The following is a 99,829-nucleotide window of genomic DNA, read 5'->3' as shown; positions in this document are numbered from 1 at the left end:
CTGGTCCACGGAGCCCGCACCGCGCGGCTGGCACTCGGCGCGGGCGTCCTCGACGAGCTGCAGATCCACCTGGTCCCGGTCCTGCTCGGCCAGGGCGAACCGCTCTTCGCCGACATGCCGCCCGACCACATCGAGCTCGAACTGCTCCGCACCGCGGACGGGGCGGGCGTGACCCACCTGCGCTACCGCGTGCGGACGGAGGGCTGAGGCGATGGCGACCATCCGCCTGTACATGACCATGTCCCTGGACGGTTACGTCGCCGGGCCGCAGGACGGCCCGGACGCGCCCATGGGCATCGGCGGCTTCCGGCTCTTCAACTGGCTCGACCGCCGCAACGACCCGGGACCCAGCGGACAGGTGTACCGGGAGGTACTGGCCACCCGCGCCGTCATCTCCGGCCGCCGCACCTACGAGCACGCCGGCCGCTGGCAGGGCGACCATCACGACGGCGTTCCCGTCTTCGTCCTGACCCACGACGTCCCGGACGACCCGCCGCCGGGCAGCGTCCGCTACGTCACGGACGCCGCCGAGTGCGCCGCCCGGGCCCGCGCGGCGGCCGGCGACGCCGACGTGATGGTGCACGGCGCCGGAGCGGCCCGGGCACTGCTGCGGGCAGGCCAGCTCGACGAACTGGAACTGCACGTCGTCCCCGTCCTCCTCGGCCAGGGCCGCCGCCTGTTCGGCGACCTCCCACCCGAACACATCGAACTGGACCCGATCCGCCGCCTGGCCACCCCGCAGGCCGAGGACCCCGCAAAACAGGTCCTGCACCTGCGCTACCGCGTCCAGCCCCAGAACCACACACGCGTTTCTGTGAGTGTCTAGTCCTTTCTACGAGAGATGTTAGAGAGCTTTAGATTTGCCCAGAGGCGTGGCGAGAGAAATATACGGCTCTCTATGGCTGGAGCTAGAGAGGCGTATATCCGGCTGACTGTGCGGTGGCGATGCGGATTTCTACGGTTCTCTAGCTTTTTTGCTAGAGAACTTGATAGAGCCCAAGCGGGCGTCAGGCGGGTTGGGAGCGGAGGAACTTGCCGAAGTGCGGGACCGTGAAGGCGACCATGCCGCGTTCGGCGCTGTAGATGAGGCCCTTCTTGATGAGTCCGTCGCGGGCGGGCGACAGGCTGGACGGTTTGCGGCCCAGCTCGTCGGCGACCGAGGCCGTGGGCACCGGGTCGTCGCCGAGCATGGCCATCGCGCGCATGTAGTCGCGCTCGGCGGGGGTGGCGCGCTCGTAGCGGCTGCCGAAGAAGCCGACCGCGAGTTCGCTCTCCGCCTCGGGGGCGGCGACCTTGATGTCGTCCGCCGTGATCGGGGTGTCGGGGGCGACGTCCCAGACGACCTTCGCGTACGCCTGGACGAAGTAGGGGTAGCCGTCGGCCGCGCCGTACAGGGCGTCGAGGGCGTCCTCGGTGAAGGTGACGTCCTCGCGCTCGGCGGGGGCCATCAGGGCGTGGTCGGCGGACTCCCGGTCGAGCCGGTCGATCCGCGCGTACCGGAACAGCCGCTCGGAGTAGGACTTGCTGGCGGACAGGACGGCCGGCAGGTGCGGCAGGCCCGCGCCCACCACGATCAGCGGCCCGCCGACCTGCGACAGCTCGTGGCACGCGGCGCACAGCGCGGAGACGTCGTCGGCGGGGATGTCCTGCATCTCGTCGACGAACAGGGCGATCCCGACGCCGACGTCGGTCGCGACGGACGCGGCGTCCACGAACAGCTCGGTGAGGTCGATCTCCAGGTCGCCGGAGTCGGCGCGGCCGCGCGCGGCGGGCACGTCGATGCCGGGCTGCCAGCGGTGCGCGCGCGCCTTGGCCTTGCCGGACGGCTCGGGGCCCGACTGGGCGAACGCCTTCAGCACGCCGAGGAACTCCTCGATGCGGTCGGGCGCGCGGTGCCGGGGCGCGAGTTCGCGGACGGCCCGGTGCAGCGCGGAGGCGACCGGGCGCCGGATCGACTGGTCGGGCCGGGCCTCGATCTTGCCCGTCCCCCACAGCCGCTGGATGGCCATCGACCGGAACGCGTTGAGCAGCACGGTCTTGCCCACGCCGCGCAGCCCGATGACGATCATGCTGCGCTCGGGGCGGCCGCGGGCCACGCGTTCGAGCACCACCTCGAACTGCTTGAGCTCGCGGTCGCGGCCGGCCAGCTCGGGAGGGCGCTGCCCGGCGCCCGGGGCATAGGGGTTGCGCACGGGGTCCACGCTGTCGGACTCTATGAGGCGATATAGCTGCGGCCGTAGATTTGCGTAGAAAACGCTGCGGCGTGTCGCCTGCCGCCGCCCGCAGCGCGCCGGGGCCTCATGCCCTCGCGTGGCCGTCGCCACCATGTCGCCTCCCGAGGCGAGCGCGTTCCGAACAAGTCGAACTGCTGTTCGACTGTTCGAACACAGTAGCGCATGCGCCGGGTCGCGTCACGCGAACCGCGACATCGACCCGGCCGCCGTCGAAAAGGCCCGGGGCGGGCCTGTCCGGAGCGGGGTACCGGACAGGACCGCCCGCGGGGGTCAGGCGAGGGACTCGTCGGCGTCGGACCGGTGCGGCACCTTCTCCGCGGGGACGGTGCCCATCCGTCCGGCCTGGAAGTCCTCGAAGGCCTGGATGATCTCGTCACGGGTGTTCATCACGAACGGCCCGTACCGGGCGACCGGCTCGCGGATCGGCAGCCCGCCGAGGATCAGGATCTCCCACCCGTTCGCGCTGGCCGACGGCTGGGCGTCGGCCGCGCGGACGACCAGCCCGTCACCGGTGCCCTTGTTGTGGGTGCCGGCGAACACGGCGAGCTGGCCCTCGTCCAGGCCCACTTCCTCCACGCCGACCGTACCGCGCCCGGAGAGCACGTACACGAGCGCGTTGAACTCCCGCGGCCACGGCAGCGCGAGCCTGGCGCCCGGTGCGACCGTCGCGTGCAGGTAGTTGATCGGCGTGTAGGTGACGCCTGGGCCGTCGTACCCGGCGACCGATCCGGCGATGACGCGCACGAGGGACGAGCCGTCGTCGGCGGCCAGCAGCTTGACGTCGCGGGCCTCGATGTCCTGGTAGCGCGGCGCGACCCACTTCTGGGCGCGCGGCAGGTTCACCCACAGCTGGACGCCGTGGAACAGCCCGCCCTTGTCGACCAGCTCGGGCGGCGGCTGCTCGATGTGCTGGATCCCGGACGCGGCCGTCATCCACTGCGTGGCGCCGTCCGAGATGAGGCCGCCCCCGCCGGTGGTGTCCTGGTGCTGGAACGCGCCGTCGATGATGTAGGTGACCGTCTCGAACCCGCGGTGCGGATGCCACGGGGTGCCCTTCGCCTCGCCGGGCGCGTACTCGACGGCGCCCATGTGGTCGAGGAGCAGGAACGGGTCGGCCAGGGACAGGTCGATGCCCGGGAAGGGGCGCCGGACCTGGAACCCCTCGCCTTCGAGGTGGCGCTGGGCGGTCACGACCTTGGCGACGCGGCGCCAGTCGGTGTCCGCCTGCGGCAGCAGCGGGAGGCGGGGCAGGGTCAGCGGGTCGGCCATCACGGCAGGCATGGGGTTCTCCCTCGTTCGGGTGCCCGTCCCGGCCGGGCGGTGCACTGCTCCCCGGAACGTAGTTGAATCATCAACTATTCCGCCGTACGGGTCCGGCGGCGGGTACTGCTACCGTGAAGATAGCGCGCACTAGTTGAATCTTCAACATATGTTCTATACTTCCCGGTATGAGCGAACCTCGCTGGCTCGACGCCGCCCAGCAGCGCGATTGGCGGGCATACGTGGACGGCAGCGTCCGGCTCACCGAGATGATGGACCGGGACCTCAAGACCAAGCACGGCCTGTCGGTCTCGGAGTACGAGATCCTCGTCCGGCTGTCGGAGGCTCCCGAGCGGCGGCTGCGGATGGCCGAACTCGCCGAGAACGCCAGCCAGTCCCGCAGCCGGCTGTCGCACACCTGCTCCCGCCTCGAGGGCAAGGGCCTGGTCAAGCGCGACAGCTGCCCCAACGACAAGCGCGGCGTCTTCGCCCACCTCACCGACGACGGGTACGCGGCGCTCGAACGCGCCGCCCGCGACCACGTCGAGACCGTCCGGACGTTCTTCATCGACGTCGTCGACCCGGCCGACCTTGAGGCCGTCGGGCGCGCGTTCAGCCTCGTCCTGAAGCGCCTCGGCCCCGCCTGACCGAGCGCGGGCAGGCCGGAGGGGTCAGAGGGGGAACGTCACCCCGGTCAGGAAGCCGACGGACACCAGCGTCAGGAACACCCAGGCGAGCATCATGCCGATGCCGAACGTCCGCCACCGCCCCCCGACCTTCCACACGAGCAGCCCGCCGAGCCCGTACGCCAGCAGCAGCAGCGTGACGAACTGCGGCAGCAGGCTCGGGCGGCGGCTCATCATCAGCGGCGCCCACATCATCACGATGTCGACGAACAGGAACACGCAGAAGCCCGCCGTCAGCGCCTTCACGTCCCGCCCGAGGAACACGCGCGCGCGCTCCACCAGGACCTGCGCCCTGTCCGCGGGCAGCCGCGGCTGCACGGCTCCCTGCTCCACCTCCACACTGTGCGCCACGGCGAAGATCTCGTCTTCGAGGCTGGGGAGGTCGCTCTCCTGAGCTTCCGTCATGCCGGCTCCCTGCGACCGGACGTCACCGGGCGACATGCCCGGCGGTTGAGTCAGCGTCCACGGCCCGTCCGTCCCGGCCCCTATCCGGCGGGCGCGCGTTCAAACGCACGGTAGCGAACCAGTGGTGCCGCACGTACCGCTCCTGACCTGCGTATGCTGCAAAGATGCCAGGTAGAGGGCCGATTTCCAGCGCGTCCATCCTCGCCGCACTGCTCGGGGTGGCGCTCGTGGCGACCGGATGTGGCCGCGGCGACGAGTCCGGTGAGTCGCCGCCCGCCACCCCGCCCACCGCGTCCGGCACGCCGTCGCCGTCGGCGGCCCCGACGAACCAGAGCTTCCAGGCCGCGGTCAAGAAGGTGACCGCCGGCGACCTGAGTGCGTCCTGGCGCAAGGGCTGCCCCGTGGCGCCGTCCGGGCTGCGGATGATCGAGATGACCTACTGGGGGATGGACGACCGGCCGCACACCGGCGGCCGCCTCGTCGTCAACGCCAAGGCGGCCGACGACCTCGTCTCCGTCTTCAAGAAGCTGTACACCATGCGCTACCCGATCGAGCGCATGGAGCCGGTCGACAAGTACGGCGGCAGCGACTTCGACTCGATCGAGGCCAACAACACCTCCGCGTTCAACTGCCGCAACGCGACCGGGTCCGACTCCTTCTCCCAGCACGCCTACGGCCTCGCCGTCGACATCAACCCCTGCCAGAACCCCTACGTCTACGCGAACGGGCGCATCGCCCACAAGGACTGCACGAAGTACAAGAACCGCAAGCTGGACGCGCCGGGCATGATCCACTCCGGCGACAAGGTGGTGAAGGCGTTCGCCTCGATCGGCTGGGGCTGGGGCGGCGAATGGAGCGGCGCCAAGGACTACCAGCATTTCAGCAGCTCGGGCCGGTGACCCCGGCGTCGGCTAGCCGAGCATCATGATCGCGCCGACGAGGACCACGACGACCGCGACCACCGCGACGACGCCGACGATCAGACCGACGTTCGGGCCGGACTTCTGCGGCTGCGCCTGGCTGGCGAAGTTCTGGAACTGGTGCGTCGTGCCGGCCGGATCATTCGGTGTCTGCGACATGCCGAAGAGGGTAACGGATGCCTTCCGCACGAGTCGGCCCCTTTGTAACGTTCGGCGAGTCCCACGGCGAACGTCCCGCATGAGCGGGGTGCACCCTTCCGAGCGGAGAGTGTGGGATTCGAACCCACGAGGACTGTCCCCAGCCCTGGGCGCTTTCAAGGCGCCTGCACTAGTCCACTATGCGAACTCTCCCGGCGGCCGTTCATGCGGCCACCGACCACGATAGCGGTCACCGCGACCTGCCATCGACCGCATATGCGGAGTTCACCCGACCCTGACATCGGCGTGCGCGCGGTCGCAGCCGCACGGCTTGCGTCCGGCGGTGAACGCCATCGTCGCGGTCCCCTGCACCACGCCGGTCTTGCCGCGCCTAGACGCGGTCACCCGCACGGGCAGCCCTGCCAAGGGACGCGCCTCACCACTGAGGGTCACTTGCAGGGCGTCCGGCCCAGCCCAAGTGCAGGGAACCTGCCCACACGAGGGCATCGCCTTCCGTGGAGGGACGGGCAGGGCTGTGCACGGCAGTTCCCCGACGCAGACACGGACGCGCCAGCCGTCGCCCACCAACTGCCCCAAGCCCGACACGGAGACGGTCACCGGCGGCCCGCACGGCGAGCACACCACCTGGCCGGACGAAGAACCCGAGCAGCCCGCGCACAGCGCCAGGACCGCCGCGGCCGGCGCCGACCGCACTCTGCCGATCATGGCCGCTGGGACGCGCCCCGGCCGCCTACGGTTCCTCAGAGGCTCCGTCGGGGACGCGGTAGCCGGGAATGGACGGCCACCGGACCGTCATGACGACCGACTCCTCCTCGGCCTCCCACGAGTGGTCGACGCCCCGGCCCCACACCACGTAGTCGCCCTGCTCGGCGAGGACCACGTGCCGGCCGGGGAACTCCAGCCGGAACCGGCCGCTGATCAGGACGAGCAGCGCGGTGCGCTTCTCGCCGTCCGTCCACTGGGCGCGCCGCTCCCCCTTCGGGTGGACGCCCCACTTGATCTCGACCTCGTCGCTGTGCCGCAGGTCGCCGGGCGCCTTGAAGTGCCCGAGCAGCCACCCCCGGTCCCCGGCCGCGTCCGGCCCCGCCTTCCCCACGTACAAGCCATCGACGTCCGTCACGGAACGTGACCCTACCCGGCCGGTCAGGGCTGGGGCGGGCGCTGGAAGGCGAAGCCGTCGCCGACGACGGCGGCGAGGGTGAGGTACGCCTCGCGCGTCGCGGGGGCGAGCTGCTCCAACTCGACCTCGGCGCCCTCCTCCAGGTGGTCGTCGTAGGGGATGCGGACGACCGCGCGGCAGCGGCTCTCGAAGTGCGCCTGGAGCTTGTCGAGGTCGACCTGGCTGCGGGTCCGGTTGCGGACCATCGACAGGACGACGACGCCGTTGCGGACGAGGTGCCCGTGGTCGTGCGCCTCCAGCCAGTCGAGGGTCGCGCTCGCGGAGCGGGCGCCGTCCACCGATGGGGAGCTGACCAGGACGAGCTGGTCGGCGAGGCTCAGCACGCCCGCCATCGCCGAGTGCAGCAGCCCGGTGCCGCAGTCGGTGATGCAGACCGAGTAGTACTGCTCCAGGACGACGGCGACGGCCGCGTAGTCCTCGGCGGAGAACGCCTCGCTGACCGCCGGGTCGCGGTCGGAGGCGAGGATCTCCAGCCGCGCCTCGTTCTGCGAGGTGAACGCGCGCACGTCCGCATACCGGTGGATGTTGTCGCGGTTGTTGAGCAGGTCGCGGACGGTCGCCGCGGTCTCCAGCCGGACCTTGTCGGAGAGCGTCCCGCGGTCGGGGTTGGCGTCCACCGCGATGACCCGGTCGCCGCGGAAGGAGCCGAGCATGGAGCCGAGGCCGGTGGTGGTGGTCGTCTTGCCGACGCCGCCCTTCAGCGACATGACCGCGACCCGGTGGTGCCCGCCGGCGACGGGGGTGCGGGCCCGCGCGATGAGGTCCTTGCGGCGCAGCTCGCCCTGCGACTCGCCGGGGTGGATGCCGCCCGCGGTCGCCTTGTAGACGGCGCGCCGCCACCCGGAGGACGGTGCGATGCGGCGCTCGCCCAGGAGGTTCTCGGAGCTGAGGCTGTCGGTGTTCTGCGGTTCCTGCTGCGGCGGGGCGGTGTGCCCCGGCGGCATCATCTGGCCCTGTTGCGGGCCCGGGGGCGGGCCGTAGCCCGGGTAGGGCTGCCCGGTGTTCGGGTCGACGGGCACGTACGGCTGGCCGGTGGCGGGGTTGATCTGCTGGTACTGCGCGGGGGCGTTGGGGTCCTGCGCGTACGGCTGCCCGGCGCCGGGGTCGACCGGCAGGTACGGCTGGCCGGTGTTGGGGTCAACCGCCGGGTATGGCTGGCCCGTGTTCGGGTCGACCGCCGCGTACGGCTGGCCCGTGTTGGGATCGACCGCCGCGTACGGCTGACCCGTGTTCGGGTCCACCCCCGGATACGGCTGCCCCGTGGTCGGGTCCACCGCCGGGTACGGCTGCGGGTACTGCGCGGGAGGCGGGGCGTACGGCTGGCCGGCGTTCGGGTCGGGCTGCGGGTACGGCTGCGCGGTGGTCGGGTCGGCCGGCGGGTACGGCTGGGCGGCGCCGTTGGCGTCCTGCGGGTACGGCTGGACGGCGCCCGGCTCCATCATCGGCGGGAACTGCGGGGCGGCGATGTCGGCCGCCAGCGGACGGCCGGTGGCCGGGTCGATCGGCACGTAGGGGCGGCCGGAGTCGTCGGTGTCCTGCGGGTAGGGCTGCCCGGTGGCCGGGTCGACCGGCTGGTACTGCCCGGCGGCGTTCTGCTGCTGCGCGAACTGGTCGGACGGGTACGGCGGCAGCTGGTCGAGGGGCGGGGCGGAGCCGTCGCCCGCGTCGTACGGCGACTGCTGCGGGGGCTGGGGCGGCTGCGGGACCTGCGACGGGTCGTAGACCGGGGCCGGGTAGTACGGCGGCGGGAGCATCCCCCCGTCGAACGGCTGCGGCATCGGGCCGCCCTCGTAGGGCGGCGGCTGCGGGACGGGACCGCCCTCGTAGGGCGGCGGCTGCGGGACGGGACCGCCGTCGTAGGGCGGGGGCTGCGGCGGGCCGAAGTTCTCCGCGCCGAAGCCGGTGCTCTCCGGGGCGCCCTGGAAGGCGGGCGGCGCGGCGAGCCAGGGGTTGCCGTTCTCCGGGACGGGCGGCGGCCCCTGCTGCTCCGGCGCGGGAGGCTGCTGTTCCGGCGCGGTGCCCTGCTGCTCCGGCGCGGCCGGCGGTGGCCCCGGCGCGGCGGGCGGCTCGGGCGCGGCCGGCGGCTCCGGCGGGGCGTTCTCCTGCTGGGCGGGGGCGGACCGCGCCGCCTGCTCACCGTCCCGGGCCGGTTCCGCCGTGTCGCCGCTCATCGCGTCCAGAGAGGCCAGCCGCTCCTCCAGGGAACGCCCGTCGTGCTCGTTCCTCGCCACCGTTTATCCCCCTCGGGCACGCCTCTGATGATCAACACGGTGCAGGTGGGCAAAATGGCCCCCACGCAGGATACCCATCACCCAATACCACGCATCCCGCGCGTAGATCGACCTTGGGGCGGGACTCCGGGGAGGGGGAGCACTCCGCGGCGCGCCCGGTAGCGTGATCGGTATGCATGCGATCGTGATCCGCGAGCCGGGCGCCCCTGACGTCCTGGAGTGGACGCAGGTGCCGGACCCGGAGCCTCAGCCGGGCGAAGTGCTGATCGATGTGGCGGCGAGCGCGGTGAACCGCGCGGACGTCATGCAGCGGCTGGGCTTCTACCCGCCGCCGCCGGGCGCTCCCCCGTACCCGGGGCTGGAGGTGTCCGGCCGGGTCTCGGCCCTGGGCGCCGGCGTCACCGGATTCGCCGCCGGCGACGAGGTGTGCGCGCTGCTCGCCGGGGGAGGGTACGCCGAACGGGTCGCCGTGCCCGCCTCGCAGGTGCTCCCGGTGCCGCGCGGGGTGGACGTCGCGGCCGCCGCCGGACTCCCGGAGGTCGCGTGCACCGTGTGGTCGAACGTGTTCTGGCTGGGCGAGCTGCGCAAGGGCGAGACGCTCCTCGTCCATGGGGGCGGCAGCGGCATCGGGACGTTCGCCATCCAGCTCGCCAAGGCGCGCGGCGCGCGTGTAGTGACGACCGTGGGCAGCGCGGAGAAGGCGGCCCGCTGCCGCGAACTCGGCGCGGACGTCGCCGTGAACTACCGCGAGGACGACTTCGTCGAGAGCGGCCCGTACGACGTGATCCTCGACCTGATCGGCGCCAAGTACCTGGCCCGGAACGTGGAGGCGCTCGCCACCGGCGGACGGCTGATGGTGATCGGCCTCCAGGGCGGCGCCAAGGCGGAGCTGGACCTCGGCAAGCTGCTGCGCAAGCGGGCGCTGGTGCACGCGACGACGCTGCGGGCCCGTCCCCTGGAGGAGAAGGCGGAGATCGTGGCCGGGGTCCGCGAGCACGTGTGGCCGCTGCTGGAGTCGGGGGACGTCCGTCCGGTCATCGACCGGTCCTTCCCCATGGCGGACGCGGCGCGCGCGCACGAGCTGATGGAGGAGAGCGGTCACGTCGGCAAGATTCTGTTGACCGTGTGAGGATGTGATGTTTATGAGCGAGCCTTCGAAGAACCAGTCTGAACAGGAACCGCAGGTCCTCGTGGTCGGCCCCAACGGCATCGCCATGGAGAGCGCCGGCGAGGGCGAGTCCGAGGGCAAGTCGGTCACCGAGATGGTCGAGCAGCCCGCGAAGGTCATGCGGATCGGCGGGATGATCCGGCAGCTCCTGGAGGAGGTCAAGGCGGCCCCGCTGGACGAGGCGAGCCGGGCCCGGCTGCGGGAGATCCACAAGTCGTCCATCAAGGAGCTGGAGGACGGCCTCGCCCCCGAGCTGGTCGAGGAGCTGGAGCGGCTGTCGCTGCCGTTCGCCGAGGGATCGGTGCCGAGCGAGGGCGAGCTGCGGATCGCGCAGGCGCAGCTCGTCGGCTGGCTGGAGGGGCTGTTCCACGGCATCCAGACGACGCTGTTCGCGCAGCAGATGGCGGCGCGGGCGCAGCTGGAGCAGATGCGCCGCGCGCTGCCCGCCGGCATGGTGCCCCCCGGCGAGGAGGAGCCGCAGTCCCGGCCGCGCTCGTCCGGCCCCTACCTGTAGGACGCCCCCGGCCGCACCCTCCGGCGAGGGTGCGGCCGCCCACTACGGGAAGAGGCGCTCCAGGACCTCGGCCACGCCGTCGTCGTCGTTGCGGGACGTCGTGTGCGTCACCGCGGCCCGCACCAGCGGGTGCGCGTTGCCGACGCCGTAGGACGTGCCCGCCCAGGTGAGCATCGGCAGGTCGTTGGGCATGTCGCCGAACGCCACGACGTCGGCGGCGGCGAACCCGTGCTCGGTGCACAGCGCCGCGAGCGCGCTGGCCTTGGTGACGCCGAGCGCGCTCATCTCCAGCAGGCCCCGCCCGGACGAGTGCGTCACCGTGACGATGTCGCCCACCGCCTGCACCGCCTTCTCCGAGAGCGTGTCGGGGTCGGCGTCCGGGTGGAAGGCGAGCAGCTTGGTGCCCGGCCGGGTGACCAGCTCGGCGGCGTCCACGCGGCGGCCGCCGAGCGCCTCCACGTCCCAGCGGCCGAGGTGGTAGCTGGTCTCGAAGTAGAACCCGGCCGGGTGCTCCACCGCGAACTGCAGTTCGGGCGCGATGCCGCGCAGCCGCCCGACCGCCTCCGCGATCACCTCCGGCGGGATCTCCCGCGCCTCCAGGACGGTCTCGGTGTGCAGGTCGTAGACGACGGCGCCGTTCGCGCAGATCGCGACGCCGTGGTGGTCGACGGCCGCGGCGACGTCGGTCATCCAGCGCGGCGGCCGCCCCGTGACCATGACGAGCATCGCCCCGGCCCGCTCTACCCGGGCCAGGGCGTCGACGGTGCGGGCGGAGATCGTGCCGTCGGAGCGCACGATCGTGCCGTCGAGGTCGGTCGCGATCACGCGCGGCGAAGACTGGCTCATGTCACCTTCCAGGGCAGATGCCACAAACCATAGGCGACGCCACCGACGCCGGGCGGCCGAGGGTCAGCGCTTGAGCGGCTCCAGGACGTCCTGCCCGAGGAACTTGCGCAGCGCCTCCGGCACCCGCACCGACCCGTCGGCCTGCTGGTGGTTCTCCAGGATCGCGACCATCCACCGGGTCGTCGCCAGCGTGCCGTTCAGCGTCGCGACCGGCTGGTTCTTGCCGTCCGCGTCGCGGTACCGGACGGACAGCCGCCGCGCCTGGAACTCCGTGCAGTTGGACGTCGAGGTGACCTCGCGGTACGTCTGCTGCGTCGGCACCCACGCCTCGCAGTCGTACTTGCGGGCCGCGCTGGAGCCGAGGTCGCCCGCCGCGACGTCGATCACCCGGTACGGGAGCTCGACCTTCGCGAGCATCTCCTTCTCCCAGTCCAGCAGCCGCAGGTGCTCGGCGTGGGAGTCGGCCGGGTCGCAGTAGGAGAACATCTCCACCTTGTCGAACTGGTGGACGCGGATGATGCCGCGCGTGTCCTTGCCGTAGGAGCCGGCCTCGCGGCGGAAGCACGACGACCACGCCACGTACCGCCGCGGCAGCTCGTCGACGATCTCGTTCATGTGGTACGCGGCGAGCGGGACCTCCGACGTCCCGACCAGGTACAGGTCGTCGTCCGGGAGCCGGTACACCTCGGCGGCGTGCGCGCCGAGGAACCCGGTGCCCTCCATCGCCTCCGGCTTCACCAGCACCGGCGGGTACATCGGCGTGAACCCGTTCGCGACGGCCGTCTCCATGGCGAGGTTCAGCAGCGCGTACTGGAGCCGCGCGCCGACGCCCGTCAGGTAGTAGAACCGCGCGCCGGACACCTTCGCGCCGCGCTCCATGTCGATGGCGCCGAGGCTCTCGCCGAGCTCCAGATGGTCCTTCGGCTCGAAGTCGAACGCGGGCGGCTCGCCGACGTGCTCCAGGACGACGAAGTCCTGCTCGCCGCCGGGCGGGGCGCCCTCCTCGATGAGGTTCGGGACGCCCTTCAGCAGGGCGTCGAGTTCCGTGCCGAGCCGGTCGGCCTCCGCCTCCCGCTCCTTGACCTGCTGCGCCAGCTCCTTCGCGCGGACGAGCAGCGCGTCGCGCTCCTCGCCCTTGGCCTTGGACACCGACTTGCCGAAACTCTTCTGCTCCGCCCTGAGCTGCTCGAACGAGGTCAGCGCGGAGCGGCGCCTCCCGTCCAGGTCGAGCAGCCGGTCGACGACGGCGTCATCCTCACCGCGGGCGCGCTGCGACGCGCGCAGCCGCTCCGGATCCTCTCGAAGAGCTCGCAGGTCAATCACAGACCCGAGGCTACCGTTACGGACCCCGCGCCCGCGCGCGCATAACCGCGCTTCTACCGGACGCCGCTCGCGAGCAGGGCGTGCGCGGGCAGCGCGACCTTGCCGCCGTCCACCCCGTAGTCGGCGATGATCGTGTCGTAGGCGTCCTTGATCCGGGCGACGGTCTCCGCGTCCTGCCGCCCGACGATGACGCCGTTGGTGCCGACCCCGGACAGCGCGCCCGTCTCCCACCACTCCTCGGGGTCGACGACGTGCTCCCAGGTCACCTCCTCGACCGCGACCTCGGCGATGCCGGCCTCCGTGACCAGCCGCCGGAACGGCGCCGCCTCCCCGTACTCCATGAACGGCGACTGCGGGATGTCGTCCGGCCACGGCACCCCGGCCTGCTCGATCGCCTCCCGGACGATGCCGAGGGCCCCGCTGCCAGGCATCACCCAGCAGCTCAGCGCGAGCCGCCCGCCCGGCCGCAGCACCCGCCGCAGCTCGGCGATCGCAACGCCTGGGTCGCTCACGTGGTTGATGACGCAGTTGCCGGCGACCGCGTCGAACGTCCCGTCGGCGAACGGCACGTCCGGCAGGACGGCGACCCGCACGTCCAGCCCGGGGACGTTCCGCCCTGCCGCCTCCGCCATGCTCGCCTCGGCGTCCACCGCCGACACCTCGGCGCCCCGCCGGGTCGCCTCCAGCGCGACGAACCCGGGGCCCGTCCCGACGTCGAGGAACCGCGTCCCGCCGGTCACCCCGGCCGCGTCGAGCAGCGGACCGGCCAGGTAACGGGTGAGCCGGGCGAAGCCCCGCTCGTACGCGGGGCCCCGCCCGGCCCACAGTTCCCGCTCGTAAAGATCGAAGTCCTTGGCCACCAGGGCAGCCTACGTCAGCGCACGTCCACGTAGTCGTCCCGATACGTCTTGATGTAACTGGACGTCGCCGAGGTGTAAGCGCGCCAGGTGCCGTCCTTGGTCGCCTTGAACCCCTTACGGAAGCGGCCGTACTTGTCGGCCTTCTGGGACCCCATGTACGTCCACTTGGACGACCCCTTCGGCAGGAAGTAGAACGCGATCGTCTTCGAGCCGTAGGGCTTCCACCGGTCGGTCTCCCGGTAGAGGGCCCCCATCACGGTGACGGTGCCGCCCTTCCGCACCGGCTCCGGAGCCGCGTTGAAGTCGAGGATCTTCGTCCGGTAGCGGACGTCCACGTAGTCGGTTCCGCCGACGGACGGCTCGGCGTAGTCCCCGCGCGGGACCACCGCGCGCCAGTACCCGTCCCGGTCCGCGCGCCCCTCGAAGCGGAACGTGCCGTCGCCGTTCACCCCCACGGCGGCCTTGGTGCTCCACTTCTTCCGGTCGGTGGAGAACTGGAGTTGCGCGGTCGCGTTCGAGGCCGCGCCGACCCAGCGGCCGTCGGCCAGCCGGTTCATCACGCGCCCGCTCCCCGTGACCATGTTGCCCCGGCCGACCGGCTCGGGCGCCGCGTTGAAGCCGGTGACGGACGTCCGGTACGCGACGGGCCGGTTGGTCGTGTACGCGCTCGACATCAAGTAGCCGTAGTAGTCGTCGGGAAGGGTCTGCGGCTCGTTGGCGAAGGTGACGCTCCAGGCACCGGGCTCCGTCACGGTGACCTTCGCCGTGTAACCGCCGTCGGCGCCGGTCACGGGCCTGCCGACGACGCTCCAGTCGCCGCTCTTCGTCGCGTTGAAGCTCAGGCTGAGCTGCTTGCCCGCGAGCGGCGCCCAGACGCCGGCGCGGTCCCTGCGCTCCAGCCGCCCGGTCACGGTGACCTGGTCGCCCACGATGAGGCGGGCGGGCATGGCCAGCGAGAGGCGGGTTTGGAGGCGCACCTTCGCGATCGGGATCTCCGCGCTCTTCGCGGGCCGGTACAGGAACCCGCCGCCGTAGGTGAGCTGCGCGTCGGCCGTCGTGACGACGTCGCCGGTCCCCTGCACCCGGCCGTCCGCCCCGGTGACCACCGTGGGCGCCGGCCCGGCCGCGCCGTTGAGACGCAGGGTGGCGCCCTCCACGGGGGCGAGTGCCCCGTCGGCGCCACGGCTCATCAGCCGGCCGCCGAAGGCGACCTCGGGGTGCTCGACGTCGACGATCCGCGGCGTGACGTCGAAGTCGGTGATCACCGTGTCGAGGCCGTTGTCGATGGTGGCGCGCTGCCGGAACACGGTCGTCACGTCCGCGTTGGCCAGCTCGACGTCGACCCACCAGCGGCCCTGCTCGACCGCGACCGCGGACCTCGTCCGCCACACGCCGTTCGCGGCGGTGCCCTCGACGAGTTCGAAGTCGTCCACGGTGAGCGGCTCCGCGGTGCCGCCGGAGTACGGCCGCACGACGGCGCGCACCTTCGTGATGTCGACGGACGAGTCGGCCGCGACCTCGATCTTCGTCGTCCCGCCGGGCGACAGGACGCGGGTCTCCCGCACCCGCAGGTACGCCCCCGCGGCCGCGGGGGCGGCGGCGAGGGAGAGCGTCACGACGACGGCCGTGACCAAGGCGAGCAGTCGGCGCACCGCGCCTCCAAGATCAGTAGTTGTCATCGGGGGCCCGGCCTCAGCGCACGTCGACGTAGTCGGTGGGCGCGTTGGATGCGATGTAGGTGCCGCTCCCCGCGTACTTCGCCATCCACGTGCCGTCCTTGGACGCCGTGAACGTCTTCTTGAACCAGCCGTCGCTTCCCGTCTTGGTGTCGGCCATCCACTTCCACGTGGACGTGCCACTGGCCTTGAAGTAGACGGAGATCTTCGCGCCCGGCGCCACACTCGACGCGGGCCGGTAACGGTACAGAAGGCCCTTGACCGTAATGGTCTTCCCCTTGCTCACCGGCTCCGGCGAGGCGTTGAAGTTGTACATGTTCGTTCGGTACTTGACGTCGATGTAGTCGACCCAGCTGATCAGGGGCGCGTTCTGCGCGCTGCCCGGGTAGCGAAGGCGCCAGTAGCCGTCCTGCTTCACGGGCTTGTCGGCGATGAAGTAGAAGTCGCCCGGTCCGGCCAGCGTCCAATTCTGGAAGACCGTCCATGTCCTGCCGTCCGGGGAGAACTCCAGGTACACCGGCAGATCCGTGTCGGTGGCGCGGGAATTCAGCCTGCCGCTCACGCTCATCAGATTGCCATAGGGGAAGGGCTCCGGGCCCGGGTTGAATCCGCTGAGTTGCAGCATGTTGCGGACATTGAGCGCACCGAGGCCGACCTCTGAGGGAGCGAAGAACCCGCCGCCCATGTAGCGAGCGACCACAGTGGCCGACGCCCCCTCGTTCCGGCCGGCCTTGAAGGTGGTCCGGAACGTGCCGTCCGCCTCCGTCCGCACCCCACGGGGGAAGGAGAAGGCCACTTCGGCGGGCACCTCGACGCGGACCTCGCCGTCGGCAACGGGCACGGGTCCGGCAGGGCTCAGCCGGACGACCTTTCCCTCCACCGTCATGTCCGTGAACGGCGCCACCGTCGACGCCGGCATGATCTTCGCGGTGATCTGCGTGGCCTGCTTCTCGACGGTGATCGGGGCGGCCCGATGCGTCCCGCAGAGCTGCCCCTGCGAGATGAGCTGCACGGTGGGAGCGGTGTCGCCTCTCGTGCTCAGGGTGAACGAACCGTCCTCACCCGTTGTCGTGGAATCGTCCCCGTACTGTGCGCTGACCTTCGCGCCCCGCGCCGGTTCCGGCGCGGCCTCGCGGTACTTCTGGACCAGGACCCTGCCGCGCATCGTCACGTCGGAATGCTCGAAGTCGATGACGTCCGGCGAGTTCGTCAAGTCGGCGATGGTCGTCATGTAGCAGTCGTAGAACTGGCTGTACCGCGTGACGGTGGCGCCGTCGGCCGTGGCGACGAGCACCTCCACACGGGTCGTGCCGGGGCGGGCCTCGATGTCGGAGCGGAAGGCCGCCGTCCAGACGCCGTCGTGCTCGGTTCCCTCGGTCAGCGTGAGGTCGACCGTGGCGTACGGCTCCGCGTCGAGGCTCTGGTAGTGCATCTTCGCGCGCACGCTGGTGACGCCGCTCTCCGACTTCGCCTTCATCGTGAGCTTCACGACGCGGTCCTTGGCCAGCCGGTCGAAGTCCAGCGTGAGCATGACGCCCGTCGCGTCCGCCTGCGCGGCGGTCGCGGGGACGAGCAGGGCCGATGCCGCGAGTGCGGCGGCCGCGAAGAGGGCAGAACTTCGACGCACAGGGTCTCCAAGGAAAAGAGATAAGCAGGTGCCGAGCGGTGGGGACCGGCGCCGCCCGCGCCGGTCCCCACCCATGCGGCCTAGGTCAGCGCACGTCCACGTAGTCGGTGGGCGCGTTCGAGGCGAGGTAAGTGCTGCTTCCCGGGTACTTGGCCATCCAGGTGCCGTCCTTGGACGCGGTGAACGTCTTCCGGAACCAGCCGTCGCTTCCCGTCTTGGTGTCGGCCATCCACTTCCACGTGGACGTGCCGGCCGCCTTGAAGTAGACGGAGATCTCCGCCCCCGGCGCCACACTCGACGCGGGCCGGTAACGGTAGAGAAGGCCCTTGACCGTAATGGTCTTCCCCTTGCTCACCGGCTCCGGCGAGGCGTTGAAGCTCGTCATGTAGGTCCGGTACTTGACGTCGATGTAGTCGGCCCAGCTCGTGTAGGGCTCGGTGTAGCCCCCGGCGGGGACGACCGCGCGCCAGTACCCGTCGCGCACCGGCGGGACCTCGAAGTGGAAGCTGCCGTCCCCGTCGAACACCTGGGTGGCCTTGTTGGTCCAGGACTTGCCGTCGGGGGAGAACTGCAGCACCACGGTCCCGATGGCCGGGGCCGGAGTCCATGTGCCGTCGGCCATCTTGCGCATGATGGTGCCGCTTCCCGTCAGCTTCCTGTCCAGCGCGACGGGCTCGGGGGCGGGGTTGAAGCCGGTCATGGACGTCCGGTACGCGACCATGCGCACGTTGGTACCGGCGTAGGACAGCTCGTAGCCGTAGTAGTCGTCCGGCAGATTGGCGGGATCGTTGGCGAAATCAATGGTCCACGCGCCGTCGGCGGTGATGGTGACTTGGACGCTGTAGTTCCCGTTGGCGTCCGTGGTCGGCGTGGCGATGGTGTGCCAGTCGCCGCCGGTCGCCAGGTCGAACTGGAGGTCCAGCTCCTTACCGGCCAGCGGGCCCCAGACGCCGTCGCGGCTCAGCCGTTCCAGGCGGCCGCTCACGGTGACCTTGTCACCGACGATGAGGCGGTCCGGCATGGAGAAGCTGAGGCGGGTCTTGAGGCGCTGCTTGGTGATGCGCGTCGCCGCGCTCTTCACGGGGCGGTAGGCGGCATCGCCGCTGAAGGCCAGGACGGCGTCGCCCGTCTTGGTGAACTCCGTGGTCCCGGCGGCGCGGCCGTCCGCGCCGGTGACGGCGGTGGCGATCTCACCGTCGGGCCTCGTCAGGCGCAGCGTCGCGTTCGCCACCGGTTGCAGGCTTCCGTCGGCGGCCTTGGACAGCAGCCGCCCCTTGAACGTGCCGCGCGTGTTCTCCACATCGATCGTGGTCGGCCCGATCTCGACCTCGGTGAGGACGGTGTCGGCGCCGTTCTCGATGACGGCCCTGTCGTTGTACACGAGCGTCCGGTCGGCGTTCGTCAGCTCGACGTCGACCCCCCAGCGGCCCTCGCCGACGGTGAGAGCGGACTTCGTGCGCCACACGCCGTCCTTGGCGGAGCCCTCGACGAGCTCGAAGTCGTCCACCGCGGTGGACGAGTCGCCGCCCACGGGGTGGACGAGGACGCGCACCTTGGAGATGTCGGTCTCGGAGGTCGCGGACACCTCCAGCCGGGTCGTCGCTCCGGGCGAGAGGACCGTGACCGAGCGCAGCACCGGGTAGGCGGCGGCCGCCGCAGGAACGGCGGCCAAGGAGAGGACGGTGGTCAGGATCGCGACCAGGGCGAGCAGTCGGCGCACGGGGCCTCCATGAACAAGGGTGCATGGAGGAGACGCACTTCACATTCGGGTGGTTTACCTCGAAATCCGATATTTCGGGCACAGAATGATCACGGAGGCGCCGTGCGGGGTCAGTGCCGGTGCGGCGGGACGGCGCAGGTGTCGTCGGTGCAGGCTTCCGCGTCGCCGCCGATGGTGGTGAGGGCGGGGTTGGCGTCCGTCCAGGCGCGGTTGAGGGCCTCGGTGAACGCTTCGGGCGGCTGGGCGCCGGAGACGCCGTAGCGGCGGTCGAGGACGAAGAACGGGACGCCGGTCGCGCCGAGGGCGGCGGCCTCGCGCTGGTCGGCCTCCACGTCGGCGGTGAACGCGCCGGAGGCGAGCGCCTCGCGAGCGGCGTCGGCGTCCAGGCCCGCCTCCGCGACGACCTGGACGAGGGAGTCGCGGTCGAACACCGAGCGGCGGTCGGTGAAGTGCGCCTTGTAGAGGGCCTCGACGACCTCGTCCTGGATGCCCTGCTTCGCCGCGAGGTGGACGAGCCGGTGCGCGTCCACGGTGTTGCCCGCGCGGCCGCCTTCCAGGTGGTACTCCAGGCCCGCCGCCGCGGCGCGCTCCTCCATGTGCCGGTTCATCTCGACGGCCTGCTCGCGCGTCATGCCGTACTTCTCCGCCAGCATGTCGGCCACCTCGACGGTCTCCCCGGGCGGGAAGGTCGGGTCGAGCTGGAACGAGCGGTGCACCACCTCTACGTGGTCGCGGTGCTCGAACCCTTCCAGGGCCTTCTCGAAATGCCGCTTGCCGATGTAGCACCAGGGGCAGACGACATCGGACCAGATCTCAACGCGCACGGGGCAACCCTTCGATTAGGAGTCACCCGCTAGCAACACGCGGAGGACCGAATCTGTTTCAGCTCTGCCGGCCGGTGCGGATCGAGGTCAGCCAGTCGGCGGCCTCGGTGAAGTCGGCGTCGTGGGTGCCGCGCCGGATCTCGGGGCGGACGCTGTCGGCGCGCGGGTAGGAGCCGACGAAGCGGAGGTCGGCGCAGACGCGGCGCAGCCCCATCAGGGCCTCGCCGACGCGGGCGTCGGAGACATGGCCCTCGAAGTCCATCCAGAACAGGTAGGAGCCGAGGCCGGCGCCGGTCGGGCGCGACTGGATCAGCGTCAGGTTGATGCCGCGCATGGAGAACTCGGTGAGGATCTCCAGCAGGGCGCCCGGGTGGTCCTCGCCGATGAAGGCGACGACGGTCGTCTTGTCGGTGCCGGTCGCGGCGGGCGGCGGGCACGGGCGGTGCAGGACGACGAAGCGGGTGACGGCGTCGGCGACGTCGTGGATGTCCTCGGCGAGGACGGACAGGCCGTAGCGGGCCGCGGCGAACGAGCCGGCGAGCGCCGCGTCGTAGTGGCCGTCGGCGACGTGCTGGGCGGCCTCGGCGTTGGACGTGGCGGCGCGCCACTCGGCGTCCGGGACGTTCTCCAGCAGCCAGCGGCGGCACTGCGGCTGCGCGATCGGATGCGACGCGACCGTCTTGATGTCGTCGAGCGCGGTGCCGGGCCGCACCAGCAGCGCGAACGACACCGGCAGATGGACCTCGCCGACGATCTGCAGGGGCTCGCCGGTGGCCAGCTCGTCCAGCGTGGTGGGGACGGAGCCCTCGACGGAGTTCTCCAGCGCGACGACCGCCGTGTCGGCCTCGCCGCTGCGCAGCGCCTCCAGGACGGCCGGGACGGTCGCGTACGGGAGGTGCTCGGCGTTGGCGGCGCCGGGGAGGGTGAGCAGCGCCGCCTCGGTGAACGTGCCCTGCGGACCCAGGTAGGCGTAGCGCGCTGTCCTGTCGTCTGCGGTCACGGGTCCCCCGGGGCGAACGGTGTGGTGGAGTGCCTCTGACGTGAGGCGAGATACCCGAGTCTACTTCCCGGCGGGCGGAGCCTGGAGCGTCAGGTGGGCGGAGCCCGGAGCGTCAGGCGCGGGCCGAGGTGCGCTCGCCGCCGCCGAAGTCGGGCAGCGGGTCGTCCATCGAGACGACCGGGCCCTTGCCGAGCCGGGCCGCGCGCAGGGCGTGGCTCTCCTCAGGGGACAGCATCTCCACCGGGTGCCCGGCCTGCACGACCTTGGCGTAGGTGCGGGTCTCGGTGCGCCCGTTGATGGAGCTGACGACGACGCCGTCGCCGACCGCGTTGATCAGCGCGAGGGAGAACGACCGGTGCCCGGACATCTCCTTCAGTGCGTCGTAGTGGACGATGGCGAGGTCGCGCAGCGCGCGCTCGTCCACCGATCCGCTGGCGACCTGGAGCTGGCGCCTGAGCATTTCCCCGCACTCGTCGACGACCTGGTTGACCCGGTTGTGCGCGACCACCGCGATGGAGAGGCCCGCAACACCGGCGACCAGGCCCGCGACGGCCACCGCGACTAGCATCACGGGGCGAGCGTACCCACCTCGACCTCCGGTTGCGAAGGATCCTCCCGGCCGGCGTCCGGTTTCAGCCGGTTCACCAGCCAGCCGCCGAGCAGCGCCATGGCGGCGAGCGCCGCGATCCCGAACGAATCCCGCAGGACCTGGCCTGCGAATTCCGCTATGACGGAGTGTTCCGGGCCGATCCACGCACGTCCCCACCAGGGGAGCGGCCACAGGAACAGCAGCCACACGGCCCCCGCGAACAGACATCTTCGCGTGTCCCGTCCATCACCGGCCAAAGCCCCAATGACCGCGATCATCCAGACAAGGTGGTGGATCCATCCCACCGGGGACAGCATCACCGACAGCAGCCCGGTGATCGCGACGCCGGCGAGCAGTAGGCTGGAGGCGTCCGACCCGGTCAGCTCGTCGGCGGCCAGGGTGGCGCGGCGGGCCCACCGGAAGCCGGCGTAGGCGACGGCCAGGGCCAGCACGAGCCACACCGCCGTCCGGACCGGGCCCTCGTCGAAGATCCGCGCGACGATCCCCTGCACCGCCTGGTTGGTGGTGCCGTCGACCGCGCCCGTCCGGTCGCCGCCCTGGAGCAGCGCCCCGAACCAGTAGGCGGACGAGTCGGCGGGCAGCAGCATGAACCCGCCGAGGGTCGCGGCGGCGGCGGTCAGCACCGCGTTGACCAGCGCGTCCCGCCGCCCGGTGAGCAGGAAGTAGATGAGGAAGACGCCCGGCACCAGCTTGATCGCGACGGCCAGCCCGACCAGCGCGCCGCGCGGCCAGCGGGGCGTGCGGGCGCAGCAGTCGGCGAGGCACATCGCGAGCAGGAACAGCCCGACCTGCCCGAACCGGACCTGGTCGCGGACGGGGTCGAGCCAGGCCATCGCGGCGAACAGGACGCCGGCGGTGAGCGGCGCCCAGCGCCCGGTCCGGCGGATGAGGTCGCGGAACGCGAACCACACCACGATCGCCAGCGCGACGTAGATCAGCACGACCCAGGTCCACTGCGCGACCGGCCAGGACAGCAGGGTGAACGGCACGGCGAGCGCGGCGGCGAACGGCGGGTAGGTGAACGGCAGCAGTTGCGGCGGCTGGGTGAGGAACTCGTACAGCGGCGCCCCCCGCAGCACGGCCAGGCCGCCCTCCCGGTACACCTCCAGGTCGACGAGCCGCTGGTCGGGCGGGTTGGTGAGCCACCGGGACGCGATCGGGACGACCGCGATCACGGCGACGGCGATACCGGCGAGGAGAAAGGGCAGGCGCGACCGCCGGACCCGCCCGCCGCCGACCTGATGCGCCCTGGGACCGTCCACAGCCCGCAGGATATGGCCCCAATGCGGTACTAGTGCTCTTGTAGCCTTGACGCCATGATGCGCCGGGGGACCAAGATCGCCGTGTTCCTCGCGACCCTCGGGACGGTGCTGACCGCGATCCTCGGCTGGTCCCCCGCGTTCGCCGACGACCCGCCCGGCGCCGGCGCGGGCGCCGCCACCGGGCGGGTCGTGATCGTCGGCGTCCCCGGGCTCATGTGGAGCGACGTCACCCGGGAGAACACGCCGGCGCTGTGGGAGCTCACGGGCGACGGGTCCGCCGCGGGCCTCAGCGTCCGGACGACGCGGGTCAACACCTGCCCCACGGACGGCTGGCTGACGCTGTCGGCCGGGCAGCGGTCCCGGCTGCCGCACGGCGACTGCGCGCTGCCCGCCGCGCCGATCCTGCCGGGGCAGCCCTCCCCCACCGGCCCGCCGCCCGCCGGGGGCGCGATCGCCGCCGGCTGGCCGGCCATCAAGAGCGACAACGCGGGCACCAACTACCACGCCGAGATCGGGCTGCTCGGCGACGCCGTCCACAAGGCGGGCGGCTGCACGCTCGCGGTCGGGCCCGGCGCGGTGTTCGGCGCCGGCGACGGCGGCGGCCGCGTGGACCGCTACGTCGCGTCCCCCGACAAGGTCACCGCCGCCGACTGGGTGCGCTGCCCGCTCGCCGCGGTCGACGTGGACGACCTGTTCCGCGGCTACATCGACGCGGGCGTCGACCCGAAGGGCGACCAGATCCCGCTGTCGGAGGCCAAGCGCGCCGACGCCGCCGCCGCTGCCGACCGCCGGGTCGCGCAGGTCGTCAAGGGCGTCCCGCAGGGCACGACCATCCTGCTGGCGGGCCTGTCGGACACCGGCGTCAACCCGCACCTGCGCGTCGCCGTCGCGAAGGGCGACGGGTACGGGCCGGGCTTCATGACGTCCAGCGCCACCCGCCAGGAGGGCCTGGTCACGCTGACCGACCTCACCGCGACCACGATGAAGCTGCTCGGGCTGCCGCAGCCGAAGCAGGCCGTCGGGTCGGCGTGGAAGTCGCAGCCGTCGAAGGCGTCCACGCAGGACCGGATCGACGCGCTGGAGGACGAGGACGTCGCCGCCCAGGCGATCCGCAACGTGCAGACGTCGTTCTACTGGGTGCTGTTCGCGACGCAGCTCGTCCTGTACGGGGTCGCGGTGGTGGCGCTGCGGCGCCTCGGCGGCGACCGCCGGTCCCGGGCGCGGATACTGGGCGGCACCCGGGTGATAGCGCTGCTGGGCGGGGCCGTGCCGGGCGCGTCGTTCCTCGCCGGGCTGCTGCCGTGGTGGCGGGCCGACCATCCGACCCCGGTGCTGATCTGCACCGTGCTCGGCTTCGCGGGGCTGCTGACGGGCGTGGCGCTGGCCGGCCCGTGGCGGCGCTCCGTGGTGACCCCCGCGCTGATCATCACCGGGGTGACCGCGGCCGTCCTCGCGCTGGACGTGATGACCGGGTCGAACCTCCAGCTCAACACCCTGATGGGGTACACCGCGCTGGTCGCCGGCCGGTTCTACGGCTTCGGCAACCAGGCGTTCTCGCTGTTCGCCGTCGCCGCGATCCTAACGGCGGCGTGGCTGACGGAGTACCCGCTGCGGCAGGGCCGCAAGCTCGTCGCGGTCGCGATCGTCGCCGTGCTCGGGGTGGCCGCAGTGCTGGTGGACGGCCTGCCCGCGTTCGGCAGCGACTTCGGCGGCGTGCTCGCGATCGTCCCCGCGTTCGCGATGCTCGGGCTGATGGTCACCGGGCGGCGCGTGTCGGCGCCGCTGCTCGGCGCGTTCTTCGCGGCCGGCGCGGCGATCGTGCTGTTCATCTCCTACCTGAACGCGCAGAGCGCCAACCCGACGCACCTCGGCCGGTTCTGGCAGGACCTGATGGACGGGGACGCGTGGGGCATCGTCACCCGCAAGTTCAACGCGATGCTGAACAGCCTCGGGTACTGGCCGTACACGCTCGCGATCGCCGCCGCCGTCGTGTTCCTGTTCTTCGTGCTGGCGCGGCCGACGCGGTGGCGGGTGTCGCTGCTGAGGGGCGCCTACAAGCAGAGCCGGTCGATGCGCCCGGCGCTGATCTGCGCGCTGACCATCGGCGTCGTCGGGACGCTGGTGAACGACTCCGGCGTGGTGATCCTGTCGGTGGCGTTCAGCCTGGCGACCCCGCTGATGCTCGCGGCCGGGCTCCGCTCACTGGAGGTCGATCTGAGGAACGCAGACACGCCGCCACCAGCGCGGCCAGAATCGCCAGAAGCGTCCACGGGACCACGGTCGGCCGAACGACGGTGAACAGCCACTCCAGGTCGTCCGGGAGCCGGATGCGGGCGGGGGCGCGGGCCGGCAGGTAGGCGAGGCTGAGCGCCGCGGTGTGGGCCAGCAGGATCCAGTCGATCCGGGTCCAGGGGAGCAGCGCGAGGACCGCCCAGCCGAACCCGTCGTACCAGGGCAGCGCGTAGGGCGCCACGAGCAGCCACGCGAGGACGAGGGCGGCGGCGACGCGCCGGTCCTGCTCCACGCCCTCCTTGGGCAGGGCCCGGATGAGCAGCACGAACAGCGCCAGGCCGAGCAGCATCGCGCCCGTCTTGATGATGTCGCGCTGGGAGCCGCGCCCGAGCGACTCGTCCAGCAGGTGCCAGGGCGTCGCGAACGACACCATGTCGCTCGCCTCGCGGACCTGGTCGAGGGAGTGCGGCCCGGCGAGGGCGTAGGAGACCACGGTGACCGCCGCGGCACCGCAGGTCAGCGCGGCGAGGCGGCCGAGCGGGCGCCACCGGTGCCCGGTCCGCGCCGAGCGGAGCAGCGCCCAGGCGGGCCCGCCGGCGACGAGCGCGGCGGGCAGCTTGATCGCCGCGCCGGCCCCGGCGAGGGCGCCGGCGGCCAGCGACCGCGCCCATCCGGCCCGCGGCCCGAACACGGCGAGCGCGGCCACCATCGGCGCGATCGCGAGGACGTCGTTGTGCGCGCCCGCGACCAGGTGGAACAGCACGAGCGGGTTGCAGGTCCACAGCAGCGCGGTGCGGAGCCGCCGCTCCTCGGTCTTGGACGCCCGGTAGAGGACCAGCGCCGTCACCGCGAACGCGAGCACGTTCACCACCGACATGACGAACACCGTCAGCCGGACGGAGCCGTCGCCGATCCACGCGGCGAGCGCCTGCTCACCGGTCGCGATGGGCCCGTACACCGACGGCGTCGTCCGCCACTCCTCGGGGGCCCCGGCGACCGGGTCGCGCGACAGGTCCTCGGCGCTCGTCGCGTACGGGTCGTGGCCGGTCGCCGCCATCCGCCCGTAGGACGCGTAGTTCAGATGGTCGGTGGAGCCGACCGGCGGCATGCACATGAACGCGACCGCCGCCAGCAGCCCGGCGGCGACCAGCGGCAGCGCCCGCACCCGCCAGCCCCTGCGGACGGCGGCGAAGCACAGCGCGAGGCCCGCGGTGCTCGCCACGATCCCCGCGACGACCAGGCCGATCACCAGGTACGGCGACGGGTGGACGTCCAGCGCCCACGGCGGCTGCCCCGGGCGGCCCTCCAGTTCCGGCTCGAACACCGACGGGCCCAGCAGGGCGGTGCCGAGGAAGCAGGCGATGCCGGCCCCGATGCCCCACAGCCCGCCCGTCCCGAGACGGGTCACGGGCGGCTGCCGCGCAGCCGGTCCAGCCGCCGCGCCACCGCCGGGTCGCGGCTCGCGAGCGCCCGCGCGACGTCCCGGAACTGCCGGCCGCGGTGCAGCTGCGCGCGCCAGTCGGTGCCGGTGGCGCGGTGCGCGAGCGGCACCTCCACCTCCCGCACCCGGAAGCCCTGCCGCAGCAGGTCGATGGTGAGGGCCGTCTCCACGCCGAACCCGGGGGCGAGCGGCAGCGCGGCGTCGAACGCGGCGCGGGTCAGGCAGCGCTGGCCGTTGAGGGGGGCGTCGGGCTCCCAGCCGGTGGCGCGGCGGATGCCCTCGCGGGACAGCCGCACCACGAAGCCGTGGCCGCCGAGCTTCACCGTCGTGGTGAACACCGCGATCGTCATGTCGGCGTCGCCGGCCCGGACGGGCTCGACGAGCGGCGCGGCCTCGCGGGCGGTCTCGGCGAGGTCGGCGTCGAGGAACAGCAGGTGGCGGGGCTGGTCGCGGCCCCCGGCGTCGACTCCGTCGAGCAGCCGCGCCGCCTCGGCGCCGGTCTCCATCGCGGCGCCCTTGCCGCGGTTGCGGCTGTGCCGCACGACCCGGGCCCCGGCGTCGCGCGCGACCCGGCCGGTGCCGTCGGACGACCCGTCGTCGACCACCACCACGAGGTCGGTGCCGGGCAGCTCCTGGGCGGCCTTGACGGTGGCCGCGATGCGGTCGGCTTCGTCCTTGGCCGGGATGATCACCGCTACGTCCTGCATATCGCGATGGTAGTCGGGTGGCGGCGCGGGCGGCGGCAAGGCGCCGCGAACCGTTACCCGCGCGCCGACGCGGCGACCCCCGGGGTTCACCCGGCAGGCCGCCTCCGCTCGAAGGACGGTTGGTCGGACGGTGGGACGGCCGGCCGGGACGGCCGGGCCGGATGGTTCGGACGGGTCAGCCGGCGTCCAGCACCGGCGCGGCCTTCGTCACGGTGAAGACGGTGTCGAGCCCGGTGACCTGCAGGATCCGCTGGACGGCCGGGCGCGGGGCGGCGAGTTCCAGCGCGCCGCCCTGCTCCTTGAGCCGCTTCATCGCCGAGAGCAGCACGTTCATGCCGGTCGAGTCGCAGAACTCGACGCCGCTCAGGTCGACCACGACGCGGGTGACCTCCTCGCGGAGCAGCCCCGCGAGGGCCGCCTGCAGCCTGGGCGCGGTGTACAGGTCCAGCTCGCCGGTCGCCGTGACGACGGCGTGACCTCCTTGAGACGCGGTCGAGACATTTAGCTCCACGTTCGGCACACTATCTCGGGAACGGCCGGTGGGCCAGGCAGTTCGCCAAGTCCCCTGTGCGGTGGGTGTTTCCTGGGCGTGTCGCCGCCTTGCCAGCCCCGCACGCTTTGGTTACTACGTACCGTGATGTCCTGGTTTCGGCGTTCCTGCGGCGCGATCACGCCCGGACCATCTCCCCGGTTCCCCCCTCACGGGAGGCCGGAGTGAGAGAGGCTGAGCGGGTGCAACCGAAGGCCGATCCGAGAGAGACCCGGCTCCGCGAACGCCTGGAGGCGATCCGGACCCGCTCGGCGAAGTCCAGCTCGTGGCGGACGTCCACCCAGCTGCTGTCCCGCCTGGTGAACCGGAACGGCTTCGTCCCCGTCCGGACGCGCCTGTCCCGCGAGGACCTCGCCTTCCTCGCCGGCGCCCGGGAGGAGGTCATCGCGTTCGCCGACCTCGGCGTCCGGCTCCTCGACCTGCACCGCCCGCAGGAGTCCGGCGGCATCACCAGCGACCCCGACCGGCCCATCCGCCGCTGCCGGGCCTGCATGTCCCGCTGGCCCTGCCCCACCTTCCGCACGATCGCCGAGACCCTGGAGACCTGAGGCCGCCGGGCGGTCGGGCGGCCTCAGACGGCGGTCAGGGGGAGCCGGACCTCGAAGCGGCAGCCGGGCCCGTCGTTGGCGACGCCGATCCGCCCCGCGTGCGCCTCGACGATGCCGCGGGCGATGGCGAGGCCGAGGCCCGCGCCGCCGCCCGGGGTGCGGGCCGCCTCGCCGCGGAACGCGACGTCGAACACGCGCGGCAGGTCGGCCTCGGGGATGCCGCCGCACGCGTCGGCGACCGTCACCCGCGCCTCCCCGTCGGCGACCTCGCCGATGATCTCGACGGAGCCGTCGCCCGGGGTGTGCCGGATCGCGTTGACGACCAGGTTGCGCAGCGCCCGGCCCAGCTCCCCCGCGTCCACCTGGACGGGCAGCCCCTCGCGGACGTCGCCGCGCAGCCGCACGCCCTTCGCGCGGGCGAGCGCCTCGGTGCCCGCGACCGCCTCCGCGACCAGGTCCGCGAGGCCGACGCGCTCGCGGGACAGGCGCAGCGCGCCCGCGTGGATCCGGGACAGCTCGAACAGGTCGTCCACCATCTCCGTGAGCCGCTCCACCTCGACGCGGATCCGGCCGTGGTAGCGCTGGACGGTGCGCTCGTCGGCGACGACCTCGTCCTCCAGGGCCTCGGCCATCGCGCGCAGGCCGGCCAGCGGAGTCCGCAGGTCGTGGCTCACCCAGGCGACCAGCTCCCGGCGGCTCGCCTCAAGGGCCTGCTCGCGCTCGTGGGACGCGGCCAGCCGGTCGTAGGCCGCCTCCAGCTCGCGGGACAGCTCGGCCAGCTCGGCGGGGAGGCGCGCCGCGGGCGGACGGAACCGGTCGGCCCGGACCGCCTCCACCAGCGTGCGGTTCGCGGCCACCAGGCGGCGCCCGAGCAGCACCGACACCGCCATCGCGACCACGCCCGCGGACGCCACGACCGCGAGGACGACCGCCCGGTCATGGTCGTTCAGCACCATCATGAACGAGATCACGATGATGCCGGAGATCGTCGCCAGCACCGTCGCCACGCCCACGACGATCAGCTGGGTGGCGACCGAGCGGCCGCGCAGCACGTACAGGGCGGCGAGCGCCACCGCCGCCACGGTGCACGCGGCGAGCACCGCGTACCAGACGACCCACAGCAGGTCCTCGAAGGGGATCACGGCTCGTCCACCACGGGCTCGTTCACCAGAGGCTCGTCCACCACGGGCTCGTAGCGGTAGCCGACGCCCCACACGGTGACGATGCGGCGCGGGGCGGTCGGGTCGTCCTCGATCTTCTCGCGCAGCCGCCGGACGTGCACGGTCACCGTGGAGGAGTCGCCGAACGTCCAGTCCCAGACCCGCTCCAGCAGCTCGTCGCGGGTGAACGCCCGCCGCGGGTGCCGGAGCAGGAACGCCAGCAGGTCGAACTCGCGGGAGGTGAGCGCGAGCCGCTCGCCGCGCAGCTCCGCCTCGTGCGCGCCGACGTCCACCGCGAGGTCGCCGTCGCGCAGCGGCCCGGCCGGGACGGCGGGCACCAGCGCCCCGCGCGCCCGGCGCAGCACCGACCGGACGCGCAGGGCCAGCTCGCGCGGGCTGAACGGCTTCGTCACGTAGTCGTCGGCGCCGGTCTCCAGCCCGACGAGCCGGTCGGTCTCGGCGCCGAGCGCTGTCAGCATCACGATCGGCACGGCCGAGGTCTCGCGGAGGCGGCGGCACACCTCCAGGCCGTCCATGCCGGGCAGCATCAGGTCGAGGACGATCAGGTCCGGCGGCTGGTCGAGCGCCCGGCGCAGCGCGGTCGGGCCGTCCGCCACGCAGGCCACCTCGTGCCCGTCGCGGGCCAGGTAGCGGGCGACGACCTCCGCCACCGTCGGGTCGTCGTCGACCACCAGGACGCGTCCCGCGGGGGTCACGGAGTTCACGCAGGACACGGTATGCGGTGGGCGCGGCCGCCCCGCGTCCACGTCACCACCCTGTAAGGATTTGCGGCGGCCGTAAGGGTTCGCCTCAGGGGTTCTCAGGGTGCGGCTCCGCCGCGCGTCGGGGACGGGTCAGGGCCAGGGTCGTTCCCAAGGGTGATGTCCCCCGCCGAACCGGCGCATACGGTGGAGACATGGGTAAGACGATCCTGACCATCATCGGCGTAGTGCTCGCGATCTGGCTGGCGATGACCGTCATCGGCGCCATCATCTCGATGCTCAAGTTCTTCTTCTTCATCGGACTCGTCGCCGTCATCGTGGTACTCGCCGTGACCGCCGTGTCCAAGATGTCCAAAAGCCGCTGACCGAGCAGCTCATACCCCTTGCGGGGCGTCGCCGGTGACCGCATGATGCCGGAATAACCAGGCGGTCATCGGCGAAAGGGACATACCGTGCCCGGTCTGACTGAGGTGCTGCGCGAACGCGCACGTTCACATCCCGATCGCCTCGCGTACATCGCGGGCGACCATGAGATCACCTTCCGCGACTTCGACCGGCGCGCCGACCGGGTCGCGAACGCGCTCACCGCCGCGGGCGTCGGCCCCGGCGACCGGGTCGCGATCCTCGACAAGAACTCGCTCGAATACGCCGAGCAGCTGTTCGGCGCGGCCCGCATCGGCGCCGTCCAGGTGCCGGTGAACTACCGGCTCGCCCCCGACGAGGTCGCCTACATCGTCAACAACGCGCAGGCGAAGGTCTTCATCGTCGGGCCGGAGTTCGTCCCCGTCCTCGACGCGATCGCCGGCAAGCTCGAACACACCGACCACATGGTGGTCGTCAACGGTCAGGACCACGCCTACCGGGACTACGCCGCCTGGGTGGACGCGGCGCCCGACACCCCGCCCGAGCACGAGCCCGAGACGTCGGACGTGTTCGTCCAGCTCTACTCGTCCGGCACGACGGGGCTGCCCAAGGGCGTCATGCTGACGCACGACAACTTCCTCGCCGCGCTGAGCGTGACCACCGACGTGTGGGACATCGACGAGTCGTCCGTCCTGATGGTCGCGATGCCGATGTACCACGTCGCGGGCAACGTCCTCACCGTCTCCGCGGTCTACAACGCGATCACCGGCGTCATCGCCCGCGAGCCCGACCCCACCCTGATCGCGCAGGCGATCGAGCGGCACCGCGTCACGCACATCTTCCTCGTCCCGGTCCTGCTGCAGTTCATGCAGCTGATCCCGGAGGTCGCCGCGTGCGACCTGTCCAGCCTGAAGCTGATGCTGTACGGCGCGTCCCCGATCAGCGAGGACGTCCTGCGCGGCGCCATGCGGATGCTGCCGGGCACCGAGTTCATGCAGGTGTACGGGCTGACGGAGGTGACCGGCGCGATCACGATGCTGCCCGCCGCCGACCACGACCCGGACGGCCCGAACCCCCACCGGCTGCGCAGCGCCGGGCTCGCCAACGACACCACCGTCCTCAAGATCGTCGACCCGGCGACGCAGGAGGAGGTCCCCGCCGGGCAGGTCGGCGAGATCCTCTGCCGGACCCCGCAGAACATGAAGGGCTACTGGGGGATGCCGGAAGCGACCGCGAGCGCGCTGTCCGACGACAACTGGTTCCGCACCGGCGACGCGGGCTACCTCGACGAGGACGGCTACCTCTACATCCACGACCGCGTCAAGGACATGATCATCTCGGGCGGGGAGAACATCTACCCGGCGGAGGTGGAGAACGTCCTGATGGGCCACCCCGCCGTGTCCGACTGCGCGGTCATCGGCGTCCCGGACGAGCGCTGGGGCGAGACCCCGAAGGCGCTGGTGGTGCTGTCGTCGGACGTCCCCGAGAAGGACATCATCGACTACTGCCGCGAGCACCTCGCCCACTTCAAGTGCCCGAGCTCGGTCGAGCGCCGCGACGAGATCCCGCGCAACCCCACGGGCAAGATCCTCAAGCGCGAACTCCGCGCCCCCTACTGGCAGGGCGAAGAGCGCTCAGTGCACTGACGTGACCGAACCGCCGGGGGCGTCCACCGCCCCCGGCGGCCGCGTCACCTGAAGCGGACCTCGGCGGACATCGGGCGGTGGTCGGACGTCCGGACGCGGGTGGCGGGGACGCTGCACGAGACCCCGGCCGACTTCGGGATGAACAGGTAGTCGGTCTTCTGCACGGCGGCGCCCTGCCAGTTCTGGCGGGTCATCGCGCCGGTGCGGGACGAGCCGGACTGGTCGCACTCGGCGTAGGCGCCGTAGAGCGGGTCGAGGGCCGGGCTGTCCGGGCTGTCGGCGAAGTCGCCGCCGAGCAGGACGCGGCCGCCGCCGCCGAGCACGGCGAGCGCGCGGGCCTCCTTCTGCCGCCAGTCGCCGCCCTCGGACGGGTCGAGCCGCGTGACGCACACCCGGGTCGCCCACGACGCGACCTCGCCGCACAGCGCGATGCGCGTCCGGCCCGCCGGGGCCGGGAGCTTGGCCTGGCGGGTCTCGGTCAGCGGGCTGTCGGTGCCGATCGCGACGCCGACCCGGCCCTGGCCCTGCGCGCAGGACGCGCCGCCGGGGGTCGCGGCGAACGCCCACGTCCAGGTGCCGGTGGACTTCTCGGCGGTGCGGACCTGCCCCTCGCAGACCTCCTGGAGGAGGACGGCGTTCGTCTTGACCTTGCGCCCGCCGACCTCGGTGGCCCGCGTCCGCTGGACGATCTGCTTGGCGATCGCCGCGGGCGCCGCCGCGGACGGGCAGCCGGGGCCGCCGCAGACGTTCCAGGTGACCGCGTTGATCGTCACCGCGGCGGGGCGGGGGGCCGGGGCGTCGGCGTGGGCGGGACCTCCACCCCCCGGCAGGCCGTCGATGCTCGCGCCGGTGGCGGCCGCGGTGACGACCGCGGCGGCCGCGCAGACCGAGAGCAGGGGAATCAGGGCGCGGGGGGATCGCACACGTTCTCCAGTATGAGGCTATCTGCGGGGGTAATGCCGAAATCTCACCACATCAAGATCGCATCCGCCAGCGTTTCACGACCAAGCGGTCATCCCGGATACGGCGATTCCCGGCGCCCCAAGGCTAAGGGGCCCGGCGGATGCTCCCGCCGGGCCCCTTAGCCCGCTAGCCGAGCAGTTCGGTCACCGTGCCGGCGCCGACCGTCCGGCCGCCCTCGCGCACCGCGAAGCCGAGCCCCTCGGTCATCGCGACCGGCCTGCCCAGCTCGACGGCCATCTCGACGGTGTCGCCGGGCAGCGCCATGCCGCCCTCGCCGCCGAGGTCGATGCCGCCGACCACGTCCGTCGTGCGGAAGTGGAACTGCGGCCGGTACCCGTGGAAGAACGGCCTGGACCGGCCGCCCTCGGCCGCGGTCAGCACCCGGACCCGCGCCCGGAACCGCGTGTGCGGCCGGATCGCGCCCGGCGCGCTGACCACCTGCCCGCGCCGCACCTGGTCGCGCTTGACCCCGCGCAGCAGCATGGCCGTGTTGTCGCCCGCCTCCGCGCGGTCCATGGTCTGCCCGAACGTCTCCAGCCCCGTCGCGACGGTGCCGAACGACTCGCCGAGCCCGACGACCTCGACCGCGTCCCCGAGCCGGACCGAGCCCTGCGCCACGACCCCGGTCACGACCGTGCCGCGCCCGGTGATCGTGAGCACGCTCTCGACCGGCATGAGGAACGGCGCGTCCAGCACCCTGCGCGGGACGGGCACGTACGCGTCGATCGCGTCGAGCAGGTCGCCGATGCGGGCCGTCCAGTACGGGTCGCCCTCCAGCGCCCGCAGCCCGGACACCCGGACGATCGGTATCTCCTCGCCGGGGAACCCGTACTCGGAGAGCAGCTCCCGGACCTCCAGCTCGACGAGGTCGAGCAGCTCGGCGTCGTCCACCATGTCGGCCTTGTTCAGCGCCACCACGATGTGCTCGACGCCGACCTGCCGCGCGAGCACCACGTGCTCCCGCGTCTGCGGCATCGCGCCGTCCTGCGCGGAGACCACGAGCACGGCCCCGTCCACCTGGGCGGCACCGGAGATCATGTTCTTCACGTAGTCGGCGTGACCGGGCATGTCCACATGGGCGTAGTGCCTGGTCGCGGTGGAGTACTGGACGTGCGCGACGTTGATGGTGATGCCGCGGTCGCGCTCCTCCGGGGCTCGGTCGATGCGGTCGAACGGCACCGCCGACGCGAGCCCGCGCTCGGCGAGCACCTTGGTGATCGCCGCGGTCAGCGTCGTCTTGCCGTGGTCGACGTGCCCCATCGTCCCGATGTTCAGGTGCGGCTTGTCGCGCTCGTAGAGCTTCTTCGCCATGGTCTTTCCGTCCTCACGATGCCGAACGTGAGAACCCACGCGGCGCACGGGCCGCGTTCACTCGGACCACCCCCCTCCGCTGGTTCTCCGGAGGCAGGACGGAGAGGGGTCAGCGTCGGACGCCGTCTGCGGCGACCGCTGCTGCGAAGAAGGCGACCGGCAGCGCGCTCAGCAGGTCGGTGCCTGCGAGCGTCGGAGTGCCGGCCGCGATGAACATGCCCCGCACATTACGGAGCCCGCCGGCGGAAGTCGAAGCATTAAAAAGGAAGCAGCCGGCGCCGCGCTCAGCGGGATGATGACCGCGAGCGTCCGGGCGCCGGCTGCAAGCCTCGCTCTCCGGACATTACGGGCGAATACCATCCACGTCGACCGGTTTTCGGCGCCCGGGGACGTACAGCAGGAGCATCCCCGCCGCCGCCCCGACGAACTGGAAGCCGGCGATCCCCAGCACCAGGCCGACGGGCCCGACCGCGTCCGCCGCGACGGCCGTCAGCGCGGCGCCGAGCGCGGACGCGCCGATCTTCAGGCTGCCCGCCGTCGTGTTGACCTGGCCGAGCCGGTCGGGCGGCGACTCGCGCTGGCGAAGCATGAGCGTCGCCGCGAACACCGGCCCCTCCGCGATCCCCCCCGCGACGAACGCCGCCGTCGCCCACGGCAGCGACGGCGCCACGGCGAGGGCCGCGAGCGACGCCCCGAACGCGACCAGCCCGGCCACCATCACGGGCTCCGCATGCTTCGGCGTCAGCCACCGGCTGGATGCCAGCGACCCGATCAGCGACCCGACCGCCAGCGCGACGAGGAGCCGTCCGCCCGCGCTCGGCGGGGCCCCGATGTGCTCGGCGAGCAGCACCGCCGTCACCGCGACGCCCCCGAAGCCCGTCCAGGCGAGCGTCGTGGCCACCGTCAGCGCCCGCAGGACCCGCCCCTCGACCAGCACGACGAGCCCACCCGTGATCACCGAGAGACCACCCCGCCTCTCTGCGGGCGGCTCGGCGTCCGGCCGCGGAAAGGGAAGAAGCGGCAGGGTCAGCAGCCCCAGGACACCCACGGCGACCACGGCGGTGCCCGCATACTGACCGCCCGCCAGCGAGGCGAGCGCCGCCGCGAGACCGGGCCCCGCGATGCCCGCGAGGTTGTAGCTCGACGCCTCCAACCCATAAGCACGCGAAAGTCGCCCCTCCGGGACGAACCTCGGCAAAAGGCTGGTCAGCGCGACCACGATCGGCTCGGTGCACCCGATCACCGCGGCGATCGCGAGCGCCAGCACGAGCGGCGAGTTGCCCGCCGTCGCCAGCAGCAGCCCGGTGGCCACGGCGTAGCAGGCCGCGAGGACCACCGCGACCGACCGGGGACGCATCACCCGGTCGAGCGCGCTGCCGATGATCGGCCCGCTCAGCACGTACGGCAGCGTCATCGCGGTCTGCAGGTACCCGGCGGTGGCCGCGTCACCCGTCCGCGCCTCGACGGTCAGCACCAGCGCCGTCGCGACGCCCTCCGCCGACACCCGCAGCAGCGTCGCCGAGGTGAGGTGAAGCGGCAGCGCCGCGGTCCGTCCGAACACGCTCGAATGCTGGCACATGCTTAGACTTCGAAGAGTGACGGCAGCGAAGACAGAGCACCGGGTCACCAGTGAGGTCGGACGGCTGCGGACCGTCCTGCTGCACCGCCCCGGCGCGGAACTGAAACGGCTCACCCCGCGCAACAGCGACAAGCTGCTGTTCGACGCGATCCCGTGGGCGGGTCGCGCCCAGGAGGAGCACGACGCGTTCGCCGAGGCCCTCCGCTCCCGCGGCGTCGAGGTCCTCTACCTGACCGAGCTGCTCCAGGACGCGCTGGAGTACGAGCCGGCCCGCGACCAGGCGATCGCCGACGCCGTCGTCGACCTGCGCCTCGGCGACCAGCTCCGCCGCATCGTCGAGGAGTACCTCCGCGACCTCGACCCGGAGAACCTCACCCAGACGCTCATCGGCGGCCTCGCCCACGAGGAGCTGAAGTCCGGGCACGGCCTGGTCTACCGGCTCATGGACCGGCTCGACTTCATCATCGACCCCCTGCCCGGCCTGCTGTTCACCCGTGACAACAGCACCTGGATCGGCGACCGCGTGGCGGTGACGAGCCTCGCCATGGAGGCCCGGCGCCGCGAGTCGGCCCTGACCGGCCTCGTCTACGCCCACCACCCGCGCTTCGCCGACGTGGAGCCGGTGTACGCGCCGTCCCTCGAACACGTCGAGGGCGGGGACGTCCTCCTGCTGTCCCCGGGCGTGATCGCGGTCGGCACCGGCGAGCGGACGACCCCCGCCGGCGTCGAGCGCCTGGCCCGCCAGGTCTTCGCCGCGAACCTGGCGCACACCGTCCTGGCGGTCCCGATCGCCCAGGAGCGCGCCACCATGCACCTCGACACCGTCTGCACGATGGTCGACGTCGACACCGTCGTCATGTACCCGCCGGTGGCGCACTCGCTGACGGCCCACACGGTCACCGTCGCCAGTGGCGACCTGCGCGTCTCGGAACCGCGCCCCTTCCTGGAGGCCGCCGCCGAGGCGATGAAGCTCGACCGCCTCAAGGTGATCGACACCGGCCTGGACCCGGTCACCGCCGAACGCGAGCAGTGGGACGACGGCAACAACACCCTCGCCGTGGCCCCCCGCCTCTGCGTCGCCTACGAGCGCAACATCGAGACGAACGCCCAGCTGGAGGCGTCGGGCATCGAAGTGATCCGCATCAGCGGCAGCGAACTGGGCACCGGCCGAGGCGGCCCCCGCTGCATGTCCTGCCCCGTCCTCCGCGACGACATCTGACCACCGCACCGACCTCACACGACGCGCCTTGCGGATCTGCGCGGACGAACACCGCAGTCCATGACCGATCCACGAAAACGGATCAATGAGAACCACGCGCCGACCGACAGAGCCGCAACAGCGCCAGCCGACGCCTCTCAGCCACAGTTAGCCGGCAGAGTGACGTCCGTAAGCGAGATCGTCGACAAGGGTCACGTTGCGATCGCGTCCGAAGGCAGGTTTCGAGCGAAGCAAGAAACCTGATCGCGAAGCGAGCCGCAAGGCGAGCCGGAGCGATGCAGCGATCGCCGTTTTGCTCGTTGAAGGAGGGCCCCCAAGGCCCGACGCCGAGAGCAAAAAAATATAAACAGCTCGGGCGGTGTCGACGGGGGCACGACAGCGCCCGAGCTTGGGAGGACCATACAAGGTCGGGCGGGGTTCCTTCCAGGCGGGGCCCTCTTATGCCGGATATGCCCCGCTTGGGGCACTTCCATTCCTGCTTCTGTTGCACAGATCTTCGTCGGGCTCGTCCAGCAGGTCTGGAAAGTCGGACAGATCGGGCACTACGGCGTGCATGCCGGCGGGGGCGGAGCGGCCGTTGTCCTCCGTTGACCTGGGAGCACGCAGGACGGCCCACACCGTGGTGGCACCCTCTTCGTGGCGCACGCCCCAGCCGTCGGACAGGGCCTCCACGATGCCGAGACCGCGGCCGCCGAGCGAGGAGAGCGTGCCCGGGCCGCGGCGCGGTTCGGTCATCGCACCGCCGTCGCTGACCTCGAGTTCGAGGACGTCGCCGCGGCGCAGCCAGCACACCCGGACCTGGCCGGACGGGAGCGGGCGGGCGTGGCGGAGGGCGTTGCTGATGAGTTCGCTGACGATGACGCTGGCGTCGTCCACGACGGATTCGTAGACCCCCGAGTCGACCAGCTCCGAGCTGAGGCGCCTTCGGGCGACCGCGACGCTGGACGGTGCGTGTGGCAGCAGTACGACGCTCAGACGCCCTCACCTCCCCCTGGTTCCGCTACTCGGACGAGTCCCGTCGTCGCTCTTCCGGTACGACCGAAATGCCCTGATGGCCAAGACCGGAAACCCGGACCATCCAGGTCATCACCTGCACAACGAGTCACCGGCCGTCCGGTCACGGTGATCACCCCCGGAACGGAATCTCGTCACCAACGGCAACCATCAAAGGATCTATCCAGCCAACGGCGGACTTACTCCTCCCGCACGCGTTTCGTCCATCACACCCTGCGGTCACCGTACTTTCTCGCACCAGCCCAGGTTGCCACCCATCGAGACCGCTGAACGCCCAGGTCACAACGGTCTCACCGGGCCGCACCGCAGGGAGTGTCGTCACGGTGAGTGACCAAACCGGGTCAACGGACGCCGCGCAGCACGAGCCGCATGCACGTTCCCTCGCCCGCACGCGCGCCACCTGCGGGTCCGCGGCCGGGCGCGGTCCGCAGGAGCGCGGGCGGACGGCTTATGGTCCGTTCCATTTCTGGCACTTCACCACTTGGGGTGACGTTGTCCGCATTAGTGTGAGATCTCTCACGTTCAGCCGGATGAGCTGAGATTCTCCCGCCTTGTGCCTCTGTCAGCCGTTTGACGATGTACAGCCCGAGCCCGATGCCGCCGAAGCGGCGGCGGTCCCCGGCGTCCCCCTGGACGAACCGCTCGAAGATCCGCTCATGGTCGCCGGCCGGGATGCCGATCCCCTCGTCCACGACCTTCACCACGATGTCGGCGCCGTCCGGGTAGGCGTGGACGCTGACCGTCCCGCCGTCCGGCGAGTACTTGAACGCGTTCTCCAGCAGCTGCCCGAGCACGATGTCGGTCGCCATCGCGTCCCCCCGGCACGGCGGCAGGTCGGGCGCGATCTCCAGCTCGACGCGGTGCAGCGGCGACAGCGACCGGAACCCGGCGACGACGCCCTCCAGCACCCGGCTCAGGTCGAACGGCTCGATCGTCACGGCCAGCTCGTCGGCCCCGGCCCGGGAGCCGAGCAGCAGGTGCTCGACGAGGCGGGCGAGGGACTGGGCGCGCTCGGCGATGGTGGCGACGGCGGTGCGGCGGTCGGCGTCGGCCAGCTCGTCCCACCGGTTGACCAGGGTGGACGCGAAGCCCTGCACGACCGTGATCGGGGTGCGCAGCTCGTGGCTGGTGGTGGCGAGGAACAGGTCCTTGGCCTCTTCGAGGGCCTTCGCCTCGGACACGTCGCGGAAGTCGACGACCAGCTCGCCGGTCTCCTCGATCTCGGCGGCGAGGACGTTCAGCCACGTCCCCGACTCCAGCCGGAACGTGAGCATCTCGCCGAGCGCGGGCATGCCGAACGGCAGCGGGCGGCCGATCGCCTCCTCCGGCGGGACGCCGGTCAGCGCGTGCGCGGCCGGGTTCCACTGCCGGACGACGAGGTCGTGGTCGAGCACGGCGATGCCGTCCGCGCTGGAGTCGATCACCGCGCGCTCGTGCGCCCGCTGCCGGACGACCTCCGCGTACGCGACGGCGTTGCCGACCGCGACGCCGGCGTGCCCGGCGAGCAGCTCCAGCAGCTCCAGCTCGGTGTGCCCGGCCTTGCTGCCGGAGAAGAGCGCGTAGAGCGCGCCGTACGGCCGGTTCTGCAGGTAGGACAGGCCGAGCGCGATCGTGTGCAGGCCGGGCAGCTCGGACCAGATCAGGTCGCCGAGGCGCCGCGCGCCGGTCGCGAGCTTGACGGTCTTGCCGGACCGCAGCAGCTCCCCGACGAGGCTCGACCGCAGCTCGGCGGTGCGGTCGCGCATGTGCTCGGGCAGCCCGGTCATGCTGACCAGCCGCAGCCGCTCGCCCTCGATCCGGACGAACCCGCCCGCGTCGGCGCCGGTCAGCTCGATCAGCGCGGTGGTGATCCGGTCGAGGACGACGTTCAGGTCCAGTTCGGCGTTGAGGTCGGCGACGATGTCGTTCAGCCGCCGGACGAGCCGGGCCCGCTCGGTCATGTGGTGCTGGACGATCTCGTCCTCCTCGACCGGGTGGTACACCCCCACCCAGCCGAGCAGCGTGCCGCCCGGGTCCTGCAGCAGGCTCGTGTCGATGCGCACGTCGATGAGGCGGCCGTCGCGGTGGAAGCGGCGGGTGGCGATCGAGATCTGCCCGCTGTCGCCCGGCCCGGCGGGCCGGGTGAGCAGCCGCTCCTGGACGGCGTTGTGCTCGGCCTTCAGCTCGTGCGGGACGATCGGCGGGACGCGCCCGATCATCTCCGCGGCGCTCCAGCCGAACATGCGCTCGGCCGCCGGGTTCCACACCGTGACCCGGTGCCGCTGGTCCACCGCCACGATCGCGTCGGCGGCGCTCTCGATGACGGCCCGCGCGATCGGATCGTGGACGTGCTCGTACACGTCTGTCATCGTGCCACCGGACTCCGGCGCGGCGCCGGGTAACTTGCATCGAAAATTGCCACGGGAACCTTACCTTCTGGTAAGGCTACCGCCTGGTAAGCCTCCCGATGAGGAGCGCGGCCGCGCCCGCGACCAGGAACGACAGCAGCGAGGCGCTCATCCAGCTCTGCGGCGTGAAGTGCACCGCCTCCTGGACGTCCCGCCAGAAGCCCGCCCAGTGCTCGACCGTGCCCGGGTTGATCAGCTGGTAGACCGCGAACCCGACGGCCCAGGCCGCGATCATCCCCCAGCGGGACGGCGCCCGCCGCGACACGTCCCACCCGTCCAGCTCGGCCTCCTTACTGCCCGAGGTCCGGCGGCGGCCGAGGAAGAAGTCGGCGGCGAGGACGCCCAGCATCGGCACGAACACCGACCCGATCAGCGTGAGGAAGCCCGCGTAGTCGCCGATGTCCAGGACGAGCGCGAGGACGGTGATGCCGGCGCCGAGCGCGACGCTCAGCACCCGGCGGTCGGCGCGCGGGAACAGGTTCTGGATCGACACGGCGGTGGAGTAGGTGTCGGCGAACGACTGGTCCGCCTCCCGCAGCACGAAGATCGCGAAGAAGACCACGCCGAGCGTGGCGCCGAGGAACGGGTCGAAGATCCTGGTGCTGTCGCCCGCGACCAGCGCGAGCGCCAGCAGGCCGAGGACGTAGGCGATGATCTGCGTGACCGAGTAGCCGACGGACGCCGCGCCGAACGCCGCCCGCTCCGACCGCGAGTGCCGGGTGTAGTCGGCGGCGACCGGCACCCAGGAGATCGACACCGCGAGCGCGGCGTCCGCGCCGATCCAGAAGCCGCCCCACGAGCCCTCCGACAGGTCGGGCAGCGGCTGCCGGACGAGCTCCACGTAGAAGTAGACCAGCGCGATCCCCACCGCGACGGTGACGTACCGGCGCAGCAGCCGCACCGAGCCGAGCGGCCACACCGTCAGCACGGTCGTGATCACGCCGGCCGCGACGACGTAGCCCCAGCGCGGCACGCCGTCCCACAGCTCGCGGGCCGCGTCCGCGATGACGATCAGCTCGAACGTCCCCCAGCCGATGAGCTGCGCGATGTTCAGGACCGTCGGCGCGTACGACAGCCGGGCGCCGAACAGGCCGCGCAGCAGCACCATCGCGGGCTGCCCGGTGCGGGCGCCGGGGACGGCGGCGAGGCCGAGCATCAGCCCGCCGAGCGCCGTCCCGACGGCCATCGCGACGATGCCCGCCATGATGGAGATGGTCGGCCTGCCGTCGGCGTCCGGCGCGAGGACGGTGTAGGCGCCGGAGAAGGCCAGCAGGCTGACGCCGAGGTTGGCCCAGAAGGCGCTCTGGTCCCAGAACCCGAGGACCTTGGGGGCGGGCTCGTCGAGGGTGAAGGGGGCCTCGTTGGCGGGCGGCTCGCCCTGAGGGCGCCGTTCGACGTCGGACGTCACGGGACACGCTCCCTACGCCGGCATTACCCGGACAGGTTCATGCGGTCGGCGGCGCCCTGCTGGCCGCCCTCTCAGCCCGGCTTGTGGCCCGAGCTCCCGCGGTTATCGGTCAGACCTGATCGTACAACCGCCCGTCGCGCCCCAGAAGGGGGCATACGGTACGGATCACGCCACGAACGGCGGCCGGCCGCCGGCGCCCTCCATGGGCCGCCCGGCCTCCGCCCAGCTCTGCATCCCGCCGTCGACGTTCTTGGCCAGCCAGCCCGCCTGGTTGAGCGCCACCGTCACCTGCGCCGACCGCACCCCGGACCGGCAGATCACGAACACCTCCCGGTCGCGCGGGACCTCCCCGGCCCGGTCGCCCAGCTGCCGCATCGGGATGTGGACCGCCTCGGGCGCGTGCCCGGCGTCCCACTCGTCCTGCTCCCGGACGTCCAGCAGGTAGCCGTCCTGCGGGACGTCGGCGGCACCGACCGCCGGTACGTCTTCCCCGAAATTCATCACACCCCCCATGGAACCGCGCGAACCGGCCCCGCGTCGAATCACGCATGCGGTATCGGACGCTCCTGTTCGCCGCGCCCGGCGTGGCCATGCTCCTGACCCTGGCCGCCTGCGGTGACGAACAGGCCAACGGAAATCCCGCCGCGGAGCCTTCGGGCACCACGTCCGTGCAGCCCTCCGGCACCCCGGCGGACACGCTCACCATCACCGTCAGGGCCTCCGCGGAGGCCCCCGCCAAGACCTGGACGCTGACCTGCGATCCTCCAGGCGGTACCCATCCGAAGGCCGCCGACGCGTGCGCGGCCCTGACCAAGGCCAAGGAACCCTTCAAGCCCGTCCCCAAGGACCAGATGTGCACCAAGATCTACGGCGGCCCTGAGATCGCCACGGTCAAGGGCACCTGGCAGGACAAGCCGATCGACACGAAGTTCACCCGCCAGGACGGCTGCCAGCTCCACCGCTGGACGCAAGTGGCCCCCGTCTTCGGCAACGTCCCGAAGGTCCGCTGAACCAGCCATCCCCGTTCCGGCTAGGTTCCCCACCCCAGGCCCCGGCCCGACCGCCGGGGCCTGACCACTTCAGGGGTTCCCGGACCGGTCAGTTCTTGGGGGCCTGCAGGCTCCACAGGCGCCCGTCGGGGTCCCGGACGGTCATCTCCCGGGTCCCGTAGTGAGTGTCCTCGAACGGGGTGACCACCTCGACGCCCGGTTCGGCGGCGAACCGGTCCGCGTCCGGCACCTTCAGCGCGATCTGCACGCCCGGCTCCCGGTCCTCGGGGACCTCCACGACGACGACGTAGGCCCCGTCGCCGTTGCGGAACACGCCGGAGCCGTCGCCGGCGGTCACGTCGAGCTCGAACCCCAGCGCCTGGAAGAAGCCCGCGGTCCTCCCCCAGTTGCGGGTCTCCAGGAAGACCGCCTCGATCCCTTCGGTCGCCATGTCAGGACTCCTTTCCGGAAGAGCGCCGCTCCCGGCCGCCGGCGTCGTCGAGGTAGAGGCGCAGCGCCTCGGCGACCAGGGCCGACAACGACATGCCCGTCTCGATCGCGTGGTGCTTGACCTGCCTGATCAGCCCGATCGGCAGGTACACGTTGAACTGCTTGACGTCCTCGTCGCCCATGGCGGCGATGCTAGCATCCTAGCCTGCTAGCAAGCTAAGGCGTACGGACGTCCCGGTCCGCGACCGGGGGCCGGCGGCCGGGCGTCCGGGTGAAGGAGGCCGGTATGACGAGGGGCGACCTGCGAGGAGCGGTCAAGGGCCGGGTGTGGCGGCGGGGCGATGACGGCTTCGACGCGGCGCGCAGGGCCTGGAACCTGACGGTCGAGCAGCCGGTGGCGGCCGTGGTGGAGGCCGCGGACGCCGAGGACGTGGCGGCGCTGGTCCGCTACGCGCGGCGGTCGGGCCTGGCGGTGACCGCCCAGGCCGGCGGCCATGACGCCTCGGGTGACGTGGAGGGCGTGATCCTGCTGCGCACCGGCCGGCTGGACGGGGTGCGGGTGCGCCCGTCCGAACGGGTGGCCGAGGTGGGCGCGGGGGTCGGCTGGGGGCGGGTGCTGGCGGAGGCCGGGCCCCACGGCCTGACCGGGCTGGCGGGCAGCTCACCGGTGGTCAACGTGACCGGCTACACGCTGGGCGGGGGGCTCTCCTGGTTCGGCCGCAAGCACGGCTGGGCCGCCGACAGCGTCCGCGCCTTCGACATCGTGGACGCCGACGGGAACCGGGCCCGGGTGACCGGCGCGTCCGACGCCGAGCTGTTCTGGGGGCTGAGAGGCGGCGGAGGCGACTTCGCCCTGGTCACGTCGCTGGAGTTCGATCTGCATCCGGCGCCGCACCTGTACGGCGGGAGGGTGGTCTGGCCGGACGCGCGCGGCGGAGCGGTGTTCGAGGTCTTCCGGCAGATCACCGACGCGGCGCCGCCCGAGCTGACCGTCTGGTTCAGCCGGTTCGCGTTCCCCGGCGCCCCGCCCATGGTGGCGCTGGACATGACCTACCTGGGGGATCCGGACGAGGGCGCGGCGCTCGTGCGCGGCCTCGACGCGATCGACGGCGTGATCAGCGACAACCGCGGGCCGCTGGCGGTGGCCGACCTGGGCGACGTCGCCGGCGAGCCGACCGCTCCATCCTCCGGGCTGCCCCGCGCGGAGCTGCTGACGCACCTGGACGAGGGGCTGGTCACCGAGCCGATCGACCCGCTGATCTCCATCCAGATCCGGCATCTGGCCGGCGCGCTGGCCAAGCCCGGCGCCGGCGCGAGCGGAGCGCTGGACGAGCCGTACCTCCTCCAGATGACCGGCGTCGGCCCCGACCCGGACCTGGCGCACGCCACCCGCGCCCGCCAGCGCCGGCTCGTCGAGCGGTTCGGCGGCGCCATCACCGGGCGCAAGCCGTACACGCTGCTGACTCCTGAGGAGAGCGTGGCCGACGCCTTCCCCGAGCCGACCCTCGACCGCCTGCGCGAACTGAAGCGCGCCCGCGACCCGCAGAACGTCTTCCGCGCCAACCATCCCGTCCTCAAGCAGGAGACCCAGCCGTGAGGGCTTGATGGCACCCACGCAGCTGGACCGAGGAAAACATGCCTGCGTCGACATGGCCGTCGACACGCACGCTGGCGATGTTCCAGAAGAGCCACGCCATGACCTCGGCGGCACGGTTGTCGAGGTCGAGGCCCGGTTGGGCACGGCCCCCACAGCGTCTGTTCATCCGACCCGAGGGCGGGCGCTTGGGAGGCTCCGCTCACTCCCGCGGAGATGAGGTGCATCGGGTGGCGGCGCCGTGGGGCCTGGGCGGCGCCGCCAGCCGATGCGGCTAGATCCAGCCGCCGATGCTGCGGTTCTGGGAGACGGCGGTGTCGAAGGCGAGGGGGCAGGCGAGGATGAGCGTGCGCATCGGCTCCGCCTGCTGCGCGTACATCTGCAGGACGTAGCGGTCGGCGCCGGTGAACATCTGCGACAGGAACTCGCCGTAGCCGTCGAAGCCGCGCTGGATGCGGGCGACCTCCTGCTGCTGCCAGTCGGTGACGCGGCCGCTCAGCAGCTCGTAGTAGCCGATCTGCTGCTCCTGCGCGGTCAGGATCTCCCAGCCGCGCAGCGCCCGCTTGCGCAGGTGGCCGATGAGGCCGCCCTGCGGGGTGAGCACCTGCATCTGGGGCGTGCCCATGAAGCCGTACGGCTTGTAGAAGAGGAAGTACGGCATTCCGTCGGGGCGGTAGATCGTCAGCTTCCGCTCGGCCTTGGTCTGGCTCGCCTGGTTGAGGACGCGGAACGCCTTCTTCGCGCCGCTCACGCCCTCTTCACGGACGTAGGCGGACGGCTGCCCCTGCGGGCTCCAGATCGTGTAGTTCGCCTCGGTCGAGAAGAACTGCGCGGGCTGGTCGTAGACGAGGATCGGCGAGGCGTAGAGGTCGGGGGCGGCCTGCTGGGGCATCTGCTGCTGCGGGTAGCCGGCCTGCTGAGGCGGGTATCCGGCCTGCTGAGGCGGGTATCCGGCCTGCTGCGGATACCCCTGGGGTGGATATGCCTGCTGTTGCGGCGGGTAGCCGCCGTGCTGCGGCGGAGGCCCGTAGCCGGGGGCGGGACGTCCGGGCGCGTAGGGCGGGGCGGGCGGGGCGCCGCCGTGCTGGTGTCCGCCGTAGCCGGGGTGCGGTGGACCGTAGCCGGGGCCGCCGGGACCGGCGGGTGGGGGTGGGGGGTATCCCATGACGGCTCCTGAGCGAGACGATCACCGGGGTTCTCTCGCGATACGATACGCCGCCGGGCGGCCCCCACCGGGCCCGGTCGCCGGATTCCCCGAGGGGTTTCACTTCAGCAGGCGCGACATCCGGCGGTCGGCCAGCGGCTTGCCGCCGGTCTGGCAGGTCGGGCAGTACTGGAGCGCCGAGTCGGCGAACGACACCTCGCGGATCGTGTCGCCGCAGACCGGGCATTTCTGGCCGGCCTTGCCGTGCACCCGGAGGCCGGTCTTCTTCTCGCCCTTGAGGTCCTGGGCCTCCAGGCCGCGCGAGCGCTCCACGGCGTCCCGGAGCGTGGTGACGATCGCCTCGTGCAGGACGGCGACGTCCTCCTCGGTCAGCGAGGCGGCGATCTTGAACGGGGACATCTTCGCCGCGTGCAGGACCTCGTCGGAGTAGGCGTTGCCGATGCCGGCGATCACCTTCTGGTCGCGCAGCAGGCCCTTGATCTGGGTGCGCTTGCCGCCGACGATCGCGGCGAGCGCCTCGGCGGTGAAGGCGTCGTCCAGCGGGTCGGGACCGAGCGTCGCGACGCCGGGCACGTCCGACGGGTCGCGGACGACGTAGACCGCGAGGCCCTTCTTCGTGCCCGCCTCGGTGAGGTCGAAGCCCGAGCCGTCGTCCAGGTGGACGCGCAGGGCCAGTGGGTTCTTGCCGCCGGGCCGGACGGGCTTCGCGGGGATCTCGTCCCGCCAGCGCAGCCAGCCCGCGCGGGCGAGGTGGACGACGAGGTGCAGCCCGTCGACGTCCAGGTCGAGGAACTTGCCGTGCCGGGACGCGCCGGTGACGGTCAGCCCGCCCAGCGCCGTCACCGGCGGGTCATAGGTCTTCAGCGCGGAGATGGCGAGAACATCGACGCGGGCGACGGCGTGGCCGACCGCGCGTTCCCGCAGGAACCCCGCCAGCGCCTCGACCTCGGGTAGCTCAGGCATGACCTCAGTATCGGCGAACCGGCCGGCGGTTCGTCCACAGGGCTGTGGACACCTGTGGAAAACCCTGGGGAGCGGGTGTGACCGGCATCTCGAAATAACCCGTAGGGGGTACCGGTTGCCAGGAGGTGAAGCGTTATGGCAGCATGAGGACCGGAAGATACCCCCCAGGGGTAAATATCCGGAAAAGCGAAGGAGATGCCGATGAGCACCGCCACTTACACCGTCACCGGTATGACCTGCGGCCACTGCGTGAGCTCGGTCACCGAGGAGGTCGAGCAGATCGCCGGCGTCACCGCCGTCGACGTCGACCTCCCGACCGGCAAGGTCACGGTCACCAGCGAGGCCCCGCTGGACGACGCCCAGGTCAAGGGCGCCGTCGAAGAGGCCGGTTACCAGCTGCAGGCATGACCGGCGCGCGCCCCCTGCCCGGGGGCGCGCCCGGACGAACAGCGAGTGGAGTGGATCGGCATGAACAGCGCGACCAAGGTCGGCGTGTACGCCCTGGGACTCGCCGTCGTCTTCGGCGGCGCCGCCGGAGTCGGCAAGGCGGTCGGACCCGTCGGCGGCACCGCGGAGATGGCGTCCCATGAGGGCGACGGCCACGGCGGCGGGCACGGCGGCGGAGACGGCGGGGCGTCCCACGCCCCCGGCGGCCTCCAGGTCTCCGAGGACGGCTACACGCTGACCCCGCGCACGACCACCGTGACTCCGGGCGAGAAGACCGACTTCCGGTTCACCATCAACGGGCCGGACGGCAAGCCGGTCACCGGGTTCAAGCCCCTGCACGGCAAGCGGCTGCACCTGATCGTCGCGCAGCGCGACCTGTCCGGCTTCCAGCACCTGCACCCGACCGAGATCGGGGGCGGCGTCTGGAGCGTCCCGATCGAGCTGCCCGAGCCCGGCGTGTACCGGTTCTTCACCGACATCCAGCCGGACGGCGCGACCCGGCAGCTCACCCTGGGCACCGACGTCTTCGCCCCGGGCGACCTGCGGCCGGCGCCGCTGCCGAAGCCCGCGCAGGTCGCGAAGGTCGACGGGTACGAGGTCGCGCTCACCGGTGGCCTCACGCCCGGCAAGTCCACCGAACTCACGCTGACGGTGAGCAAGGACGGCAAGCCGGTCACCGACCTGCAGCCGTACCTGGAGGCGTACGGCCACCTGGTCGCGCTGCGGCAGGGCGACCTCGCCTACCTCCACGTCCACCCGGACGGGGAGCCGGGCGACGGGAAGACGGAGCCGGGCCCCGGCATCACGTTCTTCGCCGAAGCGCCCAGCACCGGCGCATACCGTCTGTACCTGGACTTCAAGCACGGCGACAAGGTCCGCACGGCGGAGTTCACCGTGCACGCGGGCGACGCCGCCGTCCCCGCCGGGCCCACGCAGGAACCTGCGAAGAAGCCGGGGCAGGGGCACGACGACACGCCGCACACGCACTGAACGTCCCACTCGATCGAGGCAGAGGAGGAGCGATGAGCACGGACATCGAGTCCGCGCGTATCGAGCTGGCGATCGGCGGGATGACGTGCGCGTCGTGCGCCAACCGCATCGAGAAGAAGCTCAACAAGATGGACGGCGTGACCGCGACGGTCAACTACGCCACCGAGAAGGCCAGCGTCGAGTTCGCCCCCGGGGTGTCCCCGGACGAGCTGATCGCCACCGTCGAGAAGGCCGGCTACAGCGCCGAGCTCCCCGCCCCGCCCCGGTCGGACGCCGCGGGCGGGGACGAGCCGGAGCCGGACGACGGGCTCCGCCCGCTGCGGCAGCGGCTGATCACCTCGGTCGTGCTGTCGGTGCCGGTCATCGCCATGGCGATGGTCCCGGCGCTGCAGTTCGACGCCTGGCAGTGGCTGTCGCTGACGCTCGCCGCGCCCGTCGTGGTGTACGCGGGCTGGCCGTTCCACCGCGCCGCGGCGATCAACCTGCGGCACGGCGCGGCGACCATGGACACGCTGATCTCGCTCGGCACGATCGCCGCGCTCGGCTGGTCGCTGTGGGCGCTGTTCTTCGGCACCGCCGGCGAGATCGGTATCAAGCACGGCTTCGAGTTCTCGATGACCCGCTCCGACGGGTCGATGAACATCTACCTCGAGGCCGCGGCCGGCGTGACCATGTTCATCCTGGCCGGGCGGTACTTCGAGACGCGGTCCAAGCGCCGCGCCGGCGCCGCCCTGCGCGCCCTGCTGGAGCTCGGCGCCAAGGAGGTCTCGGTCGTCCGGGACGGCCGCGAGGAGCGGATCCCGGTCGACAGCCTCGCGGCGGGGGACGTGTTCGTCGTCCGCCCCGGCGAGAAGATCGCCACGGACGGGACGGTCGAGGAGGGCTCGTCCGCCGTGGACGCGTCCATGCTGACCGGCGAGTCGGTCCCGGTCGAGGTCGGGCCGGGCGACGCGGTGGTCGGCGCGACGGTGAACGCCGGCGGCCGGCTGCTGGTCCGCGCGACCCGGGTCGGCTCCGACACCCAGCTCGCGCAGATGGCGCGGCTGGTGGAGGAGGCGCAGACCGGCAAGGCGCAGGTGCAGCGGCTCGCGGACCGGATCTCCGGGATCTTCGTCCCGATCGTGATCGCGCTCGCGATCGGCACGCTCGGCTTCTGGATCGGCACCGGCGAGCCGCTCGCCGGCGCGTTCACCGCCGCGGTCGCCGTGCTGATCATCGCCTGCCCGTGCGCCCTCGGTCTCGCCACCCCGACCGCCCTCATGGTCGGGACGGGACGCGGCGCGCAGCTCGGCATCCTGATCAAGGGCCCGGAGGTGCTGGAGTCCACCCGCGCCATCGACACCGTCGTCCTGGACAAGACCGGCACGGTCACCACCGGGAAGATGGCCCTGGTCGACGTCATCACGGCCGAGGGGGTGTCCGAGGACGAGGTGCTCCGGCTGGCGGGGGCGCTGGAGAACGCGTCCGAGCACCCGATCGCGCAGGCGATCGCGCGCGGCGCGGCCGACCGGGTCGGCGAGCTGGGCACGGTCGAGGACTTCGCCAACGTCGAGGGCCTCGGCGTCCAGGGGATGGTGGACGGCCACGGCGTCCTCGCGGGGCGCCCGCGGCTGCTCGCGGAGTGGTCGCAGCACCTCACGCCGGAGCTGGAGCGCGCCATGGCGGAGGCGCAGGCGCTCGGCCGCACCGCGGTCGCGGTCGGCTGGGACGGCGCGGCCCGCGCGGTCATCACGGTCGCCGACCAGGTGAAGCCGACCTCGCGGGAGGCGATCGAGCAGCTGACGGCGCTCGGGCTGCGCCCGGTCCTGCTGACCGGCGACAACGAGACCGTGGCCCGCACGGTCGCGGACGCCGTCGGGATCGAGGAGGTCATCGCCGAGGTCCTGCCGCAGGACAAGGTGGACGTCGTCAAGCGCCTGCAGTCCGAGGGCCGGACCGTGGCGATGGTCGGCGACGGCGTCAACGACGCCGCCGCGCTCGCCCAGGCCGACCTGGGGCTCGCGATGGGCACCGGGACGGACGTGGCGATCGAGGCGTCCGACCTGACCCTCGTCCGGGGCGACCTGCGGGCCGCGGCCGACGCGATCCGGCTGTCGCGCCGCACGCTCGGCACGATCAAGGGGAACCTGTTCTGGGCGTTCGCCTACAACGTGGCGGCGCTGCCGCTCGCGGCGACCGGCCTGCTCACCCCGATGATCGCCGGTGGCGCGATGGCGTTCTCCTCGGTCTTCGTGGTCAGCAACAGCCTGCGCCTGCGGCGGTTCAAGCCGCTGACGGGCTCCCGGGACGCGGCGGCCGCTCCGGCGGCCGGCGGCTGAGGCAGAACCGCGAGCTGAGGCAGAACCGCGAAGCGCGCGGCCCCGTCCAGGGGTCGCGCGCTTCGGCGTTTTCTGAGGTCAGGGGCGCAGGACGGCCAGCAGGGGCGCGAGCGCCGGGTCGTCCGCGGCGTCGTCGAGGGCCGCGGTGAGGGTCTCGGCGTAGGTGGGGGCGGCGTCCCGATGGACGGCGCGTCCCTCGTCGGTGATGACGGTGTAGACGCCGCGGCGGTCCTTGGGGCACATGTCGCGGCGGGTGAGGCCGGCGGTCTCCAGCCGGGCGACCAGGCGGCTGACGGAGCTCTGGTTGAGGCCGATGAGGTCGGCCAGCTCCTGCATGCGCAGCTCGCCGTCGGCGGCGCGGGACAGGCGGCACAGCGCCCGGTACTCCGACAGCCCGATGCCGTGGCGGCCCTGCAGCGCCTTGGATAGCCGGTGCTCGACGCGCCCGTGCAGGGTCACAACGCCGTCCCAGAGCAGACCGTCCGCCGTGACCGGCGCCTTCTCGTCCACGCTCATCCCGTACCCGCTTCCTGGTTGACACCAGCTTACATGCAGTGCGAATATCTGCATGCACATACAAGACATGCATGTACATGCAAATTGGAGTCCGGCATGATCGAACGCGTCGCCACTACCCCCGACTGGTACGAGCCGTACCGGATCTCGCAGGCGATCCGGGCCAATGGGTTCATCTACGTCTCCGGGCAGGCCGGCATCGACGAGCAGGGGCGGACGGTGCCCGGCGGCTTCCTCGACCAGGGGCGCCAGGCGTTCCGGAACGTCCAGCGGGTGCTGGCGGCGGCGGGCGCCGGCCTGACCGACGTCGTGAAGATCGGCATCTTCGTCCGGGACATGGCGGCCGACCTCGACGACGTCATCCGGCTCCGCGAGGAGTTCCTCAGCGAGCCCTACCCCGCCGACACCCTCCTCGAAGTGAGCTCCCTGGCCCAGCCCGACTGGCGGATCGAAGTCGAAGCCGTCGCGGTCGAAAGGTGAACACGATGACCAGCACGCTGCTGACCCCCTACGAAGGCCCGTACCTCGCGCTGCCCAACCGGATCGTCATGGCGCCCATGACGCGGGGGCGCGCGGACGACATGACCGGCGTCCCGCACCCGCTGACCGCCACCTACTACGCGCAGCGCGCGTCGGCCGGGCTGATCGTCACCGAGGGGCTGTGGCCGCACGTCCTCGGCAAGGGCGGGCCCGGCATCCCCGGCCTGGTCACGGACGCGCACGTCGCCGGGTGGCGCGAGGTCACCGCGGCCGTCCACGCGGCCGGCGGGACGATCTTCGCCCAGCTCTGGCACGTGGGACGGATGATGCACCCGCTCAACCTGCCGGACCGGGCGACGCCGGTCGCCCCCTCCGCCGTCCGGATCGAGAGCGAGCCGATCTACACCGCCGAAGGCGACGTCGAGCACGTCACGCCGCGCGCCATGACCACCGCCGAGGCGGAGGCGGCGGTCGCCGACTTCGCGGCGGCGGCCCGCAACGCGATCCGCGCCGGGTTCGACGGGGTGGAGGTGCACGGCGCGAACGGCTACCTGATCCAGCAGTTCCTCGCCGAGAACACCAACCGGCGCACCGACCGCTTCGGCGGGTCGCGCAACGGGCGGCTGCGGTTCGCGCTGGACGTGGTGGAGGCCGTGGCCGCCGAGGTGGGGCCCGAACGGGTCGGCCTGCGCGTCTCCCCGCACAACCCGGAGAACGAGATCGCCGAGGAGGACCCGCAGGGCACCTACCGGGCGCTCGTCGACGCCCTCGACCCGCTCGGCCTCGCCTACCTGCACGTCATCGAGCGGGGCGCCTACGGCGCGCTGGCCGACCTGCGCCCGCGCTGGTCGGGCACCCTGATCGGGAACTTCAACGGGCCGGAGCCGACGACCCGGCAGGCCGGGGAGCAGGTCGTGTCGGTGGGGCTGGCCGACCTGTTCTCCTTCGGGCGGCTGTTCATCTCCAACCCCGACCTGCCGGCCCGCTTCGCCGCGGACGCGCCGCTCAACCGGCACATCCCCGGGCTGGTCTACGGCGGAGGCGGCGAGGGCTACGTCGACTACCCGGCCCTCGCCGCCGCCGACGTCTAGAGCGGGACGTCCCAGAAGGCGAGTTCGTGGCGCATGCCCTCCAGGAAGAAGCGCTCGGCCGTCTCCGTGTCCGCCCCGGACTCGTCGATCATCTGCGCGATGCGGGCGGTCAGCTCGGCGAAGCCGGGGTCGGCGTAGGTGTCGACCCAGCGGCGGTAGCGCGGCTCGGACGGCGGGTTCTCGGCCAGCCGCTGCCCGAGCGTGGAGTAGCCCCACATGCAGGGGTACAGGGCGGCGAGGCCCTCGTCATAGACGGCGGCGCTCTCCAGCAGGAACGAGGTGTAGGCGACGCAGGCGGGGCCCTTCTTGGCGCCGTCCAGGTCGGCGTTGAACTCGGCCGAGAGGGAGCGGTGCAGTTCCATCTCGTCGTGGAAGGTCGAGTAGGCGAGGTCTACAAGGTCGCCTAGGTGGGCGTCGGGGGCCTGCCAGGCGAGGCGGGAGAACACGCGCACGTAGTCGTGCAGGTAGAGGTAGTCCTGTTCGAGCCAGGAGCGGAATACGGCCTCGTCAAGGTTCCCTTGGGCGATGCCCGCCACGGTGGGGTGCTTGAGCTGCTCCTCCACGAGGGGACGGCCGAGTTCTTCCAGATGTGCGGCGAGACTCATGGCCGCCAGTCTGCCCCAGCCCCGCCCTGACCTGGACATCACCCCGAAATGACCAGACCCCGCCGGGTCGGAAGACCCGGCGGGGTCCTGGTCGTGCGGCCGATGTGCGGGTCGCCTCTCGGCGAAAGGCACAACACGGCTCCAGCCGAACGGTATTCCGTGAAGGCAATAGGTGAGGCCCGGGGACACCAGGCACATCGGCCATCAGGTGTAACCGACGGGTCCCCAGGATTGTTCCCGGCCCTCCGCGAAGGTCCCGGTGCGCCGGATCGTGTGCCAGCCCAGGCGCGCCCCCAGGAGCGCGGTGACCACGGACTGGACGACCACCAGGTACATGAGCTGCCGGTAGACGAACTGCTGGAGCGGCAGCGCCCACAGCGGACGGACGGATTCGCCGTCCAGCCATAGGGCGTAGGCACCGGCGGCGGCCTGCGCGGCGACGAACGCCGTCCAGGTGAGGACGGGCAGGGTCGGGTCAAGAAAGACCAAGCCGAACAGGGCGAACAGGTCCACGGCGGGCGCGAACAGCGGAAGCAGCACCTGGAACACCGTCAGGTAGGGGAGGCAGCGGCGTCCGAAGCGTCCCGAGCCGCCGCCTTCGATGAGGGAGCGGCGGTGCTTCCACATCGCCTGCATCGTCCCGTAGCACCAGCGGTAGCGCTGCCTCCACAACTGCCTGAGGGACGACGGCGCCTCCGTCCAGGCGATGGCCTTCTCCTCGTAGACCACGCGCGCGCCGGTACGGCATATCGCCATGGTGAGGTCGGTGTCCTCGGCCAGAGTGTCGTCTGGCACGCACCCCACCTCGGCCAGGACCTTCCTCCGGAAGGCGCCGATCGCGCCGGGCACGGTCGGCATGCACTGCAGGACGTCGAACATGCGCCGGTCGAGGTTGAAGCCGATGACGTACTCGATGTGCTGCCAGCGTCCGAGAATGCCGCCCCGGTTCGCGACCTTGGTGTTGCCGCTGACCGCGCCCACCCTCGGGTCCGTGAACGGCGCGACGAGGTGCCGCAGGGTGTCGCGCTGGAAGACGGTGTCGCCGTCCACGAGCACCATGATGTCGGCCCTGGCCACGAACAGGCCGGCGTTGAGCGCGCTCGGCTTGCCGCCGTTCGGCTTGCGGATCAGGTGGACGCCCGGCAGGCCGAGGTCCTCGACGATCTCGGCGGTGCGGTCGGCGGAGCCGTCGTCCACCACGATCACCTCGACGCTGCCCGGATAGTCGGTGTCCAGGAGCGACGCGACGGTCGCGGCGATGCCCGCCTCCTCGTTGTAGGCGGGGACGATCACCGACACGGGCGGGAACGGATCGGGCGGCAGCTCCCCCGGCTCCCCGATGTCCGGCATGGGGGGCGGGCCCGGCCGGCGGACGCGCCGCATGTGGACGTGCGCGAACACCAGCAGCAGGATCAGCCGCAGCACGTAGAGGAGCCCGGCGACGGCGAACAGGGCGCCCATCGTCCCGGTGAGCGCGGACGCGGCGCGCTGCGCGGCGACCATCGTCCAGCCGACGGCCTTCTCGCGGGCGGGCACGCCGACCTCCGCCGCGGGCATGCCGAGCGCCTCGGTGACCGTCGTGAAGCGGTACCCCTGCGGCTGGAGCCGGGCGAGGATCCGCTCGACGGCCGCGACGGTCTCGGCCCGGTCGCCGCCCGAGTCGTGCAGCATCACCACCGCGCCCTCGCCGCGCCGCTCCGCCGCCAGCGCCGTCCGCACGATCGCGTCGGTGCCGGGCCGCGCCCAGTCCTCGGTGTCGCGGTCGGTGAGGACGACGATGTACCCGGCCGCGCCCGCCCGCTCGGCCGCCCGCCACTCCGGCGCCGTCAGGCCGTCCGGGCGGGACGAGTACGGCATCCGCATCAGCCGGGTGTGGACGCCGGCCGCGCCCGCCAGCGCCCGCTGCGTGAGGTCCATCTCCAGCCGCCCGCGCCACGCGGGCGCGGTGGCGAGGTCGGCGTGCGTGTACGTGTGCGAGCCGATCTCGTGGCCCTCGCGAAGGATCCGGCGGGTCAGCGCCGGGTTCTCCGCGACGCGCGCGCCGACCGTGAAGAACGTCGCGCGGGCGTCGTGGCGGCGCAGGACGTCCAGGATCCGCGGCGTCCACTCGGGGTCGGGGCCGTCGTCGAAGGTCAGCGCGATCGTCTTCGGCGGCATGCGGCGGCTGCGCGGCGTGGCGTCCGCGAGGTTCAGCACGGGCCCGCCGGTGAGGGCCTGGGAGGGAGCCGGGGAGGGGTGCGCCGGCTCGTCCCTGGGCGCCTCACCCAGGGCTCCGTTCGCGAAGCCGTCCAGCAGGAGGAGCACGGCGAGCGCCAGTCCGCCGAGCAGGAGCAGGATCCAGTGGCCCCGCGGTTCGCTGCGCCGCACGGTCAGGGGCTCTTCTTCTTGGTGTTGTTGCGTCCCCATGCCGGTGGCTCCGCCGTGGACCTGCCCGGATGGCTCGTGGACGCGGCCCCCGCCGGTGTGGTCGCCGACGCAGACGACGGCCTGGGCGTCGCAGGGGGAGCCGGTGCCGCGACCCGGCTGCTGGGTGTCGCCCTACTGGCGGCGGGCGATTCGGACCTCTCCGTAGGGGTCGGCTTGGCCTGGGGTTGGCTCACCTTCACGCGCGGATGCGGGGACGGGTCGCTCCATGGCGTCAAGGGCACATCGGTTCCCGTCGTCATACCGAGCCCCAGCGCGCCCAGGAACACGATGAGGAGGGAACCGGTGAGCAGGCCCAGCCGCCGCCCCAGGCGCGACCGCCACCCGGACGCGTCGACGAAGACGGGAGCCGCGGCCGTTAACGTTTTCGTCTCGGTGACGGGATCGGCCAAGGGGTCCGTCAGCGGGCGCGGTACCCGGTCCGCGGCTGGTGGGATACCCGTTACGAGAAGTTCGTCCCGGTCCTGCGGGCTGTTGCCGTTCATCGTCGTCCATCACTCTGAGGCGGGGAGAGGACGTCCCGGCGGCGCGGGAGTCATTCGTTCAGCGCGAACCCACGCGTAGGTGTCACACCACCGTGAGATTTTCTGCACAATGGCGCGATGGGCGAGGAGGAACTCGGTCGTGCGCTGCGGGCGGCGCAGGACGGCGACGAGGAGTCCTTCCGCATGCTCTACCGCGACGTCCAGCCCCGGCTGATCCGGTTCGCCGGCGCGATCGTCGGCGCGGACGCCGAGGACGTGACCTCGGAGGCGTGGCTGCAGATCGCCCGCGACCTGCGCTCGTTCCGCGGCGACCTCGACGGCTTCCGCGGCTGGACCGCCACGATCACCCGGCACCGCGCGCTGGACCATCTGCGCCGCAAGTCCCGCCGCCCCGGCTCCGACCTGCCCGCCGAGGAACTGGTCACGATGGCCGCGGACGGTGACACCGAACTCGACGCCCTGAACGGCATCGCCACCGAGGAGGCACTCCGGCTGATCTCCGAACTCCCCCGCGACCAGGCCGAGGCGGTGCTGCTGCGCGTCGTCGTGGGCCTGGACGCCAAGTCCGCCGGCAAGGTGCTCGGCAAGCGCGCGGGCGCCGTCCGCACCGCCGCCTACCGCGGCCTGCGCCGCCTCGCCGACCGGCTGTCGGACGGCGGCGCCGAGCGGTCGCTGGTCCGGGGTGACAAAACCGGCGGTACGGGCGCTGAAGGGGTGTCATGAGCGACCACACCGAGGCCGGACGGCTCGACGAGCGCACCGCCGAGCGCCTGCTCGACGGCGCCGGCGGGCACCCCGCCCTGCACACCCTGCTCGCGGCGGCCGCCGCCCCCGGCCGCGCGGCGGAGATCGCGGGCGAGGACGCCGCCGTCGCCGCCTTCCGGTCCGCGCCGCCCGCGGCCCGGCCCTCCCGGCTGGCCGCGGTGCGCCGCTTCCTGACCGCAAAGGTCATCGCGCTGGTCGGCGGCTGCCTGCTCGTGCTGACGGGCGGCGTCGCCTACGCGACCGGGCACTTCCCCGGCATGGAGCCGGCTCCCGCGCCGTCCCCGACGCAGCAGGAGTCGGAGGGCGGCGGCCACGACAGCACACCGGCGACGCAGTACTCGCCGTCGCCGCTGCCGAGCCAGTCGCCGTCGGTGTCGTCCTCGTCGTCCTCGTCGTCGTCGACCTCCTCGCCGTCCGCGCCCTCGTCGGCGCCGGGCCATGAGCACGGCAAGCCGGCCTCGCCGGGCAAGTCGACCCAGAGCCCGAACGCGCACAGCACCAGCCCGCCGCCGCGCGGCCCCGACAACGCCAACGGCAACGGCGACGGCAAGAAGCCGAGCGCCACGCCCACCAAGAGCAAGGACCGGGGAGCGGACGCTGGCGTCCCCATGGTCGGGGCGCCGGACGGCGCCGGCGACCCGCGCCGGTGACCGTCCCGGCGGTCACAGGCAGCCCTCGAACTGCGGGACCTCCAGGTCCGACAGGTCGAGGCCGGACGTGCCGAACCATTTGGCCATGAACTTCCCCATCGTCCCGTCCTGGTACATCTGGGTGATGGCCCGGTTGAGGGCCTCGCAGCCGTCGGGGTCGCCCATGCGGATCGCGATGCCCGTGCGCCGCTCGCCGAACCTGGCGTTCAGCAGCCGGAACCCGGCGCCCTGCCCGGTCTTCAGCCCGGCCAGGATCGTGTCGTTCGTGGTGATCGCGTCGATCCGGCCGTCCCGCAGCATGGTCATGCAGTCGGCGTAGGACCGCGCCGGGACCGGCACCGCCGGCACCTGCCGCTCCACGGTCACGGCCTCGGCCGCGCCCGACCCGGTGACGGCGCAGATCTTGCGGCCCTGGAGGTCGCGCACGCCGCGCACGTCCCGCTCGCCGTCCCGGACGAGGATGTCCTGGTACGACAGCAGGTACGGCCCGGCGAACGCGAGGCGCTGCTGCCACTCGGGCTCCAGCCAGAACGTCAGGACCATGTCGACGTCGCCCTCGCGGAGCAGGCGCTCGCGGTCGCGCGCCAGCGCGGGGACGAACCGGACCCGCTTCCCGAGCCGCTGAGCGAGGTAGCGGGACACGTCCACGTCCAGGCCCTCGAACGTCCCGTCGGGGCGCCTGAAGCCGATGCCGGGCAGGTCGGGCCGGACGCCCGCCACCAGCGTGCCCTTGCCGAGGATGGACGCCGCTTCGCCGCCGCCGCAGCCGCTGAGCGCGGCGCACGCCGTCACCGCCGCCGTCCCGGCCGCGATCAGTCGCCGCATACTCCGGACCCCCGACTCGTCAGCGCGGTGCCCGCCCCGGCGGAGCGCCGGGGCGCACTGCGATACAAAGTCGCAGCCGAGCGGGGACGGCTCCAGCCCGTGACCGGATCCGGCCCATCGCACTACGGTGCGTCGCGCTCCGGGGGGTCGGTGATGAGGGCGGCGAGGGCCGCGGCGAACCGCTCGGGGGCGACGTCCGCCGGCGGGCGGCCGAAGAAGCCGCGGGACAGCTCGTAGCCGGTCAGCGCCGACACCACGACCGCGAGCAGGGCGTGCGGGTCGTCGTGGCCGTCGCCGTCCGGCATGTCGCGGGTCAGGTGCTCGGCCTCCTCGGCGATGCCCTGGTCCACCAGGACGCTGCGGATCCGCCGCGTCACCTCGGGGAACCGGCCGTGCTCCCGCGCCAGCAGGTTGATCAGCGGCCGGACCCGGGCCAGGTAGTCGAGCTGCTGGACGAGCCGCCGGGCCAGCGCCGCGCGCGGATCGTCGTCGACGGGGCCGCGCTCGAACTCCTCGCGGTGCCGCCGGGCCCGGTCCAGTTCCCGCTCCAGGACCGCGCGGAACACCTCCTCCTTCGAGCGGAAATGCCGGTAGAAGCTGCCGCTGCCGGGGGACAGCCCGGCGAGTTCCTCGATGTCGGTGACCGTGGTGCCGCCGAACCCGTGCTGCTGGATCAGCTCCAGGGCGGCGTCGAGGACGCGGTCGCGCGTGGTGGAGGGCACGTCTGCAAGATAGTTCTTGCGCATGCAAGAAGGTTCTTGCACACTGCTGGATCAAGAGCTCTCGGAAAGGCCCCCGCCATGGCAGCGATGCGCGCTTCGTCCGCCCGTTCCCTCCGAACCGTCCTGGCCGCCGCGCTGGTCGCCGCCGCAGGTGCTGTGGCCGTCTCTGCGACTCCCGCGCAGGCGGACGTCGTCGTTTCCCCGCAGCAGCGGAATTGGGTGCTGCGGGACGCCGCAGGACGTGAGGTCACGCTGCGCGGCTTTAATGTCTCGGGCAGTACGAAGCTCTACGAGAACGGTCTACTGCCGTTCCGCAGCACGGCCGACGCCGTGAAGTCGGCGCAGGCGATGCGCGACCTGACCGGCGCCAATGCCGTCCGCTTCCTGATCAGCTGGGAGGGCGTCCAGCCTGCCCCCGACCGGATCGACAACGCCTATCTCGACCGGGCCATCGCGCAGATCAGGGCGTTCACCGACCGGGGAATCCGCGTCCTGCTGGACTACCACCAGGATCTGTACTCGTCACACCTGTTCAACTCCGGCAGCTGGTACACCGGGGACGGCGCTCCGAAATGGGTGATCGACGCGGGCGGCTACCCGAAGGAGTCGTGCGGGATCTGCATCATGTGGGGCCAGAACATGCAGACGAACACCGCCGTGCGCAAGGCCGCCTACGACTTCTGGCGCAACCGCGTGCTCACCACACCGGCCGGTCAGATCGGCGTCCAGGACGCCTACATCGCGCAGGCCAAGGCGACCATGGCGTACCTCAAGCAGAAACTCCCCCAGTCGGCGTTCGACAACATCCTCGGCCTCGACGCGTTCAACGAGCCGTTCGACGGCGGCCTCGACGGCAAGAACGGCACCGACTGGGAGAAGAACTTCCTGATGCCGTTCTACCAGCGCGTCCGCACCGCCATGGACGAGGCCGGCTGGACGGCCAAACCGGCGTTCGCCGAGCCGCTCGTCTTCTGGAACACCGGGTTCTTCGAGCAGGGCGGAATGACGACCGTCGGGCAGCTCGGCACCCGGTTTGTGTTCAACAGCCATTACTACGACGGGGCGCGCATGACGCTCGACCCGACCGCCGCGTCCGACGGGACGTACGACGCCGCGATGAACGAGATCCGGCAGCGCGCCGCCGACCTCGGCACCGCGCCGCTGGTCTCGGAATTCGGCAACAAGATGTCGGACGGCCGCACCCCGTGGATGATCCGCGCCATGTACCAGGCGATGGACTACGGCGTTCCCGGCAAGAACTGGTGGAGCGCGCCCGCGTCCGGCGGGCAGGTGCTGTCGTCCATGCAGTGGCACTGGGACATCTACAGCGGCCGGCACCACGAGCTGATGAACGGCAATCCCGACAAGGTGCAGACCGAGGGCGACGGCTGGAACGACGAGGACCATTCCGTGGTGGCCACCGACGACGCGGGAACCGTCGCGCTCCGGCTGGACCGGCGCGTCCTCGACCGGCTCTACCCGTCCGCCGTCAACGGCGACACCCTGGCATTCGCCTTCGAGGACCTGGCCCGCTCCGGCTACGGCGGCACCGGGCAGGAGAAGGCGTGGCTGACCGCGCCGTCGTCCCTTACCGCCCTTCTCCAAGGGCGCCAGTACGGCATTCTCGTCTGGCGTTCAGCGGGTACGAGCGCACCGACCGAACTGCACCTGCCGAACTCCTTCGCCCCGTCCGGCACGGCCATTGTGAGCGACCTGGCGACGCTCAACGGCGTCCCGGCGTCCGGCCCGATCGCGGCCGTCGCCGAGACCGGTTCCGCGACGGCGAAGAAACTGCGGATCACCGCTCAGGACAATGCCGTCCACTTCGCACTCGTGGTCAACACCGCGACCGGCACCCCGCCCACCGAAGCGCAGCTCGGCGCCGCCCGCACGGCACTCTCCACCTGGCTGACCGAGGAATTCCCCGCCGCCGCTAACTGAGGTGGCGAAGCGTTCCGGTGTCGGCGACCGACCGGTAGTAGCACGTCGGACGGGCCTCGCCGGACGCGTCCTTGGTGTGGCAGGCCCCGCCCGTCGTGCGGTTGACCAGGTACAGCAGGGAGTTCTGCTCGCAGTTGACGCGGACGTCGACCAGGCTCAGGACGTCCCCCGAGGTCGCGCCCTTGCGCCACAGCTCGTTGCGGGACGTCGACCACAGCACGGCGATCCGCTCGTCCAGCGTGGCCTTGAGCGCCTGGTCGTTCGCGTAGCCGATGAACAGGACGTCGCCGCTCGCCGCGTCCTGCAGGACGACGGGCACGACCCGCGCCCCGGTCGCCGCGACGCCGGCGAGCTTGTCGAAGTCCAGGGTCAGCCGGGTGCCTTCTTCGAGTTCGTTCACCCCGCCATCCTGCCCGCCGAACCCGCCGCCGGCGCCCCATGACACTCAGACGACCCCGGCGGCGAGTGCCACGAGGGACCGGACGAGCGGGCTGGGCCGCGCCACCACCGGGCGGCTCGGCGAGGGCGTCGGCTGCTTCTGCGCCGAGCATCCCGCCTAGTCTCCGGCGCGCCGCGTGAGAATGGTCGCGGTCGCCTCGTCCGCGGGCAGGAACGCTTCGAGGCGCAGTTCCGACAGCGTGACGTCGACGGCGGTCGCGAACGACGTCAGCGTGGTGATGAGGCGCAGTTCGCCCTCCGGTACCCGCAATAGCAGCGGCACGGCGAAACCCAGGTGGCCGGCGGGCGACTCCAGGTCGGGCAGGTAGCCGTCCAGTTCCTCGATGAGCGCCGCGAGCCCCGGAGCGGGCGCGCGCCGGGCCTGGTCGCGCAGGCTGCCGGTGATGTGGCGGCCCCATTCGGCCAGGTTCCCGACCCTGCGGGCCATCCCGTCCGGATGCAGGGCGAGGCGGAGCACGTTGACCGGCGGTTCCAGCAGTGCGGGAGCGGCGCCCTCGGACAGCACGGCGAAGGCGGGGTTGGCGGCGACGAGTTCCCCGTACGGCCGGACGACCACCGCCGGGTACGGCATGTGCCCGTCCAGGATGCGCTCCAGTGCCTCGTGTACCGGCCCGAGTTCAGGGGCGTCCAGCCTCGACTCCGGGTAGATCGGCGCGTAACCGGCGGACAGCAGCAGTTCGTTGCGCTCCCGCAGCGGCAGTTCCAGGGATTCGGCGAGCCGCACCACCATGGCGCGTCCGGGCCGCGAGCGCCCCTGTTCGAGGAAGCTCAGATGGCGCTGGGTCGTGTCGGTCCGGATCGCGAGGTCGAGCTGGCTGAAACGGCGGCGTTCCCGCCATCGCCGCAGCTCACGGGCGAACTGGTCGGATTCCGTCGGCACCGTCATGCCCCCATTCAAACGGGGCGCCCCGCCGTTCCGCGATTCCCTGCGGGGAATCGCCGCCCCGCAGGCCGGGCCCGCACACTGCTCGCCATGAGCGACACCTTCGACGCGAAACGACTGACCGACCGGTACATCGCCCAGTGGAACGAACCCGACCCGGCGGAGCGGAGCGCCCTCATCAGGGAGCTGTGGGCGCCGGACGCGCTGCACGTGCTCGTCAACCCGCCGGAGGCGATCCGGGACGCCGCCGCGGGGCTCGCCGTCCCGGCGCCGCCGCTGGACGTCCGCGGCCATGACGCCTTGGACGCACGTGTCACCAGGGCTTACGAGATGTTCGTCGCGCCTGGCGAGCACGTGTTCGCGGCGGCCGCAGACCCGGTCGTCCTGGCGGCGAACGTGGTCGCCGTCCGGTGGTCGATGGTGACGGCCGGCGCGCACGAGACGGTCGGCGGCGGCCTGGACGTCCTCTTCCTGGATCCCGGTGGCCGCATCCGGACCGATCACCAGTTCGTCGGCTGATTCCGCTACGCGGCCAGGATGGACTGGACGGTCGCGATCACGACCCGGGCGGTCTCCTCGGGCTTCAACCGGTCGGCGCGGTTCTCCTCGGCGGCGCCGTGCAGAACGTAGTGCACGACGTTGACCAGCCAGTCGATCGGCATGTCGGTGCGGAAGGCGCCCTCGTCCTGGCCTCGGCGGATGAGCTCCTCGACGCGCTTCGCGGACCCGGCGTGCATCTCCCGGACGCGTCCGGCGGGAAGGACGCCCTGGGCCGCGGCCAGCAGGGCGGTCGACTCGGCCACGAGCGCCCAGCTCGATTCGAGCAGCCGGCTCAGGACGTCCCGCGCGGGCCCGTCGAGATCGACGTCCGACAGCACCTCCTCGCCGTCGCGGAGCGCGTCGGCGAGGGCGGCCTCGACGAGTTCCCGCCGGTTGCGGAAGTGGCCGTAGAGCGTCATCCGCCCGACGCCGGCGGCCTTGGCGATGTCGTCGATGCTCGCGTTCGGATCGACGCGCAGGCACTCGCGGGCCGCGGACACGATGCGGGCGATGCTGCGCTCGGCGTCCGCGCGCCGGCGGCGGCCGGTAGGGGCGGTGGGCATGCCCGCATCTTAACTCGTACTGCCTCATACGTGTTACTCTCCAAGAACTCGTATGGGGAAGTACGAGTTAAGGAGACATGATGCAACAACAGCAGACATCCGCGCACCCGCTGCGCTGGCGCATCCTGGGCTTCCTGGGCGTGGCCCAGCTGATGCTGATCCTCGACGTCACCGTCGTGGCCATCGCGCTGCCGCACATGGAGACCGACCTGGGTCTCAGCCGCCAGGCCGTGACCTGGACGGTCAGCGCCTACACCCTGACCTTCGGCGGGCTGATGCTGCTCGGCGGCCGCACCGCCGACCTGATCGGCGCCAAGCGCGTCGTCCTCGCCGGACTGCTGATCTTCACCGCCGCGTCCCTCGCGACCGGCCTCGCCGGATCGGCCGAGGTCCTGCTCGGCGGCCGCATCGCCCAGGGACTCGGGGCCGCGCTGCTCTCTCCCGCCGCCCTCTCCCTCGTGGTCAGCCTGTTCGACGGCGACGAGCGGAACCGGGCGCTCGGCATCTGGTCGGCGCTCGGCGGTGGCGGCGCCGCGCTGGGCGTCCTGCTCGGCGGGGCGCTGACCGCCGGCCCCGGCTGGCCGTGGGTCTTCCACGTCAACGTCCCCATCGGCGTGGTGATCATCGCGGCGCTCGCCCGGATGCTGCCGCACCAGCAGGTCACCGCGCCCCGTCCCCGGCTGGACGTGCTGGGCGCGCTCCTGGTCACGGCCTCGTCCGGCGCGCTGATCTACGCGTTCATCCGCGCCGGCGACGACGGCTGGCTCACCGCCGCGACCGGCGTCCTGATCCTGCTCGCCGCGCTCGGCTACCTGGCGTTCGTCGTCCGGCAGCGGACCGCCCGCTCGCCCATGATGGACCTCTCCCTGCTGGTCAGGCGGCCTGTGGCGACCGGCACCTTCCTGATCCTGATGGCGACCGCCCTGATGATCGCGGTGTTCTTCCTCGGCACGTTCTACTTCCAGCACGCGGAGGACTACGGCGCCCTGCGCACCGGCCTGCTGTTCCTGCCGGTGGCCGTCGCGACGATGATCGGCGCCAACGTCACCGGCCGGACGATCGCCACGATCGGCGCCCGCCGGCTGGCCGTGGTCGGCCTGCTCACGGCCGCGCTGGGCATGGCGCTGCCCGTCCTGTCGCTGCACCCGGTGTCCGTCGTGATCGGCACGGCGGTGGCGGGCGCCGGCACGGGCGCGATGTTCGTCGTCGCGTCGGCGACCGCGCTGGGGCAGGTGGCGCCGCACGAATCCGGCATCGCGTCCGGCATCGTCAGCACGTTCCACGAGTTCGGCGCGTCCATCGGGGCCGCGGTCATCTCCAGCGTCGCCGCCGCGAGCCTCACCGGCGACACCCTCGACGGCTTCACCGACGGCTTCGTCCTGGCCGCGGTGGCCGCCGCCGTGGGAGCCCTCGCGGCCGCCGCCCTCACCCCGCCGCGCGACCGCGCGCCGCAGAGCACTTGACCCTGACCCGCGGGTCAAGGGTTAGCGTCTCGGCGCCGTTTCCGGGCACCGTGCCCGGACGCCCGAGGAGCGTCCGATGTCGTCCACCACATCCCGCATAGTGCGGCTCACCGCCCTGCCGGACGGACTGCCGCAGCCGGAGCACTTCACCGTCGAACAGGCACCCATGCCGGTGCCGGACGACGGTGAAGTGCTCGTCCGGAACCGCTTCTTCCAGGTCTTCCCCTCCTTGCGGACCCTGATCGGCGGCGGGGTGGAAGGCACCCCGTTCCCGGCGCTGCGTCCCGGCGACGCGCTGTTCGGAGCGGCGATCGGCGAGGTCGTCTCGGCGCCGCCCGGCTCCACCTCCTGGAGGGCGACGGCCCCACGTGCGCGGCGCAGAGCAACGGAACCGCCCGCCGTCGCCTCGCGGCCCTCGACGCCGAGATCGCCCGCCTCACCCTCCTCCGCGACACCCTCGCCGCCGAACTCGACGTCTAACCGGACAGCCTGAGAACCCCGAACGCACGGTCGAGCAGTGCGGCGCGGTCGGCCGTGCCCCCACTGCGGAGCCATTCCCGGTCGGCCGCGTCCAGGGCGGCGGCGGCCGCTCCCGTGAGGAGGTCGGCGGTGAAGGCGTCCACCCCGCCGCCGGGCCGCTCCCGCAGCGCGGCGCTGATCAGCTCGCGCATCCGGTCCCGCTCGGCGTGCAGCCGCGCCCGGAGCGCGGGCGCCTCCTCGATCAGCCGGAGCGTCCGCAGGTCGGGTTGCGCCGCGTGGATCGCGTCCTGCCACTCGCGCAGCACCGCGCATAGGCACGCCCATGCCGCCTCATCGCCGGGACGTCCGCGAATCGCCTCGGCGACACGTTCGGCGACGTCCCCCGCCTCGCCGAAGACCACGTCCTCCTTGGACGGGAAGTACCGGAAGAAGCTGCGCCGCGACATGCCCGCCGCCGCGGCGATGTCCTCCACCGTCGTGCCCTCGTAGCCGCGTTCCAGGAACAACTCGACCGCCAGGGCCGACAGCTCCGCCCGTACCGCCCGCCGCGTCCGCTCCCGCAGCCCCGCCCGCTCTCCACCGCTCACGCATGGAGGATACTTCTGGCACCTGCTAGCGTTTGTGTCACTCAGTGCCAAACATGACAGGAGACGTCATGGAACCGATGAGCGGTAAGACCGTCCTGGTGACCGGCAGTACGGGCGGGATCGGCAAGGAGACCGCGCGGGAACTCGCCCGGCTCGGCGCCCGCGTCATCCTCGTCGGACGCGACGCCGGACGAGCCGAGGCCGCCGCCGCCGAGATCGGCGCGACCGCCTGCACCGGCGACCTCACCAGCCTCGACGGCGTCCGCCGCCTGGCCGACCAGATCGCGGACCGGCACCCCCGCCTGCACGTCCTCGTGAACAACGCCGGCGGCATGAGCCCGTCCCGCACCCTCACAGCGGACGGCGTGGAGCGGACCTTCGCCCTCAACGTCCTGGCTCCCTACGCGTTGACCTGCCGACTACTGCCGCAATTGCGCGCCGCAGAAGGCGCCCGCGTCGTCAACCTGACCGGCGGAATCCCCGGCAAGCCCCTGGACATCGCCAATCTCCAAGGCGAAAAGAAGTACCTGGGCTGGACGTTCTCGCAGTACAACCACGCCAAGACCGCCCTGATGGCCGTCAGCCGCAGGATGGCCGACTGCTTGGCCCCGGACGACATCACCGTCAACGTCGCCTACCCCGGCCACGCCTACACGCCGGGCAACAAGGCCACATCAATCAGCGCGTTCCCGTACGCCTACCGGCCCGTGGCCCCGCTCATCCATTTCTTCGGCCCTCGCCTGCTGAACGACCTGGCGAAGGCGGCACGCTCAAGCGTCCACCTGGCCGCCAGCCCCGACCTGGACGGCGTCACCGACACCTACACCAACGCCCAACTCAAACGCGTCCCCTGGCCGGCCGGAGCCCGCGACGAAGAAGCCGCCATAGCCGTCCAGCACCTCTGCGAACAACTCTCGGGCCTCACCCTCCAAAGCCCGCGCACACTGTGATCATGACCGTCCTGCAAACAGAGCGCCTGACCCTCCGCCCCCTCACAGGCGACGATTTCGACGACTACGCCGCAATGATGGCCGACCCCCAAGTGGCTGACGGCCTAGCCGACCCGATCGGCCGCACACCCGCCGACGCCTGGCGCAGCCTGGCCCTGTTCATAGGCCACCGCGAAATCCGCGGCTACTCCCATTGGGCCATGATCGAACGGGCAACGGGCCATTTCGTAGGACGCGCCGGCCCCTGGCAACCCCACGGCTTCCCGGGCCTCGGCGTCGGCTGGTGCCTGGCCCACCCGCACTGGGGCAAGGGCTACGCCACCGAAGCCGCCCGCGCCGCCATCACCTACTGCTTCACCACCCTGAAGGCCCCCGAGGTCATCTCGGTGATCCGTCCGGGAAACACCCGCTCCATCTCAGTCGCCGAACGCATCGGCCACAACCTCCTCCACGAAACCGCCTACAACAACGCCCCCGCCCTCATCTACGGCCAACAAAACCCCGCCTCCTAGCAAGCCCGCGGATTCTTGATCAAGAAATGGCTGGCCGACTTCGGCCTTTCTTCGTCCGGATTTCCACGACGCAAGATCCGCTCGGCCTGCTTGAGTGGGGCGGTTGGGACGTGGCGGACCTGAGGAGTTCACGGCATGACGACAGATGCCCCCGGCGAACTGGTTCCGGAAGCGACCGGACGCGGGCAGCGAGTCCTCGACCTCCTGGACAAGGCGATCGACATCCAGACCCCCCTGGTTCGCAAGAACATCGCCCGGGCCCGCCAGCGCAACCCGGAGGCGTCACCGGCACAGGTGATCCGCACGCTGGAGAAGATGTACGTCAGCGCCGTGACCGGGACGGGCGCCGCGGTCGGCGGAACCGCGGCCGCGCCCGGCGTCGGCACGGGAGTCGCGCTGGCGCTGTCGGCGGGCGAGACGTTCTCGACCCTCGAGCTGAGCGCCCTCTTCGCGCTCTCGGTCGCCGAAGTCCACGGAGTCCCCATCGACGAGATCGAGCGCCGCCGGACGATCGTGATGGGCATCATGCTCGGCGGGGGCGGCTCCGCCACCATCTCCAAGGTCGCCGAGCGCACTGGCCAGCACTGGGGCCGCCAGGTCGTCGCCAAGGTGCCGGTCGAGACGCTGCGCCAGATCAACAAGATCCTGGGGAAGAACTTCATCACGAAGTACGGGACCAAGCAGGGGATCATCGTCCTCGGCCGGGTGGCGCCCTTCGGCATCGGCGCCGTGATCGGCGGCGGCGCCAACGCCGCCATGGCCTCCCTGACCGTCCGAGCCGGCCGCCGCGCCTTCGGCCCGCCCCCACCGACCTGGCCCTGACCCCCGGCGCACGATCGGCCGCCCTTCGCCCCAGCCCAGGTCAAGCTGGTTCTCTACGCGGCCTTCAAACGGCATGAGTGCGATGTGATCGAAGGAGCATGGTCGTCGCCATCAAGGCCGCTGCGGTCCCGCCGAGCAGCATGACCGTCGAGAGGGCCGTGCGGTCTACGACGATGCCGCCGACCAGTGCGCCGGTTGAGAGAGTCGCCTGGAACGACGACGTGAACAGCACGGATGCGGCCTCCGGCGCGTGCGGGGCGGACTTGATGAACCACGTCTGCGAGCAGACCGGAACGGCGCCGTAGCCGATGCCCCACACGATCAGCAGCGCGACGGCGCCCGCCTCCCATCGGCCGAGAAGAGGAAAGGTCAGCGTGGCGACCGCGATGAGACCCCCGGCGACGCCGAACGCGGCGTACGGGTGACGAGCGACCGCCGCGCCACCGAGGAAATTGCCGAGGATTCCGGCGAGACCGTAGATCAGCAGGAACACCGTGAGCAGTTCTGACGGCACATGCGTGACCCGCTCAAGGGTGGGCGTCACATACGTGTAGGCGGCGAAATGCGCCAGGACGACGAGAAAGGTCGCCAGCAGCGCGAACCGGGTGCCGCCGTTCCGGATCATGCCGCGCAGGACGTCCAGCCGCGTGGCCCGTTCGGCGGGCAGCGGCGGTACCAGCACGGCGAGCGCGATGAGCACCGCCGTGGACAGCACGCCCATCACCGCGAAACTGGCCCGCCACCCGGCCAGGTCGCCGATCAGCGTCCCCAGTGGCACACCGAGCACCGACCCCAGCGGGACGGCCGAGAAGATCACCGCGGTGGCCCGGCGCGTCGAGCCGGCGGGCACCAGCCGGTCCGCCAGGCCCGCCCCGATCGACCAGAAGCCGCCGATGACGACTCCGACCAGGACGCGCGACACGAGCATCGCCCCGTAGCCCGGCGCGGCGGCCGCGAGGAAGTTCGCCGCCGCCAGCAGGACCATGCAGGCGCACAGCATCGACCGCCGGTCGATCCGCGCCGTGGCGATGGTGACCGTGGGAGCCGCGACCGCCGCCAGGTATCCCGGCATGGTCATCATCAACCCGGCCGTCCCGTCGGAGACGGTGAAGCCGGAGCCGATGGACGTCAGCAGTCCGATCGGGAGGATCTCGGTGGTGACGATCGAGAAGATCCCCATCGTCACCGAAAGCACCGCCGCCCAGCCTGCCGTCGACGAGCGGGGCGACGTGGCGGCACCTGGTAGGGACATCGATTCCGTCCTGTGGGGGAGAAACGCCAGTGAAAGCGCATCCCACCCAACAGCCGTCATCAGCGAAGCTCTCGCGAGTTTCCGCCGTCACCCTGCCCACCGCAGGTTGACGTCGCATTCCCGCGAAAAGCCCGCCCATTACCGCACGGTCCCGGCCGCCGTCCCCCTCTGAACGGGGCGGCATCGGACCAGCTGATCATCATGAGGACCGGCCGGCGCCGCGCAGGCTCGCCTTCGCCTTCACTCTCGTGGGCGATCGCTGACCCGCCTTCAAGGGACGGCCTCTCGTTGGTCGGGGCTTCAGAACGCGGGCTTCCGGAAGCCCTGGTCGCTTCGGTGTCCCGTCAGTTCCCGCAGCAGTAATCCGTTTGGTGTGGCACCAGGCCCTCTGCCAGCATGAAGCCCATGCGCCACCCTCTTGACACGTTGGACTGGCCGTTTTCCACCGACCGACTGCTGTTGCGCCGTGCTACCCCCGACGACCTGGACGCGACCTGGGTCTTCCGGCAACTGCCGGAGGTCCACGAATGGGTCGGGGCCGCCACGACAACGTACGACGACTACCGCGAGCGTTTTCTCCGCGAGGACCGGCTCGCAGACCTGCTCATCGTCGAAGCGGACGGCCGGGTGATCGGCGATCTGATGCTGATGGTCCAGGACGCTTGGGCCCAGGAGGAGGTCGCTGACCAGGCGAAAGGCGTCCAAGGAGAGCTCGGGTGGACGTTGGATCCGGCCTACGGCGGCAAGGGCTACGCCACCGAAGCGGTACGCGCCCTCATCGACATCTCCTTCGGCCGTCTTGGCCTGCGCCGCCTGCACGCGGACTGCTTCTACGACAACGAACCTTCGTGGCGGCTGATGGAGCGGGTTGGGATGCGCCGCGAACAGCACACGGTGAGAGACTCTCTCCACCGCACCAAGGGATGGCTCGACGGCCTCACATACGCGCTCCTGGCCGAGGAATGGCCCACTTCCAAGTGATGGACCGCCCGCCGGACGACGCCGGTGGCGTAGGTCAGGTTCTGGCGCGGCAACGGCGCCACCGGGTCAGTCGAGTCCCGAACAACCACCACGCTGTCTCGCCCTAAGGGCAGGGGGCGCGCACTCCACGCACGTCTCACGGCACGCCGCTCCGGGCGCGAATGGCTGATAGCGGCCACGCCGAATCCTGCCGACTCGGGGCAGAAGATTCCATTATGCTCGCCACATGCAGCTTGTGGCGGTTGGCGAAGCTACCCCGGCGGTCTTCGCGATCGGCCCTCAGTCCATCGGCGTATTCGCTGTCGGGCAGGAAGCCACCGGGATCATCGCTTTCGGACAGATCGCCAACGGGATGATCGCTGTCGGCCAGCTGGCGCGGGGCATCGTCGCCATCGGCCAGCTCGCCACCGGGGTCTTCGCGGTCGGCCAGGCGGCCTTCGGCGTCTTCGCCGCGGGGATGGCCGCCATCGGAGTGGTCTATCAGGCCGGGTTCGGTTTCGGCGCCACCAGCGCAATCTCGCCGAAGCTCGGATTCTGGGGCAAGCTCCACGTCAAGCGGATGTTCAACCAGCACGCCCTCGGTCCGATTATCGAGACCGGCGGCCTGCCCGGCTGGCGGGTCGTGCTCGCGACGGTCGGCACCCTGATCCTCGCCGCGGCCTGGTGGAAGATCAGCGGCGAGCCGCTCCGTACGACGATCCAGGATCTGTGATCAGAGGAAGATCAGCAGGCAGAGCATGACGACCAGGACCAGCCCGCCGAGGATGTTCAACCAGATCGGAATCCAGCCGAACAAGTCCTCACCGCCCGGCGACAACGCCGAACGCGTCTCGGCCCTGCCGCTCTTGTCCCGGAACGTCATCAGCCCGCCTCCGCCAGCCCGCCGGGCAGCAGTGAGAGCCCGGTTCTGCGCGCCTTCTCCACGCTGCGGCGCAGCGCTTCCTCGACCTGCTTCGCGTCGTCGGTGAGCCCGTCAATCTCCGCGATGGCCAGCTCGTCCCGGACGGTCCGCGCGAGCAGTTCACCATAGGCGTCGCTGTTGTCGGCCAAACGCTGCAGGGTCTTCCACTGCAGGAGTGCCAGATCGGCGGCCTTCACTTGCTCGGCGTACCGCTCGATCGCCTCGATCCGCTCCGTCACCGAGGCCGTGGCCAGCTTCAGCGCTTGGGCCTGCGGGCCCATGACCTGCGCGAGCTCGGCATTTCGGCCGGCCTGGCGGGCTGTCCGCTGCTCCTCCGACAAGCGGCTGATCTCCAGCAAGATCTGGGCGACCTCCCACTCCTGCTCTGGCAACATCACGAAGTTCCGCAGATCGTCCAGCAGGCCCTCTTTGGTGACCTCCGCGGCCAGCACCACCTGGATCGCCTGCTGGACCCGCCCGAGCAGAGCAGCCGTGGCGGTATCGAGGTCGCCCGGCAGCACATAGGAGCCGTGCAGCCGCCGCGCGAGGGCGCCGGCGCGGCCCTGCCCGCACCGGGCCAGCAGCACACCGAACGCGACGACGACCGCTCCCGACAGCACGAAGACGCCGCCGGGCGCGAGGACCAGCACCGCACCCGCCGCGACCTGCCCGATCGCTCCGGCGATCACCGCCCAGAACACCGGCCGCCTGAGCCAGCACTGCCAGAGCCAGAATACCGGCCGCCTGAGCCAGAACCGCCTGGGCCAGGTGGCCGTCCGCTGGCGCCAGTACAACGGGGCGACAACGAGGGGCAGAACAGCCCACAATGGGGCATTCCAAAGGCTGAAGAGGACGTCCCGGGGGGTCCGTCCGCCGAATGGTCCCACCGGCTGCACTCCGGCAGCGGGGTGCAGCAACTCCGGCCGCGTCTGCAGCAGGATGAGATCCTCCGCAGCGATAAGCGGGTCGAACGAGGGCTTGACGGTCACGGGCTCATCTTAAGCACTTACGTTCTCAGAAACGAAGAAAAGCCGCTGCCGGACGGACACTGTTACCCGTTGCGCTTGAGATGACTGAGCAGCGCTCCCCACGCCTCCAGGCTCAAGCCGAGACGCGGCCCATCCGGGGGCCGTCGAGTCGCAAACGCCGATCACGACGTGACGCCCGGACGCGGGCGCTCCTTGAGCTGCACGAGCAATGCCCTCCATCCCGTCCGGCCGAGGACGAGACGCGGGCCGTCCGGATCGGTCGAGTCACGAACACCCACCGCACTGTCTCGCCCCAAGGACAGCGGCGCGCACTCCACGCATGTCTCGGGGTAGCTGCCACTGTGACTGCTCTTCCGCCAGTGGGTCACCTGCTGGTCCTCTCAGCCGTGCCTGGTCGCAGGTCCCGGACGGCCTGTTCAATCCGTTCGCGAGTCTCAGTCGGGGGGAGAGCAACCCTGCTCAGTTCCGCTTGAATCGCTCGGTACGCCGAGACACCTTCATCCTCATCGAGGAAGATCCGTCGCAGGAAGCCGTCCACGACCACGATCGGGAAGTTCCCTGCTTCAACGTGCAGGATGGTGAAGGATCCGTCAACACCGGGGTTGCTGGTGGCGGCGAACGGGAGAATTCGGACATCGATGTTCGGCCACTCGGTGAGTTCGAGCAGGTACCGGAGCTGCGCAAGCATCACCTCTCTGCCGCCCATCCATTGGCAGACCGACGCCTCACCGATCACGGCATTGATCGCCAGCGGATCGGGTCGCGTCAGCGCCTCCTTGCGGGCCATGCGGTACGCCACGAGTTGGTCGATGTTGCCAGAGCTGGCGCTGGGAACGGACGTCATGACGGCGCGCGCGTACTCCGGAGTCTGGAGGAGCCCGGGGATGAGGTCAGCGTGGTAGGTGAACAGTTCTGACGAGTCCTGTTCGAGCATCACGTACTCGCCGTAGTTCGGGCCCTTGCCCGGGAGCTTGTGCCGCCGGATCCAGTCGCGGGAGGGGCCGCCGGTGGCGAGGCCGATCAGCGCGGTTCTGAGGTTGTCGTCCTCCTGGATGCCGTACATCATCAGGATGTAGTTGATCTCGTGGACGCGTGCCACGATCTGGGCGTTCTCCATCCGGCTGAGGGCGGACTTGGAGATCTTGAGGTAGGCCGCGGCACCGTCGAGGGTGAGGCCGCGGTCTTCGCGGATCTTGCGCAGTTGGACGCCGAGTCGCCTGCGGCGAACGGTCGGGGGTCGTGTCGCCATGACACCGATTGTCACGGACTCGACACAGACTGTCACGCGATTTCCAACAAGCGGGAAATCCCGCTTTACGCCTCTCCCACCGGACCGTCCTCCCTCTCTCAAGAAGACGGTTGTGGGCTCTCACCTGGGCATTCATGCTTGCGGGCGTCGATTACCGGAGGGAGTGAGGCAATGACGCCTTGTGAGGCGGAGTCCGGGGACCTGCGGTTGCTCGGGACGATCACGATGCCCGGCGAGCCGAGGTCCGCGCGGGTCGCGCGGGCCTTCGTGAGCGGGGTCGCGACCCATGTGGACGGCGAGGCGCTGGCCGACGTCGTCCTCTGCGTGGACGAGCTGGTCGCCAACGCGTGCGAGCACACCGCGTCCGGCACGGGCGGGCAGGTCACCGTCGTGGTGAGCGCCCGCGAGGACGTGCTGCGCGTGACCGTCCTCGACCAGGGCGGCGCCCAGAAGCAGCCGCAGGTCCGCACCGACCCGTACGCGGAGGACGGCCGTGGGCTGTTCCTCGTCGATGCGCTCTCCAAGAGTTGGGGGTCGCATCCGTCGTTGAACGGCACGGCCGTGTGGGCGGAGTTCCGCGCGGTGCCGGCCGAGGACGTCAGCGATGGGTGATGTGGGCGAGGACGTTCTCCCGTCCCCAGGCCCCAAGCGGGGCCAGGGCCTCGTTGAGCGAGACGCCGCGCGGTGTCAGCGAGTACTCGACGCGGGGCGGCACCTCGTCGAACACCTCGCGATGGACGATCCCGTCCTGCTCCATCTCGCGCAGCTGAGCGGCGAGCACCTTCTCGGTCACGCCGGGCAGCTCCCTGCGCAGCTCGCCGAAGCGATAGGGCCGCTCGTTCAGCGCCCAGAGGATCAGCCCCTTCCACTTGCCGCTGATCACGTCCATCGCCGCGTCGATCCCGCAGATGTAAGACCCCGGCCGCTGTGCCGTCCGCATCGTTCCGTCCCCTGACCTCGTCGCTGAAGTCAGGGTAACCACGCACTTCGAAGTGCGTACTTGATCAACTGCGCGGACGGGGCCGAGCCTGGACGGCATGGGACATGACTCTAAGCAGATCAGCGTGCTCGGCCTCGGCGCGATGGGCGCCGCGATCGCTCGCGCGTGGCTGGCCGCCGGATACGAGACGACCGTGTGGAACCGGACGGCGAGCCGCGCCGAGCCGCTCGTCGCCGAGGGCGCGAAGGCGGCGGCGACGGCCGCCGAAGCCGTCGCCGCGAGCGGCCTCGTGATCGTCTGCCTGCTGGACGACGCGTCGGTCGGCGAAGCCCTCGCGGACGCCGACCTCACGGGCAAGGACCTGGTCAACATCACCACCGGGACGCCCGGTGACGCCCGCCAGCGCGCGGGATGGGCGGCCGAACGCGGGGCCCGGTACCTGGACGGCGGCATCATGGCCGTGCCGCCGATGATCGGCGTCCCCGAGTCGGGCGCCTACGTCTTCTACAGCGGGTCGCCTGAGTTGTTCGCCGAGCACCGCGACGCGCTGGGCGTCCCGGCGGCCGCCAAGTACGTCGGGGAGGACGCCGGTTCGGCCGCACTGCACGACGTGGCGCTGCTGAGCGCGATGACCAGCATGTTCGCCGGGATGGCCCATGCGTTCGCGCTCACGCGCGGGGCCACGTCGCCGAAGGAGTTCGCCCCTCTGCTCATCGAGTGGCTCACCGCCATGGCCGGCGGGGCGGACGGCATGGCGGAGCACCTGGAAAGCGGCGACTACACCTTGGGCGTGACGTCCAACCTCGCCATGATGGTGCAGGGCAACAGGACGCTGCTGCGGACGGCCGAGGAGCAAGGGGTCAGCCCCGAACTCCTCACCCCGTTCATGGCCCTGATGGAACGCCGCCTCGCCGACGGCCACCCCGACGAGGACACCACCGGCGTGGTCGACCTGCTGCTCCGCGAAGCCTAAGGGGCGTCTCGGGAAAGGGGACGATGATGATCGTGAGACCGGCCGAACCCGCCGACCTGCCGACGCTCGCGCCGCTGTGGCGGGCGGCCTGGCACGACGGCCACGACGGTCACGTCCCCGAGGCGCTGATGGACGCGCGCGGCCCCGACCACTTCGCCGACCGCGCCGAGACGTACCTGGCCTCCACCCTCGTCGCCGCCGGGGACGACGGCCGGATCCTCGGCCTGGTCATCCTCGGGGACGACGACGGCGAGGTGATCCAGTTGGCCGTCGACCAGTCCGCCCGCGGGCAGGGCGTCGGCGGCGCGCTGCTGCGGAGCGCGGAGGACCGGTTCCGGGGACGGCACCGCGAAGCATGGCTCGCGGTCGTCCCCGGCAACACGCGGGCCCGGCGCATGTACGAGTACCACGGATGGCGCGACACCGGCCCGATCACCTACCAGGCCCCCACCGCTACCGGCACGGTCGACGTCCCCGTCCACCGCTACGTCAAGGACCTGACGCGCCCCGAGAAGGTCTAGGGCGATCTTCTCCAGCGGGCCGCCGGAGTCGTCAGGCGGGCACCCCATTTGGAGCCGGTTGGTAGGGGCCGAAATCTTCCCAGTCGGACCAGTCGCCGTCCCTTGCGACCTGCCATACATGCCACAGGTGATTGTCGGTACCGCGCACGAACACCTCGATCCGACCATCAGCCGAACTATGCGCAACCGGGTCGCCCACAACCGTCAGCAGATCGCCATTCGGAAGCGGACGGTGCCGACTGAGATCCTCCCAACTCGACCAGTCGCCGTCCCTTGCGACCTGCCATACATGCCACAGGTGGTTGTCGGTGCCGCGCACAAAGACCTCGATCCGGCCATCAGCCGAACTATGCGCAACCGGATCACCCGCCACCGTCAGCAACGCCCCATTCGGGAGGGGCCGATGCCGACCAAGATCCTGCCAATTAGACCAGTCACCATTCCGAGCGACCTGCCACACATGCCACACGTGATCGTCCGCACCACGCACAAATACTTCGATCCGGCCATCAGCCGAACTATGCGCAACCGGGTCGCCCACAACCGTCAGCAAGTCACCATTCGGGAGCGGACGGTGCCGACTGAGATCCTCCCAACTCGACCAGTGGCCCTCGCGAGCAACCTGCCATACATGCCACAGATGGCCGTCCGCACCACGCACGAACACCTCGATCCGGCCATCAGCCGAACTATGCGCAGCCGGATCACCCACTACCGTCAGCACATCACCATTCGGAAGCGGCCGATGCTGACCAAGATCCTGCCAATTGGACCAGTCACCATCCCGAGCAATCTGCCACACATGCCACAGGTGACTGTCGGTACCGCGCACGAACACCTCGATCCGGCCATCAGCCGAATTGTGCGCGGTCGGGTCACCAGCGAGTTCCAGCGGGCCGTCACTCGCAAGCGCGCGATACCCGCTCATATCATCCCAGTTGGACCAATTGCCATCCCGAGCAACCTGCCACGCATGCCACAGATGGCCGTCCACACCACGCACAAATACCTCGATCCGGCCATCAGCCGAATTATGCGCGGCCGGATCACCTGCGACCTCTAGCGGGCCATCACTCGCAAGCAAGCGATACCCGCTCATATCATCCCAATTAGACCAGCCGCCATCCCGCACGACCTGCCACACATGCCACACGTGATCGTCCGCACCACGCAGGAACACCTCAATCCGACCATCAGCCGAACTGTGCGCAGCGGGGTCACCCGCCTCCGCCAGGAAGCCGCTCGGCATGACCCGGGTCGCTTTGGAGGTGTCCGCGAAACGGTCCAGGATCTCGGTGAGACCCGGCCGTAGCGCAGGGTCTTTGGCCAGGCAGTCGCCGACCAGACCCGCGAGGTGAGAAGGGAGCCGGGTCAGGTCGGGGGCTTCATGGACGATCCGGTAGACGATCGTTCCGGCCGGCCCTGTGCCGAAGGGGCCGCGTTCGGTCGCGGCGAAGGTGAGGACCGCTCCCAGTGCGAACACGTCGCTGGGCGGCCCGACCTCCAACCCACGCGCCTGTTCGGGTGACATGTACCCGGGAGTCCCGAGCGCGACGGTCGAGGTGTGGGCGTCGTCCAGCGCACGGGCGATGCCGAAGTCGATGACGCGGGGGCCGTCCGCCGCGAGGATGATGTTGCCGGGCTTGAGGTCGCGGTGCACAAGACCGGCGTCGTGAATCGCGGCCAGTCCCTCGGCAAGTCCCGCTCCCAGGGCGCTGAGCGCATCGTCGGGCAAAGGCCCGTGGACACGGACGGCCTGTTCGAGCGACAGGCCGGGGATGAACGCCGTGGCCAACCACGGGGGGTGCGCCACGGTATCGGCGTCGACCACCTGGGCGGTGTAGAAGCCGCCGACTCGCCGGGCCGCCTCCACCTCGTTGGTGAACCGGCGCCGGAACCCGGCGTCGTCGGCCAACTCCGGGCGCACCACCTTGACGGCGACCGGCCTCCCACCTTGGGACCGGCCCAGGAACACCAGCCCCATCCCGCCGCCGCCCAGCCTCCCCTCCAGCCGGTATGGGCCCACCCTGCCCGGATCGCCCGGCTGCAACGGCTTCATCCAGAGACACCTTCCAAGAATGCCCATCCCCGAAGGACGAGTTGAGATCATCCCAAACAACTCGTCTTCGGGGGAAGGCGAGGCCCAGATCAGCGGACGGGTGTGGACGGCCGATCTCGATACGGGCCAGTCGCCGCGCCGCGCCGTACCTTGAGCCAAAGAAAGACGCGCTCAGCTCGTGCTTTGACTTTGGCGGGTGTTCGGGCTGGTCAGCATGTGGAATGGAAGAGGCCGCCGACGGGCTTGCTCTGGGCGAGCTTGTTGTAGAGCTCGACGGCTGCGGTGGTCTCCTCGACGTGGACCTCGACCCCGTGGTCTTTCAGCATCTCCATGGTCTCGGGCATGGTCTGCAGGCGCAGTTCCATGCCGCGGCTGAGCACGATCACTGTGCAGCCGTGTTCGAGAAGCTCCTGGACGTCGGCCGGCTGGATGCCCGGCTCGTGACGAGTGCCGTGCTCGGACCAGTCCCAAGCGCGGCCGCCGCCTGGATACAGCTTGAAGTCCTTGCCGGAGGCAAGGCCCTCGACCTCCATCCGGCCCCATGACACGTGCGTGATCTGGGGTGACCTCGCCATCAGGACCCCCTTTCGGACCAACCTCGGCGGAGGTTATAGAGCAAGCTTAGGTGGCGGGTGGGATGTTGTGATTCAGGCTGAAGATGTTGGACGGGTCATAAGTCGCCTTTAGCGCGGCCAATCGCCGGTACGTCTCCGGGGCGTAGGCCCGGCGTACCTGATCCGGGGTCGCATTCTGCCCGAAGAGGAAGTTCAGGAGTGTGCCGGACGCCTTTTCCGCGAGCGCGTCCCCGACCCGCGTGTGCAGTGGCTCGACATCGGCGCCTGGCTCCAACTTCGACAGGACGCCGACCAGGTAGCCGGCGCCGCGATTGCCGACCGCGTTCGGGACGGACGGCTGCCGCGCCATCGCCCCGCCCAACTGCCGGATCTCCAAGATCGCGCGCTCGGGCGCACCCGGCCCCACCAGGGCGAGCAGGTCGCGGACGGTCCCCGCGTCCAGTTCATCCAGGGCGACATTCGTCGCGTGGTACGCCATCGGGATGGGCGGTTCGTTGTGGATCGTCCCCGACTCGGTGTACGGCATGTCGTCCACAGTGTCGATCAGGCGAGGGGCGACGGCGCGCAGGGGCTCGATGAGCCGCTCCCCATCGTCGCCCAAGTAGGTGATGCGGACATGCGCGACGTGCCGCCCGCGCAGTGGTTCCGGGAAGACCGGGATGTCGGGGACGGGCATCAGCGCGATCGATGACGTCATCTCGTCCGGCACGGTCGCCGTCCATGCGCGCCAGGTCTCCAGGACGTCCGGTATGTGCTCGCCGTCGAAGTACAGCCCGCCTCCGTACAGGCGCGTGACCGGGAGCAGCCCGATCTCCAGGCCCGTCACGACGCCGAAGTTCGCCCGGCCGCCGAGCAGCGCCCAGAACAGGTCGTCGCCGGGCGTGACGTGCCGCGCCCGGCCGTCCGCCGTCACGACGTCGATCGACCGGACATGGTCGGCCGCGAACCCGTACTTCCGCGACATCAGGCCGATGCCGCCGCCGAGCGTGTACGACACGGCGCCGACGCCCGGCGACGACCCGGACAGCGGCGCCAGCCCGTGCTTCGCCGCCTCCTCGACGACCTGCGCCCACCGCACACCGGCCTCGATCCACACCGTGCGGGCCTCGGCGTCGACGCGCAGCCCGGTCATCCGCCGCGTGCTGATCAGCAGGCCCCCGTCGGCGCCGAGCGGCAGCCCGTGGCCGGTGTTCTGGACGGCCACGGGCAGCCCCTGCTCGGCCGCGTACCGGACGGCGGCGCGCACGTCGTCCGCGTCCGCCGCCGCGACGATCACCGCGGGACGGTGCGGGCCGGCCGTCTGGAAGCCGACCCGCTCGCCGTCGTATCCGTCGTCACCCGGCGCGAAGACCTGCCCCTTGATCATGTCGAGCATGGCGACCCCCTCTGAAGACGTTCTCGCTGCTCATCTCCCATCCTGGGGAGCCGCCTGCCAGAAGTCCAAGAGATAGATCTGATCAGAGCCAGCAGGTTCGCTTATGACTCAGAATTCCTTGAGGAAGCCGGAGTCGACCGCGTAGTCGGCGCCGGTCGTGCTGGCCGAGCGCGGCGACGCCAGGTGGACGATCACGTCCGCGACCTCCTGCGGGTCGGCGAGGCGGCCGGTCGTGAGGCCCATCATCTCGGCGGCCCCGCCGTTCAGCACCGCGTCGCGGTCGGAGCCGGTCGCCCCGGCGATGACGTCGGCGGCGCCGCCCTCGTCCGTCCACCACGGGGTGAGGACCGGGCCCGGCGACACCGCGTTCACCCGGACGCCCTGCGGCGCGTACTCCTCGGACAGCCCCAGCGTCAGGTTGGTCAGCGCCGCCTTGGCCGCGTTGTAGTCGTAGTTCATCGGCCCGGGGCGGCGACCGTTCCCCGACGAGACGTTCACGATCGACGCCGCGTCGCTGCGCAGCAGGTGCGGGAGCGCCGCGCGCACCGCCCGGACCACCGCGAACAGGTTGAACTCGAACATGTCGCGCCAGTCGTCGTCCGACGGGGTCAGGAAGCCGAAGCGCGGCAGCGTCGCCCCGGGCGGCGGGCCGCCCGCGTTGTTGACCAGCACGTCGAGCCGGCCGAACTCCTGCACCGCCTGCTCCACGGCCGCGGCCGGGGCGGCCGGGTCCATGAGGTCGGCGGGGACGTGCAGGAGGTTCGGCCCGGCGAGCGCGTCCAGCTCCGGCCCCGACTTGCGCGACACCGCCGCCACGCGGGCGCCCTCGTCCAGCAGCGTCCGCACGACCGCCAGTCCGATGCCCTTCGACGCTCCGGTGACGACGGCGACGCGTCCGGCAAGCCGCAGATCCATGGGTTTCCCTTCAGAGAGCGAGCACGCCCGATCGGACGTGAACCCTCTGAACCCCGCCCCGCCCGACCCGGTTGCAGCCCGGCTGGAAAAGCCTTCAGCGGAGGGCGGCGTAGACGCCGGCGGCTACGGCGCCGTAGGCGAGGTGGGGGACGGCGTCCATCAGCCAGTCGGTCGGCGACCATTCGCGGGGGTCGGTGAGGCCGAGGGCGGTCATCGGCGCGCTCGACCCGATCATCGCGAGCACCGTCAGGGCCGCGGTCGCGACCGGCATCGGGACGCTGCGGCGTCCCGCGATCGCGCCGTACGCGGCCCCCGCGCCGAGGCCGGTGCCGAAGCCCAGCATCGGGCCGAGCCCGGCCTTCCGGTTCTCCGCCTTCTCGCCGTCGCCGAGGTCCACTCCGGCGGCGTCCGCCAGCTTCTCCACGCTCTGTTCAGGGGTGCTGCTGGCCGGACGCCCCCGAACCGCCATGTCCAGATACGTCACCGCGTTGAGGGCGGTGGTTCCGGCGGCACCGGCGATCAGTCCGCGCGTCATCTTGTCCATGCCCTGCCCGCTACCCGAACGAGCGGCGATCCCACCCGGGCGCGCCAAGGCATGGACGTCCGGGCAGCGGGTAGCCCGTGCGTGCGCAGGTAGAGCCCGTGCCCGCGCGGGCCGAGGACGCACCGACGACGGGAGGCGCCGATGAGGGAGTCGATCCGCCTCGGCCGCATCGCCGGCGTCCGGGTCGGCGTCAACTACAGCGTGCTGCTGATCGTGGTGATCCTGGTCTTCGGGCTGGCGTTCGGCCGGTTCCCGCAGGTGCACCCGGGCCTCGCCACGTGGGCCTACGTCGTGGCGGGCCTGGTCAGCGCGATCCTGCTGCTGGTGTCGCTGCTCGTCCACGAGCTGGCGCACGCGGTCGTCGCGCGCCGCAACGGGATCGAGGTCTCCGGCATCACGCTGTGGCTGCTCGGCGGCGTCGCCGAGCTGCGCGGCGAACCGCGCTCGGCGGGCGCGGACCTGCGGATCGCCGTCGTCGGCCCGCTCGCCAGCCTCGCCGTGGGCGGGGTCTTCGCGGCGGCGGCCGCGGTGGCGGCCGCCGCGACCGGCGCCGGCCTCGGTGTGGAGACGCTCACCTACCTGGCCGGGATCAACGTGATCCTCGCCGTGTTCAACCTGGTCCCGGCGGCGCCGCTGGACGGCGGCCGGGTGCTGCGGGCGTACCTGTGGTGGCGCCGCGGCGACCGGACCGCCGCCGCCGTCACCGCCGCCCGCGCCGGGCGGTTCTTCGGCTACCTCCTGATCGCGATCGGCTTCCTGCAGTTCGTGCTCGGGCTCGGTTTCGGCGGGCTGTGGCTGGCCCTCATCGGGCTCTTCGTCGTCGGCGCCGCCAGCTCCGAGGAGCAGCAGGCGCGGGTCAACGCGGCCCTGCACGGCATCCGCGTCGGCGAGGTCATGACCCGCGACCCCGTCGTGGCGGATGCCGAGCAGCCGGTGCAGGCCCTGATCGACGGGATCGTCCTGACCCACCGCTTCTCGACGTACCCGCTGGTGGAGGACGGGCGGCTGGCGGGCCTGGTGACGCTGAACCGCGTCCGCGCGACCCCGCCCGAGGAGCGGAGCACCCTCCGCCTCGCCGACATCGCCTGCCCGCCCGACCAGGTCCCGACCGCGCACCCGGACGACCCGCTGACCGACCTGCTGCCCCGCATGGCGGGCTGCACCGACGGCCGCGCCGTCGTGCTGGGCGGCGGCGACCAGGTGGTGGGCCTGGTCAGCCCGAGCGACATCAGCCGGGCGATGCAGACCAGCGACTTCCGCGGCAGCCACCCCTACCCGCCGCCGCGCGGCGCGGACATGACGCTCAGGCACGGGCGGCGCGGCCCCTGGTCGTCCTGAACACGGGCGCGGCGGACGGCGCTCAGGTGTCGCTCGTGACCTGCTTCGACACGACGGCGGCGGGCGCGGCCGGGGCGCGATGGGCGCCGGCGACCGCGCGGCGTCCGGACGGGATGGTGGCGGCGATGAGCGCGGCCAGCAGCGCGACGCCGGCGCCGATCAGCAGGCCGACGCGGAACCCGTTCTCGGACGCGAGCTCGTGCCCGCCGAGGTTGATGGTCATCTCGGCCAGCACCACGCCGACCACGGCGGCGCCGACGGAGGTGCCGAGGGAGCGCATGAGCGTGTTGAAGCCGTTGGCGGCGGCGGTCTCGCTGAGCGGCACCGAGCTCATGATCAGCGCGGGCATCGCGCCGTAGGCCAGCCCGACCCCGCAGTTGATGATCATCAGACCGACCATCAGGCCCCAGGCCGCGCCCATGAGCCCGAGCGACGCGCCGTAGCCGGCGGCCACCACCAGGATGCCGATGACGAGCGTGAACTTCGGGCCGCGGACGTTGGTGATCTTCCCGCCGACCGGGGAGACGAGCATCATCACGATGCCGGCGGGCGCCATCCACAGGCCGGCGGCGAGCATCGACTGACCGAGGCCGTATCCGGTCGCCTTGGGGTACTGCAGCAGCTGCGGGACGATCAGCATCGACGCGTACATGCCGACCCCGACGAAGATCGAGGCGAGGTTGGTCAGCAGCACCCGGGGACGGGCCGTGGTGCGCAGGTCGACGATCGGCTGCGTGGTGCGGATCTCCCAGACGCCCCAGCCCAGCAGCACCACGACGGCCGCGACGAACAGGCCGAGCGTGGTGGCGGACGTCCAGCCCCAGTCGGCGCCCTTCGACACCGCCAGCAGCAGGCAGACCAGCCCGATGCCGAGCCCGACCGCGCCGGGCGCGTCGAACCGCTCGCCCTTGGCCCCGGCCGGGACGTCCGGGATCAGCCGCCAGATCAGCACCGCGATGAGCGCGGCGAGGCCGGTCGCCCCCCAGAACAGCACGCGCCAGCTCGCGTACTCGGCGATCGCCGCGGCGATCGGCAGACCGAGGCCGCCTCCAATGCCCATGGACGCGCTGACGACCGCGATGGACGAGCTGAGCTTCTCCTGCGGCACCACGTCCCGCAGCAGGGCGATGCCGAGCGGCACCATGCCCATCCCCATGCCCTGCAACCCGCGTCCGACGATCATGGGGACGACCGACGACGACAGCGCGCACACCACCGAGCCCGCGATCAGCGGCACCGCGCAGACCAGGAGCATCGGGCGCTTGCCCACGAGGTCTCCCAGGCGGCCGAAGACCGGCACGCACACGGCCCCCACCAGCAGGGTGACCGTGATGACCCACGCGCTGTTGGACGGCGAGGTGTGCAGGATCTTGGGCAGGTCCGCGATCAGCGGCGTGACCAGCGTCTGCATGATCGCGGCGGTGATGCCGGCGAGCGCCAGCGTGGCGACCACACCGCCCGATCGGGCAGCGGGCTGAGGGGCGTCCATGACGCGGCTCCTTGCGTGTCGTCCGTATCCGTCCGGCCGTCGGCCGGCACCAAACGTGCACGATACACGTACTATGTATGAAGCACACGATGTGTGTGATGCACACCTCTCTCCGCGCGTCCGGAGAGCTCTCTGCGAGGATGGAACCGGGACGCCCCCGAAGGGGCGGGCGGTCCCGGCAGGAGGAGGGCAACGGCCATGGTCAGGCCCACGCACGAGGTCGAGTACGAGCAGATGCTGCTCAGCCGGCACGAGGTCATGCGCCACCGGGCCGGGAGACTGGAACGCAGCGCCTACGTGCTGCTCAGCCGGATCCGCCTCCAGGGGCCGATGTCCATCGGCGAACTCAGCGAGGCGTTCGGGCTCGACGCCTCGACCCTCAACCGGCAGACCGCCGCGGCGATGCGCGCCGGCCTCCTGGAGCGCATCCCCGACCCGGAGGGCGGCATCGCCCGCAAGTTCCGCATTACCGCCGAGGGCGCCCGCCTCCTCGACGAGGAGCGCACGATCATCATCAACGGCCTCGACCGCGTCATGGCCGACTGGTCGGACGAGGACATCGCCACCTTCGCCGCGTACCTGCGCCGCTTCAACACCGACATAGAACGCCTCAGCGGGCGCACCTGGCCCCGTCCGACGAACACGAAGAAGAACTCGGACGCCGACCAGCCCGCGGACACCAGACTCCACGCCTGACAGCAGACGATCTGACCGCGCCCTACCGGGCCGTCCGCCAGAGCGATCCCATCGTGCAGGTGCACGCGGACGTGGAGGCCCTGCTGCACGACGCCGGCCTAGCGCGACCGTGCTGCTCGCAGGCCACGATCCGTCCGGGCACGCGGACGGACGACGGGTAGCCCGGCCCAGCGGCGGCCGTGCTACGCGTCGTCCGGCTTCGGCTCGGTCGCCGGGACGCCGCTGTAGAGGACCTCGCGGGCCTGGTCGGAGGCGCGGCCGAGGCTCTCGGCGACGAAGTCGAGGAAGCGCGAGACGTTCTCCAGCCGGACGGCCGCCGGGCTCCCGGGCCCCAGGATGCCGACGCCCTGCCTGAGGATCTCGGCCTGCTGGTGGAGGGACCGGACGCTGCCGATCATGGACTGGTAGTAGAGGTCCTCGTCGACGACGTAGCGCTCGCGGCGGCCCTCCTCCCGGACCCGGCGGACGAGGTCCTGGCTCTCCAGGAACTTGATCGCCTTGGAGACCGACGCCGGGCTGACCTGGAGCCGCTGGACGAGCTCGGACGCGGTGAGGCTGCCCGAGTCGCTCATGTAGAGGGCGACCAGCATCCGCGCCATCATCCGGTTGGCCAGGCCCGACTGCATGAGGACGTCCGTGACGGCCTCCTCGTACTCGCGCAGCGCCTCCGGGTCGCGCCCGTCGGCCTGCGGGATGGCGCCCGGCGCGCGCGAAGCGGTCTGCCTGCGCCGGTTGGCACGGCGCTCGGTGGCGCGATGGGCGAGGTCGGCGCGGTAGCCGGTGGGCCCGCCGTTGCGCATCACCTCGCGGGTGACCGTGGACGTGGGTCGGTCGAGCCGTCTGGCGATCTCCGCGTAGGCGAGGCCGTCGGCCAGGCCCAGCGCGATCTGCCGGCGTTCCTGCTGGGTGAGCCGGCCTCCCGGCATCGCGGCCTCCTTCATGCGTCTGCGCTCCGCGCCCAGCTTAGCGTTCACGGTCATTCATTGCAACGCAGCGGCAGTCAATCATTGCATTCCACGTCAGGTTGTTGCAACGATTATCGCATGTTGACGTGCAGAGATGTTGTTCTAGTGCAACGAGCTTGTTGCCAGGATCGGAAAGGCAACGTAGCGTTTCCATTGTTCGAAACAACGAGCCGAGGAGCGCACGATGCACCGCTTCGACACCCCCGCCCCGATCACCGCCGTCCTCGACATCCCCGCGGGCCGCGTCCAGATCATCGCCGCCGACCGGGCCGACAGCGCGGTCGAGGTCCGCCCCGCGAACCCCGACAAGTCCCGCGACGTGCAGGCCGCGGAGCAGACCGAGGTCGAGTACGGCGACGGCGTGCTGCGGATCACGGGCACCGCGCCGCGCAACCAGCTCTTCGGCCCGTCCGGGTCCGTCGAGGTGACGGTCCAGCTGCCCGCCGGCTCGCGGGTCGAGGCGAAGTCCGCCAGCGGCGAGTTCCGCGGCGTCGGACGGCTCGGCGAGGTCGCCTTCGAGGGCTCCCACGGCCCCATCAAGATCGACGAGGCGGCGGGCGTCCGGCTCACCACCGCCGCCGGCGACGTCTCGGTCGGCCGCCTCACCGGCCCCGCGCAGATCAGCACCCAGAAGGGCGACATCAGCGTCGCCGAGGCCGTGCGCGGCACGGTCGTGCTGCGCACCCAGTCCGGCGAGGTGTCGGTCGGCGCCGCCGCCGGGGTCTCCGCCTCGCTGGACGCCGGCACCTCCCACGGCCGGATCCGCAACTCGCTCAAGAACGCCGGCGGCGTCGCCGACCTGGCGATCCACGCCACCACCAGCCACGGCGACATCGTCGCCCGCAGCCTCTGAGGAGCACCGACCATGACCCCCCTGGCCATCGCCGCGACCGGGCTCCGCAAGTCCTACGGCGACAAGACCGTGCTCGACGGCGTCGACCTGGCCGTCCCCGAGGGGACGATCTTCTCCCTGCTCGGCCCGAACGGCGCCGGCAAGACGACCACCGTCCAGATCCTGTCCACCCTGATCGAGGCCGACGGCGGCGCCGTCCAGGTCGCCGGCCACGACCTGGAACGCGAGCCGGACGAGGTGCGCGGCGCGATCGGCGTCACCGGCCAGTACTCCGCCGTCGACAAGCTGCTCACCGGCGAGGAGAACCTGCTCCTCATGGCCGACCTGTGGCACCTGTCCCGCCGGGACGGCAAGCGCAAGGCGGCCGAACTGCTGGAGCGCTTCGACCTGGTGGACGCGGCGCGCAAGCCCGCCTCCACCTACTCCGGCGGCATGCAGCGCAGGCTCGACCTCGCGATGACGCTCGTCGGCGACCCGCGCCTGATCTTCCTGGACGAGCCCACCACCGGCCTCGACCCGCGCAGCCGGCGCGGCATGTGGCAGATCGTCCGGGAGCTCGTCGCGGGCGGCGTCACGATCTTCCTCACCACCCAGTACCTGGAGGAGGCCGACGAGCTCGCCGACCGGATCGCGCTGCTCGACCACGGGCGGCTGATCGCCGAGGGCACCGCCGAGGAGCTCAAGCGGCTCATCCCCGGCGGCCACATCGAGCTCACCTTCGCCGACGCGGACCTGCTCGGCGCGGCCCGCGACGCCGTCGGCACCGGCATCGCCGACGCGGACGCGCTCACCCTGCGGGTGCCGAGCGACGGCGGCGTCCACGCCGTCCGCGAACTGCTCGTCCTGCTGGACGGACGCGCCATCGACGTCGCCGAGATGAGCGTCCACACCCCCGACCTCGACGACGTCTTCCTCACCCTCACCGGCCAGCAGAACCAGAAGGAGCCCGTCCGATGAGCACCCTCGCCCTCGCCGCCCGCGACTCGTCCACCATGGTCCGGCGCCAGCTCAAGCGGCTGCTCCGCTACCCGTCCATGACCGTCCAGCTGATCATCACTCCGGTGATCCTGCTGCTGCTGTTCGTCTACGTCCTCGGCGGGACGCTCGGCGGCGGCCTCGGCGGCGGCCGGGACGCCTACGTCGACTACGTCCTGCCCGGCATCCTGCTCATGGCGGCGGCCACCGCCGCGACGGGGACCGCCGTCATGGTCGCCACCGACATGACCGAGGGGATCATCGCCCGCTTCCGCACCATGCGGATCTCCCGGGCGTCGGTGCTCACCGGCCATGTCATCGGCAGCGTCGTCCAGCAGCTCCTCGGCATGGCGGTCCTCATCGGCATCGCCTTCGCGATCGGGTTCCGCCCGAACGCGACCGCCGTCGAGTGGCTGGCCGCCCTCGGCCTGCTGACCCTGTTCATCCTGGCCGTCACCTGGCTGGCGGTCGCGCTCGGCCTGAAGTCCTCGACCCCCGAGGCGGCCAGCAACGCGCCGTTGCCGCTGGTCCTGCTGCCGTTTCTCGGCAGCGGCTTCGTCCCCACCGACTCCATGCCCACCGCCCTGCGCTGGTTCGCCGACTACCAGCCCTTCACCCCGATCATGGAGACCGTCCGCGGCCTGCTGCTCGGCACCGAGATCGGCGACAACGCCGCGATCGCCACCGCCTGGTGCGCCGGCATCGCCGTCGCCTCCTACCTCTGGGCCAAGCGGACCTTCAACAAAGCCTGACCCCCCAATGCCAGCCCACTGGACAGGGCCGCCCGACCACCAGGTCGGACGGCCCTGAACTTTTGCGCATGTTCTCTGCCATTCGAGGTGTCACAAACGGCGGGGCCGGTTGGTCGTACGTGGTGGCGGACGGCAACCGACGACCCGGGGAATCGCATTTCACCTCCATTCATCGACCGGGACGAGGCACATTGACCGCCCCCTTGGTCCGGGCGCGATGCGCGAAACAGAGGAGACGGACATGATCGTGGTGGTGGCCGACGGCTCGCAGGCGGGCCTCCGGGCCGTCGGATGGGCCGCGCGCGAGGCGGCTCGGCGCACGATCGCGCTGCACGTCCTGCACGCCGCCTCGGTGGCGTGGAAGGCGTTCGCCGAGGAGGACGGGATCGCCGAGGCCGTGGAGGCGATCGGCGACGGCCCCGGCGCGGTCCTGGAGCGGGCGCGCGCCGCGGCCCTGGCCGCCGAGCCCCGCGTCCCCGTGACCACCGCGGTCGTCCGGGGCGACCCCCGGCCCGCGCTGATCGAGGCGGCGCGCGAGGCCGAGCTGCTGGTGATCGGCGACCGCGGGCTCGCCGACCACGGCCTCGGCACCTTCAGCGAGCCGCCGGTCAACTCGGCCGGGCTGGGCGTCTCCACCTACGTCCTGTGCGACGTGGTCGTGGTGCGCCGGACGGCGCAGGCAGTGCGGCTCTCGCCCGCGCAATGGCTGTTCGACCCGGTCGACGCCCAGCAGGACGAAATCGGCCTGCACGGACTGCTCGCGACTACCGGGCCACTGGAACTGCACCTCAATTCCGGCCTCCTTTTCCCCGGCTAATGGCGCGGGAGGCGCCATGAGAAGGAACGGAGCGGTCGCGCGAAGGCATGGACGCCGACCGCTCCCGCTGAACCGGTCTCCTGAACGCCTGTGCGGTCACCACGTCTGGTCGCCGGAGCGCACCATCATCTGGTTGACGGCGACCCGCCGGTCCCGCGTGACGATGTAGCCGATGGCGTCCGCGACGTCCTCCGCACGCAGGGCCCCCGACCCGGCGATGCCCCGGCCGGCCTCGCCGAAGCCGGGCTCCACCACGCTGACCCGGACCCGCTCGCCGAGCAGCTCCTGCCGCAGCGATTCGGTGAAGGCGTTCAGGCCGGACTTCGTCAGGGAGTAGACGCTGCTTCCCGGCCGGGCGGCGCGCCCGGCCGTCGAGCCGACGTTCACCAGGTCCGCGACCTGCCGCGGCGACGTCGACGCCGCGTAGATCAGATGCGGGACGGCGGCGTGCGTGACGTGCAGCAGCGCCGCCACGTTGAGCGCGACCATCCGGTCCCACTCCTCGACGGTGGTGTGCAGCGCCGAGTTGAGCAGCATGATCCCGGCATCGTTGACCAGGACGTCCAGCCGCCCGAACCGGTCCAGCGCCTCCTGCACCGCGTCCTCGGCCCGGTCCGGCTCGGTGAGGTCGGCCTCCAGCGCGACGGCGTACCCGCCGAAGTCCGCGATGTCGCCCACGACCTGCCGCAGGCGGTCGCCGCGGGGGCCGAGCAGCGCGACGACCGCGCCCTCGCGGGCGAGGCGGCGCGCGGTCGCCGCGCCGATCCCGTCGCCGGCTCCGGTGACGAGCGCGACGGCTCCCTCCAGCGGCTGCTCCGACAAGGCTGCCTCATTCGCTCGTGGCCACGGAGGACTCGGTGACCGGTGGACCCGGGAGCCGGTCGCTTGACCCGCGCCTCCGGGCGCTCGGCGGAACGCCGACGGTCCAAATCTCGTCCAGCCGGTCACCGGTCGCACCAGGGTGTGTCACTGGTCGGCTCCGGCTAGGGCCGCCGAGACCGCCCGAACGCGGCTACGCGCGGGGTGTGGGCACCGACTCGTCGCGCGGCAGGACGCCGGGGAGCTGCTTGCGCGAGCTGATCCCGAGCTTCGCGAACACCTGCCGGAGGTGCCATTCGACGGTGCGGGGGCTCACGAAGAGGCGGGCCGCGACCTCCGGGTTGGACAGGCCGTCCCGGACGAGCAGGGCGATCTGCTGCTCCTGCGGCGTCAGCCGCAGGTCCGTCGCGGCGTCGTTCCTGCGTTTGCGGACGGTCTCGCCGGTCGCGAGCAGTTCGCGCCGCGCGCGCTCGGCGAACGCCTCCATCCCGATCGACGTGAACATGTCGTACGCGGTGCGCAGGTGGGTCCGCGCCTCGACCCGCCGGCGGTCGCGGCGGAGCCACTCGCCGTACAGCAGGTGAGCGCGGGCCAGTTCGGGGCGCAGGACCGTCCGCCCCAACCGCTCGATCGCCTCGCGGTACAGGTCGGCCGCGGCGCCGTCGTCGCTCAGCAGCGCCCGGCAGCGGGACAGGATGCCCTGCGCCCAGTCGGTGTCGCAGGGTTCGGCCGTGCCCGCCAGCTCAGCCAGCGCCCCGTGGGCGGCCGTGCCGTTCCCGGTGCGCGCCGCCGCCTCGACGAGCTCGGGCAGCGCCCACTGGCAGACCAGTTCGTTCGCGCTCTGGATGGTGGCCTGGGCCGCCGACAGCGCGCGCTCGTAGTCGGCCAGGCCGTTGTAGAGGATCGCCGTCGCCCACTGCGCGGTCGCGACGCCCGCGAGCTGGCCGCCGGCGCCCGCCTCCTCGATCGCGGCGGTGAGCAGCGGCGACGCGTCCGCCTCCCGGCCCCGCAGCGCGGCCAGCAGCAGCCGGGTGTGCTGCGTCATCGGCACGCCCGTCGCGGCGGCGACGTCCTCGGACTCGGCGGCGATCTCGGCGGCGGCGTCGAGGTCGCCGCTGAGCGAGACCGGGATGCCCAGCGCGTGCAGGTAGACGGGAAGGTCGGCGAGGGCGCCGGCCGCGCGGACCTCCGCCAGCACCCGGGCGGGCGTCCCGGTCATGAGCCCGTCCTCCCAGGCCAGCGCGACCAGCCCGTTCGCGGCCCAGCTCCACTTCAGCAGGTCCTGGGAGGGGGCGTCGGTGAGCGCGCGCACCGCCTTCCGCATCACCGGCAGCGCGGCGCTCCGGCCGGCGGTGACGAGCAGCGCGTAGCTCTCGAGCACGAGATCGCGGACGCTCGGCGGCCCGTCCGGCGGGGGCAGCCGCCCGATCGCCTCGGAGATCGCCACGAGGCTCTCCCGGTTCGCGGCCCCGTAGGACGCGCTGCCCCAGGCGATGAGGTAGGTCTCCCGCGCCGCGTCCATGTCGAACGGCTCCAGCCGCCGCGCGGCCTCCAGCAGCATCGGCGGCGCCGCGTCGTCGAAGCCCGCCGCGAACGTGATGTGGCTGTGGACGAGGTGGGCGCGCACCCGCTGGATCTCGGTCCGGGCGTTCCGGTCGGCGAGGGCGGCCAGCTGCCGCGCGGCGTCGAGGTCGCCCGCCCGGAGCGCGGCGTCGGCCGCCGCCAGCGCCCGGTCGGCGCGCCGCGCGGTGTCGACGCTGAGCACCGCGGACCGCTGCAGGAACGCCGCCGCGGCGGCCAGCCCGCCGCGCGCCTGCGCCCGTCCGGCGGACCGTTCCAGTTCGGCGGCGACCTCCTCGTCCGGCCCGGTCGCGGCAGACGCGAGGTGCCAGGCACGGCGGTCGGGGTCGGCCTCCGCGTCCGTCACCTCGGCGAGGGCCAGGTGCGCCGACCGGCGGTCCCGCCGCCCCGCCGACCCGTACACGGCCGACCGCACCAGCGGATGGCGGAAGATCACCCGGGTGTCGAACTCCAGCAGCCCGTCCGTCCCGGCGGCGAGGGCCGCCTCGGGCGTGATCCCGAGCCGTTCGGCGGCCGCCCAGACCAGGGCGGGCCGGCCGGTGGGCTCGGCGGCGGCGACCAGCAGCAGCATCCGGGCCTGCTCGGGAAGCGCCTCGATGCGGGCCAGGAAGCTCTGCTCGATCCGGTTCGGGAGCGCGCCGGCGTGCGGCAGGCCGAAACCGCCCGCCAGCTGCGTCGCCGACAGCCCGCGCGGCAGTTCCAGCAGGGCCAGCGGGTTGCCCCTCGTCTCCGCGAGGAACCGCTCGCGGACGTGCCGGTCGAGCCGGACCCGCGCCGCCGACTCCAGCAGCGCCCGCGCGTCCGCCTCCGCCAGGCCCGCGACCTCCAGCTCCGGCAGCCCGATCAGATCCCGCGGACGCTCCCGGGAGCCGAACAGCAGGGCGACCGACTCGGCCAGCAGGCGGCGCGCGACGAATCCGAGGATCTGCGCCGACGCGCGGTCCAGCCACTGCGCGTCGTCCACCACGCACAGCAGGGGGCCCTTCTCGGACGCGTCCGAGAGCAGCCCCAGCACCGCGAGCCCGACCAGGAAGCGCTCCGGCGGAGGCCCGGCGCGCAACGCGAACACGGTCTCCAGCGCCTCACGCTGCGGCTCCGGCAGGTTCGGCAGGCCGTCCAGCAGCGGGACGCACAGCTGGTGCAGAGCGGCGAACGCCAGCTCCATCTCCGATTCGACGCCCGCCGCACGCAGCACCCGGACGCCCGTCGCCGCGCGCTCGGCGTAGCCCAGGAGCGCGGACTTCCCGACGCCGGGCTCCCCCAGCAGGACCAGCACGCGGCTCTCCCCGGCGCGCACCGCCGCGATCGCCTGATCCAGAAGAGCGCGCTCCGCGTCCCGCCCGAGCAGTTGGTCCACCGCACCCAGCCTTAATTGCGGACGATGCCGCAGCACCGCTCATTATGTCCGAATGCGCCCGGCGGTGGAGAGGGCGAGGGATGGAGACGATCAGGCGACGACCGAGCCGATGAACTCGTCCAGATTCGCCCTGATGCGCGCGGCCTTCTCCTCGACGGCGACACCGTCGTCCCCGGTGCCCAGCAAGGTCTGCTTCCGTCCCCGCACGTAAAGGGAGCAGGCAAGGTCGGCGCACAGGTACCGGCCAACGGTGTTGCCCTGCTTGCCGGCGTCGCCGCCGCGCCGCGCGCTCATCAACGCGACACCGCCGCCCGTGTGCACGGTCTGGCAGAACGAGCACAGGCTGGTCGAGTTGAACCCGCGCGCCTTGCCCGGCGCGGACGCGAGCCGCAACGCCACCCCGGTGAGCCGGTCGTCCGTCTCGACGACCAGGTAAGCGCGGTCGGGGGCCTTCGGATCCCGCCAGCCGAGGAAGTCGAGGTCGTCCCAGGGCGACTCCGCGAAGTCCTTGGGAAGGGTGAGGCGCTTGGCCTCGCCCTTGGAGCAGTTGACGAAGCAGGACCGCAGGCCGCGTTCGGTTATCGGACGCATGACCTGCGAGTTTAGGTTCGCGTCCAACGCACGGGCAAAGCATTTATCGGCCTGGCTCAGCGCAGGTTCTCGTTGGTACGCGCACACCAGACCGCTACTGCGGCCGCCAAGGCGAAGGCACCACCGACCCACAGGACGGCCTGGAGGGTGAGCGAGTCGACGATGACACCGCCCACCAGGGCACCCAGGCCGATCGACAGGTTGAACACCGCCACCCACAGCGAGGAGGCCGCCTCCACGGCCTGGGGCGCCGCCTTGATCATCCACGTCTGCAGGCCGACCGACACGCCGCCGAAGGCCGCGCCCCAGGTGATCAGCAGGAGGGCGCCGCCGACCGGCGTCCCGCCCAGCACCGGGTAGAGCGGCATCGCAGCCGCCAGCGCCACGGCGATCACCAGCACGGTCCGGTGCGGACGGCGGGCCAGCGCGGCACCGGCGACGAAGTTGCCGGCCATGCCCGCCGCACCGAAGGCGAACAGCAGCGGGCCGACGAGCCGCTCGTCGATTCCCGACAGCCTCTGCAGCGCCGGGCTGACGAAGGTGTAGGCCGCGAAATGACCGGTCACGATGAGGAACGTCGCCAGGATGCCGACGCGGACGCCCGGGTTGCGGAACTGCGCGGCCAGCAGCCGCGGCCGGACCGGACGCGACGCGGCCAGCGGCGGAAGCACGGCCAGCAGGGCCAGCAACGCGAGGAGCGCCAGGGCGCTCAGCGTCGCGAACGCGACGCGCCAGCCGGAGAAGTCGCCGAGCAGCGTGCCGAGCGGGACGCCGAACACGTTGGCGGCTCCGACGCCGCCGAAGATGACCGCGGTGGCGCGCGGCACCGCCGCCGGGGCGACGAGCCGGACGGCGAGGCCGCTCGCGACGGCCCAGAAGCCGCCGATCGCCACCCCGACCAGCACCCGGGAGGTCACCAGGACGGTGAAGCTCGGCGCCAGGGCCGAGGCCACGTTGGCGAGCGTCATCAGCCCCATCAGCCCGAGCAGCAGCAGGCGCCGGTCCATCCCGCCGACGAGCACCGGGACCAGCGGCGCCGCGACCGCGGCGACCAGGCTCGGCACGGTCACCATCAGCCCGGCCGTCCCCTCGGAGACCGCCAGCGCCGACCCGACGCGGGTCAGCAGCCCGATCGGCAGCTGCTCGGCGGTCACCAGCAGGAACGTTCCGAGCGCCACCACGGTGACCGCCGCCCACCGGCTCTTCGGTGGAGCCTGCTCCGCCTGGACCGCGGACTTGCCCATCGTCGTCACGGATGCCTCCTCATCATTTGGGAACGATCGCTCCCATATGACGACGGACCCTAGTATGGGAGCGATCGCTCCACAAGCCGGGTAGGGTGACGGGCATGGCACGCCCCCGGCAGTTCGACGAGCAGGACGCGGTCACCCGGGCGACCGGGCTGTTCTGGCGCCGCGGCTACAACGCCACCTCGGTGCGCGACCTGGGCGCCGAACTCGAACTCACTCCGAGCAGCCTGTACCGGACGTTCACCGACAAGCACACGCTCTTCCTGCGCGCGCTCGACCACTACCGGGCCACCGACTCCGCCGAGGCCGAGCAGCGGCTGGACGCCGCCGGCCGCCCGGTCCGCGAGGTGCTGCGCGACTGGATGCTGTGGCTGGTCTCCTGCCCGTCCGACGGCGAGCCCGGCCGAGGCTGCTTCGTGGTCAACACCGCCACCGAGCTCGGCACCGCCGACGACCAGATCCACCAGCGGACCGAGGCCGCCTTCGAGGTCACCCGCCAGGCCCTGCGCTCACTCCTGCTCGAGGGCCGCCAGAGGGGCGAACTGCCCACCACCCTCGACATCGACGCCTCGGTGGAACTGCTGTTCACAACAGTCCTCGGGCTCCGCGTCCGAGAACGCGCCGGCCACGACCCCGCCCGCCTGGCCACCGCGATCGACGCCGCGATCCACTCCCTGGGCCCTGACACGACCACAGACCGGTAGATCCGAACAAAATCATCTACAACAAAACTATCTGCTAAAGTCCCTCCTGTTGGCTACCACCAGGAGGGCGACCATGACCGACGACAACACCCCCGAGTACCGCCCTGGCCAAGGGCCCGGCCCCCGCGCCCTCACCCGGGAGGAGGCGAGCCGGCTCCTCGGCGGGCAGCAATTCGGTTCGCTGGCGACACTGAAGCGCAGCGGCCAGCCGCACCTGGCCTCGATGGTCTACACGTGGGATCCGGACGAACTGATCATCCGGATCCCGTCGGTCGCCGACCGCATCAAGGTGCGCCACCTCCTCCGGGACCCGCGCGCGACGTTCCAGGTCCAGGGCGAGACCGTCCTCTCCTACGCCGTCGCCGAGGGCGAGGCCGAGGTCTCGGACGTCACCACGCAGCCCGGCGACGCCGTCGGCCGCGAACTGCTGCCGCTGTTCGGCCCGATCGACCCGGCCGACGAAGCGGAGTTCTTCGAGCGGATGGTGCAGGACCGGCGCCTCGTCATCCGGCTCCGGGTCTCCCACATGTACGGAATCGCCCTGGACGGTCCCCTGACCTAAGGGATCAGGACGTTGCCGCGATCAAGACGAGCACCACTACCAACCCCACGACGCACACGAGGCCCGCGAACCCGAACGCGAGCCGGTAGGGATGCCGTTCTACCCACGACAAGAGACCCGGATACGCCTCAGCGAACTTCTTGGGGCTGACAGGCCCGTCGGGCCCGCTGCACGGCACGCCGAGCGCGTCCACCAGTCGGCCGAGATCCTCGTGACCGTAGAGACCACCGTGCACCCTCACGAGCAGTTGACGCTGCGCGTCCAGCACGAACAGGCTCTCGCCGGCCCCGCCGCGAGGCGCGGTGATGCTCGCCCGCACCACCTCCGCGACATGCGAGCGCGGCCGCACCTTGACGGAGATCAAGTCCTGGACGACGAGCTCGTGAGCGTTCACGGTGATCCGAGCACGGACCAGGGCCCCGATGCACAGGGGGATCAGCGCGGCGAACGGAACGCCCACGATCAGAGCGAACCCCTCCGGCGCATCGCCGACCAGGATCGCGCCGATCACGCCCACGGCGACCACCGCCAGGATGACCAGCACGAGCACGCCCGTCCGGTAGTCCGGCCGAATCACGAGTTCATCGCCCACGCCCGACACCGCCCTTTCCCGGCTCCTCAAGAGCCCGCCCCATCCCCACCAGTGCGCAGAGAACCATCTCCTCCTCGGCAGCGTCAAAAGATCTTGGTCGGCGGCCCGGCGCGCCCACCTCCGGAGAACCGGCCGCTCCCCTCGAACGCAAGGAGACCCCATGAATCGGCGCCTGCCCTTGGCGGCATCGGCGGCCGCGCTCGCGTTGGCGGCCGTGGCGGGAACGGCAGGGCCCGCGAACGCGGCCCCCCGCCCGCCGCGCGGCGACGCGGTCGTCACCGCGTCCCCTTCCCTCATGGCGCCGAAGGTCGCCGCCTCGGCGGCCGCCGCGGCGCCGGCCTCGGCGAAGCTGCCCCTGACGGGCCGCTACCAGAACACGAACTACAACTGCGTGCCCACCTCGGCGTCGATGAGCCTGTCGACGTTCGGGGTGTCCGTCAGCCAGGAGACCCTGGCCGCCAAGATGGGCACGACCCCTGCCGACGGCACCAGCGGCAACCAGGCGCTGCCCGTCATGAACGGCTACGTGGACCCGCTCGGCTACAGCTACGGCTTCTCCAGCGCCTCGACGGCGTCGACCATGATGGAGCAGGTCTCCTACAACGTCGGCGTGCTCAAGCGGGCGCCCGTCCTCGGCGTGTGGATGGAGAAGCTGCCGTGGAACGCCGGCATGAGCGGCTCCAACGTCGGCCACGCGATCGTCGCCTACGGCTACGACCGCGACGCCGGCACGATCACCGTGTGGGACCCGTGGAAGTCCACGGGCGGCTCGCACACCATCACCGCCGCGAAGCTCGCCGCGGACATGCAGCCCAGCGGCATGTTCAAGGTCACCGGCCACACCGACGCCGACCTGTCGAGCGTCGGCGACCTGACCGGCGACGGCACCGCCGACCTCGCCGGCGTCGACCGCGCGACCGGAAAACTCTGGCTCTACCCTGGCCCAACGCTGGCCGCCTCGGACCGACGCCTGATCGGGACCGGCGGCTGGAACGGCATGACCGAACTCACCGGCACCGGAGACCTCACGGGCGACGGCAAACCGGACCTGATCGCCGCCAAGAAGGACGACGGCACCCTCTGGCTCTACCCCGGCGGCACCAACGCCCTAGGCACCCGAATCAAGATCGGGAACAGCGGCTGGAACGGCATGAAGGACCTCACCGGCATCGGCGACCTGACCGGCGACGGCAAACCGGACCTGATCGCCGCCAAGAAGGACGACGGCACCCTCTGGCTCTACCCGGGCGGCACGAACGCCCTGGGCACCCGAATCAAGATCGGAAATGGAGGCTGGAACGGCATGACCAAGCTGGTCGGCGTCAATGACATCACCGGCGACGGCAAACCCGACCTCATCGCAGTGCGCATCTCCGAAGGCACCCTGTGGGTCTACCCCGGCGCCCCGAAGGCCCTGGGCACCCCCAAGCAACTCGGCTCCGGCTGGGGCGGCATCCGCTCCCTCACCTACACGGGCGACATCACCGGCGACGGCGTCTCAGACCTCATCGGCGTCCAGAGCAACACCGGCGTCATGTACGTCTACGCAGGCCGCCCAACAGGCTTCGCAGCCCGCCAACAACTAACCCCAGGCTGGAACGGCTAACCCCGCCCAGGGCCTCGCGCCTAAGGGCGCGGGGCCCTGGAGCCCAAACAAGCACAGCAAGCCCCAGGAACCACGAAAGGGGGGGGAGAGGGGCGAAGCCCCAAACCGAAGGCGAAACCGAGGCGGGCGAAGCCCGCAAGGGGGCGTGGGGGCGGAGCCCCCACATCGGGGGTCCGGGGGTCGCCCCCCGGGTAAACATGACGAAGGAGTGGCAGCCTGCGCTCTCCGCAGGCACACCACTCCCAACTCCGAGTGGGGAACCGACGAAACCCGCTAACCAGCATCAGCGCAGGGTCTCGTCCACCCCGAATTCCACGCTAGGGAAGATCATCTTCCACGGCGCCTCCACCCGCGCCGGACGCCAACGCCTCTAGGGTCTGGGCGGTCATGTCGAAGTCCAGGAAGCCGCCGTCGGTTTCGCGGAGGCGCCGCCAAGCGCGGTAGCCGGTGAGGATGGCCTTCTCCCAGTCGGCGGCGCGGCGAGTGGAAACCTCGAAGCTGGGCGGTGATGGAGCGGATGGTCTCCAGCAGGGCGTTGTCGACATGGGCCTTGCCTTCGAGGTAGTTGTGCTCGCTCGCGTAGGCGAACACCAGCGCGGACATGGCCTCCTCGATGGCGATCGCCCTGCCGCCGTCCTCGGCGAGGTCGATGTCGGGCCGGGAGCGCCGCTTCAGCTTCATGAGGGAGCGGATGACCGGGGACCGGTCGAGCACGGCGGCATGTGCTAGGTGGAAGACGTCGTGCAATCGGTAGTGGTCGTCGATGGGAGGCGTCGGGAAGCGGATCACCGACCTGCTCACGGTGCCTCCTTGTTGGGCTCTCGGTCGGTGATGGTTTCATCTCTGGGCGCGGTGTTACGGGTGTGGTCGTGGATGCGGGCGAGGTGGTCGAGCAGGGCCGGCGGGCTGTGGACCTCGAAGGGGCAGTCGAGGGACAGGAGGCGGAGCGCGAGCCATTCGACGGTGTCGCGGGCGCTGCGCCATCGCGTCCGGTCGCCTTCGGGGGTGAGGGTTCCGTCGCCGAGGTGGTCCTGGAGCCGGGTCGTCGCTGTGGCGAGGGTGAGGTGGAGGCTGACGTCGGCGCGGTAGACCGGCGCCATGGCCAGGGCGGCTCGCGCGAGGTGGGTCTGCAGGTCCTCCTCGGGCAGGTGCCGGGAGGTGCGGGCGCCCGTGC

At 71.7% G+C, this 99,829-nt stretch carries 102 protein-coding genes, 1 tRNA gene, 3 pseudogenes and 1 riboswitch; of the genes and pseudogenes, 42 read left to right on the top strand and 64 right to left on the bottom strand.

All coding sequences use genetic code 11. The features are described from left to right. Both AB0K34_RS17220 and AB0K34_RS17215 read left to right on the top strand, forming a co-directional pair. The coding region (locus AB0K34_RS17220) for a dihydrofolate reductase family protein (RefSeq protein WP_364549612.1) at positions 1–207 on the top strand (207 nt) is incomplete at its 5' end. Between the two features lie 4 nt (positions 208–211). Beyond that, entirely contained in the window at positions 212–826 is a 615-nt protein-coding gene (locus tag AB0K34_RS17215) for a dihydrofolate reductase family protein (protein ID WP_138636992.1), read from the top strand. Positions 827–1,007: 181 nt separating this feature from the next. On the opposite strand, the gene AB0K34_RS17210 is transcribed toward AB0K34_RS17215, so the two are convergent. Beyond that, positions 1,008–2,201, bottom strand: coding sequence for an ATP-binding protein (locus tag AB0K34_RS17210; protein ID WP_138636993.1), 1,194 nt, complete (start codon positions 2,199–2,201; stop codon positions 1,008–1,010). Between the two features lie 303 nt (positions 2,202–2,504). Beyond that, positions 2,505–3,515, bottom strand: coding sequence for a pirin family protein (locus AB0K34_RS17205; protein ID WP_138636994.1), 1,011 nt, complete (start codon positions 3,513–3,515; stop codon positions 2,505–2,507). 167 nt (positions 3,516–3,682) lie between these two features. On the opposite strand from AB0K34_RS17205, the gene AB0K34_RS17200 reads away from it, so the two are divergent. Continuing rightward, positions 3,683–4,141 (top strand): MarR family transcriptional regulator, encoded by a 459-nt coding sequence (locus AB0K34_RS17200; protein WP_138636995.1) that lies wholly within the window; start codon positions 3,683–3,685, stop codon positions 4,139–4,141. Positions 4,142–4,165: 24 nt separating this feature from the next. Here AB0K34_RS17200 and AB0K34_RS17195 read toward each other — a convergent pair whose 3' ends face one another. After that, positions 4,166–4,585 (bottom strand): hypothetical protein, encoded by a 420-nt coding sequence (locus AB0K34_RS17195; RefSeq protein ID WP_138636996.1) that lies wholly within the window; start codon positions 4,583–4,585, stop codon positions 4,166–4,168. A gap of 164 nt (positions 4,586–4,749) precedes the next feature. On the opposite strand from AB0K34_RS17195, the gene AB0K34_RS17190 reads away from it, so the two are divergent. Next, entirely contained in the window at positions 4,750–5,484 is a 735-nt protein-coding gene (locus AB0K34_RS17190; RefSeq protein WP_364549607.1) for a M15 family metallopeptidase, read from the top strand. 12 nt (positions 5,485–5,496) lie between these two features. On the opposite strand, the gene AB0K34_RS17185 is transcribed toward AB0K34_RS17190, so the two are convergent. From AB0K34_RS17185 to AB0K34_RS17165, 5 genes are all read right to left on the bottom strand, one after another. Next, positions 5,497–5,664: a hypothetical protein gene (locus tag AB0K34_RS17185; protein WP_171069037.1), complete on the bottom strand. Its 168-nt coding sequence runs from the start codon at positions 5,662–5,664 to the stop codon at positions 5,497–5,499. Between the two features lie 103 nt (positions 5,665–5,767). Further along, positions 5,768–5,856 (bottom strand) — tRNA-Ser (locus tag AB0K34_RS17180). Positions 5,857–5,928: 72 nt separating this feature from the next. Beyond that, entirely contained in the window at positions 5,929–6,069 is a 141-nt protein-coding gene (locus tag AB0K34_RS17175; RefSeq protein ID WP_364549604.1) for a hypothetical protein, read from the bottom strand. Between the two features lie 325 nt (positions 6,070–6,394). Continuing rightward, the gene (locus AB0K34_RS17170; protein ID WP_364549601.1) at positions 6,395–6,784 is read right to left on the bottom strand and encodes a signal peptidase I; all 390 of its coding nucleotides are present in this window, start codon (positions 6,782–6,784) and stop codon (positions 6,395–6,397) included. A 23-nt stretch (positions 6,785–6,807) separates the two neighbouring features. Next, the gene (locus AB0K34_RS17165) at positions 6,808–9,075 is read right to left on the bottom strand and encodes an AAA family ATPase (RefSeq protein ID WP_364549599.1); all 2,268 of its coding nucleotides are present in this window, start codon (positions 9,073–9,075) and stop codon (positions 6,808–6,810) included. A 172-nt stretch (positions 9,076–9,247) separates the two neighbouring features. Here AB0K34_RS17165 and AB0K34_RS17160 point away from each other — a divergent pair, with 172 nt between their 5' ends. After that, the gene (locus AB0K34_RS17160; RefSeq protein ID WP_364549596.1) at positions 9,248–10,204 is read left to right on the top strand and encodes an NAD(P)H-quinone oxidoreductase; all 957 of its coding nucleotides are present in this window, start codon (positions 9,248–9,250) and stop codon (positions 10,202–10,204) included. Between the two features lie 13 nt (positions 10,205–10,217). Further along, positions 10,218–10,757: a bacterial proteasome activator family protein gene (locus tag AB0K34_RS17155; RefSeq protein ID WP_138636677.1), complete on the top strand. Its 540-nt coding sequence runs from the start codon at positions 10,218–10,220 to the stop codon at positions 10,755–10,757. A gap of 42 nt (positions 10,758–10,799) precedes the next feature. Here the strand turns inward: AB0K34_RS17155 and AB0K34_RS17150 are convergent, their stop codons facing one another. The 10 genes from AB0K34_RS17150 to AB0K34_RS17105 form a co-directional block, all read right to left on the bottom strand. Beyond that, the gene (locus tag AB0K34_RS17150; protein WP_364549593.1) at positions 10,800–11,603 is read right to left on the bottom strand and encodes a Cof-type HAD-IIB family hydrolase; all 804 of its coding nucleotides are present in this window, start codon (positions 11,601–11,603) and stop codon (positions 10,800–10,802) included. 63 nt (positions 11,604–11,666) lie between these two features. Then, positions 11,667–12,926, bottom strand: coding sequence for a serine--tRNA ligase (gene serS / locus AB0K34_RS17145; protein WP_364549590.1), 1,260 nt, complete (start codon positions 12,924–12,926; stop codon positions 11,667–11,669). A 53-nt stretch (positions 12,927–12,979) separates the two neighbouring features. Beyond that, a complete protein-coding gene (locus AB0K34_RS17140; RefSeq protein WP_364549589.1) occupies positions 12,980–13,786 on the bottom strand; it encodes a class I SAM-dependent methyltransferase in 807 nt (268 codons plus the stop codon). 14 nt (positions 13,787–13,800) lie between these two features. Continuing rightward, the gene (locus AB0K34_RS17135) at positions 13,801–15,438 is read right to left on the bottom strand and encodes a hypothetical protein (RefSeq protein WP_364549586.1); all 1,638 of its coding nucleotides are present in this window, start codon (positions 15,436–15,438) and stop codon (positions 13,801–13,803) included. 40 nt (positions 15,439–15,478) lie between these two features. After that, positions 15,479–17,089 carry a hypothetical protein gene (locus AB0K34_RS17130; protein WP_364549583.1) on the bottom strand — a complete coding sequence of 537 codons (1,611 nt, stop codon included), beginning with the start codon at positions 17,087–17,089 and terminating at the stop codon, positions 15,479–15,481. An 85-nt stretch (positions 17,090–17,174) separates the two neighbouring features. After that, on the bottom strand, positions 17,175–18,809 hold the full coding sequence (locus tag AB0K34_RS17125) for a hypothetical protein (RefSeq protein ID WP_364549582.1): 1,635 nt from the start codon (positions 18,807–18,809) through the stop codon (positions 17,175–17,177). A gap of 110 nt (positions 18,810–18,919) precedes the next feature. Beyond that, a complete protein-coding gene (locus AB0K34_RS17120) occupies positions 18,920–19,633 on the bottom strand; it encodes a DsbA family oxidoreductase (RefSeq protein WP_364549579.1) in 714 nt (237 codons plus the stop codon). A 58-nt stretch (positions 19,634–19,691) separates the two neighbouring features. Beyond that, positions 19,692–20,633, bottom strand: a complete 942-nt coding sequence (gene pheA / locus AB0K34_RS17115) for a prephenate dehydratase (protein ID WP_364549576.1) — start codon at positions 20,631–20,633, stop codon at positions 19,692–19,694. 112 nt (positions 20,634–20,745) lie between these two features. After that, positions 20,746–21,201: a DUF4446 family protein gene (locus tag AB0K34_RS17110; protein WP_138636692.1), complete on the bottom strand. Its 456-nt coding sequence runs from the start codon at positions 21,199–21,201 to the stop codon at positions 20,746–20,748. Then, the gene (locus AB0K34_RS17105; RefSeq protein ID WP_364549573.1) at positions 21,201–22,505 is read right to left on the bottom strand and encodes a glycosyltransferase 87 family protein; all 1,305 of its coding nucleotides are present in this window, start codon (positions 22,503–22,505) and stop codon (positions 21,201–21,203) included. Before AB0K34_RS17105 ends, AB0K34_RS17110 begins: the two co-directional genes overlap by 1 nt. A 54-nt stretch (positions 22,506–22,559) precedes the next feature. Between AB0K34_RS17105 and AB0K34_RS17100 the strand changes: the two genes are divergently transcribed. After that, positions 22,560–24,803: a hypothetical protein gene (locus AB0K34_RS17100; RefSeq protein ID WP_364549570.1), complete on the top strand. Its 2,244-nt coding sequence runs from the start codon at positions 22,560–22,562 to the stop codon at positions 24,801–24,803. Between the two features lie 637 nt (positions 24,804–25,440). Here the strand turns inward: AB0K34_RS17100 and mptB are convergent. The 3 genes and pseudogenes from mptB to AB0K34_RS17085 form a co-directional block, all read right to left on the bottom strand. Continuing rightward, a pseudogene (gene mptB, locus AB0K34_RS17095) lies at positions 25,441–25,845 on the bottom strand (polyprenol phosphomannose-dependent alpha 1,6 mannosyltransferase MptB); the annotation flags it as partial. 296 nt (positions 25,846–26,141) lie between these two features. Beyond that, positions 26,142–26,885 carry a glycosyltransferase family 2 protein gene (locus AB0K34_RS17090; protein WP_364549567.1) on the bottom strand — a complete coding sequence of 248 codons (744 nt, stop codon included), beginning with the start codon at positions 26,883–26,885 and terminating at the stop codon, positions 26,142–26,144. Between the two features lie 175 nt (positions 26,886–27,060). Beyond that, positions 27,061–27,396, bottom strand: a complete 336-nt coding sequence (locus AB0K34_RS17085; RefSeq protein ID WP_138636689.1) for an STAS domain-containing protein — start codon at positions 27,394–27,396, stop codon at positions 27,061–27,063. A 203-nt stretch (positions 27,397–27,599) separates the two neighbouring features. Here AB0K34_RS17085 and AB0K34_RS17080 point away from each other — a divergent pair, with 203 nt between their 5' ends. Continuing rightward, complete coding sequence (locus AB0K34_RS17080) at positions 27,600–27,983, top strand: hypothetical protein (RefSeq protein ID WP_240807598.1); 384 nt, start codon at positions 27,600–27,602, stop codon at positions 27,981–27,983. 23 nt (positions 27,984–28,006) lie between these two features. On the opposite strand, the gene AB0K34_RS17075 is transcribed toward AB0K34_RS17080, so the two are convergent. Both AB0K34_RS17075 and AB0K34_RS17070 read right to left on the bottom strand, forming a co-directional pair. Continuing rightward, on the bottom strand, positions 28,007–29,125 hold the full coding sequence (locus AB0K34_RS17075; protein ID WP_364549562.1) for a HAMP domain-containing sensor histidine kinase: 1,119 nt from the start codon (positions 29,123–29,125) through the stop codon (positions 28,007–28,009). Further along, positions 29,122–29,868 (bottom strand): response regulator transcription factor, encoded by a 747-nt coding sequence (locus AB0K34_RS17070; protein WP_364549559.1) that lies wholly within the window; start codon positions 29,866–29,868, stop codon positions 29,122–29,124. The genes AB0K34_RS17075 and AB0K34_RS17070 overlap by 4 nt, the downstream gene beginning before the upstream one ends. A 191-nt stretch (positions 29,869–30,059) precedes the next feature. Between AB0K34_RS17070 and AB0K34_RS17065 the strand changes: the two genes are divergently transcribed. Both AB0K34_RS17065 and AB0K34_RS17060 read left to right on the top strand, forming a co-directional pair. Then, positions 30,060–30,230 carry a hypothetical protein gene (locus AB0K34_RS17065; protein WP_171069016.1) on the top strand — a complete coding sequence of 57 codons (171 nt, stop codon included), beginning with the start codon at positions 30,060–30,062 and terminating at the stop codon, positions 30,228–30,230. 87 nt (positions 30,231–30,317) lie between these two features. After that, positions 30,318–31,874 carry a long-chain-fatty-acid--CoA ligase gene (locus AB0K34_RS17060; RefSeq protein WP_364549556.1) on the top strand — a complete coding sequence of 519 codons (1,557 nt, stop codon included), beginning with the start codon at positions 30,318–30,320 and terminating at the stop codon, positions 31,872–31,874. Positions 31,875–31,918: 44 nt separating this feature from the next. Here the strand turns inward: AB0K34_RS17060 and AB0K34_RS17055 are convergent, their stop codons facing one another. The 3 genes from AB0K34_RS17055 to AB0K34_RS17045 all read right to left on the bottom strand — a co-directional run bounded on the left by AB0K34_RS17055 (position 31,919) and on the right by AB0K34_RS17045 (position 35,709). Further along, the gene (locus AB0K34_RS17055; protein WP_364549553.1) at positions 31,919–32,797 is read right to left on the bottom strand and encodes an endonuclease/exonuclease/phosphatase family protein; all 879 of its coding nucleotides are present in this window, start codon (positions 32,795–32,797) and stop codon (positions 31,919–31,921) included. A 166-nt stretch (positions 32,798–32,963) separates the two neighbouring features. Beyond that, complete coding sequence (gene tuf, locus AB0K34_RS17050; RefSeq protein ID WP_301174056.1) at positions 32,964–34,148, bottom strand: elongation factor Tu; 1,185 nt, start codon at positions 34,146–34,148, stop codon at positions 32,964–32,966. A 343-nt stretch (positions 34,149–34,491) separates the two neighbouring features. Further along, positions 34,492–35,709, bottom strand: a complete 1,218-nt coding sequence (locus tag AB0K34_RS17045; protein ID WP_364549550.1) for an MFS transporter — start codon at positions 35,707–35,709, stop codon at positions 34,492–34,494. 34 nt (positions 35,710–35,743) lie between these two features. On the opposite strand from AB0K34_RS17045, the gene AB0K34_RS17040 reads away from it, so the two are divergent. Next, positions 35,744–36,946, top strand: coding sequence for an arginine deiminase (locus AB0K34_RS17040; RefSeq protein ID WP_240808468.1), 1,203 nt, complete (start codon positions 35,744–35,746; stop codon positions 36,944–36,946). A 438-nt stretch (positions 36,947–37,384) separates the two neighbouring features. On the opposite strand, the gene AB0K34_RS17035 is transcribed toward AB0K34_RS17040, so the two are convergent. The 4 genes from AB0K34_RS17035 to AB0K34_RS17020 form a co-directional block, all read right to left on the bottom strand. Beyond that, a complete protein-coding gene (locus AB0K34_RS17035; RefSeq protein WP_274704670.1) occupies positions 37,385–37,906 on the bottom strand; it encodes an ATP-binding protein in 522 nt (173 codons plus the stop codon). A 395-nt stretch (positions 37,907–38,301) separates the two neighbouring features. After that, positions 38,302–40,308, bottom strand: coding sequence for a PAS domain-containing protein (locus AB0K34_RS17030; protein ID WP_364549547.1), 2,007 nt, complete (start codon positions 40,306–40,308; stop codon positions 38,302–38,304). 76 nt (positions 40,309–40,384) lie between these two features. Then, on the bottom strand, positions 40,385–41,755 hold the full coding sequence (locus AB0K34_RS17025; RefSeq protein ID WP_364549544.1) for a cytosine permease: 1,371 nt from the start codon (positions 41,753–41,755) through the stop codon (positions 40,385–40,387). Continuing rightward, positions 41,748–41,865: riboswitch (TPP riboswitch) on the bottom strand. Its footprint overlaps the gene before it by 8 nt. Before the next feature lie 55 nt (positions 41,866–41,920). Continuing rightward, entirely contained in the window at positions 41,921–42,256 is a 336-nt protein-coding gene (locus tag AB0K34_RS17020) for a rhodanese-like domain-containing protein (RefSeq protein ID WP_138640863.1), read from the bottom strand. A 47-nt stretch (positions 42,257–42,303) separates the two neighbouring features. Between AB0K34_RS17020 and AB0K34_RS17015 the strand changes: the two genes are divergently transcribed. Continuing rightward, positions 42,304–42,765, top strand: a complete 462-nt coding sequence (locus tag AB0K34_RS17015) for an SSI family serine proteinase inhibitor (protein WP_364549541.1) — start codon at positions 42,304–42,306, stop codon at positions 42,763–42,765. Positions 42,766–42,853: 88 nt separating this feature from the next. Here the strand turns inward: AB0K34_RS17015 and AB0K34_RS17010 are convergent, their stop codons facing one another. Both AB0K34_RS17010 and AB0K34_RS17005 read right to left on the bottom strand, forming a co-directional pair. Further along, positions 42,854–43,195, bottom strand: coding sequence for a VOC family protein (locus AB0K34_RS17010; RefSeq protein ID WP_364549539.1), 342 nt, complete (start codon positions 43,193–43,195; stop codon positions 42,854–42,856). A 1-nt stretch (position 43,196) separates the two neighbouring features. Further along, on the bottom strand, positions 43,197–43,376 hold the full coding sequence (locus AB0K34_RS17005; protein ID WP_138640860.1) for a ribbon-helix-helix protein, CopG family: 180 nt from the start codon (positions 43,374–43,376) through the stop codon (positions 43,197–43,199). A 104-nt stretch (positions 43,377–43,480) separates the two neighbouring features. On the opposite strand from AB0K34_RS17005, the gene AB0K34_RS17000 reads away from it, so the two are divergent. Continuing rightward, positions 43,481–44,791, top strand: coding sequence for an FAD-binding oxidoreductase (locus tag AB0K34_RS17000; protein ID WP_364549537.1), 1,311 nt, complete (start codon positions 43,481–43,483; stop codon positions 44,789–44,791). Between the two features lie 271 nt (positions 44,792–45,062). On the opposite strand, the gene AB0K34_RS16995 is transcribed toward AB0K34_RS17000, so the two are convergent. Continuing rightward, positions 45,063–45,953 carry a hypothetical protein gene (locus tag AB0K34_RS16995; RefSeq protein ID WP_364549535.1) on the bottom strand — a complete coding sequence of 297 codons (891 nt, stop codon included), beginning with the start codon at positions 45,951–45,953 and terminating at the stop codon, positions 45,063–45,065. A 99-nt stretch (positions 45,954–46,052) separates the two neighbouring features. After that, the gene (locus tag AB0K34_RS16990) at positions 46,053–46,916 is read right to left on the bottom strand and encodes a DNA-formamidopyrimidine glycosylase family protein (protein WP_364549532.1); all 864 of its coding nucleotides are present in this window, start codon (positions 46,914–46,916) and stop codon (positions 46,053–46,055) included. A 201-nt stretch (positions 46,917–47,117) separates the two neighbouring features. On the opposite strand from AB0K34_RS16990, the gene AB0K34_RS16985 reads away from it, so the two are divergent. The 3 genes from AB0K34_RS16985 to AB0K34_RS16975 are packed head-to-tail and all read left to right on the top strand — an operon-like array spanning position 47,118 to position 50,671. After that, on the top strand, positions 47,118–47,324 hold the full coding sequence (locus AB0K34_RS16985; protein ID WP_364549530.1) for a heavy-metal-associated domain-containing protein: 207 nt from the start codon (positions 47,118–47,120) through the stop codon (positions 47,322–47,324). A gap of 60 nt (positions 47,325–47,384) precedes the next feature. Further along, positions 47,385–48,353 (top strand): hypothetical protein, encoded by a 969-nt coding sequence (locus AB0K34_RS16980; protein ID WP_364549527.1) that lies wholly within the window; start codon positions 47,385–47,387, stop codon positions 48,351–48,353. Between the two features lie 32 nt (positions 48,354–48,385). Further along, a complete protein-coding gene (locus AB0K34_RS16975; protein WP_364549524.1) occupies positions 48,386–50,671 on the top strand; it encodes a heavy metal translocating P-type ATPase in 2,286 nt (761 codons plus the stop codon). A gap of 78 nt (positions 50,672–50,749) precedes the next feature. Here AB0K34_RS16975 and AB0K34_RS16970 read toward each other — a convergent pair whose 3' ends face one another. After that, a complete protein-coding gene (locus AB0K34_RS16970; protein ID WP_364549521.1) occupies positions 50,750–51,187 on the bottom strand; it encodes a MarR family transcriptional regulator in 438 nt (145 codons plus the stop codon). Between the two features lie 96 nt (positions 51,188–51,283). Here AB0K34_RS16970 and AB0K34_RS16965 point away from each other — a divergent pair, with 96 nt between their 5' ends. Together AB0K34_RS16965 and AB0K34_RS16960 are read left to right on the top strand one after the other, a co-directional pair. After that, positions 51,284–51,667 carry a RidA family protein gene (locus AB0K34_RS16965; RefSeq protein WP_364549518.1) on the top strand — a complete coding sequence of 128 codons (384 nt, stop codon included), beginning with the start codon at positions 51,284–51,286 and terminating at the stop codon, positions 51,665–51,667. A 5-nt stretch (positions 51,668–51,672) separates the two neighbouring features. Then, entirely contained in the window at positions 51,673–52,758 is a 1,086-nt protein-coding gene (locus tag AB0K34_RS16960) for an alkene reductase (RefSeq protein WP_364549515.1), read from the top strand. Here the strand turns inward: AB0K34_RS16960 and AB0K34_RS16955 are convergent. Both AB0K34_RS16955 and AB0K34_RS16950 read right to left on the bottom strand, forming a co-directional pair. Continuing rightward, positions 52,755–53,363, bottom strand: a complete 609-nt coding sequence (locus AB0K34_RS16955) for a transcriptional regulator (RefSeq protein WP_301174050.1) — start codon at positions 53,361–53,363, stop codon at positions 52,755–52,757. The genes AB0K34_RS16960 and AB0K34_RS16955 overlap by 4 nt on opposite strands. A gap of 204 nt (positions 53,364–53,567) precedes the next feature. After that, on the bottom strand, positions 53,568–55,769 hold the full coding sequence (locus AB0K34_RS16950) for a bifunctional polysaccharide deacetylase/glycosyltransferase family 2 protein (protein WP_364549512.1): 2,202 nt from the start codon (positions 55,767–55,769) through the stop codon (positions 53,568–53,570). 620 nt (positions 55,770–56,389) lie between these two features. Here AB0K34_RS16950 and AB0K34_RS16945 point away from each other — a divergent pair. Both AB0K34_RS16945 and AB0K34_RS16940 read left to right on the top strand, forming a co-directional pair. After that, complete coding sequence (locus AB0K34_RS16945; protein ID WP_138637378.1) at positions 56,390–56,995, top strand: RNA polymerase sigma factor; 606 nt, start codon at positions 56,390–56,392, stop codon at positions 56,993–56,995. Then, entirely contained in the window at positions 56,992–57,687 is a 696-nt protein-coding gene (locus AB0K34_RS16940) for a hypothetical protein (RefSeq protein ID WP_364549509.1), read from the top strand. The genes AB0K34_RS16945 and AB0K34_RS16940 overlap by 4 nt, the downstream gene beginning before the upstream one ends. Positions 57,688–57,699: 12 nt before the next feature. Here AB0K34_RS16940 and AB0K34_RS16935 read toward each other — a convergent pair whose 3' ends face one another. Both AB0K34_RS16935 and AB0K34_RS16930 read right to left on the bottom strand, forming a co-directional pair. Continuing rightward, positions 57,700–58,512 carry a transporter substrate-binding domain-containing protein gene (locus tag AB0K34_RS16935; protein ID WP_364549506.1) on the bottom strand — a complete coding sequence of 271 codons (813 nt, stop codon included), beginning with the start codon at positions 58,510–58,512 and terminating at the stop codon, positions 57,700–57,702. Positions 58,513–58,634: 122 nt separating this feature from the next. Next, entirely contained in the window at positions 58,635–59,234 is a 600-nt protein-coding gene (locus tag AB0K34_RS16930; RefSeq protein ID WP_364549503.1) for a TetR/AcrR family transcriptional regulator, read from the bottom strand. Positions 59,235–59,321: 87 nt separating this feature from the next. Here AB0K34_RS16930 and AB0K34_RS16925 point away from each other — a divergent pair, with 87 nt between their 5' ends. Then, positions 59,322–61,175 carry a cellulase family glycosylhydrolase gene (locus AB0K34_RS16925; RefSeq protein ID WP_364549500.1) on the top strand — a complete coding sequence of 618 codons (1,854 nt, stop codon included), beginning with the start codon at positions 59,322–59,324 and terminating at the stop codon, positions 61,173–61,175. On the opposite strand, the gene AB0K34_RS16920 is transcribed toward AB0K34_RS16925, so the two are convergent. After that, the gene (locus tag AB0K34_RS16920; RefSeq protein ID WP_364549497.1) at positions 61,168–61,575 is read right to left on the bottom strand and encodes a phosphoribosyl-AMP cyclohydrolase; all 408 of its coding nucleotides are present in this window, start codon (positions 61,573–61,575) and stop codon (positions 61,168–61,170) included. The two genes, AB0K34_RS16925 and AB0K34_RS16920, sit on opposite strands and share 8 nt — an antisense overlap. A gap of 156 nt (positions 61,576–61,731) precedes the next feature. Beyond that, positions 61,732–62,520, bottom strand: a complete 789-nt coding sequence (locus tag AB0K34_RS16915) for a helix-turn-helix transcriptional regulator (protein WP_364549494.1) — start codon at positions 62,518–62,520, stop codon at positions 61,732–61,734. 87 nt (positions 62,521–62,607) lie between these two features. On the opposite strand from AB0K34_RS16915, the gene AB0K34_RS16910 reads away from it, so the two are divergent. Continuing rightward, a complete protein-coding gene (locus tag AB0K34_RS16910) occupies positions 62,608–63,036 on the top strand; it encodes a hypothetical protein (protein ID WP_364549492.1) in 429 nt (142 codons plus the stop codon). A gap of 5 nt (positions 63,037–63,041) precedes the next feature. Here AB0K34_RS16910 and AB0K34_RS16905 read toward each other — a convergent pair whose 3' ends face one another. Beyond that, positions 63,042–63,620 (bottom strand): TetR/AcrR family transcriptional regulator, encoded by a 579-nt coding sequence (locus AB0K34_RS16905; RefSeq protein WP_301174041.1) that lies wholly within the window; start codon positions 63,618–63,620, stop codon positions 63,042–63,044. A 77-nt stretch (positions 63,621–63,697) separates the two neighbouring features. On the opposite strand from AB0K34_RS16905, the gene AB0K34_RS16900 reads away from it, so the two are divergent. Together AB0K34_RS16900 and AB0K34_RS16895 are read left to right on the top strand one after the other, a co-directional pair. Next, positions 63,698–65,083 carry an MFS transporter gene (locus tag AB0K34_RS16900; RefSeq protein ID WP_364549489.1) on the top strand — a complete coding sequence of 462 codons (1,386 nt, stop codon included), beginning with the start codon at positions 63,698–63,700 and terminating at the stop codon, positions 65,081–65,083. A 76-nt stretch (positions 65,084–65,159) separates the two neighbouring features. Then, the gene (locus AB0K34_RS16895; RefSeq protein WP_364549486.1) at positions 65,160–65,576 is read left to right on the top strand and encodes a hypothetical protein; all 417 of its coding nucleotides are present in this window, start codon (positions 65,160–65,162) and stop codon (positions 65,574–65,576) included. Here the strand turns inward: AB0K34_RS16895 and AB0K34_RS16890 are convergent. Next, positions 65,560–66,150, bottom strand: coding sequence for a TetR family transcriptional regulator (locus AB0K34_RS16890; protein WP_364549483.1), 591 nt, complete (start codon positions 66,148–66,150; stop codon positions 65,560–65,562). The genes AB0K34_RS16895 and AB0K34_RS16890 overlap by 17 nt on opposite strands. Before the next feature lie 68 nt (positions 66,151–66,218). Here AB0K34_RS16890 and AB0K34_RS16885 point away from each other — a divergent pair, with 68 nt between their 5' ends. The 3 genes from AB0K34_RS16885 (at position 66,219) to AB0K34_RS16875 (ending at position 68,434) form a co-directional block, all read left to right on the top strand. Further along, positions 66,219–67,100: an SDR family NAD(P)-dependent oxidoreductase gene (locus tag AB0K34_RS16885; RefSeq protein ID WP_364549480.1), complete on the top strand. Its 882-nt coding sequence runs from the start codon at positions 66,219–66,221 to the stop codon at positions 67,098–67,100. A gap of 2 nt (positions 67,101–67,102) precedes the next feature. Beyond that, the gene (locus tag AB0K34_RS16880) at positions 67,103–67,612 is read left to right on the top strand and encodes a GNAT family N-acetyltransferase (protein WP_364549477.1); all 510 of its coding nucleotides are present in this window, start codon (positions 67,103–67,105) and stop codon (positions 67,610–67,612) included. A 135-nt stretch (positions 67,613–67,747) separates the two neighbouring features. Continuing rightward, positions 67,748–68,434, top strand: coding sequence for a hypothetical protein (locus AB0K34_RS16875; RefSeq protein ID WP_301174035.1), 687 nt, complete (start codon positions 67,748–67,750; stop codon positions 68,432–68,434). A gap of 64 nt (positions 68,435–68,498) precedes the next feature. Here AB0K34_RS16875 and AB0K34_RS16870 read toward each other — a convergent pair whose 3' ends face one another. Then, entirely contained in the window at positions 68,499–69,614 is a 1,116-nt protein-coding gene (locus AB0K34_RS16870) for an MFS transporter (protein WP_301174073.1), read from the bottom strand. Between AB0K34_RS16870 and AB0K34_RS16865 the strand changes: the two genes are divergently transcribed. From AB0K34_RS16865 to AB0K34_RS16855, 3 genes are all read left to right on the top strand, one after another. Then, positions 69,592–69,858, top strand: a complete 267-nt coding sequence (locus AB0K34_RS16865; protein ID WP_364549474.1) for a hypothetical protein — start codon at positions 69,592–69,594, stop codon at positions 69,856–69,858. The two genes, AB0K34_RS16870 and AB0K34_RS16865, sit on opposite strands and share 23 nt — an antisense overlap. 233 nt (positions 69,859–70,091) lie before the next feature. Further along, a complete protein-coding gene (locus AB0K34_RS16860) occupies positions 70,092–70,667 on the top strand; it encodes a GNAT family N-acetyltransferase (protein WP_138640917.1) in 576 nt (191 codons plus the stop codon). Positions 70,668–70,893: 226 nt separating this feature from the next. Continuing rightward, positions 70,894–71,379, top strand: a complete 486-nt coding sequence (locus tag AB0K34_RS16855; protein WP_138640916.1) for a hypothetical protein — start codon at positions 70,894–70,896, stop codon at positions 71,377–71,379. On the opposite strand, the gene AB0K34_RS16850 is transcribed toward AB0K34_RS16855, so the two are convergent. The 4 genes from AB0K34_RS16850 to AB0K34_RS16835 all read right to left on the bottom strand — a co-directional run bounded on the left by AB0K34_RS16850 (position 71,380) and on the right by AB0K34_RS16835 (position 73,806). After that, positions 71,380–71,529 carry a hypothetical protein gene (locus AB0K34_RS16850; protein ID WP_171069389.1) on the bottom strand — a complete coding sequence of 50 codons (150 nt, stop codon included), beginning with the start codon at positions 71,527–71,529 and terminating at the stop codon, positions 71,380–71,382. After that, positions 71,529–72,557 carry a hypothetical protein gene (locus tag AB0K34_RS16845; RefSeq protein WP_301174033.1) on the bottom strand — a complete coding sequence of 343 codons (1,029 nt, stop codon included), beginning with the start codon at positions 72,555–72,557 and terminating at the stop codon, positions 71,529–71,531. The genes AB0K34_RS16850 and AB0K34_RS16845 overlap by 1 nt, the downstream gene beginning before the upstream one ends. Before the next feature lie 161 nt (positions 72,558–72,718). Continuing rightward, positions 72,719–72,925, bottom strand: a complete 207-nt coding sequence (locus tag AB0K34_RS16840) for a DUF397 domain-containing protein (protein ID WP_138640914.1) — start codon at positions 72,923–72,925, stop codon at positions 72,719–72,721. Further along, entirely contained in the window at positions 72,922–73,806 is an 885-nt protein-coding gene (locus tag AB0K34_RS16835) for a Scr1 family TA system antitoxin-like transcriptional regulator (RefSeq protein ID WP_364549469.1), read from the bottom strand. The genes AB0K34_RS16840 and AB0K34_RS16835 overlap by 4 nt, the downstream gene beginning before the upstream one ends. Before the next feature lie 171 nt (positions 73,807–73,977). Between AB0K34_RS16835 and AB0K34_RS16830 the strand changes: the two genes are divergently transcribed. After that, on the top strand, positions 73,978–74,418 hold the full coding sequence (locus AB0K34_RS16830; protein ID WP_364549467.1) for an ATP-binding protein: 441 nt from the start codon (positions 73,978–73,980) through the stop codon (positions 74,416–74,418). On the opposite strand, the gene AB0K34_RS16825 is transcribed toward AB0K34_RS16830, so the two are convergent. Further along, positions 74,405–74,746 (bottom strand): helix-turn-helix domain-containing protein, encoded by a 342-nt coding sequence (locus AB0K34_RS16825; protein ID WP_364549465.1) that lies wholly within the window; start codon positions 74,744–74,746, stop codon positions 74,405–74,407. The genes AB0K34_RS16830 and AB0K34_RS16825 overlap by 14 nt on opposite strands. Before the next feature lie 97 nt (positions 74,747–74,843). On the opposite strand from AB0K34_RS16825, the gene AB0K34_RS16820 reads away from it, so the two are divergent. Next, positions 74,844–75,719: an NAD(P)-binding domain-containing protein gene (locus tag AB0K34_RS16820; protein WP_364549462.1), complete on the top strand. Its 876-nt coding sequence runs from the start codon at positions 74,844–74,846 to the stop codon at positions 75,717–75,719. Between the two features lie 26 nt (positions 75,720–75,745). Continuing rightward, a complete protein-coding gene (locus AB0K34_RS16815) occupies positions 75,746–76,240 on the top strand; it encodes a GNAT family N-acetyltransferase (RefSeq protein WP_364549617.1) in 495 nt (164 codons plus the stop codon). A gap of 31 nt (positions 76,241–76,271) precedes the next feature. Here AB0K34_RS16815 and AB0K34_RS16810 read toward each other — a convergent pair whose 3' ends face one another. From AB0K34_RS16810 to AB0K34_RS16790, 5 genes are all read right to left on the bottom strand, one after another. Beyond that, positions 76,272–78,299 (bottom strand): protein kinase, encoded by a 2,028-nt coding sequence (locus AB0K34_RS16810; protein WP_364549459.1) that lies wholly within the window; start codon positions 78,297–78,299, stop codon positions 76,272–76,274. Positions 78,300–78,508: 209 nt separating this feature from the next. Next, on the bottom strand, positions 78,509–78,874 hold the full coding sequence (locus tag AB0K34_RS16805) for an Mth938-like domain-containing protein (RefSeq protein ID WP_364549456.1): 366 nt from the start codon (positions 78,872–78,874) through the stop codon (positions 78,509–78,511). Between the two features lie 46 nt (positions 78,875–78,920). Beyond that, positions 78,921–80,249 (bottom strand): FAD-binding oxidoreductase, encoded by a 1,329-nt coding sequence (locus AB0K34_RS16800; RefSeq protein WP_364549454.1) that lies wholly within the window; start codon positions 80,247–80,249, stop codon positions 78,921–78,923. Between the two features lie 108 nt (positions 80,250–80,357). Then, a complete protein-coding gene (locus tag AB0K34_RS16795) occupies positions 80,358–81,164 on the bottom strand; it encodes an SDR family oxidoreductase (RefSeq protein ID WP_138642213.1) in 807 nt (268 codons plus the stop codon). A 94-nt stretch (positions 81,165–81,258) separates the two neighbouring features. Next, positions 81,259–81,708, bottom strand: a complete 450-nt coding sequence (locus AB0K34_RS16790) for a hypothetical protein (RefSeq protein ID WP_138639363.1) — start codon at positions 81,706–81,708, stop codon at positions 81,259–81,261. Positions 81,709–81,849: 141 nt separating this feature from the next. Here AB0K34_RS16790 and AB0K34_RS16785 point away from each other — a divergent pair, with 141 nt between their 5' ends. Then, positions 81,850–83,046 (top strand): site-2 protease family protein, encoded by a 1,197-nt coding sequence (locus AB0K34_RS16785; protein WP_364549450.1) that lies wholly within the window; start codon positions 81,850–81,852, stop codon positions 83,044–83,046. Between the two features lie 22 nt (positions 83,047–83,068). Here AB0K34_RS16785 and AB0K34_RS16780 read toward each other — a convergent pair whose 3' ends face one another. Beyond that, positions 83,069–84,535: an MFS transporter gene (locus AB0K34_RS16780; RefSeq protein WP_364549447.1), complete on the bottom strand. Its 1,467-nt coding sequence runs from the start codon at positions 84,533–84,535 to the stop codon at positions 83,069–83,071. A 198-nt stretch (positions 84,536–84,733) separates the two neighbouring features. On the opposite strand from AB0K34_RS16780, the gene AB0K34_RS16775 reads away from it, so the two are divergent. Next, on the top strand, positions 84,734–85,231 hold the full coding sequence (locus AB0K34_RS16775; RefSeq protein ID WP_138639360.1) for a MarR family transcriptional regulator: 498 nt from the start codon (positions 84,734–84,736) through the stop codon (positions 85,229–85,231). Between the two features lie 182 nt (positions 85,232–85,413). On the opposite strand, the gene AB0K34_RS16770 is transcribed toward AB0K34_RS16775, so the two are convergent. Beyond that, positions 85,414–86,157 (bottom strand): helix-turn-helix domain-containing protein, encoded by a 744-nt coding sequence (locus AB0K34_RS16770; protein WP_138639365.1) that lies wholly within the window; start codon positions 86,155–86,157, stop codon positions 85,414–85,416. A gap of 223 nt (positions 86,158–86,380) precedes the next feature. On the opposite strand from AB0K34_RS16770, the gene AB0K34_RS16765 reads away from it, so the two are divergent. From AB0K34_RS16765 to AB0K34_RS16750, 4 genes are all read left to right on the top strand, one after another. Further along, positions 86,381–87,049: a DUF4097 family beta strand repeat-containing protein gene (locus AB0K34_RS16765; RefSeq protein WP_138639359.1), complete on the top strand. Its 669-nt coding sequence runs from the start codon at positions 86,381–86,383 to the stop codon at positions 87,047–87,049. A gap of 12 nt (positions 87,050–87,061) precedes the next feature. Next, positions 87,062–88,006: an ATP-binding cassette domain-containing protein gene (locus AB0K34_RS16760; RefSeq protein ID WP_138639358.1), complete on the top strand. Its 945-nt coding sequence runs from the start codon at positions 87,062–87,064 to the stop codon at positions 88,004–88,006. Continuing rightward, positions 88,003–88,776, top strand: coding sequence for an ABC transporter permease (locus AB0K34_RS16755; protein ID WP_364549443.1), 774 nt, complete (start codon positions 88,003–88,005; stop codon positions 88,774–88,776). Before AB0K34_RS16760 ends, AB0K34_RS16755 begins: the two co-directional genes overlap by 4 nt. A 241-nt stretch (positions 88,777–89,017) precedes the next feature. Continuing rightward, complete coding sequence (locus AB0K34_RS16750; protein WP_171069254.1) at positions 89,018–89,593, top strand: universal stress protein; 576 nt, start codon at positions 89,018–89,020, stop codon at positions 89,591–89,593. A 96-nt stretch (positions 89,594–89,689) separates the two neighbouring features. Here AB0K34_RS16750 and AB0K34_RS16745 read toward each other — a convergent pair whose 3' ends face one another. The 4 genes from AB0K34_RS16745 to AB0K34_RS16730 all read right to left on the bottom strand — a co-directional run bounded on the left by AB0K34_RS16745 (position 89,690) and on the right by AB0K34_RS16730 (position 95,185). Beyond that, entirely contained in the window at positions 89,690–90,415 is a 726-nt protein-coding gene (locus AB0K34_RS16745) for an SDR family NAD(P)-dependent oxidoreductase (protein ID WP_364549440.1), read from the bottom strand. 190 nt (positions 90,416–90,605) lie between these two features. Further along, a complete protein-coding gene (locus AB0K34_RS16740) occupies positions 90,606–93,350 on the bottom strand; it encodes an AAA family ATPase (RefSeq protein WP_364549437.1) in 2,745 nt (914 codons plus the stop codon). A 90-nt stretch (positions 93,351–93,440) separates the two neighbouring features. Continuing rightward, positions 93,441–93,941: an FBP domain-containing protein gene (locus AB0K34_RS16735; protein ID WP_364549434.1), complete on the bottom strand. Its 501-nt coding sequence runs from the start codon at positions 93,939–93,941 to the stop codon at positions 93,441–93,443. 56 nt (positions 93,942–93,997) lie between these two features. Continuing rightward, on the bottom strand, positions 93,998–95,185 hold the full coding sequence (locus AB0K34_RS16730; protein ID WP_301174072.1) for an MFS transporter: 1,188 nt from the start codon (positions 95,183–95,185) through the stop codon (positions 93,998–94,000). Between the two features lie 104 nt (positions 95,186–95,289). On the opposite strand from AB0K34_RS16730, the gene AB0K34_RS16725 reads away from it, so the two are divergent. Together AB0K34_RS16725 and AB0K34_RS16720 are read left to right on the top strand one after the other, a co-directional pair. Continuing rightward, entirely contained in the window at positions 95,290–95,895 is a 606-nt protein-coding gene (locus AB0K34_RS16725; RefSeq protein ID WP_301174027.1) for a TetR/AcrR family transcriptional regulator, read from the top strand. 73 nt (positions 95,896–95,968) lie between these two features. Beyond that, positions 95,969–96,457 (top strand): TIGR03618 family F420-dependent PPOX class oxidoreductase, encoded by a 489-nt coding sequence (locus AB0K34_RS16720; RefSeq protein ID WP_301174026.1) that lies wholly within the window; start codon positions 95,969–95,971, stop codon positions 96,455–96,457. A 4-nt stretch (positions 96,458–96,461) separates the two neighbouring features. Here AB0K34_RS16720 and AB0K34_RS16715 read toward each other — a convergent pair whose 3' ends face one another. Further along, entirely contained in the window at positions 96,462–97,049 is a 588-nt protein-coding gene (locus AB0K34_RS16715) for a hypothetical protein (protein ID WP_301174025.1), read from the bottom strand. A gap of 160 nt (positions 97,050–97,209) precedes the next feature. Here AB0K34_RS16715 and AB0K34_RS16710 point away from each other — a divergent pair, with 160 nt between their 5' ends. After that, on the top strand, positions 97,210–98,655 hold the full coding sequence (locus AB0K34_RS16710) for an FG-GAP-like repeat-containing protein (RefSeq protein WP_301174024.1): 1,446 nt from the start codon (positions 97,210–97,212) through the stop codon (positions 98,653–98,655). Positions 98,656–98,972: 317 nt separating this feature from the next. On the opposite strand, the gene AB0K34_RS16705 is transcribed toward AB0K34_RS16710, so the two are convergent. The 3 genes and pseudogenes from AB0K34_RS16705 to AB0K34_RS16695 all read right to left on the bottom strand — a co-directional run. Further along, positions 98,973–99,200 (bottom strand): hypothetical protein, encoded by a 228-nt coding sequence (locus AB0K34_RS16705; RefSeq protein ID WP_356948719.1) that lies wholly within the window; start codon positions 99,198–99,200, stop codon positions 98,973–98,975. Beyond that, a pseudogene (locus tag AB0K34_RS16700) lies at positions 99,169–99,444 on the bottom strand (hypothetical protein); the annotation flags it as partial. The gene AB0K34_RS16705 and the pseudogene AB0K34_RS16700, both read right to left, overlap by 32 nt. Positions 99,445–99,452: 8 nt before the next feature. Next, positions 99,453–99,829, bottom strand: a pseudogene (locus tag AB0K34_RS16695) (hypothetical protein); the annotation flags it as partial.

The organism is Actinomadura sp. NPDC049382 (assembly GCF_040677125.1).
GTDB lineage: Bacteria > Actinomycetota > Actinomycetes > Streptosporangiales > Streptosporangiaceae > Spirillospora > Spirillospora geliboluensis.
This window is presented reverse-complemented; position numbering and strand designations above follow the sequence as displayed.

Coding starts and splice junctions, on each gene's coding strand:
- AB0K34_RS17150 (WP_364549593.1), bottom strand. CDS start 11,603: ATGAGCCAGTCTTCGCCGCGCGTGATCGCGACCGACCTCGACGGCACG.
- AB0K34_RS17195 (WP_138636996.1), bottom strand. CDS start 4,585: ATGACGGAAGCTCAGGAGAGCGACCTCCCCAGCCTCGAAGACGAGATC.
- AB0K34_RS16725 (WP_301174027.1), top strand. CDS start 95,290: ATGGCACGCCCCCGGCAGTTCGACGAGCAGGACGCGGTCACCCGGGCG.
- AB0K34_RS17090 (WP_364549567.1), bottom strand. CDS start 26,885: ATGCAGGACGTAGCGGTGATCATCCCGGCCAAGGACGAAGCCGACCGC.
- AB0K34_RS17030 (WP_364549547.1), bottom strand. CDS start 40,308: ATGACAGACGTGTACGAGCACGTCCACGATCCGATCGCGCGGGCCGTC.
- AB0K34_RS16985 (WP_364549530.1), top strand. CDS start 47,118: ATGAGCACCGCCACTTACACCGTCACCGGTATGACCTGCGGCCACTGC.
- AB0K34_RS16855 (WP_138640916.1), top strand. CDS start 70,894: ATGCAGCTTGTGGCGGTTGGCGAAGCTACCCCGGCGGTCTTCGCGATC.
- AB0K34_RS16820 (WP_364549462.1), top strand. CDS start 74,844: ATGGGACATGACTCTAAGCAGATCAGCGTGCTCGGCCTCGGCGCGATG.
- AB0K34_RS16925 (WP_364549500.1), top strand. CDS start 59,322: ATGCGCGCTTCGTCCGCCCGTTCCCTCCGAACCGTCCTGGCCGCCGCG.
- AB0K34_RS16795 (WP_138642213.1), bottom strand. CDS start 81,164: ATGGATCTGCGGCTTGCCGGACGCGTCGCCGTCGTCACCGGAGCGTCG.
- AB0K34_RS16970 (WP_364549521.1), bottom strand. CDS start 51,187: ATGAGCGTGGACGAGAAGGCGCCGGTCACGGCGGACGGTCTGCTCTGG.
- AB0K34_RS17005 (WP_138640860.1), bottom strand. CDS start 43,376: ATGGGCGACGAGGACGTCAAGCAGTTCAACGTGTACCTGCCGATCGGG.
- AB0K34_RS17215 (WP_138636992.1), top strand. CDS start 212: ATGGCGACCATCCGCCTGTACATGACCATGTCCCTGGACGGTTACGTC.
- AB0K34_RS16940 (WP_364549509.1), top strand. CDS start 56,992: ATGAGCGACCACACCGAGGCCGGACGGCTCGACGAGCGCACCGCCGAG.
- AB0K34_RS17020 (WP_138640863.1), bottom strand. CDS start 42,256: ATGAATTTCGGGGAAGACGTACCGGCGGTCGGTGCCGCCGACGTCCCG.
- AB0K34_RS16950 (WP_364549512.1), bottom strand. CDS start 55,769: ATGGGGACGCAACAACACCAAGAAGAAGAGCCCCTGACCGTGCGGCGC.
- AB0K34_RS17200 (WP_138636995.1), top strand. CDS start 3,683: ATGAGCGAACCTCGCTGGCTCGACGCCGCCCAGCAGCGCGATTGGCGG.
- AB0K34_RS16825 (WP_364549465.1), bottom strand. CDS start 74,746: ATGCGGACGGCACAGCGGCCGGGGTCTTACATCTGCGGGATCGACGCG.
- AB0K34_RS16750 (WP_171069254.1), top strand. CDS start 89,018: ATGATCGTGGTGGTGGCCGACGGCTCGCAGGCGGGCCTCCGGGCCGTC.
- AB0K34_RS16765 (WP_138639359.1), top strand. CDS start 86,381: ATGCACCGCTTCGACACCCCCGCCCCGATCACCGCCGTCCTCGACATC.
- AB0K34_RS16815 (WP_364549617.1), top strand. CDS start 75,746: ATGATCGTGAGACCGGCCGAACCCGCCGACCTGCCGACGCTCGCGCCG.
- AB0K34_RS16965 (WP_364549518.1), top strand. CDS start 51,284: ATGATCGAACGCGTCGCCACTACCCCCGACTGGTACGAGCCGTACCGG.
- AB0K34_RS16800 (WP_364549454.1), bottom strand. CDS start 80,249: ATGCTCGACATGATCAAGGGGCAGGTCTTCGCGCCGGGTGACGACGGA.
- AB0K34_RS16805 (WP_364549456.1), bottom strand. CDS start 78,874: ATGGCGAGGTCACCCCAGATCACGCACGTGTCATGGGGCCGGATGGAG.
- AB0K34_RS16785 (WP_364549450.1), top strand. CDS start 81,850: ATGAGGGAGTCGATCCGCCTCGGCCGCATCGCCGGCGTCCGGGTCGGC.
- AB0K34_RS16775 (WP_138639360.1), top strand. CDS start 84,734: ATGGTCAGGCCCACGCACGAGGTCGAGTACGAGCAGATGCTGCTCAGC.
- AB0K34_RS16735 (WP_364549434.1), bottom strand. CDS start 93,941: ATGCGTCCGATAACCGAACGCGGCCTGCGGTCCTGCTTCGTCAACTGC.
- AB0K34_RS16875 (WP_301174035.1), top strand. CDS start 67,748: ATGACGACAGATGCCCCCGGCGAACTGGTTCCGGAAGCGACCGGACGC.
- AB0K34_RS17015 (WP_364549541.1), top strand. CDS start 42,304: ATGCGGTATCGGACGCTCCTGTTCGCCGCGCCCGGCGTGGCCATGCTC.
- AB0K34_RS17190 (WP_364549607.1), top strand. CDS start 4,750: ATGCCAGGTAGAGGGCCGATTTCCAGCGCGTCCATCCTCGCCGCACTG.
- AB0K34_RS17000 (WP_364549537.1), top strand. CDS start 43,481: ATGACGAGGGGCGACCTGCGAGGAGCGGTCAAGGGCCGGGTGTGGCGG.
- AB0K34_RS16895 (WP_364549486.1), top strand. CDS start 65,160: ATGTCGTCCACCACATCCCGCATAGTGCGGCTCACCGCCCTGCCGGAC.
- AB0K34_RS16990 (WP_364549532.1), bottom strand. CDS start 46,916: ATGCCTGAGCTACCCGAGGTCGAGGCGCTGGCGGGGTTCCTGCGGGAA.
- AB0K34_RS16905 (WP_301174041.1), bottom strand. CDS start 63,620: ATGCCCACCGCCCCTACCGGCCGCCGCCGGCGCGCGGACGCCGAGCGC.
- AB0K34_RS16955 (WP_301174050.1), bottom strand. CDS start 53,363: ATGAGTCTCGCCGCACATCTGGAAGAACTCGGCCGTCCCCTCGTGGAG.
- AB0K34_RS16850 (WP_171069389.1), bottom strand. CDS start 71,529: ATGACGTTCCGGGACAAGAGCGGCAGGGCCGAGACGCGTTCGGCGTTG.
- tuf (WP_301174056.1), bottom strand. CDS start 34,148: ATGGCGAAGAAGCTCTACGAGCGCGACAAGCCGCACCTGAACATCGGG.
- AB0K34_RS17205 (WP_138636994.1), bottom strand. CDS start 3,515: ATGCCTGCCGTGATGGCCGACCCGCTGACCCTGCCCCGCCTCCCGCTG.
- AB0K34_RS17155 (WP_138636677.1), top strand. CDS start 10,218: ATGAGCGAGCCTTCGAAGAACCAGTCTGAACAGGAACCGCAGGTCCTC.
- AB0K34_RS16710 (WP_301174024.1), top strand. CDS start 97,210: ATGAATCGGCGCCTGCCCTTGGCGGCATCGGCGGCCGCGCTCGCGTTG.
- AB0K34_RS16945 (WP_138637378.1), top strand. CDS start 56,390: ATGGGCGAGGAGGAACTCGGTCGTGCGCTGCGGGCGGCGCAGGACGGC.
- AB0K34_RS16790 (WP_138639363.1), bottom strand. CDS start 81,708: ATGGACAAGATGACGCGCGGACTGATCGCCGGTGCCGCCGGAACCACC.
- AB0K34_RS16870 (WP_301174073.1), bottom strand. CDS start 69,614: ATGGGGATCTTCTCGATCGTCACCACCGAGATCCTCCCGATCGGACTG.
- AB0K34_RS17100 (WP_364549570.1), top strand. CDS start 22,560: ATGATGCGCCGGGGGACCAAGATCGCCGTGTTCCTCGCGACCCTCGGG.
- AB0K34_RS16885 (WP_364549480.1), top strand. CDS start 66,219: ATGGAACCGATGAGCGGTAAGACCGTCCTGGTGACCGGCAGTACGGGC.
- AB0K34_RS16780 (WP_364549447.1), bottom strand. CDS start 84,535: ATGGACGCCCCTCAGCCCGCTGCCCGATCGGGCGGTGTGGTCGCCACG.
- AB0K34_RS16810 (WP_364549459.1), bottom strand. CDS start 78,299: ATGAAGCCGTTGCAGCCGGGCGATCCGGGCAGGGTGGGCCCATACCGG.
- AB0K34_RS16705 (WP_356948719.1), bottom strand. CDS start 99,200: ATGTCGACAACGCCCTGCTGGAGACCATCCGCTCCATCACCGCCCAGC.
- AB0K34_RS16860 (WP_138640917.1), top strand. CDS start 70,092: ATGCGCCACCCTCTTGACACGTTGGACTGGCCGTTTTCCACCGACCGA.
- AB0K34_RS16770 (WP_138639365.1), bottom strand. CDS start 86,157: ATGCCGGGAGGCCGGCTCACCCAGCAGGAACGCCGGCAGATCGCGCTG.
- AB0K34_RS16835 (WP_364549469.1), bottom strand. CDS start 73,806: ATGGCGACACGACCCCCGACCGTTCGCCGCAGGCGACTCGGCGTCCAA.
- AB0K34_RS16760 (WP_138639358.1), top strand. CDS start 87,062: ATGACCCCCCTGGCCATCGCCGCGACCGGGCTCCGCAAGTCCTACGGC.
- AB0K34_RS17010 (WP_364549539.1), bottom strand. CDS start 43,195: ATGGCGACCGAAGGGATCGAGGCGGTCTTCCTGGAGACCCGCAACTGG.
- AB0K34_RS17110 (WP_138636692.1), bottom strand. CDS start 21,201: ATGCTAGTCGCGGTGGCCGTCGCGGGCCTGGTCGCCGGTGTTGCGGGC.
- AB0K34_RS16730 (WP_301174072.1), bottom strand. CDS start 95,185: ATGGGCAAGTCCGCGGTCCAGGCGGAGCAGGCTCCACCGAAGAGCCGG.
- AB0K34_RS16880 (WP_364549477.1), top strand. CDS start 67,103: ATGACCGTCCTGCAAACAGAGCGCCTGACCCTCCGCCCCCTCACAGGC.
- AB0K34_RS16755 (WP_364549443.1), top strand. CDS start 88,003: ATGAGCACCCTCGCCCTCGCCGCCCGCGACTCGTCCACCATGGTCCGG.
- AB0K34_RS16915 (WP_364549494.1), bottom strand. CDS start 62,520: ATGACGGTGCCGACGGAATCCGACCAGTTCGCCCGTGAGCTGCGGCGA.
- AB0K34_RS16975 (WP_364549524.1), top strand. CDS start 48,386: ATGAGCACGGACATCGAGTCCGCGCGTATCGAGCTGGCGATCGGCGGG.
- AB0K34_RS16980 (WP_364549527.1), top strand. CDS start 47,385: ATGAACAGCGCGACCAAGGTCGGCGTGTACGCCCTGGGACTCGCCGTC.
- AB0K34_RS16720 (WP_301174026.1), top strand. CDS start 95,969: ATGACCGACGACAACACCCCCGAGTACCGCCCTGGCCAAGGGCCCGGC.
- AB0K34_RS16830 (WP_364549467.1), top strand. CDS start 73,978: ATGACGCCTTGTGAGGCGGAGTCCGGGGACCTGCGGTTGCTCGGGACG.
- AB0K34_RS16995 (WP_364549535.1), bottom strand. CDS start 45,953: ATGGGATACCCCCCACCCCCACCCGCCGGTCCCGGCGGCCCCGGCTAC.
- AB0K34_RS16960 (WP_364549515.1), top strand. CDS start 51,673: ATGACCAGCACGCTGCTGACCCCCTACGAAGGCCCGTACCTCGCGCTG.
- AB0K34_RS16910 (WP_364549492.1), top strand. CDS start 62,608: ATGAGCGACACCTTCGACGCGAAACGACTGACCGACCGGTACATCGCC.
- AB0K34_RS16900 (WP_364549489.1), top strand. CDS start 63,698: ATGATGCAACAACAGCAGACATCCGCGCACCCGCTGCGCTGGCGCATC.
- AB0K34_RS17185 (WP_171069037.1), bottom strand. CDS start 5,664: ATGTCGCAGACACCGAATGATCCGGCCGGCACGACGCACCAGTTCCAG.
- AB0K34_RS16935 (WP_364549506.1), bottom strand. CDS start 58,512: ATGCGGCGACTGATCGCGGCCGGGACGGCGGCGGTGACGGCGTGCGCC.
- AB0K34_RS17160 (WP_364549596.1), top strand. CDS start 9,248: ATGCATGCGATCGTGATCCGCGAGCCGGGCGCCCCTGACGTCCTGGAG.
- AB0K34_RS17065 (WP_171069016.1), top strand. CDS start 30,060: ATGGGTAAGACGATCCTGACCATCATCGGCGTAGTGCTCGCGATCTGG.